Source organism: Streptomyces sp. NPDC058620 (assembly GCF_042717135.1).
Taxonomy (GTDB): domain Bacteria; phylum Actinomycetota; class Actinomycetes; order Streptomycetales; family Streptomycetaceae; genus Streptomyces.
On record NZ_JBHXQO010000009.1, the window covers coordinates 113659 to 214095 of the forward strand.

Genomic DNA, 100437 nt, shown 5'->3' on the forward strand with positions numbered 1-100437 from the left:
GGTCAGCCCTGCGAACGGGGCCTGCGCCTCGGGGTCTTCGAGGAAGGAGCCGCAGGCGGCGAGCCCGGACACCGCGACGGTGCAGAGAACGGCTGCGGCGGTGCGGGCTACGGGGTGCATGGTGCGGGCTCCGGGGGTCAGGGGTGTATCGGGGCTCGGGCCGGGGACGCGGGCACGGGTGCCCGGCGGTCGGGGAGCGGGGTCAGAGCTTCAGCTCCCACTGGCTGGCGTCCCAGTCGAGGCCGGGGCTGACCTCGACGGTCAGGTTCTTGGCGTCCGCCGGAGTGTCGAAGGCGAACTGCACCGTGACCTTCTTGCCCGGCAGGACCGTGCCGGTGAAGCCCTCGCCGACCTTGCCGTCGAAGATCTGCTCGGCACTCACCCCGTCCTCGCCGGCCCGGGCGTCGACGCTGACGAGCACCGCGTCGAACTTCTCCTTGGTCTTGTTCTCGACGACCACGGAGACCTTGTAGGCGCGGTTGCCCTTGGTGTGACCTGCGGCGTACGCGTCCGGGGTGTACGCGGCGGCGTTGCCGACGGTGATCTCCAGGCCGTCGTCGTACACGGCGGTGTCACGTTCTTCCAGGAGGTCGGCCGGGGGCTCCTCCTCGTCCGCCGGGGCGTCCGTGGCGTCGTCGGTCTTCTCCGGGGCCGGCTCGTCCTTCGTGGCGCCCGGGTCAGCGGTTGCGGAGGAGCCCGACGACGCCTTGTTGATCTCGTCCACCGCGTCGTCCACGGCCTTGAACGTGATCACCGCTCCGACCACCGAGAGGATCAGCGCGAGGAGGCCGAGTACGGCGCCGAAGGTGGTGACGCCCTTGTTGGTGGCCTCGCCGCGCTTCACCCGGCCGCGGCCGGTCAGCCCCAGGATCAGGGCGATGAGGCCGAGGATGCCCGCCAGCCAGAAGAAGAAGGGGATCAGGCCGGAGACGGTGCCGATGATGCCGAGGACGAGGGCCGCGGTGCCCAGACCGTTGCGGGCGGACCGGACGCCGGGCGTCTGGTCGGGGGCGAACGGCTGCTGGGGCTGTGTGAACTGGGACATGGGTGTGCCCTCCGGCAAATGCAGGGATGAGTGGTGAGCGGTTCTGCACACCGCTTGTTCTGCGGTGACGAGTCAATAAGACCAGAGCCTGTGAACCGAGTCAACACGGTTCACGAGCAAGAGGTTCATCCACACTGTGAAGTGGTGTCGCGCGGGTGAGTCGGTATGCTCGCCGACACAGCTCTCGGGCGGCAGGGCGGCAGGGCGGCAGGGCAGCAGGGCAGCAGGGCGGCATGGCAGCAGCGGGCAGAGCAGCGGAGCAGGGAGGCAGTCAGTGCCGGAGAACACGACAGAGGTGACCGCGGCCGGGATCGCCCGGCTCGCAGGGGTGGGGCGCGCGGCCGTCAGCAACTGGCGCCGCCGCCACGCGGACTTCCCCAAACCGGTCGGCGGCACCGAGACGAGCCCTTCCTTCGCCCTGACCGAGGTCGAGGAGTGGCTTCGTGACCAGGGCAAGCTCGCCGAGGTCCCGTTGCGCGAGCGTGTCTGGCAGCAGGTGTCCGGCCACCCGGCCGGTGCCGTGACCGCCCTGATCCACACCGGCTGCGCCCTCCTGCTCGTACGGGACAGGCCCACCGCATGGCTGGAGATCAGTGCCGTGTCGGACGAGCGGATGGCCGCCGTGCTGCCGGTGGCCCTGGAGGACGTCCTCACCGCGCGCTTCGGGCCGGATGCCGGGCAGGCTGCTGCCGCGGGGCAGCCGTTGGACGGCGCCCCCGTGCCCCCTGCTCCGGCCCCGGCCCCCGGCGGGCGGGCGGTTCACACACCTGATGCTTCCGGCCTGCTGCCCTCCGTTCCGCTGCTGCGCGCCGCCGCCGAGCTGGCCGCCGAAACGGGCGCCCGGCAGTGCTTCGAGTTCCTGTTCGGCCGCCAGCTCGACGCCAACCCCCGTCAGTACACGCTCACTCCGCCCGGACTCGCCGAACTGATGGCGGACCTCGCGGAGCCCTGGAAAGAGGCCGACAAGCAGCCGGGCAAGCCCGCCCGCACCGTCCTCGACCCCGCGGCCGGAACGGGCGCCCTGCTGCGCGCGGTGAGCCGGCCCGCGGCCCTGTACGCGCAGGAGGCGGACGCCGATCTCGCCGCGCTCACGGCGCTCCGTCTCGCCCTCCGGTCCGAGGGGTCGCGGACCGAGAGCGCGGCCATCGCGGTACGCACGGGCGACACCCTGCGGGCTGACGCCTTTCCGCGGCTCGTCGCCGACACCGTGCTCTGCCACCCGCCGTTCAACGAACGCAACTGGGGCCACGACGAGCTGGCCTACGACCCGCGCTGGGAGTACGGCTTCCCCGCGCGGACCGAGTCCGAACTCGCCTGGGTCCAGCACGCGCTGGCCCATCTCCGCGAGGGCGGCACCGCCGTTCTGCTGATGCCTCCGGCCGCCGCCTCCCGCCGCTCCGGGCGCCGCATCCGCGCCGATCTGCTGCGCCGCGGCGCGCTCCGCGCGGTCATCGCGCTCCCCGCGGGGGCCGCACCCCCGTACGGCATCCCGCTCCACCTCTGGGTGCTGCGCAAGCCCGGCAGCGGTCTGCACCCCACGCCCGAGCTCCTGCTCGTCGACACCGCAGACCCGGCCGAAGCGGCCGGCGGGGCGGGGGCCCAGGCGGGCGGCGGCCGGGACCGGCTCGACTGGCCGGCCGTGCGGAACGCCGTACTCGACGCCTGGCAGACGTTCAGCCGGCAGGACCGGCAGGACCGGCAGGACCGGGCGGACCACGCCACGGACCCCGGCGCCCCCGCCGACACCACGCCCACCACCTCCACCGGCACACCGGCCGGCACCGTCCACCCCGGCACCCGCCCCGGCCTCAGCCGCGCGGTCCCCGTCATCGAGCTCCTGGACGACGACGTGGACCTCGCCCCGGCCCGCCACCTCCCGCGCCCCGCGGCCGGCGGCGGAGCGGCCGAACTGACCGGCGTACGGGAGCGGCTGGCCGACACCCTGCGCGTCACCGCACGCCTCACCCCGCCGCCCGCCGACCTCTCGGACCCGGCGCGCTGGCCCCTCACCACCGTCGGCGAACTGGCCCGCGCGGGCGCCCTCCAGCTGCGTACCGGAGGCTCGGGCACCGGAACCGCCCCCGTCCTCACGGAACACGACGTCCTCGGCGGCACGCCCCCGAGCGGCGCGCTTCCCGCCGCCCAGCCCGAAGGCGCCACAGACGAACCACTCCACCTCAAGACCGGCGACGTCGTCGTGCCCGTGCTCGGCGGCGGCTCGGTCGCCCGGGTCGTCGACGAGGCCACCGCGGGCGCCGTCCTCGGCCGCAACCTCCAGCTGCTGCGGCCCGACCCGGCCGCCCTGGACCCCTGGTTCCTGGCCGGTTTCCTGCGCGGCACCGCCAACAACCGGCAGGCCAGCAGCTACGCCTCCACCGCTACCCGGCTCGATGCCCGGCGGATCCAGCTCCCGCGGCTGCCGCTGGCCGAACAGCAGCGGTACGGGGAGCAGTTCCGCCGGCTCGCCGCGTTCGAGGAGGCGCTGCGGACGGCCGGCCGGCTCGGCGGGCTCCTGGTGCAGGGGATGTACGACGGGCTCACGGACGGCACGGTCGCCCCGAAGTGACGTGAACCACAACGGTTGTGCACAACTCGGGGCCCGGTGTCCGTGTCGGTGTATACGCTCACTGCACACGTCCGACACGCCCTCCAGGAGCGTCACATGCACGGCTACGGCTATCCGCCGGAGCAGCCACCGAAGCGTCGCCCGTCCTCGGGAGCGCTGACGGCACTGCGCGTGCTTTTCGTGGCGCTGACCGTGCTGAGCTGCGGACTTCTGGGCTGGGCCGCGATGCTGCGGCTCGCGATCGTGACCCGCAAGGGGCGCGACTGGGCCCTGGTCGCGCTCGTGTTCGCGCTCAACACAGGACTTCTCGCGTTCATCATCGCGATGCCGGAGGACCCGGACAGGACGACCGACGCGGAGGCGTTCATCGGGGTCGCCTGGATCGGCGGCGTCATGGTCGGCGTGATCACCTACTACCTCTACGCGGAGATCAACCACTACGGCCCCGCGGGACCGTACGGCAGCCTCCGCCCGCCCCTGCTCCAGCCGCAGGGACAGCAGGGGCAGGCCCAGGGGCACGGGCAGTACGGCGGCTACACCCCGCATCCGCAGACCCCGCCGCCCCACACCCAGCAGACCCACACCCCGCCGCCCCCGGGCCGGCAGACCCCGCCCGCGCCCGTCCCGGCCCCCGGATACGGCTACCCGCCCGCCGTGCCCCCGTCGGCCCACACCCCACCGCCCGCCACACCGAAGCGAATCGACCAGGTCCGCGCCGAGCTCGACGAGCTGAGCGACTACCTCCGTAAGGAGGGCGAGGGCCGGTGACCGGGCGCGTCATCGCCGGGCGGTACGAGCTGGCGACCATCCTCGGCCAGGGCGGCATGGGCCAGGTGTGGACGGCGTACGACCAGCGGCTCGACCGCCGGGTCGCCGTGAAGCTGCTGCGTCCGGACCGGGTGGCCGGGCCGGCCGGCGACGCCGCCGGCGAGCTCCGCCGCCGCTTCGTCCGCGAGTGCCGGGTCACCGCACAGGTCGACCACCCCGGGCTGGTCACCGTCCACGACGCGGGCAACGACGGCGACGACCTCTTCCTGGTCATGCAGTACGTCGAGGGTGCCGACCTCGGCGACCATCTCGCCGAACAGGACCCGTACCCGTGGCCCTGGGCCGTCGCGGTCGCCGCGCAGCTCTGCGCCGTGCTGTCCGCCGTGCACGCGGTGCCGATCGTCCACCGCGACCTGAAGCCCCGCAACGTGATGGTCCGGCCCGACGGGACCGTCACCGTCCTCGACCTGGGTGTCGCCTCCGTCCTGGACACCGACACGACCCGGCTCACGCACACCGGCTCACCGATCGGTTCCCCGGCCTACATGGCCCCGGAGCAGGCGATGGGCGGCGCCGTCGGCCCGTACACCGACCTCTACGCCCTCGGCGTCCTCCTCCATGAACTCCTCAGCGGAGACGTCCCGTTCGCGGGTTCCACGGCGCTCGGCGTCCTGCACCGCCACCTCTACGAACCTCCGCTGCCGGTCCGCCACCTCAGATCCGAGGTCCCGGCGCAGCTCGAAGCGCTCGTCCTGCGACTGCTCGCCAAGGACCCGCAGGCCAGGCCGGCCTCCGCCCAGGAGGTGTACGAGTCGCTCGCACCGCTGCTGCCCGCCCGCGGAGCTCCTGCCGGACCGCTCGACCCGACCCGGCCCTTCCTGCGGCCTCACGCCCCGTGGCCGGACCGGGCCTCCACCCCGGCTCCGGTGTCCGTGCCGCCGCCGTCCACGGCGGGTGCCCGCACCGGCTCCCCGGCGCACGCCCGCCCGGACGTCGCCCGCGCCGTCGACGAGGTGAAACAGCTCCTCGTCGAGGGCCGGATCACCCAGGCCGTGGACATCCTCGGAGGCATCCTCCCGGCCGCCGCGGCCGAACACGGGGAGCACTCACCCGTGGTCCGCATCCTGCGCAAGCAGTACGCGGCCACCCTGATGGACGACGGGCAGTACCGGCGCGCACTGCCCGAGCTGCGCCGTCTCGCCGACGACCGCTCGGCCGAGGCGGGCCCGGCCGATGTCCAGACCCTTCAGTTCCGTTTCGACGCGGCGCAGTGCCTGGAACAGATGGGCGAGCCCGCCGCCGCACTCGCCGAGTACCGCGCCGTCCTCCCGTACTACGAGAACACGTACGTCACCGCCGACCCCGGCCGTGCCTTCGACATCCGGCACCGCATCGGCCATCTCCTGCTCGCGGTGGGCGATCACGCGGCGGGGCGCGGACAGTTGCAGACACTGCTGTACGACGCGGAACGGACCTACGGGCCGCACCACCCGCTCCCCGTGGAACTGCGCAGGCAACTGGAGCACCAGCAGGACGTCCGAGGCGGCTGACGGCGCGGACCGCGGTGGCCGGACGCGTGCCCCGAAGGGCCCGCGGGCGCGCCGCATCCCCAACTCCTCCCGAATCGTTGGTCGAATCAGTGGCCCCAACCACATCCACTGCCTAACATCGATCACCGCAAGGCTTTGTGCACTGATGCACAAACTCTCCCCGGGAGGCTCCTTTGCACCGCCGCCGTCGCACCGCGCTCTCCGTATCAGCCGCACTGCTCGTCGGGGTGCCGCTCCTCTCCGCCTGCGGGAGCGAGGCCCATCCGGGCGCTGCCGCCCTGGTCGGCGGGGACCGCATCGAGGTGTCCGCGCTCCAGGCACAGGTCGCGGACGTCCGCAGCGCGCAGGCGAGCTCGGCGCAGTCCGCGCAGCTGGTGAAGAACTCCGGACAGCTCAGCCGCGCCAAACTGCACGGGATCATCTTCGGGCGGATTCTGGACCGGGCCTCGAAGGACGCGGGAGTGACGGTCAGCCGCAAGGAGATCCAGGAGATGCGCCTGGCGGCAGCCGCCCAGTCCGGCGGTGACAAGCAGCTCCAGGCGATGATGCTCCAGCAGCGCTGGGTGGCCCCCGGCCAGATCGATAACGATCTGCGCCGCGAGGTGCAACTGCCCAAGCTGGCAGAGGCGCTCGGCGCCGACCTGTCCTCGCCCGAGGGCCAGAAGGTCGTCGGACAGGCGCTCGCCAAGGCGTCGAAGACGCTCGACATCGACGTCAATCCGCGCTTCGGCGTCTGGGACGACGAGCAGATCCAGCTCGGCGACTACAAGGCCCCGTGGATCACCCAGGCCACCGAGTTCGAGCAGCCGGCCCCCGAAGCAGGCGTCTGACCGGGGCCGGTACGGACCGAGGTAGGTTCGAGGGGTGAACGCTGAAGCCCCCGGCGACCCCGGCCGTATCGTCCTGCTCACCGCCAGCCACCGGGTGGCACCCGGACTGCTGTCCTGGCCCGCCTGGCAGACCCTGCACGCGGCGGACCGGGTGCTGTGCGGCGAGCCGCACCACCCGCAGCTGCCGTATCTGCGCGAGGCGGGCGTCACGGTCGAGCACGGTGTGCCCTCCGCCCAGGAACTCGTCGACGACTGCGTCGGCGGCCGGACCGTGGTGGTGCTGGTGGGCGGCGAGGGGAACCAGCCGCTGACCGACGGGCTCGCCCGGCTCGGCGGCTCGGGCCGGGTGCAGATGCCGGACCTGGAGCTGCTGCCCGGTTCGTACGATCTGCCGGGTGCCCGCCTCCTCGATCTGGTCCAGGTCATGGACCGGATCAGGCTCGTCTGCCCGTGGTCCTCGCAGAAGACGCACAAGGGGCTGGCCAAGTACGCCATCGAGGAGGCGTACGAGCTCGTCGAGGCCATCGAGGACGGCGACCGGGACGAACTGCGCGAGGAGCTGGGGGACGTCCTGCTCCAGGTCGTCTTCCACGCCCGGATCGCGCAGGAGGACCCCGACGAGCCGTTCGACATCGACGACGTCGCGGCCGGCCTCGTGGAGAAGCTGATCCACCGCCACCCGCATGTGTTCGGTGACGAGAGCGCCGAGACTCCCGAGGACGTCCACGCGCACTGGCAGCGCACCAAGGCGATCGAGAAGCAGCGCGACTCGGTCACCGAAGGCGTCCCGCTCGGCCAGCCCGGCCTTGCTCTGGCCGCCAAGCTGGGCAGCCGCGTTCGCGGTGCCGGGCTCGATGTCGCGCTCCCCGCGGGTGACTCCATCGGGTACGAACTCCTCGCCCTCGCCGTACGGGCCGAACAGGACGGAACCGACCCGGAGGCCGCCCTGCGCGCGGCGGCCCGCACCTACCGCGACGAGATCCTGGCGGCGGAGGGCAACCCCCGCTAGTACCTGGAGGCACGGGACGAACCGGCCGAGGAGATCGAACGGCTCACCGGATGGCGGTCGGCAAGGCGCTGGAGACCGGGCACCACGCCGCCGGGCGGGCGATCGCGGAGCTGCGGTCGGGGGACGGGGAGGCGGCGGCTAACGTCGAGGGGTGAACGACAGCCCCGCCGACATCCCCGCCGCGAGCCCTGCGGACAGCTCCGCAGACACCCCCGCCGACGCCCCCGCCGACGCCCCGGGGGACAGCTCCGCCGAGTCCGAGTCCGAGTCCGAGTCCGAGTTCGGGACCGGGACCGGGAGCGGGATCGGCACCGCCCCCGGCTCCGTGGCCCCGACCGGCCTCCCCGACGGTTCCCCCACAGGGTGTCCCGTCGGCCATGCGGCCGGAAGCCCCGCGATCCCCGCCGCCCCCGAGCTCTTCACCTGGGAGTTCGCCACCGACCCGTACCCCGCCTACGCCTGGCTGCGCGAGCACAGCCCCGTGCACAGGACGACGCTGCCCAGCGGGGTCGAGGCGTGGCTCGTGACCCGGTACGCGGACGCCAGGCAGGCGCTCGCCGACACCCGGCTGTCCAAGGACCCGGCGAACCATGCCGGATCGGCGCACGCCAAGGGCAGGACGGGCATCCCGGGGGAGCGCAAGGCGGAGCTGATGACGCATCTGCTGAACATCGACCCGCCGGACCACACCCGGCTGCGCCGCCTCGTCGCCAAGGCGTTCACCCCGCGCCGGGTTGCCGAGTTCGCGCCACGCGTGCAGGAGCTGACGGACCGGCTCATCGACAACTTCGTGGCGGAGGGGAAGGCGGACCTCATCCACGACTTCGCGTTCCCGCTGCCCATCTACGCCATCTGCGACCTGCTCGGCGTCCCGCCGGAGGACCAGGACGACTTCCGCGACTGGGCGGGCATGATGATCCGGCACGGCGGCGGCCCGCGCGGCGGGGTGGCCAGGTCGGTGAAGAAGATGCGGGGCTACCTCGCCGAACTGATCCACCGCAAACGGGAGAATCCGGGTGACGACCTGATTTCGGGTCTGATCCGGACGAGCGACCACGGCGAGCACCTGACCGAGAACGAGGCCGCCGCGATGGCGTTCATCCTTCTCTTCGCCGGCTTCGAGACAACGGTCAACCTCATCGGCAACGGCACGTACGCCCTGCTGCGCAACCCCGGCGAGCGCGAACGGCTCCAGCGCTCGCTCGCCGCGGGGGAGACGGACCTCCTGGCCACCGGCCTGGAGGAACTGCTGCGGTACGACGGCCCGGTGGAGCTCGCCACCTGGCGGTACGCCACGGAGCCCGTCACCCTCGGCGGACAGGACATCGCCGCCGGGGACCCCGTACTGGTCGTCCTCGCGGCCGCCGACCGGGACCCGGAGCGATTCCGCGATCCGGACACGCTGGACCTCGCGCGGAGTGACAATCAGCACGTGGGATACGGGCACGGCATCCACTACTGCCTGGGGGCCCCGCTCGCCCGGCTGGAAGGACAGACCGCACTGGCAACGCTGCTCAGGCGCCTTCCTGACCTGCGCCTTGCGGTGGAACCTGCCGATTTGCGGTGGCGCGGCGGGCTGATCATGCGCGGACTGCGCACCCTTCCGGTGGAGTTCGCACCCGGCCCGCGCGCCGCGCAAGGTGACACTCTGTCAATACCGTGACTTTCACGTGATCTCCGCTGCATCGACTTGTGACACACGTTCGAGTCCCGCTAGGTTCACCGTTCATCACAGCAGTCACATGTCAGTCACACGGAAGGCAATCCCATGGGCTCCGCGAACGGCAGACACCGCCGCCCTCGCCAGGCACCCGCCATCGTCGTCGCCGCAGGCGTGACGGGATCGGCCATCGCCATCCCGCTGCTCGGCGCGACCGGTGCGCACGCCGCAGACGCCTCGACCTGGGACCGGGTCGCCGAGTGCGAGAGCGGCGGCATGTGGAGTGCGGACCTGGGCAACGGCTACTACGGCGGCCTGCAGTTCTCCCAGGACACCTGGTCGGCGTACGGCGGCTCGGCGTACGCGCCCCGCGCCGACCTCGCCAGCCGCTCGCAGCAGATAGCCGTCGCGGAGAAGGTCCTGAAGGACGAGGGGCCGCAGGCGTGGCCGAGCTGCGCGGTGATCTCCGGGCTCGCGCTGGACGGGACCCTGCCGGGCGTAGACCCGGGCGGCGTGCCCTCCGCCGACCCGTCGGACTCGCTGCTGCCGTCCGGCACTCCGTCGGACGACGCGAAGGACGAAACGAACAAGCAGGACAAGGTCGATAAGTCCGGCGAGTCCGGCGAGTCCGGCGAGTCGGACGCAGCGGTCGAGTCCGACAAGAACGGCGTGACCGGTGAGGCGGCCGATTCCGAGGGCTCGGGCGCGACGGCGCCGCCCTCCACCACGCCGTCTCCCGAGGCGTCCGACGCTCCGGCCGTCGCGGACCGGAGCGGCGGCAAGCACCGCGGCACGCCGGCCCCCGAGGCGACTCCGGACGCGGACCGGGACAGCGCGCGTGACTCCGGCCGGCACGCCTCGCGCGGTGACGGCCAGGCGCGCGACACGGGTGCGGCGCTCCCTGACGAGGGCTACACCGTCCGGCCCGGCGACAACCTCTGGGCGATTGCTGACGCACAGAAGGTTCCCGGCGGCTGGACCGAGCTGTACGAGGCCAACAAGAACGAGCTCGGCTCCGACCCGGACCTCATCCTTCCCGGCCAGAACCTCGATCTGGGGCTGACGGACGCCACGGATGGCTCCAAGCGCAACTGATCCAATTCGGGAAAACGCCCTAAAATCGAGGGCAGTTCAGGGGCCTATGTCCACTTATACGTAAGTGAGACATGGGTCTCTTTGCTTCAACTGTCGCGTCGCGTCCGGGTGGTGCGTCCACGCCCCCTCCGACCTGCGAAAACGTTCATCCATCCGGGGCAAGTAAGGGACGAATGGCCGGTATGTCCCTCTTTGAATGTCGGGGTTGCCTATGTTTACGGTCGGAACCGCTCGCACCGCGGGCCCCGTCGACCGTCACGCCGAATCCTGCCGTCGGTCGAAGGGAACAGACGCGTAAAGCGCCGTAGGCAGGAGCGGGGGACCCAGGTAAGCGCCGGGCCCGATCGTCGGGAGACGACTCAGGACCGGCTTGGGGTGAAGTCGCGCGCTAGGACGTGCGACCGGGCAACTCACTTGGCCCGAACCCGACAGCTCACCTCGTAGGCGTCGGTGAGGAGAAGCTCCATGCTGTTTTCCAGCAAGGCCAAGCACCGCCGCCCGTCCAAGGCCGCCCGTGTCGTCACGCTCGCCGGTGTCGCCGGTGCCGCCGTCGCCGTCCCGCTGATGGGTGCGACCGGCGCCTCCGCCGCCTCCGTCGCCACGTGGGACGCCGTCGCCCAGTGCGAGTCCGGTGGCAACTGGTCCATCAACACCGGCAACGGCTACTACGGCGGTCTGCAGTTCTCGCAGTCCAGCTGGGCCGCCGCCGGCGGTACGCAGTACGCGTCCCGCGCCGACCTGGCCACCAAGTCGCAGCAGATCGCCACCGCCGAGAAGCTCCTCGACATGCAGGGCCCGGGTGCCTGGGCCTGTGCCGGCGCCGGCAACCTGACCAACGACGGTGTGGACCCGGGTGTCGACACCGGCTCCGCGCAGGCCGGCGGCGACGAGCAGCCGCAGCAGCAGGCCCCCGAGCGTGCGGCCGAGCAGCCCACCACGCGCAGCGAGCAGCGCACCGCCCCGAAGGCCGAGGCGCCGAAGACCGTCACCACCCCGACCGGCGAGAAGGTCGAGAAGGGTGACGGCGAGTACAAGGTGAAGACCGGCGACACCCTCGGCAAGATCGCCGCGAAGCACGACGTCAAGGGCGGCTGGGAGAAGCTGTTCAAGCTGAACGACGACATCGTCAAGGACGCCGACCTGATCTTCCCGGGCCAGCAGCTCCACCTGACGAAGTAGTACCTGGGACTCTCCTCCCCCCCCGGGAGGGTGTCCGGCGGCATCCCTCCCGCTCTGCTCCCCGACCCGGTGCGCTCTCCCCCGTGCGCGCCGGGTCGGGGTCATTCCGGCCGCGGGCGTACCGCCGAACGGGTCCGGCTCGCACGGTCCCGGGAGCGCTGATCGTTCAAGTGTTGTAGTTACTGGTCAGTAGATTTCTGGACCTTTGCCCGTTAATGCATGCCCTTGGGTCCTTTTTCGTCCCAGGGGACGGGCGCCCGGCTGGCCGATGGGGCCCGGCCGGATAGGCTCATGCCGCAAGGCCACAGTGACCACAGTGACCCTGCACAACCAGTGTCATATCCCAGAAGGAGATGCCTCGTGCCGTCCATCGACGTCGTCGTAGCCAGGGAAATCCTCGACTCCCGGGGCAACCCCACGGTCGAGGTCGAGGTTGGCCTCGACGACGGCAGCACGGGACGTGCTGCTGTTCCGTCCGGCGCCTCCACCGGTGCGTTCGAGGCCATCGAGCTTCGCGACGGAGACCCCAACCGCTACATGGGCAAGGGCGTGGAGAAGGCCGTCCTCGCCGTCATCGAGCAGATCGGCCCGGAGCTCGTCGGGTACGACGCCACCGAGCAGCGCCTCATCGACCAGGCGATGTTCGACCTGGACGCCACCGAGAACAAGGGCTCGCTCGGCGCCAACGCCATCCTCGGCGTTTCGCTCGCCGTGGCGCACGCCGCCTCCGAGGCGTCCGACCTGCCGCTCTTCCGCTACCTCGGCGGCCCGAACGCGCACCTGCTGCCCGTTCCGATGATGAACATCCTGAACGGCGGCTCGCACGCCGACTCCAACGTGGACATCCAGGAGTTCATGATCGCGCCGATCGGTGCGGAGTCCTTCTCCGAGGCCCTGCGCTGGGGTGCGGAGGTCTACCACACGCTGAAGAAGGTCCTGAAGACCAAGGGCCTGTCCACCGGTCTCGGTGACGAGGGCGGCTTCGCCCCGAACCTGGAGTCCAACCGCGCCGCCCTGGACCTCATCGTCGAAGCCATCAAGGAAGCCGGTTACGTCCCGGGCCGCGACATCGGCCTCGCGCTCGACGTCGCCGCGTCCGAGTTCTACAAGGACGGCTCGTACGAGTTCGAGGGCAAGTCCCGCTCGGCCGCCGAGATGACCGAGTACTACGAGGAGCTCGTCTCCGCGTACCCGCTCATCTCCATCGAGGACCCGCTGTACGAGGACGACTGGGCCGGCTGGAAGGTCATCACCGAGAAGCTCGGCTCCAAGGTGCAGATCGTCGGTGACGACCTCTTCGTCACCAACCCGGAGCGCCTGGCCCGCGGCATCGAGGAGGGCTCCGCGAACGCCCTGCTCGTGAAGGTCAACCAGATCGGTTCGCTGACCGAGACCCTGGACGCCGTCGAGATGGCCCAGCGCAACGGCTTCAAGTGCATGATGTCGCACCGCTCCGGTGAGACCGAGGACGTCACGATCGCCGACCTCGCCGTCGCCGTGAACTGCGGTCAGATCAAGACCGGCGCCCCGGCCCGCTCGGACCGCGTCGCCAAGTACAACCAGCTGCTGCGCATCGAGGAGATCCTCGACGACGCCGCGGTGTACGCGGGCCGTTCGGCGTTCCCGCGCTTCAAGGGCTGATCACCGGCTCCCGGGGCTGACCACCGGCCCTTCGCGGGCCGAAGTCACCAGCCTCCGTCCGTCCCCGCACTCGGTCCCGTACCGTGTGCGGGGACCGACGTGTGTAATGGGGAGGCGTGAGAGATGGCCGGGAAGGACCGCGACCGGTTCTCCACCGCGACCAGGCTGCGACTGCTCGGTGAGCAGACCGCGGCCCGCGTCTACCGGTCCCAGAACCGGCGCCAGGCCCGCCGCTCCCGGCTCACCGGCCGCGCCGCGTTCCTCGCCCTGGTCGTCTGCTCCCTCGTGGTCGCGCTCGCGTACCCGGTGCGGCAGTACGTCTCCCAGCGCGAGGAGATCGCCGACCAGGAGCGCCTGTCGCAGGACGCACGCCGGCGGACCGAGGAACTGCGCGACGAGAAGGCGCGGCTGAAGGACGACGCGTACATCCGGCGGCTGGCCCGCGAGCACCTTCACTACGTACTCCCGGGGGAGACCGGTTTCACCGTGATCGATCCCGACGCGGCCGAGGACCGCCGCGGGGAGCCGGGCACGACGGACCGCGCCTGGCACTCGAACCTCTGGGACGGCGTGGACACCGCCGACCGCGACTGACCGGCAGCACGCGACCGACCCGCACCACCCGCGCCACCCGCATCATTTGAGAAGCACCTTCGAGCAGAACCAAGGCAGGCATGGAAACCCCCCCTCCGCAGACCGAATCCACCACGCCCACCGACGCGGACATCGCCGCGTTCGAGCAGCAGCTCGGGCGCCCGCCGCGCGGGCTGCGCGCCATCGCGCACCGCTGCCCGTGCGGCAACCCGGACGTGGTCGAGACGCAGCCCCGTCTGGAGGACGGCACGCCGTTCCCGACGACCTTCTATCTGACCTGTCCGCGTGCCGCTTCCGCGATCGGCACGCTGGAGGCGAACGGGGTCATGAAGGACATGACCGAGCGTCTGCAGTCGGACCCGGAGCTCGCCGCCGCGTACCGCGCGGCGCACGAGGACTACATCGCACGCCGCGACGCCATCGAGGTGCTGGAGGGCTTCCCGAGCGCGGGCGGCATGCCGGACCGCGTGAAGTGCCTGCACGTCCTGGTCGGCCACTCGCTGGCGGCCGGGCCCGGGGTGAACCCGCTGGGCGACGAGGCGATCGCGATGCTTCCGCAGTGGTGGGCGAAGGGGCCGTGCGTCTCGCCGTGCGGCGCCGAAGGAGCCTGACCTCCCGCACCGCAGGGGCTCCGCCCCGGACCCCGGCCCGTTCGAAGGCGTCTCTTCAGCGCCTCCGGCGATCGAGGGGCTGGGGTCCGGGGCGGAGCCCGTAACCAAGACCACAGGAGCCCGTATGACCCGCGTTGCCGCCATCGACTGCGGTACCAACTCCATCCGCCTCCTCGTCGCCGACGCCGACCCCGACACGGGTGAACTCACCGAGCTGGACCGCCGGATGCAGATCGTGCGCCTCGGCCAGGGTGTCGACCGGACCGGGCGGCTGGACCCCGAGGCGCTGGAGCGTACGTTCGGGGCCTGCCGCGAGTACGCCGCGGTGATCAAGGAGCTGGGGGCCGAGCGGCTTCGCTTCGTCGCCACCTCGGCCTCGCGCGACGCGGAGAACAGCGACGAGTTCGTCCGGGGCGTCCTGGACATCCTGGGCGTCGAGCCCGAGGTCATCACCGGCGACCAGGAGGCGCAGCTCTCCTTCGACGGCGCCACCAAGGAGCTGACCGGCAGCGACCACCTGGCGAAGCCGTATCTCGTCGTGGACATCGGCGGCGGCTCCACCGAGTTCGTGGTCGGCGACGACGAGGTCCGCGCGGCCCGGTCCGTGGACATGGGCTGCGTACGGATGACCGAGCGTCACCTGGTCCAGGACGGCACCGTCGTGGACCCGCCCACCCCCGACCGGATCGCCGCGATCCGCGCGGACATCGGTGCCGCGCTGGACCTGGCCGAGGAGACCGTCCCGGTCTCCGAGGCCGCCACGCTCGTCGGCCTGGCCGGCACGGTCACCACGGTGGCCGCGATCGCCCTGGAGCTGACGGAGTACGACCCCGAGGCGATCCACCACTCCCGGATCTCCTTCGAGCAGGTCCAGGAGATCACCGGGCGGCTGACCGGCTCCACGCACGAGGAGCGCGCCGCGATCCCCGCCATGCACCCGGGAAGGGTCGATGTGATCGCCTCCGGGGCGCTGATCCTGCTCGCCGTGATGGAGCGCACCGGAGCGCGTGAGGTCGTGGTCAGCGAGCACGACATTCTGGACGGGATCGCGCTCTCGGTGGCGTAGCCGCAACCGCCCCTGACGCTCGCTCAAACGCACTCCGGCCTGCACCTCTGAGCCGTTCAGGTGGGCTCGCGGGGCCCCTTCGGGGGCCCGCCGCGACGAACTTCGTGAACTTCTTCACAAGGAATTCGGCCCGGTTGGGTGCCGTTCGGCCTATCGGGGGCCGTGACTGCCGCTCGCCAGCCCTCGCGGCGCGGTTCCGGTCGGGTTCCGCAGACGTTGCGGGCGGGTGAACCGGAGCCGTGGTTCAGCCCCTCGAAAGCCACAAGGGCCAGCTCACAAGCGGTGAACAACGTTCGCTACGGCACCGTGGTTCCCCTTGGGTGCCATGACCTGGGTCACGTGGGCGGCGGAGTGTAGCAGAGGGGCGCGGATACCTTGTGAAGGGGCTCACGAGCGGGTGCCCCGAGGGGGGTGGATACTCGATGGCATGAGCACCACGGAGCGTCCCAGGATCCTCGTTGTAGGCGGTGGGTACGTAGGCCTGTACGCAGCTCGTCGCATTCTGAAGAAGATGCGCTACGGGGAGGCGACCGTCACGGTTGTCGACCCTCGCTCGTACATGACGTACCAGCCCTTCCTCCCCGAAGCTGCTGCCGGCAGCATCTCCCCTCGGCATGTCGTCGTCCCGCTGCGACGCGTCCTGCCGAAGGCCGAGGTGCTCACCGGTCGCGTCACGACCATTGACCAGGACCGCAAGGTCGCCACGGTCGCGCCGCTCGTCGGCGAGGCCTACGAGCTGCCCTTCGACTACCTCGTCATTGCGATGGGCGCGGTCTCCCGAACCTTCCCGATCCCCGGTCTCGCCGAGCAGGGCATCGGCATGAAGGGCATCGAGGAGTCGATCGGCCTGCGCAACCACGTCCTCGAGCAGCTGGACAAGGCTGACTCGACGACCGATGAGGCCGTCCGCCGCAAGGCGCTCACGTTCGTCTTCGTGGGCGGCGGTTTCGCCGGTGCGGAGACCATCGGTGAGGTCGAGGACATGGCCCGCGACGCGGCGAAGTACTACACCAACGTGAAGCGCGAGGACATGCGCTTCATCCTCGTCGACGCCGCCGACAAGATCCTTCCCGAGGTCGGCCCGAAGCTGGGCGCGTACGGCAAGGAGCACCTCGAGGGCCGCGGTGTGGAGATCTACCTCTCCACCTCCATGGACTCGTGCGTCGACGGTCACGTCGTGCTGAAGAACGGCCTCGAGGTCGACTCCAGCACCATCGTGTGGACGGCCGGCGTGAAGCCGAACCCGGCGCTGGCCCGTTTCGGTCTGCCGCTCGGCCCGCGTGGTCACGTCGACACCTCCGAGAAGCTTCAGGTGCAGGGCACCGACTACATCTGGGCCGCGGGCGACAACGCCCAGGTTCCGGACCTGGTCGGCCGCAAGGCCGGCAACCCGAACGCCTGGTGCCCGCCGAACGCCCAGCACGCGCTGCGTCAGGCGAAGGTCCTCGGTGACAACGTCATCTCCGGCATGCGGGGCTTCCCGCAGAAGGACTACAGCCACGCCAACAAGGGTGCGGTCGCCGGTCTGGGCCTGCACAAGGGCGTCGCGATGATCGTCATGGGCAAGGTGAAGATCAAGCTCAAGGGCCGTCTCGCCTGGTACATGCACCGCGGCTACCACGGCATGGCGATGCCGACCTGGAACCGCAAGATCCGCATCTTCGCCGACTGGACGCTCGCGATGTTCCTCAAGCGCGAGGTCGTCTCGCTCGGCGCCATGGAGACGCCGCGCGAGGAGTTCTACGAGGCCGCGAAGCCGGCTCCGGCTCCGGCCGTCGCCAAGTCCGAGGGCGAGAAGGCCAAGGCTTCCTGACCCGGGCCACACCGTTCCACGCCCGAAGGGGCCGTCCGCCATCCGTGGTGCGGGCGGCCCCTTCGGCGTATCCGGACCTGCCCGGCTCCCGGTGTCCGGGTGTGCCGTGGCCGGTGCGGCGGCGGGTAGGTGTGGTGCGCAGGTATTTTGCCGTTCCATTGGGTGGTAGCGGGATGGCTCGCGGCCCGCGCACTGTTGACCGAGGTGTACCTCGTCACGTTCCCGAGGTGTCGTGACGTGGTTTCAGGCATGTTTGTGGAAATTTGAGCATGTTGGGAAACACCACCACGGAGGTGTGCGCCATGGCAGACGCCGCATCGCGGCTGACCGCTCTCGCCGAAGAGTTGCTGAGAGAACCCCTACCGGTCCGCATCCGGGCCTGGGACGGCAGTGAGGCCGGGCCGCCCGGCGCCCCCGTCCTCGTGATCCGCCACCGCCGTGCCCTGCGCCGGCTGCTCTGGAAGCCGGGCGAACTGGGCCTCGCCCGCGCCTGGGTGTCCGGTGACATCGACATCGACGGAGACCTCTACGAGGTCCTGGACCGGCTGGCCGCCATGCTATGGGAGCGCGGCGCCGACGCGAAGGACTCCGTCCACCCCGTCCGGGACGCCAGGGTCCGCGCATTCGCCCGCGGCCTCCTCCAGGTGGCCGGCCCCTGGCCGCCGCCCGCCCCGCCCGTCGAGGAAGTGCGCCGCCGCACGGGCCCGCTCCACACCAGGCGCCGTGACAAGGAGGCCATCAGCCACCACTACGACGTGGGCAATGACTTCTACGAACTGGTCCTCGGCCCGTCCATGGTCTACTCCTGCGCCTACTGGGAGAAGGACGGCACTCTGGAGGACGCCCAGCGCGACAAGCTCGACCTCGTCAGCCGCAAGCTCGGGCTGAAGGAGGGCGACCGCCTCCTGGACGTCGGCTGCGGCTGGGGCTCGATGGCCATCCACGCCGCCCGTGAGTACGGCGCCCAGGTGACCGGAGTGACCCTCTCCGCCGAACAGGCCGCCTACGCCCGCAAGCGCATCGCCGAGGAGGGCCTCACCGACCGGATCGAGATCCGGGTCCAGGACTACCGGGACGTCAGGGACGGCCCGTACGACGCGATCTCGTCGATCGGGATGGCCGAACACGTCGGCACGGTCCGCTTCCGTGAGTACGCCGACGACCTGTACGCGCTCCTCAAGCCCGGCGGCCGGCTGCTGAACCACCAGATCGCCCGCCGTCCCGAGAAGGACGAGTCCGCCTATCGCAGCGACGCGTTCATCGACGCCTACGTCTTCCCCGACGGAGAACTGGCCCCGGTCGGCCGGACCGTGGCCACCCTGGAGGAGGCCGGGTTCGAGGCCCGGGACGTCGAGGCGATCCGGGAGCACTACGCGCTGACCCTGCGCCGCTGGGTCACCAACCTGGAACAGCACTGGGACGCCGCCGTACGGGCCACCTCGCCCGGCCGGGCGCGGGTCTGGCGGCTCTACATGGCCGCTTCCGCGCTGTCCTTCGAGCGCAACAGGATCGGTGTCAACCAGATCCTCGCGGTGCGCCCGGAGCAGGGCGGGGCCTCCCGCGTACCGCTGCGCACCCGGGACTGGAGGGCCACCACGGGCTGAGCCCGCACGGAAGAGGGGCCGGTGTCCGCAGGTGCGGATACCGGCCCCTCGTGCGCCCCCGACGAGCGCTATTCGGTCTTGATCGCCGTCAGCATGTTCAGCTTCGCGGCGCTGCGGGCCGGCCAGAGCGAGGCCAGCACGCCCACCAGTCCTGCCAGCGCCAGGAAGAGCGCGAGCCGGTCCCACGGGATGACGAGTGCGTACCCCGGGATGGACGGGGCCAGTGTCTTGCCGATCGCCCAGCCGAGGAACGTACCGAGTCCCACGCCGACCAGCGCGCCGAAGACCGAGATGACCACGGCCTCCAGCCGGATCATGCGCTTCACCCGGCGCTTGTCCAGGCCGATCGCCCGCACCATGCCGATCTCCTGCTGCCGCTCGAACACCGACATGGCCAGGGTGTTGACGACCCCGAGCACCGCGATGATCAGAGCCATCGCCAGCAGGCCGTACATGATGTTCAGAGCCGTGTTGACGAAGCCGCCGAACATGTCCCGGATGTCCTGCCGGTCCATGATGCTCATCGCGGGGTTGTCGCCCAGCGCGTCGACCACGGCCTGCTCGTTGGCCTCGCTCGCGCCGCCGTCCATCTTCAGATAGATCTCGCGGATCTCCGGGTGGGGGGTGTGCGCGTCGGCCACCGCCTTCGGCATGAGGATGGGCGAGAGGAACTCGTTGTCCTCGTAGAGGGCGCCGACCTTCAGCTTCCCCTTCTTCTCGTCCTCGTACGTCACGGTGATCGTGTCGCCGGTCTTCCAGCCGTTCGACTTCGCCGTCTTCTCGGAGACCGCGATCCCGCCGTCGGCGAGCGTGTCCAGCGAACCGGACAGGGTCTTGACCGCCAGGACCTTCTGCACGTCACCGGGGGTGACCCCGGAGGCCGAGTAGCCGGAGCTGCCCGTTTCCAGCCAGACGGCCTGCTGGGGGGAGACCGCCGAGACGCCGTCGGCCTTCTCCAGCGCCTTGAGTGCCGACTCGTCGAGCGAGTCGCCGTTCGCCATCGAGACCATGTAGTCGGCCTTGATGTTGTCCGTCGTCATCCGGTCGACGGCCTGCCCGAGCGTGACGCCCAGCACCGAGATGCCGGTGACGAGGGTCAGCCCGATCGCCAGGGCCGAGGCGGTCGCTCCGGTACGGCGGGGGTTACGGACCGCGTTCTGCGCGGCCAGCTTCCCGGAGACGCCGAACAGCTTCATCAGCAGCGGACGCACCAGGGCGATCACCGGTCGTGAGAGCAGCGGGATGAGGATGATGACGCCGATCAGCGCCAGGAAGGCGCCGCCCGCGATGAACATCTTGCCGTCCTTGCCGGCCGCCGCACCCGCGACGATCCCCGCCGCGCCGAGCAGGGCGAACACCCCGCCGATCGAGTTCCGCACGATCAGCGACTTGGTGGTGGCCACGGCGTGCACGCTGCTCATCGCCGCCACCGGCGGGATCTTCGCGGCCCGGCGGGCGGGCAGCCAGGCGGCCAGCACGGTCACCAGGATGCCGACGCCGAGCGCCGCCGCGATCGCGGTGGGGGAGATCACCAGCGGACCGGCGGGGATCTTGGCGCCGGTCAGGCTCATCGCGGAGCGCAGCCCGACGGCGAGGCCGAGGCCGAGCAGGAAGCCGGTCACGGACGCGATCGCGCCGACCACGCCCGCCTCCAGCAGGACGGAGCGCTTCACCTGGCGACGGGAGGCACCGACGGCCCGCATCAGGGCCAGCTCCCGTGTGCGCTGGGCGACCAGCATGGTGAAGGTGTTGGCGATCAGGAAGATGCCGACGAACAGGGCGATGCCCGCGAAGGCGAGCAGCATCGTGTTGAGGTTGTTGAGTTCCTTCTTGATCTGCGCGGCCTGCTCGTCGGCGAGGGCCTTGCCGGTCTCGGCGTCGGCGAACTTCGGCAGCAGCGGCTTGACCGAGTCCAGCAGCTGCTGGGCGGTGGCACCGGGCGCCGCGGAGATCATGACCTTCTGGAAGACGCCGGGCTTGAGGTAGAGCTGCTGGGCGACCGCGGTGTCGAACAGCACCAGGCTGCCGCCGGCGTTGACGGCGCCGTCCTCGGTGGTGAACACACCGGAGAGGGTGAACTCCTTCACCGGTCCGTTGGTGGCGACCCGCACCGGCTCACCGACGCGGTAGTCGCCCTTGTCCGCGGAGTCCTTGTCCAGCGCGACCTGGCCGGCCTGTGCGGGGCCCGAGCCGTCGATGAACGTGTACTGGTCGTCCTTGCCGTTCTTGCCGGGGGAGAAGTTGGCCCCGGTGTTGGACCAGCCGTTGCCGATGAGCTTGCCGTCGGCGTCGGCCACGCCCGCGAAGCCGGAGACCCGGCCGGTCGCTTCCTCGACGCCCTCCAGGCCCTGGATCTTCTTCAGGGTGGCGGTGTCGACGCCCTTGAACTCCTCCTCCTGCTGGGAGGCGTAGGTGGTCACGGCGACGGCGACGTTGTCGTAGCTCTTCGCCGACTGCTTGCGGAAGGCGTTGCCGAGGGTGTCGGTGAAGACGAGGGTGCCGGAGACGAAGGCCACGCCGAGCATCACGGCGAGCACGGTCATCAGCAGTCTGGCTTTGTGCGCGAGGACGTTGCGCACTGCTGTACGGAACATGTCTGTAGTCCTGGGATGGGTTCCGGAAGGGGGACGGGGCAGCCGGCGTTACGTCAGCTGGTGCGGCCCTTCGCGTCGAACGCCTTCATCCGGTCGAGGACCCCGTCGGCCGTGGGGTGCATCATCTGGTCGACGATCGCGCCGTCGGCGAGGAAGATCACGCGGTCCGCGTAGGAGGCCGCCACCGGGTCGTGGGTCACCATCACCACGGTCTGGCCGAGCTCGCGCACCGAGTTGCGCAGGAAGCCGAGGACTTCGGCGCCGGAGCGGGAGTCGAGGTTTCCGGTCGGCTCGTCACCGAAGATGATCTCCGGCTGCGAGGCGAGGGCGCGGGCCACCGCGACGCGCTGCTGCTGGCCGCCGGAGAGCTCGGTCGGCCGGTGCTTCAGCCGGTCGGAGAGACCCACCATGTCGATGACCTTCTGGAGCCACGCGGCATCGGGCTTGCGGCCCGCGATGTCCATCGGCAGCGTGATGTTCTCCAGCGCCGTCAGGGTCGGCAACAGGTTGAACGCCTGGAAGATGAAGCCGATCTTGTCCCGGCGGAGCTGGGTGAGCTGCTTGTCCTTGAGGGACCCCAGCTCCGTGTCGCCGATCCGTACGGAACCGCTGCTGAAGCTGTCGAGCCCGGCCACGCAGTGCATCAGCGTGGACTTGCCGGAGCCCGAAGGTCCCATGATCGCGGTGAACTCGCCCTGCGGGAAGTCCACGGTGACCCGGTCCAGGGCGACCACCTGGGTCTCACCCTGGCCGTAGACCTTCGACAGCTCCGTGGCGCGGGCGGCCACCGCGGTGGCGCGGTGAACGGTGGGGGTGGTGGTCACAGGGACTCTCCTGGTTCGGGACTTCGTTCGGGGACTCCTCCATCGTCACCGTCGAATCCCGCCCGGTCGTCAGCCCCCGTGCCCGTTCCTGGGGCCCTCTTGAGTCGCACCGGCAGGGTCCCGGCGTACTCCTGCGGTATGACACCGACCCTGAGAGCGTCCGTCCTCAGCGGGGCGGGGCGGTCGAGCCGCGCGGTACGAGGCGGGCCGTGGCGTCCTGGAATCCGGGCGCCGAACCCTCCGCGACCATCGTCAGCAGGGTGCGGGCCGCATGGGTCCCGTACGCCGGGATGTCCCGGCTCAGCGCGGTCAGCGGGGGGCGGACGACCCGGGACAGCTGGGAGTCGTCCCACGCCACGAGGGAGAGGTCGCCGGGCACGTCGAGCCCCATCTCCTGGGCGACGGAGAGCCCGGCGACGGCCATGATGTCGTTGTCGTAGACGACGGCGGTCGGCCGGGACGGCGAACTGACCAGCCGCCGGGTCGCGTGCGCGCCCTCCTCGCCGGAGTAGTCGGTGTGCACCACCACCGGTGTGTCCAGCCCCAGTTCGGCGGAGATCTCGTGCTGGGCCCGGTCGCGCAGCCGGGTGTGCGTCAGCTCGGGCAGCCCGGCGACGCGGGCGATGGAGCGGTGGCCGAGCGCGCTCAGGTACGTGAGGGTGTCCCGGAGCGCCGCGGAGTCGTCCGACCAGACGGGGGTGAGGGGGCCGGCCGCCGAGGGGTGACCGATCACGACGGCGGGCATGCCGAGCTCGGCGACGCCCTCGATGCGCGGGTCGGGGGAGCGCACATCGGCGAGGAAAACCCCGTCCACCCGGCCCTCGCCCCACCAGCGACGGTAGATCTCCAGCTCCTGGGCGGGGTCGGTGACGACCTGGAGGAGCAGGGCGCAGCCGCGGGCGGACAGCTCGGTCTCGATGCCGCTGATCAGCTCCATGAAGAACGGCTCCACCCCGAGCAGCCTGGCGGGCCGGGACAGCGCGAGGCCGACGGTGTCCGCCCGCGCGTGGGTCAGCGCCCGGGCCGCGCTGTTGGGGCGCCAGCCGATCTCCTGGGCGATGGCCTTGATGGTGGCGCGGGTCGTCGGGGAGACACCGGGCCGGTCGTTCAGCGCATACGACACCGCGACCTTGGAGACCCCGGCGCGGCGCGCGATGTCGGCGATCGTGGGGCGGTGCTTGGGCATACGACCTCGCTTAACCGGTTCGTTTTCGGGGGCCATTCTATCCGCAGGCCCCGGTCCTGTGTCTTCCTCCAGGTGGTCAAGACCTTTGGGTGCCTGCCGGAAAAACTGTCATGGGAGCGCTCCCGCACTCTTGACACCACTCTGGGCCCCCCATACCTTCACGGCACTTACCCGGTTCAGTGACTCCGCTCGGCAGGGACGGCGGGGGAAGAGGAGGGGTTATGGGTATGCGTACCCGGGTGCGGTTGACCGCCGTACTCGCCGTGTTCGGACTCGCCGCGACCGCGTGTACGGGGGGCGGCTCGTCGGGGGGCTCCGCCGGGCCCGGCGGCAAGGGCGGCTCGCTGCCGCGCAACGAGACGCTCTACACGACCGGCACCCAGTGGGGGCCGCCGGCCAACTACAACCCGCTGCGCAACTGGGACCACGCCACGGGCACCAAGGGCCTGGTCTACGAGACGCTGTTCCACTTCGACCCGGCCGCGGGCGAGCTGACGCCCTGGCTCGCGGAGTCGGGCGGCTGGACCGACGACAAGACCTACGAAGTGAAGCTGCGTGCGGGGATCACCTGGGCCGACGGCAAGCCGCTGACCGCCAAGGACGTGGCGTACTCCTACGGGCTCGGCAAGATCGAGGCGTCCGCCTTCCACACCCTGTGGAGCTGGCTGTCCGACGCGAAGGCGGTGGACGCGACGACCGTGCGCTTCACCTTCAAGGAGGCCCGCTACCAGGAGTGGGACTACACCCTCTTCGGCCAGCCGATCGTTCCGGAGCACATCTGGGGCGCGCGCACCGACGAGGACATACTCAACGGCGTCAACGACAAGCCCGTCGGCACCGGCGCGTACAAGCTCCGGAGCAAGGCGCAGGACCGGGTCGTGTGGGAGCGCCGCGAGGACTGGTGGGGTGTCAAGGCGCTCGGCAAGAAGCCGGCCCCCCGTTACATCGTCGACGTCTCCAACCCGAGCAACGAAGTGGTCATCGGCCAGCTGGGCCAGGGCCGGCTGGACCTCAGCAACAACTTCCTGCCCGGCGCCTCCTCGCTGATCAAGAGCAAGAAGGTCGTCTCGTACTACGACGAGGCGCCCTACATGCTCTCCGCCAACACCGCCTGGCTGGTGCCCAACACCACCAAGAAGCCGATGGACGACGCGGCCTTCCGCAGGGCGCTCGCCGCGTCCGTCGACACCGGGAAGATCGTCAAGGGGGTGTACGGCGAGCTGGTCAAGCCCGCGTCCCCGACCGGCCTGCTGCCGCAGTGGGAGCAGTTCGAGGACAAGGCGCTGATCGCGGAGAAGGGCTTCGAGCACGACGCGGCGAAGGCGGAGAAGGAACTCGCCGACGCCGGTTACAAGGACACCAACGGGGACGGCTTCGTCGAGAACAGGGACGGCTCCACGCTCAGCCTCAAGCTGGCCGTGCCCTCCGGCTGGACCGACTGGATGGAAGCGGCCAAGGTCATCGCCGCGGGCGCCAAGGAAGCGGGCATCCGGATCAGTACGGAGTTCCCCGACCAGAACGCGCTCAACGAGCGGCGCGGCAAGGGCGACTTCGACCTCGTCATCAACAACGAGCGCCAGCTGTCCAACACCCCGTGGACGTACTACGAGTACATGTTCCAGATGCCCGTACAGAAGCAGCAGAACACGGTGAACTTCGGGCGGTACGAGAACCCGGAAGCCTGGAAGCTGGTGCAGGAGCTGGGCGGGGTGAAGACCGACGACACGGCAGGCATGAAGGCGGCCGTCTCCAGGATCCAGGACATCCAGCTGACCGAGATGCCCATCATCCCGCTCTGGTACAACGGCCTCTGGTCGCAGTCCACCACCGGGACCTGGAAGAACTGGCCGTCGGACGCGAGCGGAGCCCCCAAGGCGGCTCCCGCCCTCTGGCGCAACTGGCTGGAGATGGGCGGCTTCGAAACGCTCACCCAGCTGAAGCCCGCCGCGTGACACGGCAGTTCTGACTCCATGACTGCCCCGCCGTGCGCGCGCCGACCTGAACCGGCCCGCCCACGGCGGGGCTCTCCACCAGGGGAGCACCCTTGCGCCGCTACTTCGCCCGCAAACTTCTTGTCTACGCACTGACTTTCGTGATCGCCGTGACCGTCAACTGGATGATCCCGCGCTTCATGCCCGGTGATCCGGTCGCCGCCATGGTCGCCCGCGCCCGCGTCTCGCAGCCCGAGGCCGCCGAGGCGATGCGTACCTATTACAACGACCTCTTCGGCTTCGACGAGCCCCTGTGGCAGCAGTACCTGCACTTCTGGGGGGCCCTGCTCCAGGGCGACTTCGGGATCTCGATCTGGGTCTTCCCCACGCCCGTCGGCGACGTCCTGCTCGAAGCGCTCCCGTACACCCTCGGCCTGATGGTCCCCGCCGTGCTGCTCAGCTGGTTCGCCGGCAACTGGATCGGCGCGCTGTCCGCCCGCCGCAAGGTCCTCGACAACACCGTGCTGCCGGTCGGCTATCTCCTGACCGCCATGCCGTACATGTGGATCGCCGTCATCCTCGCCTGGGCGCTCGGCGCGCAGGCGGGCTGGTTCCCCGTATCCGGCGGGTACAGCCTGGACATCCAGCCCGGCTGGAACACCGACTTCGCGCTGGACGCGCTGCACCACTGGGTGCTGCCGTTCCTCTCGCTCTTCCTCGTCGCGCTCGGCGGCTGGGCCATCGGCATGCGCAACATGATCATTTACGAGCTGGAGTCGGACTACTCCGCCTATCTGTCGGCCCTCGGGGCGCCCCAGCGGCTGATCCGCCGTTACGCGTTCCGCAACGCCGTCCTGCCCCAGGTCACCGGCCTGGCCCTCCAGCTGGGCGTCCTGGTGGCGGGCGCGCTCGTCACCGAGATCGTCTTCGCCTACCCGGGCCTCGGCTCACTGATCCTGGCCGCGATCCAGAACCAGGACTTCTTCCTCCTCCAGGGCGCGTTCCTGTTCATCGTCATCGGCGTACTGATCGCCAACTTCCTCATCGACATCGTGTACGTGGTGGTCGACCCCCGCACCCGTACGGGCATGGCAGGAGGCACCTCATGACCACACCGCCCGACCCGGCGCCCGTGACGGCCGGGCCGCCCGCCGCGAAACCCGGCAGCGAATCGCTGCACTACGCCGTCCGCAACCCCAAGCTGATCATCGGCCTCACGCTCGTCGTGCTCCTGCTCACCGCCGGTCTCGTCGGCCCCCTGCTGCTGGACAGCGGCAACCCCAACGAATACGTGGGACCGCAGGCCGCGGCGCCCGACGGCACGTACTGGATGGGCACCACCACCTTCGGCCAGGACGTGTACGCGCAGTTCGTGCACGGACTGCGCGCCACCTTCCTGGTGGGCGTTGTCGGCGGTGCGATCGCCGCGGTCATCGCCATGGTCGTCGGCTTCCTCGCCGGCTACCGGGGCGGCATCGTCGACGAGATCCTGAACATGCTCACCAACGTGGTCCTGGTGATCCCGGCCCTCGCCGTCCTCCTGATCATCAACGCCTACCTGGGAGTACGCAGCGTCGCCGTGCAGGGCCTGTTCATCGGGCTCACCTCCTGGCCCTGGGCGGCCCGGGCGATCCGCGCGCAGACGTTCTCGCTGCGAACCCGGGAGTTCGTGGACCTGGCCCGGCTCAGCGGCAGCGGCACGTGGCGGATCGTCTTCCGCGAGATCGCGCCCAACATGAGCTCGTACCTCTTCATGATGTTCATCCTGCTCTTCGGCGGCTCCATCCTGATCGCCTCCTCGCTCGACTTCATCGGGCTCGGCCCGACCGAGGGCGTCTCGCTCGGTCTGATGCTGCAGAGCGCCCAGCAGTGGAGCGCGCTCCAACTCGGCCTGTGGTGGTGGTTCATCCCGCCGGGTGCCGGGATCACCGTGATCGTCGGCGCGCTCTACGTGGCCAACGTCGGCCTCGACGAGGTCTTCAACCCGAAGCTGAGGGAGTCGTGAGCACATGACCCTGACCGTCAACGATCTGCGGGTCCACTACCGCACGCTGCGTGGCGAGGTCCGGGCCCTGGACGGCGTCGGCTTCGACCTGGCCGACGGCGAGATCCTGGGCCTGGCGGGCGAGTCCGGCTGCGGCAAGACCACCCTCGGCAAGGCCCTGATCCGGCTCGACGGCCGGATGCGGCACGCGGGCGGCACCGTCACCCTGGACGGCGACGAACTGCCGCTCTCCGACGACCGCGCCATGAACGCCTACCGCTTCCACAAGATCTCGCTCGTCCCCCAGTACTCGATGAGCGCCCTCAACCCGACCCGCCGCATCGGCCGCATGATCCGCGAGCTGCTCGCCTCACGCGGCGTCGGTGTGGACACGGACGAACTGCACCGCCGTCTCGCCCTGGTGGGGCTGGAGCCCGACGTCCTGGACCGCTATCCGATCGAGCTCTCCGGCGGCATGAAGCAGCGGACCGTCATGGTGATCTCCACCCTGCTGGACCCCTCGGTCCTCATCGCCGACGAGGTCACATCGGCGCTGGACGTCTCCAGCCAGCAGGCCGTCGTCGGCGCGCTCACCGGGCTCCGCGACAAGGGCCTGGTCACCAGCATGATCTTCGTGACCCACGACCTCGGCCTCACCTCGCACATCGCCGACTCGATCATGGTGATGTACGCGGGCAAGCTCGCCGAGAAGGCCCCGACGAAGGTCCTCACGACCGCGCCCCGCCACCCGTACACCAAGATGCTGATCGGCTCGCTGCCCCAGGTCGGCGCCCGGTACGCGGACAAGCCGCTCAGCGGCATCGCGGGCTCGCCGCCCTCCCTGCTGAACCCACCGGCCGGCTGCCGCTTCCGCGACCGCTGCCCCCTCGCGGGCCGTGAGTGCGCCGAGGAGCCGCCGGTCGTCGAGATAGCCCCCCGCCACACCGTCGCATGCTGGAAGGCGGCCTGATGCTGACCCTCGACCGTGTCACCAAGACCTTCCGGTCCGGCGCCTTCGGCGGCGGCTCCGTCACCGCCGTCGACCGGGTGTCCTTCGAAGCGGCACCCGGCGAGCTCGTCTCCCTCATCGGCGAGAGCGGCAGCGGCAAGTCCACCATCGGCCGCATGGTCCTCGGCCTCACCGAGGTCAGCGCGGGCAGCCTCACCCTGGACGGCGAGCGGGTCAAGCCCGGCAAGGACTTCTACCGCCGGGTCCAGGGCGTCTTCCAGGACCCGTTCAGCTGCTACAACCCCGTCTTCAAGGCCGACCGCGTCTTCGCCCTCGTCCGCCGCGCCTACCACCCGGGCGTCGGCGACAAGGAGTGGGCCGACCGCGTCGAGAATGCGGTACGGGACGTGCGCCTGGACCCCGGGCAGGTGCTCGGGCGCTACCCGCACCAGCTCAGCGGCGGCCAGTTGCAGCGCCTGCTCATCGCCCGCGCCCTCCTGCTCGATCTGCGCTTCCTGGTCGCCGACGAGATCACCAGCATGCTCGACGCCTCCACCCGCATCGACGTGCTCAACCTCCTGGCCGGCCTCAAGGAACGGGGACTCGGCGTCCTCTACATCACCCACGACCTCTCGCTGGGCACCTACCTCGCCGAGAAGACCGTGGTGCTCAGACACGGACGGATCGTCGAACGCGGCGTCACCCAGAAGGTCTTCGGCAATCCCCTGCACCCCTACACCCGTACGCTCCTGGCCGCCGTGCCCCGCCTGAACCAGCCCTGGACCGCGGCCGTCCCCCTCGACGCCTGCGCCTGCCACGGGGGCGGCGCCGCGGCCGGTGACGACCTGTACGAGACCGAGCCCGGCCACTTCGTCGCCTGCGCCGGACTCCCCGGCTGCGGAAGGACCCCCGCGTGACTCCGCGCCGCCTGCCCCGGCACGAAGGCTGGACGCTCCGGGCCGAGGGCCCCGTCCCCCTCGGGCTCCCCGCCGGAGGCGCCCGAGGTGACGGTCACGGACGGTGACGGACCGGGGGCGGGATACCGGGTGGAGGTCACTGCGAAAACGTTCCTGCATGGCCTCCCCCTCTTCCCCGACCGGCTGGACCCGGCGGCCGGGGTGGACGACATGCTCGTCGGTCTGCTGCCGGGTGAGAGCGCGGTGTTCCACGTCACGGGCGCGGTCCTGGAGAACCCCTCGGCGCTGGGGACCCGGCCGGTTCTCCGCCGCGTCAACGAAAGCGTCGACGGGTGAGGTGGCGGGACCATGGCGAATGGTGGCGCGGCCCTGGCGCATTGGGCCGTCCGGGTGCGGCGAGTTTCCGTCATTCCCTTGCGAGGGGCATCGGGGGCACGGTCCGGACCGGCCATGTGATGAGGGCCCGGGACAGTGCTGACGACCCCTCAAACAGTCAATAAAATAAGACAACATCGCGCCAGTGTTCGGCTGATCGAGGGATGCCGCCGGATAGGGTCATGTGCCAACGCGGAGCCGCGCGCCATGCCCGGATGGTGGAATGCAGACACGGCGAGCTTAAACCTCGCTGCCCCTCGGGGGCGTGCCGGTTCGAGTCCGGTTCCGGGCACCACTCACTGTTCGGTGCGCGACCTGGAACACCCGCGCGCACGGCCCGTCCCGGGGCCGGGAACACCCCGGGAACACCGGCCCTCACTCTGTGTGCACGAGATCGCCGTGAGCGCGGTGAGGGGCCGGGCTCGGGCCGGGCGCCGGGGAGCGGACCCGTACCGGCCGTGCCGCCCGCTCCTCCTCCCGCCCCCCGGGTTCCCCGTCCGGCTCCACGAGGTCACTCGCACGGCCTACCGGCGGGCGTCCGCCGCAGCCGCCTGCGCGGCCCGTGATCCGCCGAAGATCCTCCCCGAGCACTAGGGTGATTGTTTTGCCTACCCATTACTCTTGTGGCAAGGCCACGCAGTGTGGCCATGGAGGAGTGAAATGAGGAGCAGCAACCCGGTCTTCTCGCGACGGGGGTTCAGCCGCGACAACGGCACCGCGGGCTTCAACGCGGCACCGCAGGCCGGGGCCCCCGCGACGGGTACCAACCCGTACGCCGAGGGCACCGCCGCCAACCCGTACGCCACGAACCCCTACGCCCAGCAGGACACCCAGTACGGCGCGCCGCAGGCGCCCGTACGCTCCGGCGCGATGACGATCGACGACGTCGTCACGCGCACGGCGATGACGCTGGGCACCGTAGTGCTCGGTGCCGTGCTCGCCTGGGTCCTGTTGCCGGTCGACGAGGCCAACATCGGCAAGTCGTACGGCATCGCGATCGGCGCCGCCCTCGTGGCGTTCGTCCTGTCGCTCATCCAGTCCTTCAAGCGCAAGCCGGTCCCGGCGCTGATCATCTCGTACGCGGCCTTCGAGGGCGTGTTCCTCGGGGTCATCTCCAGCGCGGTCAGCACCTACATCAGTCCCGGTGTGGTCGCACAGGCGGTGCTGGGCACCATGTGTGTCTTCGCCGGTGTGCTCTTCGCGTACAAGATGCGCTGGATTCGCGTCACGCGCCGTTTCTACGGCTTCGTGATGGCCGCCGCCATGGGCTTCATGCTCCTGATGGTGGTCAACCTGCTGTTCGCCCTCATCGGCGGCGGCGACGGCCTGGGCTTCCGCAGTGGCGGCCTCGGCATCCTGTTCGGTGTCATCGGCATCGTTCTCGGCGCGTGCTTCCTGGCCCTGGACTTCAAGCAGGTCGAGGACGGCATCGCCTTCGGCGCTCCGCGCGAGGAGTCCTGGCTGGCCGCCTTCGGCCTCACCATGACCCTGGTGTGGATCTACCTGGAGATGCTGCGTGTGCTCTCCATCCTGAGCGGCGACGACTAGTCCGCGGGGATCACGTACGACGGGACGGCCCGCAGGCTCATCGCCTGCGGGCCGTCCCGTTTCGCGTGCGCCTACCCGAGCTTCCGGGCGGCCCGCCGCAGGTCGTACTCGTGGATGATCGCCTTGGCGTGGCCGTAGGCCAGATCGTGTTCGCTCCGCAGCCAGCTGACCTTCTCCTCGAAGCGGAAGAGGGACGGGCCTTCGTCGACTGTGCGGAGCCAGTCGGAGATCTCGCGGCCGGTGCATTGAGGGATGCGGGAGAGCAGGTTGCGATGGGTTTCCTCGGAGAAGACTTGAGACATCGGCGCCTCCGACGCAGTGCGCGTTGCTGAATCCTTCCCGACACCGTGCCTGAGCGTCCGCCCGTTGGCAACCATCGCGGCGGGGCGCGTAAGGTCGCGGAGTGCTTGATACGACTCCGCTGATCACCGCCGTGGACCGGTTCGCCGACCGTCTGCGTTCCGCCCCGCAGAGCCGGCTCCAGCGCGGCGCTGCCGCCGAGGCGCTGGCCACGGCCAGGGAACTGGCCGTCCGGGCCCAGCGGATCGAGCGGCCCGGCCAGGAGCCGTATGTCATGCAGGACGCCGGGGTGTTCTCCGTCGGTGATCAACTCGCCGTAGCGGGACGCGACTTGGCGGTGGCACTGGTAATGGCCCCGTCCGTGGAGCTGGACGAGGCCGTGCGGTACGTCGACGAGGCCGCGGCGCGGGCGTTCGCGTAGGGCCCGCGCCAGGGCGTACTAGAACGAGGCGATGACCCGGTCGGCGAGGATGTAGACGTTGTCCTGGCCGCAGGAGAAGGTCAGCGCGTAGGCGCCGGAGACTCCCGAACCGCCCAGCAGGACCGGTGTCTCACCGGCGCGCAGGGAATCGGCGAGGCGCTCGGCCGTCTCCCGGTGGCCCGGGGTCATGCAGAGAGTGGTGCCGTCCGCGAAGACGTAGACGTCGAGCGTGCCGAGCGGGCCGGGACGGACGTCCGTCAGCTCGATGGCCGTGTCGGCGAGTTCTTCGAGACGGCTCACGGTGCGCTCGTGGTCGGTGACCACGGGTGCCTGCACGGGGACGAAGTCGGGGTGCGAGGGGTGGCGGCGGCGGGCCGCGGCCAGCTCGGGGGAGTCCTCGGGGTACTCGGAGATCTCCGGAAGCTCGGTGATCTCGACGAGTTCGCGCTCGGCCAGGGCCCGCTCGCTGAGCTCCGTCAGCTCCTCCAGGGCCTCGGTCGCTTCGAGGTCCATCGCTTCGAGGCCGGCGAAGTCGGCCTGGCGCGGGAGGAAGAACGGCACGTCGTCGCCGAGACCGGCCAGCCCGCCCAGCAGGGACGGGGCGTCGGTGGCGTCGCGGGCCTCCTGGGCCGCCCAGAAGGCACGCGCCTCGGCGAGCTCGCGCTCCCGTTCCTCGGCGAGTGCCTCGGTGACGGCCGCGCGTATCTCCGCGGCGGGGGTGGCGCTGCTGCGGCTCTGCGGTGGCACGGTGGCCGCGTCGAACCGGCTCGCGGCCAGCTCGGTACGCAGTGCCGCGACCTGCTTGCGCAGCCCGTGAGCGGCGTGCAGAGCAGCGGCGCCGACAGCCGTGGCAGCGGCGGTGGTCAGCAACAGGGCAAATGACATGGCGCTCACTGACATACTCCCGGTTTCAATCGATCCCCCCGACTTCCTACATCAGCTTGTCCTGGACGTGTGCCTGCTGTCAGTGCATTACGTCACGAATTGGACAGGTCTTTGGGCCTGGTGTTTAACCCTGTGACTAGCGTGACCTGGGAAAACGACTCTCCCCCGGGACATAGATCACATCCTGGGGGAGATTCGGTCACGGTCGGGGCTCGGTCCGGTTCGAAGCGGCCGTTCCGAGGGAGTGGCGGGGGCCGCCTGTCCGCGGCCCGCCGGGTCCTGGACTAGCTGAGCCGCTCGATGACCATGGCCATGCCCTGGCCGCCGCCCACGCACATGGTCTCAAGACCGAACTGCTTGTCGTGGAACTGCAGGCTGTTGATCAGCGTGCCGGTGATCCGGGCGCCGGTCATACCGAACGGGTGGCCGACGGCGATGGCGCCGCCGTTGACGTTGACCTTGTCCAGCGGCAGGCCGAGGTCGCGGTAGGAGGGGATGACCTGGGCGGCGAACGCCTCGTTGATCTCGGCCAGGTCGATGTCGCCGACGGTCAGCCCGGCGCGCTTCAGCGCCTGCTTGCTGGCTTCGACCGGCCCGTAGCCCATGATCTCGGGGGACAGGCCGGAGACGCCGGTCGAAACGATCCGGGCCAGCGGGGTCAGGCCCAGCTCGCGCGCCTTGGTGTCCGACATGATCACCAGGGCGGCGGCGCCGTCGTTGAGCGGGCAGCAGTTGGCGGCGGTGACCAGGCCGTCCGGGCGGAAGACCGGCTTCAGGCCCTGCACGCCCTCCAGCGTGACGCCCGCGCGCGGGCCGTCGTCCTGCGAGACGACGGTGCCGTCCGGCGTCGTCACCGGGGTGATCTCGCGCTCCCAGAAGCCGTTCTTGATGGCTGCTTCGGCGAGGTTCTGCGACCGTACGCCGAACTCGTCCATGTCCTGGCGGGTGACGCCCTTGAGCCGGGCCAGGTTCTCCGCGGTCTGCCCCATCGAGATGTACGCGTCCGGGACGACGCCGTCCTCGCGCGGGTCGTGCCAGGTCGCGCCCTCCTGCTCGGCGCGCGCTGCGGTGCGGGCCTCGGCCTCGGCGAAGAGCGGGTTGTGCGTGTCCGGCAGGCTGTCGGAGTTGCCCTTCACGAAGCGGGACACCATCTCGACACCGGCCGAGATGAACACGTCGCCCTCGCCGGCCTTGATGGCGTGCAGTGCCATGCGGCTGGTCTGCAGCGAGGACGAGCAGTAGCGGGTGACCGTACAGCCGGGAAGGTGGTCCATCCCCATCTGTACGGCGATGATGCGGCCCAGGTTGTTGCCCTGCTCGCCCCCGGGGAGACCGCAGCCGAGCATCAGGTCATCGATGTCCCTGGGGTCCAGCTCGGGGACCTTGGCCAGCGCGGTCTGGATGATGGTGGCGGTCAGGTCGTCCGCGCGCAGGTCCTTGAGGGACCCCTTGAAGGCCCGGCCGATCGGCGAACGGGCGGCAGAGACGATCACGGCTTCGGGCATCACGCGGCTCCATGAGGGCTGGAAGGCAGGCTGGAAGGCTTGGCTGACTTGGAAGTTACCCGGACGTATCGCTGAGGTCACCCAGCAGGCCGTGTGATGCGGGCCTCTTTTCTAAGCAACCGCTCAGTCTCTCTGTCGTGCCTCCCGGTACGACGAGCCCGTGCCCGGGTCGCGGCCGGTGACCCCGCCGGTGCCGGGGTGCCGGTCCGTGTGGGGGTCCCTGCCGGGGCCCGGGTGCCCGTCCAGGCGGGTCTCCGGGGCCGTGGCGGCCTGTGTGTCCGGGTGCGAGGCCGGTTCCGTGGCCGCGGGCAGACGCCGCCGCCTGCGGTGCTTGAGCAGGGCCCAGGGAGCCCGCGCCCCCGTGACCTCCGTACCGGCCTCCCGTGCCGCCTTGGAGGCCGCCTTGGCCACCGGCAGCATGCCCTCGCTCCGGGCGCCGTCCAGCCGGTCCGACTCCGGCCACAGGCCGAGCGCCGCGCACACGGTCGGCAGCATCGCCATCGCCGCCGTCGCGTACCCCTCCGCCGACGGGTGGTAGTTGTCCGGGCCGAACAGCTCGCGCGGGTTCGCCTCGAACTCCGGCCCCAGCAGATCGCCCAGCGACACGGTGCGCCCGCCCTGCTCCACGGCGCCGATGGTCTGCGCCGCCGCCAGTTGCCGGCTCACCCGCCGGGCCAGCCAGCGCAGCGGCTGGTAGACCGGCTCGATCGTCCCCAGGTCCGGACACGTACCGACGATGACCTCGGCGCCCGCGGTCCGCAGCCTGCGGACGGCCGTGGTCAGACACCGAACCGACTGGGTGGCGGGCATCCGGTGCGTCACATCGTTCGCCCCGATCATGATCACGCAGGCGTCGGGAACCCGCGCGGGGTCCGCCAGCAGCAGCGAGACCTGGCGCTCCAGATCATCGGACCTGGCCCCCGGCAACGCGACGTTCCGCAGATCCACCGGCCGTTCCGACACTGCCGCGAGCCCCGAGGCGAGCAACGCCGCCGGCGTCTGCCCGGGCCTGCGCACCCCCTGGCCCGCCGCCGTCGAATCGCCGAGCATGACGAGCCGCAGCGGTTCCGCGGGGCCGGTGAACGCCACCCCGTACCGCCCGTCCGCACTCGGTGGCACGGGTGCTGTACCCCCGCCCACCTGCCGTTTCGCCAGCTGGACCTCCGCCAGCACCACACCCACCGTCGCGGCTCCGATCAGCCCGATGCTGCCGCCTCCGTAAGCAGCGCCCGCCGCGATCCGCCGTGCCACCCTCGCCCTCGACACAGTCGGGTCCACCTCCTCTTCGCCGTACGACGTACTGACATCTACCTGCCCCGCGGGTGGCAGCGCCCAATCGCTTCGCCCAATCTCGTGCCCGTACGCATACTCTGGCCGGACCATCTCGGAGATCCCGGAGTACACGGTGCAATTCCACGATTCGATGATCAGTCTTGTTGGCAACACCCCGCTGGTGAGGCTGCGCAATGTGTCGGCCGGCATTCAGGCGACGGTCCTGGCCAAGGTCGAGTACTTCAACCCAGGCGGGTCGGTGAAGGACCGCATCGCGCTGCGCATGATCGAGGCGGCCGAGCAGAGCGGCGAGCTCAAGCCCGGCGGCACGATCGTCGAGCCGACCAGCGGCAACACAGGCGTCGGCCTCGCCATCGTCGCGCAGCAGAAGGGCTACAAGTGCATCTTCGTCTGCCCTGACAAGGTGTCCATGGACAAGATCAATGTGATGCGCGCCTACGGCGCCGAGGTCGTCGTCTGCCCGACGGCGGTCGACCCCGAGCACCCGGACTCGTACTACAACGTCTCCGACCGGCTGGTCCGTGAGACGCCGGGGGCCTGGAAGCCCGACCAGTACTCCAACCCGAACAACCCGCGCTCCCACTACGAGACGACCGGGCCGGAGCTCTGGGAGCAGACGGACGGCCGCATCACCCACTTCGTGGCGGGCGTCGGCACGGGCGGCACCATCTCGGGCACCGGGCGCTATCTCAAGGAGATCAGCGACGGCTCGGTGAAGGTCATCGGCGCGGACCCGGAGGGTTCGGTCTACTCGGGCGGCTCCGGGCGCCCGTATCTGGTCGAGGGTGTCGGTGAGGACTTCTGGCCCACCGCCTACGACCGCACCGTCACGGACGAGATCGTCGCGGTGTCCGACAAGGACTCCTTCCAGATGACCCGTCGCCTCGCCAAGGAGGAGGGCCTGCTCGTCGGCGGTTCCTGCGGCATGGCGGTCGTGGCGGCCCTGGAGGTCGCCTCGCGTCTGGGACCGGACGACGTGGTCGTCGTGCTGCTCCCCGACAGCGGACGCGGCTATCTGAGCAAGATCTTCAACGACGAGTGGATGGCGGACTACGGGTTCCTGGAGAACACCGGCCCGTCCGCCCGCGTCGGCGCCGTCCTGGACTACAAGGAAGGCCCGCTGCCGCACCTCGTCCACATGCACCCGGAGGAGACGGTCGGCGAGGCGATCGAGGTGCTCCGCGAGTACGGCGTCTCCCAGATGCCGATCGTGAAGCCGGGCGCGGGCCACCCGGACGTGATGGCCGCCGAGGTCATCGGCTCCGTCGTGGAGCGTCAGCTCCTGGACGCCCTGTTCACCCAGCGCGCCCAGCTCTCGGACTCGCTGGAGAAGCACATGTCGGCCCCGCTGCCGCAGGTCGGCTCCGGCGAGCCGGTCGAGGACCTGATGGCCGCGCTCAGCGGCGCGGACGGCGCGGACGCGGCGATCGTGCTGGTGGAGGGCAAGCCCAAGGGCGTCGTGAGCAGGCAGGACCTGCTGGCGTTCCTCGCCAAGGACGCGGGTACGAAGGCGTAACGCGGTGTGTCCGGGCTTCGTGAAAACGGTACGAGCGCGTCACGTACACGCAGCACCCGCTTAACACGGCTCGGGCAGATTGGTGGGTGTCGGCAGGGAAACCCGCCGGCACCCAAGATCGGCGACACGGACTACGGAGCGGCTCCCGGACCTCCACCGTCGCCAGGACGCGGCACCCGGCCCTGACCCGGACCGTGTCCCTCGCGGGGACCGTCGTCGTCCCGCCCCCCGGGCAACCGGGGGTGCGGCGGTCCCCGCGACATATCCCGCCGGACAGCGCGTCGAGGACGCCGGTTCCCGGCAAACTCACTCCTCCCGGTCGCAGGCCGCCCGCCGCCCGTCCCGCGCGGACCGGGCCCAGACCCGGCCGTGGGCCGCGTTCACCGCGTTGACGCCCACGATCCCGAGCCAGGCCACGACCAGTCCGTCGATCCCGGCGTTCGCGACACCGATCGCGGAGAGCGGGATCGCCAGGACCAGCGAAACGATGCCGAATCCGAAGCGCTCGCCGAACCTCCCCATGGCCTGCGGTGAGCGCGCCTCGCGGGCGACGGCCATCTGCTGCTCGGTGAGATGCCGGCGCACCCGCCGGTCGAGCGTCCCTTCGAGACGGTGCTCGACCTTCTCCAGGAACGAGTCGATGAGCACGGACTCGTACTCGGGGCCCAGTTCGGCGCGGGCCTGCACGGTGGCGTCGAGCTCTTTCCTGAGCTCAGGATCGCGGGCTTCCATGCTTCGTACCGTACGAAGTCCGGGGCGTCCCGGTCAGTGGGGCTATCCCCCCTGTTTGCCACCGGGAGGCCCGCGACCAGGGCTCCCGGAGCGGCGCGAGCCCGCCTGTATATGGACATGCAGGCCGCTTGCTGGCTGAATGGAATTGCCGGCGCCGGACCGGCGCGGTGATCTCTGGAGGGTCAGCATGAGCGGGAGCAGCCCGGCTGCGCGGTTGCAGCGGCTCTTCGAGGGGCATCGGCTCACGCCCACCCAGCGCCGGATCGCCCACTCCATGGTGCGCAGGGCCGGTGACGCGCCGTTCCTGTCCAGTGTGGAGCTCGCCGAGCTGGCGGGGGTCAGCCAGCCGTCCGTCACCCGGTTCGCCGTGGCGCTCGGCTTCGACGGCTATCCCGCCCTGCGCAGGCATCTGCGGGAAGTGGCCCCCGCCGGGACGGCTGCGGGTGCCGAGGACACGTACAACGAGTACCAGCAGGCCGTCAGGGCCGAGATCGAGAACCTTCGGCATCTGACCGAGCTGCTCGCCGACCCCGGGCCGGTGGAGCGGGCGGGACAGCTGCTCGCCGGGTCGCGGCCGCTGCCCGTGCTGGGGCTGCGGGCCGCGTCCTCGCAGGCGCGTGGCTTCGGCTACTTCGCGGCCAAGGTGCACCCCGATGTCCGGGTGCTCGACGAGGGCGGGAGCGCGTTGCTCGACCGGATCGACGCCGTCCGGCGGGCGGGCGCCACAGCATTGATGTGCTTCGCGCTGCCGCGTCATCCCAGGGAGGTCCTGGACGGACTCGCGTACGCCCAGGAGCAGGGGCTGACGGTGGTGACCGTCGCCGACTCGGCATTCGCTCCGGTGGCCAAGCACAGCGATCTGCTCATTCCGGCCGCTGTCGGGACCGGGCTCGCCTTCGACACCGCGTGCGCGCCGATGCTGCTGGGGCGGGTGCTGCTGGAGGCCATGTGCGACGCCCTGCCGGACGCGCAGGCCCGGCTGGAGGAGTTCGACGCGCGGGCCGCGGCCCGCGGTCTGTTCGTCGAGTAGATCCGGTGCCCCGCGGCCGGGACGCCGCGCCAGGTGCGGCGCGGCGCGGCGTTCCCGGTGAGCGGGTCAGATCTCCAGCTCGGCCTCGATCCGCTTCAGCTGGTGGCGGGCCATCGCCAGGTTGGCGCGGCCGGAGTCCAGCACCAGGTAGAGGAACAGGCCGTTGTTGCCACGGGTCTTGAGCAGCCGGATCAGGTGGTACTGGGTGCCCAGCGTGATGAGGATGTCCTCGATCTCGTCCTGGATGCCGAGGTGTTCCATGGTGCGGAGCTTGGCGCGTACGACATCGGTGTTGCCCGCGGCCGCGACCTCCAGGTTGAAGTCCTTGCCACCGCCGAGCGTGCCCAGAGCCATGCCGCTCGTGTAGTCGACGAGGGCGACACCAGTGGTGCCCTCGATGGACGACATCGCTTCCTTCAGTGCCGCTTCGGTGTTCGCCATGGGTGCTCGTTTCCTTTCCCTGGCCGGTCGGAGTGACCGGAGCCGTTTCTGTGTGGGTCGTCCGTCCCGGTGGGGCCGGTGGGGCAGCTAGGTGGTGGGGCGGTGCGGCAGGGGGCTGTTCGGCGGGGCGGGCGGCTGCGGGCCGCCCACGGCGCGCGCGGGCCGGCCGGGGCGGGCCAGTGCCGCGTCGATGAGTTCGCCGATACGGGTGCCCGCGCGGCGGCCCTCCAGATGGAGTCGGCCGACGTTGATGCGGTCCTCGGCCAGCAGCGTGAGGACGGCGGAGGTGCCTGCCGCGTAGGTGGCGATGTAGCCGGTGTTGCCGCGTACCAGGAGTTCGCGGAAGCCACCCCGGCCGGTGGCGTCGGTCATCCGGATCGCCACGCCGAGTGCGGCGGCGGTCAGCGCGGCCACTCCCTCGGCTTCCACGCCCGGCGTGTCATGGGCCACGACCAGGCCGTCGGTGCTGGCAGCCAGTGCGCCGGAGAGAAGGGGGACGCGGGCCCGTAACCGCTGGAGTTCGTCGAGGACATCCTGCACTTCGGCCTCGGGCACCATCAGTTGTCTCCTCCCGGCACGCTGTCTGAGCGCGCGTATCACAGGGCCTCCAATGCGTCTCGGAGCCGGCGCAACAGGGCTACATCGGGGTCGGCCGTCACCTCGGGCAGGGTGGCCCGGCGGGACGTCGCGGCGGATGATGCCGCGTCACGTCCGACCGCTTCGACCAGCCCGGCAGCCGCGAGCCGCCGCAGGCCGACCAGGGTGTGGAACGCCGAACGGCCCAGCTCCCGGGCGATGTCCGAGGCCGTCCGCACGCCGTCGGCCAGTTCCAGGACGCGGAGCTGGCGGGGCGGGACGGGCGCGTCCACGGGATGTGCGGTGCGGGTCACCGGCGCGGTGTCGGTCAGCGCCTCGGGCCAGATCCGGTCCAGCAGTTCACGGCGCCTGAGCGTTTCGCGCTGTACGGCCTCGACGGCGACGGGACGGACGGGGCCGATCCAGTGCGAGACGCCGTAGCGGAATCTGGCCGGGGTCCGGGTCGGGGCGAGGGCGAAGAACGCCGCGTCGTACAAGGCACCGAGATGGCATAACTCCAGTGCCCCGCCGGGCACATGGCCGCTGTCCACCAGGTAGCGGCCCACCCGCTGTCCGGCCCCCGCCTGGGCCACCGCGTCCCACCAGCCCTCGTGGCGCAGGGCGCCGCCCGTGGTCAGCAGGATGTCGATGCCGGGGGTGGCGGGGCTCTCGGCGTGCACCACCTGGCCGTCCGCGAGGTAGAGGGTGCCGCTGTCCCGCATCAGGGCGCCGGTGGCGCGCTCGGCCGCCAGGCGCTGGAGCATGGGGGAGGGCGGGGCGCGTCGCGCGTCCCCCTCGGGACCGGCGCTGGTGGGAGTCATGCCAGGACCAGCCGCTCCGCCATCTCGCCGAGCCGCAGGCGGGCGAGGGCGAGATTGCCTTCCGCCCGGTCCAGCCACAGATGCAGGAAGACGCTGCTGTCGAAGGCCGTCTCGACGAAGCGGAGTATGTGGTAGCCGGCGTGCGTCGTGATGATGACGTCCTCGACCGGCGGGCCCGGTCTCTCTCCGGTCGCCTCTCCGGGCGGCGGGAGCGCGAACGCGGGCTGCTCGGCCGCCATCCGCGCCACCTCCGCCGTCTCCGCCGCGGTGGCCTCGTGGTCGCCGTTGGGCGATTCACCGGCGGTACCGAGGGCGAGGCCGCTGGTCCAGTCGACCACTGCGGCGCCCCGGGCCCCGGGCAGTTTCATGACTTCGAGCAGGCACTCGTCGATTCCGGGCACGCGGACTCCCCTCCCGACGTCGCGTACGGCTGTGACCCAGAGGTTACGCAACGTGGCTGCGCCAGGGGGGAGTTCTGGCATTTTCCATTGGTACATGCGGACGGCCGTGTAAGGAGGCTGTCCGCATGGGGCCGCCCGCGTCAGTCCTTCTCGCGCGCGGTCATCACCACCTTGTTGACCACCCACAGGCCGATGCCGATCAGCAGCAGGATCCCCGCCCTGATGTAGACGTCCGCGTCCCGGTCGGCGAGCGGGCTGGCCAGGATCAGGGCCGTGATCGCTCCGAGCACGGGCAGCGCCGTCGGCGTACGGAAGTGGGGGTGGTCCACCGGGTCCCTGCGCAGGACGAGTACGGCGATGTTGACCACGGCGAAGACGCACAGCAGGAGGAAGGCCGTCGTGTCGCCGAGACCCTCGATCTCGCCGGTGGAGACGAGGCCGATGGCGAGTACGGAGACGAAGACGATACCGACCCAGGGGGTGCGGCGCCCGGCGAGGACCCGGCCCATGGCGCGCGGCAGGATGCGTTCGTTGGCCATGCCGTAGCAGAGGCGCGAGGCCATCATGATGTTGATCAGGGCGGAGTTGGTGACCGCGAACAGGGCGATCAGGGCGAAGAGTTTCGGCGGGAAATCGATGCCGCCCGCCTTCACCACTTCGAGGAGCGGGCCACTGGACCCCTCCAGGGTGCGGTAGTCGACCAGCAGGGAGGAGATCAGGGCCACCAGCACGTAGATCGTGCCCGTCACGGCGACGCCGATGAAGATGGCGCGCGGGAAGGTGCGGGCCGGGTCCTGGGTCTCCTCGGCCATGTTCACCGAGTCCTCGAAGCCGACGAAGGCGAAGAAGCCGAGCGCGGTCGCGCCGAGCACCCCGGTGATCAGCGCGAACCCGGTGCCGCTCGCCTCGAACTCGGTCAGCCGGGACGGCTCCCCCTCACCCGACAGGACGGCGTACGCGCCGATGGACAGGATCACCGCCAGACCGGTGACCTCCACGATCGTCAGGACGACGTTGGCCTTCACCGATTCGGCGACGCCGCGCAGATTGATCGCCGCGAGGGCCAGGATGAAGAGGATGGCGACCAGCGTGGGCGGCACGGCGGAGGTGAACTCGCCGAGGTAGTCGCCGCTGAAGGCGAGGGCGGCGGCGCTCGCGGAGGACAGGCCCGAGCACATCACCATGAAGGCGATCACGAAGGTCAGGAACGGGATCTTGAACGCCTTCTGGGCGTAGAGCGCGGCCCCGGCCGCCTTGGGGTACTTGCCGACGAGTTCCACGTACGAGGCGGCCGTCAGGATCGCGACGACGAAGCCGATCAGGAACGGCAGCCAGAGCGCCCCGCCGACCTTGCCCGCGACCTTGCCCGTGGTGGCGTAGATGCCGGTGCCCAGGATGTCGCCGATCACGAAGAGGATCAGCAGTTTGGGGCCGATGGCCCGCTTGAGCGCGGGTGTCTCCGCTGGAGCGGGCGGCTCGGACGTGTGCGATGCGGTCACAGGATGTCTCCCCCCGGGGGTGTGGTGACAGGCATCTGCCCTGGCGTGGCGCCGGCTCACCTGTTGACTACAAGTATTCAGACCTTCAGGATGTGAATAGAAGATTCACAGTCGCGAGGAGGCATTGCCATGTCAGGACCCCGCCCCGTACGGGCACCGCGCGGTACCGAACTGAGCGCCCTGGGATGGCAGCAGGAAGCCGCCCTCCGCATGCTGCAGAACAATCTCGACCCCGAGGTCGCCGAGCACCCCGACAAGCTCGTCGTCTACGGCGGTACGGGCAAGGCGGCCCGCGACTGGCGTTCGTTCGACGCCATGGTCCGTACGCTGCGGACGCTCAAGCAGGACGAGACGATGCTCGTGCAGTCCGGGCGGCCGGTCGGCGTCATGCAGACCCACGAGTGGGCGCCGCGCGTCCTGATCGCCAACTCCAACCTGGTCGGCGACTGGGCGAACTGGGAGGAATTCCGCCGTCTGGAGTCCCTCGGCCTCACGATGTACGGGCAGATGACCGCCGGGTCGTGGATCTACATCGGCACGCAGGGCATCCTCCAGGGCACGTACGAGACGTTCGCCGCCGTCGCCGCCAAGAAGTTCGACGGGACGCTCGCGGGGACGATCACCCTGACCGCCGGTCTCGGCGGCATGGGCGGCGCCCAGCCGCTGGCCGTGACCATGAACGACGGCGTCGCGATCTGTATCGACTGCGACCCGCGCGCCATCGAGCGCCGGATCGAGCACCGCTTCCTCGATGTGAAGGCCGACAACCTGGAGCACGCGCTCCAGCTGGCCGTGGAGGCCCGCGACGCCCGTCGCCCGCTCTCCATCGGCCTGCTCGGCAACGCGGCGGAGCTGCTGCCCCGCATGCTCGCCGAAGGCGCCCCGGTCGACATCGTCACCGACCAGACCAGCGCGCACGACCCGCTCGCCTACCTGCCGCTCGGCGTCGACTTCGACGACATGGCCTCCTACGCCGCCGAGAAGCCCGCCGACTTCACCCAGCGGGCGCGGGAGTCGATGGCCGCGCACGTCGAGGCGATGGTCGGCTTCATGGACGCGGGAGCCGAGGTCTTCGACTACGGCAACTCGATCCGTGGCGAGGCGCAACTCGCCGGGTACACACGGGCGTTCGACTTCCCGGGCTTCGTTCCCGCGTACATCCGGCCGCTCTTCTGCGAGGGCAGGGGGCCCTTCCGCTGGGCCGCGCTGTCGGGCGAGGCGTCCGACATCCACAAGACGGACAAGGCGATGCTCGAACTCTTCCCGGAGAACGAGTCACTGCACCGCTGGATCAAGATGGCCGGTGAGCGCGTCCACTTCCAGGGGCTGCCCGCCCGCATCTGCTGGCTCGGCTACGGCGAGCGCGACAAGGCCGGCGAGCGCTTCAACGACATGGTGGCGAGCGGCGAGCTCGCCGCCCCGCTGGCCATCGGGCGCGACCACCTGGACTGCGGCTCGGTCGCCTCGCCGTACCGCGAGACCGAGGCCATGCTCGACGGCTCCGACGCGATCGCCGACTGGCCGCTGCTGAACGCCATGGTCAACGTGGCGTCCGGGGCGTCCTGGGTGTCGATCCACCACGGTGGTGGCGTCGGCATGGGGCGCTCCATCCACGCGGGCCAGGTCACCGTTGCCGACGGCACGAAGCTGGCGGGCGAGAAGATCCGCCGGGTGCTGACGAACGACCCGGGCATGGGCGTCATCCGGCACGTCGACGCCGGGTACGACATCGCGGAGTCGGTCGCCGAGGACAAGGGCGTGCGCGTCCCGATGACGGAGGGCGAGTGACCGCCGCCGCGGGCAGCCGTTCCCCCGGCGCGGAGGCCACCTCCGCGCCGCGTCCCACCCCGCCGCGCCCGGCCACGGCCGGGCCGGCCGGCGGCTCCTCCTTCCACGAGATGTGGCGCGACCTCGCGCCCGTCGGACGCGACGCCGGCTCCGGCGGATACCGGCGGTACGCCTGGACCGGGGCCGACACGGACTGCCGGGCCTGGTTCCGTGCGCAGGCCGAATCCCGAGGTCTCAGCTGTGAGGTGGACCGCAACGGCAACCAGTGGGCCTGGCTCGGTGACCCCCTCGCGGGCGACGCCGTCGTCACCGGCTCGCACCTCGACTCGGTGCCGGACGGCGGTGCCTTCGACGGCCCGCTCGGCGTGGTCTCCTCCTTCGCCGCGCTCGACGAACTCCGCCGCAGGGGAGCGGAGTTCGTCAAGCCTCTGGCCATCACCAACTTCGGTGACGAGGAGGGGGCCCGCTTCGGGCTCGCGTGCGTCGGCTCCCGGCTCGCCGCCGGGCAGCTGACCCGCGAGAACGCCCACCTGCTCCGCGACGGGGACGGGGTGTCCCTGCCGCAGGCCATGGCAGCCGCCGGATACGACCCCGAGGCGATCGGCCCGGACCCCGAACGGCTCGCCCGCATCGGCGCGTTCGTCGAACTGCACGTGGAGCAGGGGCGGGCCCTCGACCTCACCGGCGACCCGGTCGGCATCGCATCCGCCATCTGGCCGCACGGGCGCTGGCGCTTCGACTTCCGGGGCGAGGCCAACCACGCGGGCACCACCCGGCTCGCCGACCGGCGCGACCCGATGCTCACGTACGCCGAGACCGTGCTCGCCGCCCGCCGGGAGGCGGAGCTCGCCGGCGGGCTGGCCACCTTCGGCAAGATCGCTGTCGAGCCGAACGGGGTCAACGCCATCCCCTCCCTCGTGCGCGGCTGGCTCGACTCCCGCGCCGCCGACCAGGCCACCCTGGACGCCGTGGTCACGGGAATCGAGCGCGCCGCCCGCGAACACGCGGAGCGGGCCGGGATCGATCTCGACGTCGTCCGGGAGTCCTTCACCCCGGTGGTGGAGTTCGAGCACGCCCTGCGGGACGAGATCGCCGGGCTCCTCGCCGGGCGGCCCTCCCGCGACACGGGCCGCGCCGTACCCGTCCTCGGCACGGGAGCGGGCCACGATGCGGGTATTTTGTCCGCTTCGGTGCCTACCGCCATGCTGTTCGTCCGCAACCCCACCGGCATTTCGCACTCGCCGGCCGAATACGCCGCCGAGGACGACTGCGTGGCCGGTGTGATCGCACTCGCCGACGTACTGGAGGGCCTCGCGTGCCGCTGACAACCGAGCCGACCCCGACGCCCGGCGCCCCCGGCTCCGTCACCTACTGGCTCTCCCACGCCTGGCTCGGCCGTCACGTCGAGCCGGGCGTCACCCTGGACGTGACCGGGGGACGGATCACCGGCGTGCGCACCGGCGTCGACGCACCCCCGCCCGGCGCCACGGTGCTGCGCGGACTGACGCTCCCCGGGCTGGCCAACACCCACTCGCACGCCTTCCACCGGGCCCTGCGCGGCAGCGTCCAGGTGGGCTCCGGCACCTTCTGGACCTGGCGCGAGCTGATGTACGGGACGGCCTCCCGGCTGACCCCCGACACGTATTACGACCTGGCCCTCGCCACGTACGCCGAAATGGCCCTGGCCGGCATCACCTCCGTCGGCGAGTTCCACTATCTGCACCACGCGCCGGGCGGCACCCCCTACGAGAACCCGAACGCGATGGGTGAAGCGCTCATCGCCGCCGCCGCCGAGGCCGGTATCCGCATCACCCTGCTGGACACCGCCTACCTCGCCGCCGGATTCGGCCAGAAGCCCGCACGCCAGCAGCTGCGCTTCTCCGACACCACCGCCGACGCCTGGGCCGAGCGCGCCTCCCTCCTCAAGGGCGACGACCACGCGCTGATCGGCGCCGCCATCCACTCCGTACGCGCCGTGCCGGCCGGGCAGCTCGCCACCGTCGCGCAGTGGTCCGAGGAGAGGGACGCCCCGCTCCATGTCCACCTCTCCGAGCAGATCGCGGAGAACGAGGCATGCCTCGCGGCCCACGGCCGCACGCCCACCCGGCTGCTCGCCGACCACGGCGTGCTCGGCCGCCGCACGACCGGCATCCACAACACGCACCTCACGGCCGAGGACATCGATCTGCTGGGCTCCTCGGTCACCGGCACCTGCATGTGCCCCACCACCGAACGCGACCTCGCCGACGGCATCGGCCCCGCCGTCGCCCTTCAGCGCGCGGGCTCCCCGCTGTCGCTGGGCAGTGACAGTCACGCCGTGATCGACCTGTTCGAAGAGGCGCGCGCGATGGAGCTCAACGAGCGCCTGCGCACCCACGTCCGGGGCCACTGGACGGCCTCGGCCCTGCTCCGGGCGGCCTCGGCCACCGGGCACGCCGCACTCGGCCGCCCGGACGCGGGAATCATCGAACCCGGCGCGCCCGCCGACTTCACCACCGTCGCCCTGGACTCCGTCAGAACAGCGGGACCGCTGCCCCGGCTGGCAGCCGAAGCAGTCGTATTCGCCGCCTCCGCCGCCGATGTGCGGCACACGGTCGTGGCAGGCCGGCACATCGTCCGGGACGGTCACCACACCCGGGTCCAGGACGTGCCCGCGGCACTCGCCTCGTCCATCGCCGCCCTGTACGGCTGATCCAGGACCCCCCGGACCCTCGCGCAAGGAGAAACAGCCTCCCCATGACGACGACCGCCGTCATCAACATCGCCAGCCTGGTCACCAACGACCCCTCCCTCGGAGACGGGACCCCCCTGGGCCTGATCCGGGACGCGGCCGTCGTCATCGAAGGCGACCGCGTCATCTGGACCGGTGAATCAAGCAAAGCACCCGCCACTGACAACGCAGTCGACGCGGGCGGCCGGGCCGTGATCCCGGGCTTCGTGGACTCCCACTCCCACCTGCTCTTCGCGGGCGACCGCACCCAGGAGTTCAACGCCCGGATGTCCGGCCTGCCGTACACCGCGGGCGGCATCAGAACGACCGTCGCCGCCACCCGCGCCGCCTCCGACGACGAACTGGCCGACAACGTCTCCCGCTATCTCGCCGAGGCGGCACGCCAGGGCACCACCACCTTCGAGACCAAGTCCGGCTACGGCCTCACCGTCGAGGACGAGGCCCGCGCCCTGCGCATCGCCGCCCGTCACACCGAAGAGGTCACCTACCTCGGTGCCCACGTCGTACCGCCCGACTACGCCGACGACCCGGCCGGCTACGTCGACCTGGTCACCGGGCCGATGCTGGACGCCTGCGCCCCGTACGCCCGCTGGATCGACGTCTTCTGCGAGAAGGGTGCCTTCGACGGCGACCAGGCCCGCGCCATCCTCACGGCGGGCCGAGCCAAGGGGCTGCACCCGCGCATCCACGCCAACCAGCTCGGTCACGGCCCCGGTGTCCAGCTCGCGGTGGAGCTCGACGCCGCGTCCGCAGACCACTGCACCCACCTGACCGACGCGGACGTCGACGCGCTGGCCCAGGGCGACACGGTCGCCACGCTCCTGCCGGGCGCCGAGTTCTCCACCCGCGCGACCTGGCCCGACGCCCGCCGCATCCTCGACGCGGGCGCCACCGTCGCACTCTCCACGGACTGCAACCCGGGCTCGTCCTTCACGTCCTCCATGCCCTTCTGCATCGCCCTGGCCGTGCGGGACATGGGCATGACGCCGGACGAAGCCCTCTGGTCCGCCACCGCGGGCGGTGCCGCCGCACTGCGCCGTACGGACGTCGGCAGCATCACCCGGGGCGCCCGCGCCGACCTCGTCCTCCTCGACGCCCCCAGCCACGTGCACCTCGCCTACCGGCCGGGAGTCCCGCTGGTCAGCGCGGTCTGGCAGCGCGGAGAGCGCACTCTCTGACCAGTCCGTGAGGCTCCCTCCCGCCTGACGTGACCTCACACATGCGGAAGGACCCGCCCGTTGACGGGCGGGTCCTTCCGCATGGCTTCACCGGTGCCGGGCCGACAGCACCCGGAGCCAGGTCATTCCTCCACGGTCAGGCCCTTCCTGAGCTTGACCAGGGTCCGCGACAGCAGCCGCGAGACGTGCATCTGCGAGATACCGAGCTCCTCGCCGATCTCCGACTGCGTCATGTTGGCGACGAAGCGGAGGGAGAGGATCGTCCGGTCACGCGTCGGGAGCGAGGCGATGAGCGGCTTCAGGGACTCGACGTACTCGATGCCTTCGAGCCCGTGGTCCTCGTAGCCGATCCGGTCCGCCAGCGCGCTCTCGTGGTCGTCCTCCTCGGGCTTGGCGTCCAGCGAGCTCGCGGTGTACGCGTTGCTCGCGGCCATGCCCTCGACGACCTCGTCGTCGGTGATGCCCAGGCGCTCGCCGAGCTCGGCCACGGTGGGCGCCCGGTCCAGCTGCTGGGAGAGTTCGTCGCCCGCCTTGGCCAGGTCGAGCCGCAGTTCCTGCAGGCGGCGCGGGACGCGCACGGACCAGCTGGTGTCGCGGAAGAAACGCTTGATCTCGCCCATGATCGTCGGCATCGCGAACGTCGGGAACTCGACGCCCCGGCTGAGCTCGAAGCGGTCGATCGACTTGATCAGCCCGATCGTGCCGACCTGGATGATGTCCTCCATCGGCTCGCTGCGGGAGCGGAACCGGGAGGCGGCGAATCGGACGAGAGTCAGATTCAGTTCGACGAGCGTGTTGCGTACGTACGCGTACTCGTGGGTGCCCTCTTCGAGGGACTCGAGCCGCGCGAAGAGTGTCTTCGACAGCGCCCTGGCGTCCACGGGCCCCAGCTCGGCGTAGGGCGGGATGTCGGGCAGGTCCTCCAGACCTTCGAGCACATCGAGCCCCTCGCCGTACTGGACGGCGGAGACGTCGGTGCTGTCGGGGCTTCCGAGGGTGCCGGTGGTGCTGATGGTGCGGGTGGTGCCGGTACTGCTGGTGCGCGGGCCGGGTACGGCGATCGCGGCAGGGGAGTTGGAATCGGTCGGTCCCTGAGGACATGTCGACGGCGCGTTGTGGGTACGCGGTACGTCGAGCCGGGGTGACATGTTTCTCCTCCATCGTTCTCGGCATATGGCTGCCGATGCCCATACGTGTTCCTGCGGTGAAGCGGCGCCTCCAAAGCCACGAAATTCGGTATCCCCCTACCCTTACCCGGTTCCTGCTGCGACTTACAAGCTCCAAATCATGTATTATGTCCGCTTTGTTCAGGTCTCCGGCTACCGCGTGGCGTACGGAACGCGTACTGTTTTACGAACGTCGGCGATAGCTAGGCAGACAGCCGCGCAGAAATCCGCGCGGGCGGGACGGACGACGAAGAGGAACGGGCATGGACCGCGGGACGGTCGGCAGTGCGAATCGGGGTCGGCTTCAGGTCGACGTCCGGACCGAGGGGCACACCGAGGTTGTGACACCGGTGGGTGAGCTCGATCACCACACCGCCGATCTGCTGCGTGAGCCGCTCGAGAGTGCGGTCGAGCAAGGGCGCGTGCGCCTGGTGGTCGACTGCTCGCGACTCGAGTTCTGCGATTCCACCGGGCTGAACGTGCTGCTCGGTGCCCGGCTCAAGTCGGAGGCGGCCGGTGGCGGTGTCCACCTGGCCGGTATGCGTCCCGTCGTGGCTAGGGTCTTCGAGATCACCGGGGCCGATGCGGTTTTCACCGTCCACGCCTCACTCGAAGACGCTCTCAGACCCTGACCACGGCACACGCTTCACGACCTCGGGCGCCACTCTTGTTGCTCCCGTCACGTGATCGCGTGGACCAAGTGGGTGTTGTCACGATTCGGCCGGGCAGAAGACATCCTGGTGGCGAACTGACAGCTCGCACACTCTGTATCTGATCAGTATCCGTTCAATGGCGACTCGGTGAATCGGTGAGGTGAAGCGCTGATGAGCACCACCCGGCAGCATCCGCCGGGCGACCTCGGCCGCGAGCCGGACGGCGCGGGCGAAGCCTCCGCCGCTCCGGCGGACCGGCAGTGGCGCACGATCTCACTGCGGGGGGCCAGCGGCATCGTGCCGATGGCCCGCGATTTCGCCCGGCAGGCACTGTACGACTGGGGCTGGCTCCCGGCCGCGGGTGCCGACCGGCGTGCCGCCGCCGAGGACGTGCTGCTGGTCGTCTCCGAGCTGGTCACCAACGCGTGTCTGCACGCGGGCGGCCCCGAGGAGCTGCGCATCGCGTGCACGCCGAAGGTGCTGCGGGTCGAGGTCGTCGACCAGGGCGCGGGCGAGCCCGCGCCGCGCACCCCGCACCGGGCGGGACGGCCCGGCGGTCACGGAATGTTCATCGTGCAGCGGCTCTGTCTGGACTGGGGCGTCACGCGCGCGCCCGACGCGCCGGGCAAGACCGTCTGGGCGGAGCTGGCCGCGCCCGCGTGATGTCCACCGGGCCGTGCCCGGATTCGTACACCCAAGGAGCACACCGGATCGGTGTGCTCCTTTGTCTTCCCTCCAAAAGGCCCCAGGCGTACCTTGGGCGCCAAATCTGATGCGTCGTCAGTAAACCGCGGCCGTACGGAACGTCACGGCCCGCTCGGCGACTCCCGGCATGAGGGGAACTCGAGGTGTCGAACCAGAAGAGGACAGCTCTCGCTGCGGTGTCAGTGGCGGCCGGCGCGGTGGTGCTGATGACCGCACCCGTGGCCCACGCCGAGGTCGTGGACGTCAACTACCAGTGCCGGACGCCGATCGGGCCCAAGGGGGCGGTGTCGCCCATCGACATCAAGGGCGTCAGGAGCGGTGGTGGCTACACGCTCACCATGTCCTTCCAGAAGGGCGTCTCGTCCAGCCCGGTGGAGCTGGGCAAGGGCGCCATGAAGCCGAGCGCGGTGATCGAACTGGGCGGCGCCGAGAGCGGAGAGGTCCAGGTCACCGGGGCGGCGAACACCGCGGCCGTCCCCGCCAACACCCCCATCAGGATCAGCGACTTGTCGGGGACGTACACCCCGAAGAAGTCGGGCAAGGTCACGTTCACCGCGGGGGTGCTCACCATCAAGGCGCTCGGTACGACCACGATCTGCACGCCGAAGAACGACCCCAAGCACTCCCTGGAACTCGACGTGACGGGCGCGACGGCCTCGCAGGACGCCCCGGCGGGCGGCGGCGAACTGCCGAGGACCGGCCCCCTCGACTCTGCCGCCGCGCTCGGCACGCTCGGCGGCACCGTCCTGCTGACCGGCGCGGCAGGCGTGCTGTGGCTGACCCGGCGCGGACAGCGCGCCACGGGCTGACCCGCACCCCTGCCGGACGCACCGCCCCGGACGCCACACCGCCGCACGCACCCGCACCAGGGAGCCGCCCATGTCGCTGTCGACCGGCCACGCCGCCCGAGCGGCGCTCGCCGTACTCCTGTGCGCCCTCGCCGTCACCCCGGCGGCCGGAGCCGACCGCCCGGACGCCGCCCCGCAGGGCTGGTCCGCGGGGCCGGCCGGCGGCGGCGGGCGCCCGGGCGACGAGGGCCGGCCTTACTTCTACCTGGAGGGCGCCCCCGGTGCCGTACTGGAGGACCGGCTCGCGGTGACCAACCCCGGGCGCGCCCCCGTCACCGTGCGGCTGCGGGGCGCCGACGCGTACGACACCGGCGGCGGGGGCTTCGCCGCGCGTGGGACGAAGCGCTCGACCGGCACGGGCGCCTGGCTGCGGCTCGCCTCGCGCGAGGTGACCGTCCCGGCCAGGACCCGCGCCGAGGTCCCCTTCGCCGTCACCGTCCCGTCCGGCGCGACACCCGGTGACCATCCCGGCGCCGTCCTCGCCGTGAGCGGGGGGCGCGAGGTGGGCGTGCGCGTGCACCTGCGGGTGAGCGGGCCGACTCTGGCGGCGCTCACCGTCGAGGACGTCGCCGTGTCCGGGCGGAGCATCCGGTACGCCCTCGTCAACCGGGGCAACGTGGCCCTCGTGCCCCGCCTGGCCGTCAGCGCCGAAGGGCTGACCGGTGCGTTCCCGCGTTGGCGGGCCCGCACACTCCCGGTGGAACTCCTGCCCGGCCAACGGGTCGAACTGACGGAGCCCTGGCCCGACGCCCCCGCCTTCGACCGGGTCACCGTCCGGCTGAGCGTCACAGCCGCGGGCGGGGCGCGCGGCGAGGCGTCGGCAACGGCGGTGTACGTCCCCCGGGTCCCGCTGACCGGTGGCGCGCTGCTGGTGCTCGTGGCGATCGGCGCGGGCGCGTACGCCCTGCGGCGACGCGGACCCCGCGAGGCACCGGGCGACGACCCGCCCGGCCCGCACCCGGTCCACCGAACAGGCACCTCCGACCGGTACTTGGCGAAGGCAGGAGCGCACTCGTGACCAGAACGTCCGGACCGGCACTCCGCCGGCGCGACAGCGGCCGGGCCGCCGTGCGGCTCCTCGCCCTGCTGCCCGCTTTGCTGCCCGCCCTGCTGCCCGCCCTGCTGCCCGCCCTGCTGTCCGTCCTCCTGCTCCTGCCCGCTCCCGGCGCCTCGGCCGCGGAAGGCGAGCCCGCCGTCACGCTCTCCGCGCAACAGGCGGGCAAGGGCGGCGAGATCACCGTCAGGGGCCGTGGCTGGCGCCCCGGGACGCTGCTGATGATGCTGATCTGCGGACAGGCCACGCCCGCCGAGGGCGTCATCGGCGGCACCAACTCCTGCGCCAACGCGGACGGACGAGCCGTCACCACCGACAAGGCTGGCGCCTTCGCGAAGGAGATGCCGGTCGCCGAGCCTCCCGTGCCCTGCCCGTGCGTGGTGCACGTCGCCACGGTCACCGGCGAACAGGCCACCGCCGACGCGGTGTTCGAGGTCGCGGGGCACCCGGCCGCCCCGCTGCCCCGGCAGACCGGGGGCGGAAGGCTCGCCGTGCTGGCGACCACGCGCCTGGCGGGTGACAGCGGGCTGCTGACCTGGTTCGGTGCCCCGGCCTCCCGGAAGCTGGTCTTCACGGTCGGCAACCTCGGCTCCGCACCGGTGAAGGACCCCGTCTTCGAGATCGGCACCGCGCACGGCGTCTACGCCCCGCAGTGGGAGGAACGGCAGTGGCGCGGCACCGTCGCACCCGGCCGCAAGGCGCAGATCGAGCTGCCCGTCGAACTGGCAGCGGGCGCGCACGGCGACTACCAGGTCTCCCTGCGCTACGGGACGAAGGTGCTGGCCGAGCAGCCGTGGCGGGTGGGCCGCCCTTGGGGCGTCACGCTCTTCTGGGTTCTTCTGTGCGTCGTCGTGCCGGCCGCCGTCTTCCGTATCGGCATGGCGGTCGTCGACAAGGTCCGGCCCCGCCCCGGCCCGGGCCTTCCGCGCGTCGCGCGGCACCGCCCCCGGCGACGCACCGGGGCCGCCGCGCCCGTGAGCACCACGACCACGGCCTCGCTGCCGTGGTTCACCCCGGATTCCGCACCGTCAGAGAACAGACCCACGACGAAGGGACATTCGTGAGCACGCAACGGAGGATGAGCGCGGCGGGAGTCGCGCTGATGCTCGGCGGGGCGGGGATCGTACTGGCCGCGAGTCCAGCCCTGGCCGCCGACGTCTCGTACGCGACGGAGTGCGTTCCGCCCCCGATTTCCGGGCTGCCACCCGTCCAGGGCACCACCAAGGTGCAGCTGACCGCCCCGGCGGAGGCGAAGGTCGGGGACGAGATCGAGGTCGTCTGGAAGACGGTCGGGGCCGCCTCCAGGAACCCCGACGTCCTGGACCTGGACAAGGACACCGTGAAGCCGACCGGCACGGTCGGGCTGGGCGGGACGGCGAGCGGTGAACTGAAGCTCGAAGGGCCCCGGCAGAACCCGCCGATCCCCAAGAACAGTCCCATGGTGCTGCCCGATATGAAGGGCACGCTGAAACTGGAGAAGGCGGGCGAGCTCACGCTGACGCCGGGCGCCTACAACATCAACGTGTCCAAGCCCATCTCCACGGACACCAAGTGCGCCCCGAAGGAGGCGGTCCAGCCGGGCGTCACCATCAAGGTGACGGAGGGTGGCGGCGGTACGACAGCGGGCGGCACGACGTCCGGCGGCACGACGTCCGGCGGCACCACGTCCGGCGGCACCACGTCCGGCGGTACGACGGCCGGCGGCACGACAGCGGGCGGCACCACCGCGGGAGGCACCACCGCGGGAGGCACGACGGCGGGCGGCACGACGTCCGGCGGCACCACCGCCGGTGGCGGCGATGCCGGTGGTACGGACTCCGGCGGCACCGGCGGCGCTACCGACTTCGAGGGCAAGGAGGTCGCCGTCGCGTACACCTGCAAGACCCCTATCGGGGACAAGAACGCCACCTCCCCGGTGAAGATCAACGCGAAGAGGAGCGGCGGCGGCTACGCCCTCACGGTGAAGTTCAGCAAGTCCGTGATGGACAGCCCCATCGACATACCCGCCGACTCGGTGAAGCCCTCCATGGAGGTCAGGCTGGGCGGCGCGGACAAGGGCACCGTCCACGTGGATGGCCCCACGAACAAGGCGCCCATCAAGGGCGGCGCACCGATCGAGATCCCCGACCTCACGGGCACGTACAAGCCGGGCGCGAGCGGGAAGTCCACGCTCAGCCCGGGTGTCCTCACGGTCGCGGCGCTCGGTACGACCACCACGTGCACCCCGCCGGCCGGGGTGGCGGTCTCGCTGGAGCTCGACACCGCGGCCCAGCCGGGCGGTGCGTCCGGCGGCGGATCGGCGGGCGCGGGCGCGTCCGGCGGCGGTATGGACTCCGGCGGCGGCCTCGCGGCCACCGGGGCCGAGGAGGACGGCGCACTGCGCGCGCTCGGGCTGGTCGCCGGCACGGCGATCCTGCTCGGCGGGGCGGTGTTCACCTTCACCCCGTGGCGCAGGCTGCGCGGAATCCGCTGACCGAGGACACGACGACGGAGGGCCGCCGCACCGGGATCGGTGCGACGGCCCTCCGTGGGCGCTACGGGGAGGTACGCGAATCAGCGCACGTTGCCCATGAGCTCCTTGACCTTGCCGCGGTACATGAAGATCGCGATACCCGCGAGCACCGCGAGCGCGGCCTGGAGGGCGACCACCCCGGTGCCGTTGAGCTCGACCCCGGCGATGGACAGCAGACCCGTGGTGCAGTCACCGGCCGTCACGGCCAGGAACCAGACACCCATCATCTGGCTGGCGTACTTGGCCGGAGCCATCTTCGTGGTGACGGAGAGGCCGACCGGGGAGAGCGTCAGCTCGGCGACGGTCTGGATGAAGTAGATCGCGACCAGCCACATCGCGGCGGCCTTGTGGCCGTCACCCGCGATCGTCAGGGGCAGCAGGAAGACGAAGAACGACGCACCGACCAGCACCAGACCGGAGCTGAACTTCACGATGGTGCTCGGCTCCTTGCCCCGCCGGTTCAGCGCCAGCCAGAAGGCGGCGAAGACCGGGGCCAGGGCCATGATCAGGACCGGGTTGACCGACTGGTACCAGGAGACCGGGAAGTCCCAGCCGAGGACCGAGTTCTCGGCCGAGGACTCGGCGAAGATCGCCAGCGTCGAACCGCCCTGGTCGTAGATCATCCAGAAGATGGCGGCGGCGACGAAGAACCAGATGTAGCCGGACATCTTCGACTGCTCGGCGGTGCTGAGGTCCTTGTCGCGCTTGATGCGCGCCAGGACGACCACCGGAATGACCAGACCGGCGACGGTGATCGGGACCAGGAGCCAGTTGAGCGTGTAGACGCCGGTGACGACCGTGCCGATGTAGAAGACGGCGGCGACGCCCATCCAGATCATGGCCTTGCGCAGGGTCGACGCGCGCTCGGCCGCGTCCAGCGGCTTCGGGACGACGAGGCTGCGCTCGTTGAGGTGACGCGTACCGAGCAGGAACTGAGCGACGCCCAGGCCCATGCCGAGTGCGGCGATCGCGAAGCCCAGGTGCCAGTTGACGTTCTCACCGATGGTGCCGATGACCAGGGGCGCCGCGAAGGCACCCATGTTGATGCCCATGTAGAAGATCGTGAAGCCACCGTCGCGGCGCGGGTCGTCCGGGCCGTCGTAGAGGTGGCCGACCATCGTCGAGATGTTGGACTTCAGCAGACCGGAGCCGATCGCCACCAGTCCGAGACCGGCGAAGAAGGTGCCCTCGGACGGCAGTGCCAGCGTCAGGTGGCCGATCATGATGATCCCGCCGGCGATGGCGACGGTCTTGCGCGGACCCCAGACACGGTCACCGAACCAGCCGCCGGGCATGGCGAGCAGGTACACCAGGGACAGGTAGACCGAGTAGATCGCGGTGGCCGTACCCGCGTTCATGTCGAGCCCGTTGGGGGCGATCAGGTAGAGCGGGAGGAGTGCGCGCATTCCGTAGTAGCTGAAGCGCTCCCACATCTCCGTCATGAAGAGAGTGGCCAGGCCGCGGGGGTGGCCGAAGAAGGTCTTACCGCCGGTCGTACTGACGGAATCCTTCGTCAGGCTGGAAGCCATGGTCGATCCTTGCTGGTCGGGACGCGTCGCCTCGTGAGCGGTACGCGCCCGGTGGGGGGTGGCCGGCACCGGCGTGGCCGTGCCCCACCCCTCCACTCGAAGGGGACTCGCTCAGGCCACCGCTCTCCGTAGGGAGTCGATGCCGGAGTCAAAAGGAGCCGACCGCATCGGGATCCACACCCGGCACGCGAGAGCGCACCGGGCCCGGCCCACAGGTCATCCACCCTCAAGGCCGGCGGGTGCCGGCCCGCACAGAAAAGTGACCCCTGGCGCTCAAACTTGCCCAAAGGTCCTTCAGTAGTGCATCAGGCGTCGGAACACCTTACGACACGACAGTGCGGCATATGAAAGGACTTGAGACATGGATCACAGGTGATATTGGAACCAGGCTCGCATATTCGAAGGTCCACAGAGAGTTCGCTGCCCAGGTACAGAGGGCTTCACGCGCACCTCACCCCCCGCCCTCCGTGCGGACTACCATCACTCCATGACCCGTGTACTGCTCGCCGAGGACGACGCGTCCATCTCGGAGCCACTGGCCCGCGCACTGCGTCGGGAGGGTTACGAGGTCGAAGTCCGGCAGGACGGTCCGACCGCGCTGGATGCCGGACTCCAGGGCGGCATCGATCTCGTCGTTCTCGACCTGGGGCTGCCCGGCATGGACGGCCTCGAAGTCGCCCGCCGGCTGCGCGGCGACGGACTCGCCGTACCGATCCTGGTGCTGACCGCCCGCGCCGACGAGGTCGACACCGTGGTCGGTCTCGACGCGGGAGCCGACGACTACGTCACCAAGCCCTTCCGCCTCGCCGAACTGCTCGCCCGGGTCCGGGCCCTGCTGCGGCGCGGTGCCACCGAGCCCGCCGTGCAGCCCGCCACCCACGGCGTCCGGATCGACGTCGAGTCGCACCGGGCCTGGATGGGCGAGGAGGAACTTCAGCTCACCGCCAAGGAATTCGATCTCCTGCGCGTCCTCGTCCGGGACGCCGGCCGGGTCGTCACCCGCGACCAGCTGATGCGTGAGGTCTGGGACACGACCTGGTGGTCCTCGACCAAGACGCTCGACATGCACATCTCCTGGCTCCGCAAGAAGCTCGGCGACGACGCCGCCAATCCCCGCTACATCGCGACGGTGCGGGGCGTCGGCTTCCGGTTCGAGAAGAGCTGACGTACAGAGACAGTCATGCGCCGTCGACTGATCAATTCCACGCTCGCCGTGGTGCTCGTGGTGATCGCCGTCTTCGGCGTCTCCCTCGTCCTGGTGGAGAGCCGCACCATCAGCAGCAGTGCCCAGGAGAGCGTCGACTCCGAGGCGCTGCGGCTGATCAGCGTCGTCGACAGCCGGCTGCTGGGCGAGGAGCGGATCACCGCGGGCGTCCTGGCCGAGCAGGTGGACTCCAACCGCTACGCACGGGTCGAGATCCCGGGCCGGGCTCCCATCGAGGTCGGTGAGCGCCCCAGCGGCAGCGTCATCCGCAGTTCGGCGACGGGGGAGCAGGGCGAGAAGGTCACCGTCGAGGAATCCGGGTCGGCCGTCACCCGTGAGCTCGGCCGCACCCTCCTGATCATCGGCGCGGTGGCGCTCCTCGCGATCGTCTCCGCGGTGCTCCTCGCCGTACGCCAGGCCAACCGGCTGGCCTCACCGCTGACCGACCTCGCCGAGACGGCGGAACGTCTCGGCTCCGGCGACCCGCGCCCCCGCCACAAGCGGTACGGGGTCCCTGAGCTGGACCGCGTCGCCGACGTCCTGGACTCCTCTGCCGAGCGGATCGCACGGATGCTGACGGCGGAACGGCGCCTCGCCGCCGACGCCTCGCACCAGCTCCGCACCCCGCTGACCGCGCTCTCCATGCGGATCGAGGAGATCTCCGTCACCGAGGACCTGGAGACGGTGAAGGAGGAGGCCCACATCGCCCTGACACAGGTCGAGCGGCTGACCGACGTGGTGGAGCGGCTGCTGACGAACTCCCGCGACCCGCGCACCGGCTCCGCCGTCGTCTTCGACCTCGACGAGGTCGTCAAGCAGCAGATCGAGGAGTGGCGCCCCGCCTACCGCAGCGCGGGCCGCGCGGTCGTCTGCTCGGGCAAGCACGGACTGCGGGCCGTCGGCACCCCCGGCGCGGTGGCACAGGTGCTCGCCGCGCTGATCGAGAACTCGCTGATGCACGGCGGCGGCACCGTCGCCCTGCGCACCCGTGTCACGGGCAACCAGGTGGTCATCGAGGTGACGGACGAGGGCCCCGGAGTGCCCGCCGACCTCGGTGCGCGGATCTTCGAGCGCACCATCAGCGGACGCAACTCCACCGGGATCGGCCTCGCCGTCGCCCGGGACCTCGCGGAGGCGGACGGCGGCCGGCTGGAACTGCTTCAGCAGCAGCCCCCGGTCTTCGCCCTCTTCCTCAGCAGGGTCGCCAGGAAACGCAAGGACCAGGACCGCCCGGTGCGCTGACCGGTCTCAGTTGCGAACGGGGCCGGACTCCACCCGCGAGACCTGCTCGACCAGCGGAACGGGCGGCGTCTGTGAAGTCGACGGCGTCTGCGAAACCGGCGGCGTCTGCGGTGAGGCCGCCTCCTGCGGCACGTCCGTCCCCTGCGGCTCCCGCACCTTCCGCGGCTCCTCGGCCACCTCCGGCGCCTGCGGCGCGGCTTCCACCGGCGCCGGAGCGCTCCCCGGGGTCAGCGCCGTCTCTTTGGCGGGCAGCGCCCGGAACACCCAGGTCCGGTACGACCAGAAGCGGAACAGGGTCGCGATCCCGATTCCGACGATCTTGAAGATGTTGTTCTGGAGCGGGGTGTCCCAGCCGCCCCAGTACGTCGCCGCGTACAGCACCCCGACCTCGATCACCGCACCCACGGCGCTGAACGCCAGGAAGAGCATCAGCTCCCGGGTCCGGCGTCTCTTGTCACGGTCCCGGTACGTCCAGTAACGGAAGCCCACGTAGTTGAAGAGGATGGCCACGCAGGTCGCCATGAGACCGGCCCGGACCACCGGAATGTCCGTGGTGCGCCAGATCAGGTTGGAGACCGCGATGTTGACCAGCACGCCGACCGCGCCGACCGCGCCGAACTTGGCGACCTCCCGGCCCAGCAGATCGATGCGGGCCCGCAATGCGCCACGTTCGTCCATGGTGATCGCTCAGCCCCGTCCGCTCGGTTTCGTCAACCCGGCCATGCTAACCAGCCCTCTCGTGTGATGCCTGTGCGTCCTGTGGAGGGTGGCGATGCTGTGACGTGCGCCCGCTGTCGGGCCGCCGCCGGTCCGCCGTCCGGGGAGCCCCGGCGCGGCGGATACTCTGGAGGGGTGACGTTCCCGGTAGTCGGCATGGTCGGCGGCGGTCAGCTCGCCCGTATGACCCACGAGGCGGGTATCCCCCTCGGCCTGAAATTCAAGCTCCTCAGTGACACCCCCCAGGACTCGGCTGCCCAGGTGGTGAGCGAAGTCGTCATCGGCGACTATCGCGACCTGGACACGCTGCGAGCCTTCGCGCGCGGCTGCGACGTGATCACCTTCGATCACGAGCACGTCCCCACGGAGCATCTGCGGGCCCTGGAGGCGGACGGCATCCCCGTCCGTCCCGGCCCCGACGCCCTGGTGCACGCCCAGGACAAGGGGGTGATGCGGGCCAAGCTCACCGAGATCGGTGCGCCCTGCCCCCGCCACCGCCTCGTGGAGGACCCGGCCGACGCCGCGGCCTTCGCGGCCGAGGTGGGCGGTTTCCCCGTGATCCTCAAGACGGTCCGCGGCGGCTACGACGGCAAGGGCGTGTGGGTCGTCCGCTCCGAGAAGGACGCGGCCGAGCCGTTCCGGGCCGGCGTTCCCGTCCTCGCGGAGGAGAAGGTCGACTTCGTGCGGGAGCTGGCGGCCAACATCGTCCGCTCGCCGCACGGCCAGGCCGTCGCCTACCCGGTCGTCGAGTCGATCCAGGTCGACGGCGTCTGCGACACGGTCATCGCCCCGGCCCCCGAGCTGGACGAGCGCCTGGCGGGCGAGGCCCAGCAGCTCGCCCTGCGCATCGCCGCCGAGCTCGGAGTCGTCGGCCACCTCGCCGTCGAGCTGTTCGAGACCCGCGACGGTCGCATCCTCGTCAACGAACTGGCGATGCGCCCGCACAACTCCGGGCACTGGACCCAGGACGGTGCGATCACCTCGCAGTTCGCCAACCACGTGCGGGCCGTCCTGGACCTCCCGCTCGGCGACCCGCGCCCGCGCGCCACGTGGACGGTCATGTGCAACGTCCTCGGCGGGGACTACCCGGACATGTACCAGGCGTACCTGCACTGCATGGCCCGCGACCCGCAGCTCAAGATCCACATGTACGGCAAGGACGTGAAGCCCGGCCGCAAGGTCGGACACGTCAACACCTACGGCGACGACCTGGCGGACGTGCGGGAGCGCGCCCGGCACGCGGCCGACTACCTGCGAGGAACAATCACCGAATGACCTCCCCCGGTACCGCCCCCGTCATTGGCATCGTCATGGGCTCGGACTCCGACTGGCCCGTCATGGAAGCAGCCGCGAAGGCCCTCGACGAGTTCGAGATCCCCTACGAGGTCGATGTCGTCTCCGCCCACCGCATGCCGCGCGAGATGATCGCGTACGGCGAGGAGGCGGCCGACCGCGGTCTGAAGGCGATCATCGCGGGCGCCGGCGGCGCGGCCCACCTGCCCGGCATGCTCGCCTCCGTGACCCCGCTGCCCGTCATCGGTGTCCCGGTCCCGCTGAAGTACCTCGACGGCATGGACAGCCTGCTCTCCATCGTGCAGATGCCCGCCGGAATCCCGGTCGCCACCGTCTCGGTCGGCGGAGCGCGCAACGCGGGCCTGCTCGCCGCCCGCATCCTCGCCGCCCAGGACAGCGAGCTGCTGGCCCGGATGAAGGACTTCCTGAGCGAACTGAACGACCAGGCCACCGAGAAGGGGAAACGGCTCCGGGCCAAGGTCGAGGGCTCCGACTCCTTCGGCTTCGGGAAGTAGGGGACCGTGGACCACCTGGACCGGGCCCGGGAACTCCTCGCCGCCCACCCCGTCGTCGACGGCCACAACGATCTGCCCTGGGCCCTGCGCGAACAGGTCGGCTACGACCTGGACGCCCGGGACATCGCCACCGACCAGACCGGCACCCTGCACACCGACATCCCCCGGCTGCGCGCCGGCGGCGTCGGAGCGCAGTTCTGGTCGGTCTACGTCCGCAGCGACCTCGCCGGTGACGCCGCCGTCAGCGCCACCCTCGAACAGATCGACGTCGTCGCCGAGCTGCTGGCCCGCTACCCCGCGGACCTGCGGCGCGCGCTGACCGCCGACGACATGGAGATCGCCCGCGCCGAGGGCCGGATCGCCTCCCTGATGGGCGCCGAGGGCGGCCACTCCATCAACAACTCGCTGGGCACCCTGCGCGCCCTGCACGCGCTCGGCGTGCGCTACATGACGCTGACGCACAACGACAACATCGACTGGGCGGACTCGGCGACCGACGTCCCGCGCATCGGTGGCCTGTCGGCGTTCGGCCGCGAGGTCGTACGGGAGATGAACCGCATCGGCATGCTGGTCGACCTCTCCCACGTGGCGGCCACGACGATGCGTCAGGCGCTCGCCACCTCCACCGCGCCGGTGATCTTCTCGCACTCCTCGGCCCGCGCGATCTGCGACCACCCGCGCAACATCCCCGACGACGTGCTGGCCCAGCTCCCCGCCAACGGGGGCGTGGCCATGGCGACCTTCGTACCGAAGTTCGTCCTCCCGGCCGCCGTCGCCTGGACGCTGGCCGCCGACCGCAACATGCGCGAGCACGGCCTGCACCACCTGGACACCACCTCGGCGGCCATGCGCGTCCACGCCGACTTCGAGGCGGCCTACCCGCGCCCCGAGGCCACCGTCGCCACGATCGCCGACCACCTCGACCACATGCGCGAGGTCGCCGGCATCAACCACATCGGCATCGGCGGCGACTTCGACGGCACGGCCTTCCTCCCGGAGGGCCTGCGGGACGTCGCCGGCTACCCGAACCTGATCGCGGAGCTGCTCAGCCGCGGCTGGTCCGACGCCGACCTCGCCAAGCTGACCTGGCGCAACGCGGTCCGGGTACTGCGCGACGCGGAAGCGGTCGCCCGCGACCTCAGCGCCCGCTACGGCCCTTCCCACGCCACGATCGGCGAAGTGGACGGGCACACGGTCTGAGACGTCCGGGGTACGGACCGGGCACTGCCGGGCCCGTACCCCCCGTCCCGCCCCTACGCCTTCGGCCGGCCCATCGCCCGGTACGTCCACCCCGCCTCACGCCACACCACAGGATCAAGCGCGTTGCGCCCGTCCAGAATGATCCGCCGCGCCGCCGCCTCGCCCAGCTCCGCCGGGTCCAGCTCACGGAAGGCGCGCCACTCCGTCAGGTGCAGCACCACATCCGCGCCGCGCACCGCGTCGAGTGCCGAGTCCGCGTACGCGAGCGTGGGGAAAAGCCGCCGGGCGTTGTCCATGCCCTTGGGGTCGTACACCGTGACCTGGCCGCCCTGAAGGTGGATCTGACCGGCCACGTTGAGCGCGGGCGAGTCCCGTACGTCGTCGGAGTCCGGCTTGAACGTCGCGCCGAGCACGGCCACCCGCTTGCCCAGGAACGAATCGCCGCCCACGGCCTCCTGGGCCAGCTCGACCATGTGACCGCGGCGCCGCATGTTGATCGAGTCGACCTCGCGCAGGAAGGTCAGCGCCTGGTCCGCGCCGATCTCACCCGCGCGGGCCATGAACGCCCGGATGTCCTTGGGAAGGCAGCCGCCACCGAACCCGATGCCCGCCCGCAGGAACTTCTTCCCGATGCGGTCGTCGTGCCCGATCGCCTCGGCGAGCTTCACCACGTCACCGTCGGCCGCCTCGCAGACCTCGGCCATGGCGTTGATGAACGAGATCTTGGTCGCGAGGAACGAGTTCGCGGACGTCTTGACCAGCTCGGCGGTCGGGTAGTCCGTCACCACGAACGGCGACCCTTCCCCGACCGGCCCCGCGTACACCTCGCGCAGCAGCTTCTCGGCCCGCTCGCTCTGCACCCCGACGACGATCCGGTCCGGGTGCAGGGTGTCCTGGACGGCGAAACCTTCCCGGAGGAACTCCGGGTTCCACGCCAGCTCGGCATCGGCGCCCACCGGCGCCAGCTCCGCGAGCCGCTTCGCGAGCCGTGCGGCGGAGCCCACCGGCACGGTGGACTTCCCGACGACGAGGGCGGACCGGGTCAGCTGCGGTGCGAGCGACTCGAAGGCGCTGTCCACGTAGCTCATGTCGCAGGCGTACTCGCCGTGCTTCTGCGGAGTGTTCACGCAGACGAAGTGGACGTCACCGAAGGCCCCCACTTCCTCCCAGGAGGTGGTGAACCGCAGTCGCCCGGTCGAGCCCTCGATCCCCGCGACGTGCTTCTGGAGGATCTCTTCGAGCCCCGGCTCGTACATCGGCACCTTGCCGGCTGAGAGCATCTCGATCTTCTCCGGCACGACGTCGAGCCCCAGGACGTCGAAGCCCAGCTCCGCCATGGCCGCGGCGTGGGTGGCGCCGAGGTAGCCGGTGCCGATCACAGTGATCTTGAGGGCCATCGAGTGCTCCTGGGAGATACGGACGGGCGTGCGGAGCCGAGCATAGTCGGGCTCCTGAACCCGGTTTTTCCCCCACCCGTCCGCCACCCGCCGCAGGCCCTTCGGCTACATGCCCCGTTTGCCCCACCCCTGTCACCAAGCTCACGCACCGGTTGCGTATGCCATTGCCGGGGCGGCCCACTAAAATTGGGTTACTTAACGGTAGTTAGCACATTTGGGGAGTGAGAGTCTTGGCGGGTTCGACCGATTTCGACCTGTACCGTCCGGCGGAGGAGCACGACATGCTCCGCGAGACGGTCCGCTCGCTCGCCGAAGCGAAGATCGCCCCGCACGCGGCAGCGGTCGACGAAGAGGCCCGCTTCCCGCAGGAGGCCCTCGACGCTCTCGTCGCCTCCGACCTGCACGCCGTCCACGTGCCGGAGGAGTACGGCGGCGCCGGTGCCGACGCGCTCGCCACGGTCATCGTCATCGAGGAAGTGGCCCGCGCCTGCTGCTCCTCCTCCCTCATCCCGGCCGTGAACAAGCTGGGCTCGCTCCCGGTGATCCTCTCCGGCTCCGAGGACCTGAAGAAGAAGTACCTGGGCCCGCTCGCCAAGGGCGACGCGCTGTTCTCGTACGCCCTCTCCGAGCCGGACGCCGGTTCGGACGCGGCGGGCATGAAGACCAAGGCCGTCCGCGACGGCGACTTCTGGGTCCTCAACGGTGTGAAGCGCTGGATCACCAACGCGGGCGTCTCCGACTACTACACGGTCATGGCCGTCACCGACCCGACGAAGCGCTCCAAGGGCATCTCGGCGTTCGTCGTCGAGAAGTCCGACGAGGGCGTCTCCTTCGGCGCCCCGGAGCGCAAGCTCGGCATCAAGGGCTCCCCGACCCGCGAGGTCTATCTCGACAACGTCCGCATCCCCGCCGACCGCATGATCGGCGAGGAGGGTACGGGCTTCGCCACCGCGATGAAGACCCTGGACCACACCCGCATCACGATCGCGGCCCAGGCGCTCGGCGTCGCGCAGGGAGCCCTCGACTACGCCAAGGGATACGTCCAGGAGCGCAAGCAGTTCGGCAAGCCGATCGCCGAGTTCCAGGGCGTGCAGTTCATGCTCGCGGACATGGCCATGAAGATCGAGGCCGCCCGCCAGCTGACGTACGCGGCCGCCGCCAAGTCGGAGCGCGGCGACAGCGACCTCACGTTCGCCGGCGCCGCGGCCAAGTGCTTCGCCTCGGACGTCGCGATGGAGGTCACCACGGACGCGGTCCAGCTGCTCGGCGGCTACGGCTACACGCGGGACTACCCGGTGGAGCGCATGATGCGCGACGCGAAGATCACGCAGATTTATGAAGGCACGAATCAGGTCCAGCGGATCGTGATGGCGAGGAACCTGCCGTAGCAGGGTTTTCGCAGGTCAGACGCCTTTCCGGTGATCCCGGAGCAGTGATCGGTTTCCGGTCCGTTCGGGTCCGTTCCGGGCCCTTCCTGGGCGTCATGCTGGGGGAATCCTGGGCGGGCACTGGCCCCGGAACGGGCGCTGACCTGCATAAACGACAAGGCCCCCGGCGTGATGCCGGGGGCCTTTCGTATGGGGCAGGGTCAGGCGACTTCGTCTCGCTCCGTGGGGTCGTCCGCGTCGGGTGTCAGCATGGTGGCGATGGCTGCGCGGCCTCGCTGCTCGGCACCCTCGAAGAGGTAGTGATAGTGCTCGCGGAGCACGTCCGTGCTGCTGTGACCCATCCAGTCGGCCACATCGTTCTCAGGGACGCCCGCATAGAGCAGCCGGGACCCGTAGTAGTGCCGCATGGAGTGCGGCTTGCAGTAGGTCACCTCTCCCTTCGTCAGGGCGACCAGCCAGATTTGCCGGTAGAAGTACGAGGCGTACAGGTACCCGGTTCGAGTGAGGTTGGGGAACAACAGGCGCTCCGATCCCCATACGCCGTGGTTCTTGATGTGCCTGCGCAGCTCGAAGGCCACGTTCGGCGGAAGGGGCACCACTCGCCCCGGCTCCTCTTCGTCGCGGGCCTTGATGTGCCGCCGCTGTAGTGCGCTGTTCTTCCCCGACTCAGATTCGCCGTCCTCCGCTATCTGGAAATCGACGCGTAGGACCTCGGCCTGGAAGTCGATCTGATCGCGTGAGACCGCCATGGCCTCGCCGATCCGGAGACCGCATCCCGCCATGAGCCAGAGCATCGCCCGATATCGGGGCGGGGCCCCGTTCAGCATGGCCAGAACTTCCCGAGTCGTCAGCCGCCGGGCGTTGCTCTTGTGCTCGCGTATTTCCTTGGCACGGCTGCCTGCGTGCCTGATCTTCTTGCACGGATTGCGACCGATGATCTCGTTGGCTACGGCCCAATCCATCATCCCGGAGAAGAACGAGAACCGCTGGCGCCGAGTCCGCGCAGAGAGGTTCCTGTCCTGCTCCATCCACAGCAGCCATTGTTCAATGTCCGCGACCTTCAAGGACACGATGGAGCGGGCCTTGAAGAACGGTTCCAGGGTCGTGTTCTGGATCGATCGGTACTGCTTCTTGGTGCTGTTCTCCAGCTTCCTTTGCTGGGTCCACTGCTCCCAGACCGCCGTGACGGGCTGCTTCCCCAACTTGTCGTCCAGATAGGTCCCCGCGTCTAGCTCCTGCTCCTTCCGCTTCCGGTGGTCGTCGGCGCGCTTCTTGGTCTCGAACGACTTCTGACGCTGCTTCCCGTCCGGGTCGTACCAGAACGCCGTCCACTTCTTCGCGTCGTCCTTGGATCGCGCCACCCATGCCCTTGCCACGCTTGCCCCGGCCTTCCCGTCGTGGGCCCCACCTGTCGTGGCTGGCCGCGGCCACAGTTTGCACACGACCCACCCTGGGTTGTCAACACAGGGTGGGCCACACTCGGTGGTGTATGGTCGGGGTATGCGAGAAGACGAGAGCGGATTCGAGATCACTCAGCAGCAGGGGGGCTGGGTGATCCGGATGTGGTGGCCGGAAGGGCCGATTACGGGAGGCCCGCAGCGCATGACCGTGGAGCCAGCCGAGGAGGCCGAGCCTCGCGACGTTGTGCGCGGCATCTCCACGACTGTGCTCCGCAGGCTCGACATCGCGGCTGCGGTGAACGTGGCCAAGATGGCACCGAAGGCCCAACAGACCCTTGAGGACGTCACGCGGGAACTGGACGCCTCGGGGGAGGCCGCTGGCCGCCTCCTGGCGGCTGATGGCGTCTCGGACCGGTACCTGGCATTGCTGGCGGCGACGTACGCCGACATGGCCGAGAGTGGCGCCCCGGCGCCGGTCCCGTGGCTTGCGCGACTGATCGAGCGTCGCCCGGAAACAGTTAAGGACCACTTGAAGAAGGCGCGACGGGACGGCTACCTGGGCACCGTGGCGGGCAAAGCCGGGGGGGAAGTGACTGAGAAGGCCAGGGCAGTGTTGAAATCCATTGCGAGTACCGAGAGTTAGCCCGGTCCGTAGTTCCCGAAATTCATATCCCGATGGCCCCGAGGTGACTCGGGGCTTTCTCATATCCGGAGGTCATGTTGGTTAAGTTGTGGACGGTCGCCGAAGTGGCCGAGTTCCTGAGCAAGCCCCGAAGCTGGGTGTACGACAACTGGCGCGATGAACAGATTCCGTTCCGGAGGGTGGGTCAATCCCTCCGGTGCCGACCGAGCGACCTGGATCGCTGGCTGGATGCCCAGGGGGCCGAGTGAGGCTCTCTTGGGGAAAGCTCATGAAGCGTGGGGCGGAAAATGCCGCGTCGTCCGCTTCTCTTGGTGCAGATTTTCGGCTCTTTCTTCTCGTTACTTCCCGAGCTGGCGCAGGCGGTCACGCCTCTTTCGCCGCAGGCGAGATAGTCGAGGCGCTGCCGAAGTACAACAGAACTTCTGGGGAAATCGGAATCTTTGGGGAGAAGTACCTGCGAAACCTAATCATGGCTGGTGTGGACGCGGGCCTGTATGCGCCAGGCTCTTCCACTCAATGCATTGTTCTACCGATGGGCGTGTACGACATCGGGGCGAAGTACAAGGCTAGGCCGTGCCAGATACACGGGCACAACATGAGCTATCTCGGAGGATGGATAGACACCGAGGAGATGGAGCGGACGCTAGGTGAGCGAGTTCGCAGAGAATCCATAGTGTCTGTCCGAGAGAATAAATAGTTCCCCGATCGGTCCTTCCCGGAACTATTGGTTCCTCGCGTAAGCGCGTGACCTGCGCTTTCCCCAGGTGTCTTCTTATACAGACACTCATGTCCCCTGGCCGAAGGAAGGTAGGCCAGGCAGACAGCACAACCAAGGGCGCCCCGTCGAGGGTGCCCCCTTTTTTTTTCTAGCAAGAGGCGCCCCCTCGAAGGGGCGCTCATCTATTGGAGTAGCTACGCCTATGTCTATGTGCAGCCGCTGCAATCGGCTCTATCCAGTCGGCTCACGATGGGAGCCGTGCACCAAGGCCGGAGCGAAGTGGCGGGAGCAGATGAGAAAGCACACGCGCCCTTCGCCCTGGGCCCGCGGATACAACACTCAATAACTGAAAGCTCGGGCCGCGATCCTCGCAGCTAACCCTGTCTGCTCTATCTGGTATTCCCGGCCGGCTACGGCCGACCACATTGCTCCCCTGCGCCGAGGCAGGGAGCCTAGGTGGGATCGGCTTCCGGTTCAGGTACCGCAGTATCACCAGAGCGCGCTTCACTGCTCGCTCGCTCAATCGCCGCCTGCCGGTGTCGCTCTCGCGTCAGCTCACTTCGCACCTCCTTCAAAGTTTTCGACATCTCACGCAAAGCCTGTACTCCATCAGTAAGACCATATTCGCTCACGGATAGGAGCTTCCGGCGAACCGAAAGGTCGAGAATATAGGTCAGAGGCTCCTGCCGCCTTCCGTGAGCATCATCAAAATGAACAGTAGCGATGTATCGCGAAGGCAGATCCGTAGCTTGGCGCTCTGGAGCGGAGTCGAAGAGTGCGGTAAATCGCTTCCTTGGTGGAAGCGATGGAATACCCTGCGCTATCAGAGGAGCATCCTTCAGTGGAAACCCCGTATCATCCAAAGTCGAAGAAAACGGAGGGTCAACAACTATCCTGACGTTCGTCGCGAGAGTCTGCCCCATGTTCTCGACCACGAAGTCGATGCCCTGTCGCATTGCAGGATTGTCTTGGAAGTCAACGACAACGAACGGCTGAGCCTGTTCCTCTCGCAACTGTCGAGCCAAGGTGACTTGCTGGCGCGCGTAGAGCGCAGCCAGCAGGGCGATCACCACTGCCAGGAGAGTCAGTACGGTCGACGCGACGGACGCAGCGGCAGACCAGTCGTCCGGCTTCCAGGAGCCGAAGTCGGCTGCTAGCACGGTAAGGGCGCTTGTCATGGCGCCAGGCTAGGGCACCATCTCGCGAAGGTTCAGGCGAACCGGTGGCCCTTGCTTGCTCCCCCCTAGGCCAGGCTCCAAAGGATCTTGGCTCCATTCTCCGCACCCGCCGCCTTCCCTCGGCGTGAGCGCGCGGGGGTTAGCCCGAAGCCGTGGGTCCGAAACCCGGCCAAGGCTCAATTGGGCAGTGACCGCCGTCACTCTCGTTTCGGTGCGGTTTCCGCGCCGATAACAGGTCTACGAATGATGTAGCAACGGGAAACTTCGACTCCCGCCGGATCGGGATCGGGGAAACGTGGCACGGGCGGTGTTGCGGAAAACGGCCCGGCACTAATGGTTTGACTCCAAAGGCCATGGGTGCCGGGCCGTTTGCGCTAACGCTCGCACGCGTGAACCGCTGTGAGGGGACAGGGAATATGAATAAGGCAGTAACGCTTAAGTGCTGGACTTGCGCTAGACCATTTGAAATTAAGGCCGGCCCGGGACGACCACGTCGGTACTGCAATGAAAAATGCAAGTACCTTGCCCGCGTAGCGGTCCGCCGAGTTCGCTACGTCGCCAGGCTCGAAGAGCAACGGATAGCGCATCTTGATAGCCAGGGGATTTGCATATAACCCGCTGACAACCGAAGCGGGAAGCTTCGGCAAGTGACAACTTTCCCGCCCTGGCGGAAGAACTGCATCACCGCCCCATCTTCAGCCGCCCCACCCATTTCCGGTGCCGGGCGGTTTTTTTATGCCGTAATCCGGCTACAAACCATGAAGGAACCTGAATGAAGACTGAGCTTCGCAAGATCTTTGACTCTGCCGAATCCGAGGACCGGGGCCTTTCGGCCCGCGAGATTGCTGCCGTCATCAACTCCATTCCGGCCGAGGAACGCATGGCACGAACCGAGATCCTGGCAGCGGTCAACGGAGCAGAGGGGACGGAATCCCCGGAAACCCGTAGGGCTATTGCGGAAACTCTGAAGCACATGGATATGCGTGCTACGGACGCCCGGGAAGACCGGTCGCGTATCAATCATGAGAATGAGGTTCGCAGCCTTCTGGCCGCGAACTCCGGAGTCCTAACTCCGGTCAGCCGTGAAGCCCTCGACTCTAACCCGTGGCGCTCTCTCGTTCCGTCCCTGAGTGAGTACCGCGCCATTTCCGGCGGTGTTGCTTCCGAAGGCGGATATACAGTTCCGTCCGAGGTGTCCGGTAAGTACATCGACGCACTCAAGGCTAAGTCGACGTTCCTGCGCGGCCTGCCCGAAGGCAGCGTGATTCCCTTCGCCTCTGCCACCTTCTCGGTTCCTCAGCTTGTCTCTTCGGCCGGTGCTGACTATGTCGCCGAGGGGCAGGTTATCCCCGAGGGGCAGATGGTTTGGGGTGAAGTCAAGTTCACCGCGAAGAAGATTGGCGAAGTGCAGTGGGCCTCGGTAGAGGTGCTTGAAGACTCGGCTGTTGATCAGCGGCGAGTCATCGCCGACAACCTGCTTCGTGATGCTTCGCTTAAGTTCGACAGTGACGCCTTTGTCGGTTCGGGTACCAACCCGATTAAGGGAATCCTGTCGCAGGGTATTACAACGACCCTCGGAGCTGGCAAGGTAACCGTCACCTATGACGACCTGGCCGACGCCGTGGCACGGATCGAGTCGACCAACGGAACCCCGTCTGTGGTGTGGGCCTCGGTTGATATGGCTGCGGCTCTCCGCAAGGAGAAGGCTTCCGGCTCCGGTGTTTATCAGGGCGGGTCTCCGACCGACGCCCCGGCTTCCACCGCATGGGGATTCTCCATCCTGTCGAGCGCATTTTTGCCCGCGAAGACTGTGATCGTCTCGGATGCGTCCCGCGTCGTGGTTGGCCTGCGACGTAACGCTACGATCCGAATCAGCGAGGACGCGCGCTTCGATAAGGACCAGGTTGGCTTCAAGCTGACCATGCGCATGGCTGGTGTTTCTGTCGCCGAGGCTACTTCGGTGCAGGTCATCAAGGCCGCTACCAGCTAGGCTTCCACGTACATTGCCCCCAATCCTTAACTGGATTGGGGGCTTCTTCGTATTTCCCGATGAGCGTAGATTGGGCCCCGCCCAATGCCCGGCCGGCTGGCGCCTAGGCGGAAATTCGATCCAGGGCATCCAGGCAAATGGCAATGCCGACTCTTGCCGCTTACCAGCGAAAGCCGTCTAGGTCACCGCCTGCACACTCAGGGCAAAGCACCTTCGTCCACCCCTTGCACGTCGAGCAACCGCCGAAGCCCCCGCACCCTGGACACCACACAGACCGGGAACCGAAGCACTCCCCACAGATGGTGGCGTTCGCGCTCATCCACTCGACGACGTTTGGCTTCCCGCCGCCTTCGGGGCCGTAGCCCGTGCGGTCCGCCCCGCCTGCCCTTCCCGCGCGGCCTGGGGGCCGTCTCTGGCTTGTCTGGTGCAGTCGTCAACCTCGGCCCCGGTGCGGGTGGTTGCGGACCACACGGGCCGCCTCGAATCGCTGCCTAGCCTGACCAGCCTCCGTAGCCGCATCGAGCTTCTTCATGGCGGAGGCACACGCCCCACAGCCCGGTGCGGGCTTTGCTTCGTACAGCCAGTCGTCGAGCGTTCCGAGGACTACGGGCTGTTCGTGGTATCGCCGGGGCTCGGTCACACGGCCACCCCCCATACATGCACGGCGGGAAGCTTCCTGCCGTCCCCCACCGAAGCCGCGTGCGGGTGGTCCCCAATCGAGCCATTGCAGGACGCCACGGCACTCGGAACACCCGCTTCACGCGCGATCTCCCGCGACACGGCCAGGGCCGCACATGTGTGGCAACCCTCGACACCGACCGGTTCCAATCCGCTTTGGGCTACCGGCCAGGTTCCTGATTCAGCGTGCGGCTTGTGCTCAAGCATCAATCGCCCTCCAGCTCCGTGACGGTTAGGTCAGGGTGCCGAAGGGCCCTGGTCAAACGCGAGAATTATTGGCGTGGTCGGGTAAACGATGCCGACCACTCAGTCAGAATCTCCCGGCAGTCGTCGCCGAAGACCGCATATTCCTCGTAGCGGTTGAAGTCTTCCCGATACGCGGTGACGTCGCGACGGTCCCGCAAGATCAATGCCCCTGTGCCGGTTTCCACAGTGGCTAGCCGTCGGTCGTAGACCGTGAATGTGTTCAGCGGCCTCTCTGGGATATGCCCACCAAGGGGGAGTACTCCAAGGCGCACACTTGGAATGCGGGAGACAGATGCAAGCCGGTCAATCTGCATAGCCATCGCCAGAGGAGGCAGCAGAGGCCATTTAGCGGCCTGCTCGGTGAGAATGAATGTGAAAGACTTCGAAGAGTCGTAAAGAATCTGTTGCCGCTCTAGCTTCCTGGCGATGGTCTTCGACTGATCGCCGGGAACATCGGAAATGCTTGCGCGCACGTATTCGGGCGTTGCCAGCAGCCCGGTAATCATCGATAGCAGGAAGAAGCGAAACTCTGTCGAGACCTCTTCGAGCCTCGCTAGCTCATTCTGCTTCTTATCCAGGCCCCTACGGCGCGAGGACCAGTGGTCCTGCCACTCCGTGTTGGCTGTTCTCGCCAATGCTGCAATTTCGGCGGCAATAGCGTTGTCCGTGCCGAGTGCTTGCAGGATCAATTCAACGTCGACAAATGAGGGTGTGAGCTTCCCGCTCTCAAGGTTACTGATTTTGGTTTGTGACATGTTGCAGCGGTGAGCGAGCCAGGTTTGTGTCTTCCCGGCTCGCTTCCGCACGCTGCGAAGTGCTTCCGCTAGGTCTGAGCGCGACTGACCTAGCCTTTCGGGCTCAAACGTCAAGGCCCTTCACGTACTCCTCGAAGGGGACCGATGCGGCTACCGCGATCTGCTGGTATTCGATGAATGGCGAAACGGCGCCCTCGAATACCTCGCGGCTGATCTGCCTGCCATCGGGGTGATAGTTCATGAGTACCACTTCGGTGTGGTCGAACATCCAAAAATCTTGGATGCCCTCCATTGGGTTGATTCGGTCGGTTACATCGAGAATTCGAATCTGTTCCCCCGCCAGGACATGAGCCGCGTAGTACTGGTGGAACTCGAAGCGCAGGTATTCGGAGAGCGGTCGCGTGACAACGTGTACGCGTCCTTGCGTGCGCCCTTCGGTGGTCTGTCGACGGAGTCGATCGGTGTACTCGTTCGAAACCGTGCGAGGGTTGAGGCGGGCGCCGTTGCGCCACGCCTGGATCTCCTCGGCTTCTTGCGGCATGAGGTACTGCGGCAGAGTTTCGAGACGCCACGCTTCCCGCTGGAAGCCCTCGAATCGTGCCGCCCATGACTCACCAGCCAAGAGCACGAATGGCCTCCCTCATGATGTGTTCGGGAATCTCAACGAGCCCTTCGCCGTCCGGCGGCATGAAGGCATCGGAGACGTCGCCCTGGACGACGAACGAACCGGACGCGGTCCGGTAGACGTTGGGGCAATCGTCCTTTCCGCAGTTGCCGTTTCCGTTGCCTGTGAGCCGGGTCAGTTCCTCGCGCGCCATGCTGAAACCCCCTTGTGTGTGGCCCCTGTTGGGGCCCTCGGGGATGACGGTACGGACGTGCCCGCCACGGGTCTACGCGGCAACGCAAATATTCGCGTAGTCGGGTAGACCGGCCGCCTCGGGCTCTGTCCGCTGCCTTCCGGCGGACCCTGTGACGCTCTGCGGGCGCGGGAGGGGGCAGGCACGGCAAGGGCCCCGGTCGGGTTGTCAGGTGGCTCCTGGGGTGGCGGGTGCTGGGCTAGGCAGTCCGGCACCCGCACCGGGATACTGGTGAGCGAGAGCAGGCAGCCCCGACCAGGGACGATGCGTTGACGATCATGGGGGAATCCTGGGGTGCCCCCCTCCATCGGGGGTGTCTGTGCAGGTCAGGCTCAGCCATGCCGTAGAGCACGCAGATCTACGAAGGCACGAACCAGGTCCAGCGCATCGTCATGGCGCGCAACCTGCCGTAGTGGGGCTTGGCGGATCAGCGAGGCGGCCCCCGGCTTTCGAGCCCGGGGCCGTCGTGCGTGTGTGCTCGGGCGTACCGCCAGACGCAACGGAGAGTCCGCAGCCCGATAGCGCGGTGCATCGGGGAGGCGTCTCGTACCCGAACACCGGTCTCTTCAATTGCCCGACAGGACCCGCCCGGGTGCCGACTCCTATGGCGCTACGCGTCGTAGCGGGGAAGGCTCTCCGTAGAGATGGTCCACTTGTCGATCGTGACGTCCTCGCCGTACAGGAAGTCCCTGCGGGTGGCGTAGCGAGGGCCGTTCGGCGTGGGGTGGATGTCGCTGAGGACGGCCCCGCTGCCGGTACGCGGATCGAAGATCGCGTAGACCGGAATGCCCAGGAGCGGATAGTCCCGCATCTTGCCCACCCAGTCGTTCTCCGGATTCGACTGGGAAACGACCTCGATCGCGGCGATGAGCGTACGGGGGTCGAATGAACCCTGACCCTCCATGTCAGCCAGGGCGATCACCATCACGTCGGGGTGCCGCATGATGCCTTCGGGCACGCTCTCCACGTCGGGCCTCCCGGTGTGGGCCACCAGTTCCTCCGACATCTCCTTCTCCAGGCGCTTCCGGATGCGCGATGCCGTCAACTCGTGGGAGCCGACCGGGGCCAACATGTCGTGGACGATCCCTTCCTTCGTGATCTCGAACTTTCCGGGAAGCGTGTCGTCCATGGACGACAGGAACTTCCTCATGACGCGATACCGAGGGGCGTTGCCCTGGTGGGGCTTCGACCCGTGCACTAGGCAGCCCCGGCGAGCTCGGATCGGCAGTCGCGGCAGTGTCCGGGTTCGGTGGCGCGGAAGGCGCGGTCGCAGCCTTCGCAGTTCTGGAGGGGGACGCTGCGGCGTACGGGGGTGAAGGCCGGCATGCCGGGGAGCGGAGGCGGCAGGAGGGCCGAGAGCCGGTGCTTCAGGAACTTCGCCGGGTGCTTCAGTGGGTGCGGCAGATCAGCCGTGAGGGCGCGGCGGACCGTGTCCGGGTGGACATCGCGCTCCAGCCACGTGGCTACGGCGGGGGCCAGCAGCTCGATGGCGCTTGCGGAAAGCACCAGTTGGGGCGCCTCGCGGCGGAGGCCGGCAAGGAGTGTGGCGGCGGTGCTGTGCAGCTCCGGGGTGAGCGCACTCGGCCGGGGGAGCGGCGGTGGCGGGGGTTTGGGCGCCGTGGGAGCCGGTACGAGGACGCGGGCCGGTTCGGGTACGGATGCGGGTGCCGGCCTGGGCGGCGGCGGGGGAGCAGGAGCGGCCGGCGGAGGCGCTGCTCCAGGCGCCGAGGCGGTCACAGCAGCCCGTACCGCCGGGGCCGCCCGTACCGCCGGTGCCTGCTGAGGGCTGACGCCCGGCTGGTTGAAGGACACCGTACGAGTGACGATCCGGCCGCTCGCCAGGCGGCTACGGGTGCGCTGCAGATAGCCGTACGTCTCCAGCTCCCGCAGGGCGGACGCGATCCGGGTCTCGCTCTCCGGGAAGCGGGCGGCGAGGATCTTGATGCCGATCCTGGCCCCGCTGGGCAGCGACTGGATGTGCACGGACAGCCCGATCGCGACGAGCGAGAGGTCGCCGTGCTGGGCGAGGTGGTTGCCGACGATCGTGAACAGCCGGGTGTGCGGGATCACGACATGGATCACGCCGGACGGGTGGGGAGGTCCGGGAACCTCCGCCATGGCGCGCGAGAGCGCGCTAATCTGCTGGGTATCCACCGGGAAGCTACTTCTTCCTCGTTGGTCAGGCCCTCGATCGGGATTGCGAGTCCCGGCCGGGGGCCGACGCATGTTTGCGGTTGTGAGCGTGAGCATATGCCCGCCAACCCGTCCGAAATCCAGCCGAGTTGGCAAACCTCACCCGTGTGGGTGACGGCGCCTCCGGGGGAGGCGGGTGGGGTTGGGTTGGGTCATTTCCCAGGTTCTTTAAGTCTTTGATGTCGCGGGCGACCGGGTCGCGGTTCACCGGGTCGTGGATATCCGCGACCCGGTGGAGACGGTCACGGCGCGAGGGAGATTTCCGCCCAAACCGTCTTGCGGGGTACGGGTCCCGGGGTGACGCCCCAGTGATCGGCGAGGGCGTCGACGATGAGCAGACCGCGCCCGGTCTCCATGTCATCGGCGGGCGGCTTGGTGGCGCCAGGACCGGGCGGCAGGCACTCACCCCGGGTGTCGGAGACCTCGATCCGCAGCAACGAGCCATGGCGGACGGTGAGGTTCAGCCGGAAGTCCCGCCCCGGTACCCGCCCGTGCACCGTGGCGTTGGTGGCCAGCTCGGCGACGATGTGCGCGGCGGACTCCGAGGGCAGCCCCCAGAGGTCGAGATGGGCCACGGTGAGCAGCCGGGCGAGGCGGGCGCCCCGGCGGGTGGGGGAGAGCAGCACGGTGAACGCCCGCGTGACGACGGGGCGTTGGGGAAGGGCGATTTCTGGATTCACGTCACTCAGCGTGGCCGTGCCTGCGTACCGTGAACAGTGACCGGGCCCTTGCGTACGGTAACTGTCCCGGGCTTGTCCAGTGCTGTCCCGGCTGTCCGGCGTGACGTGCGGGGAACAGAGGCGGTTGAGGACGAACGGCACGCAGGGCGGAAGTGGGGCACGAATGAGCGTGGACGGCGACGGCACGGAGCGCGGGAACGGCGGGGCGGACGAACCCGGTTGGGACGTCGACCCCGACGACGAGTCGGGGGTGGCGGTGGTCGCGGCGGTGGGCCGCCAGATCAAGGCGTGGCGCGAGGCGGCGGGCCTGCGGGCCGGCGAGTTCGGGGCGGCGATCGGCTACGGCGAGGACCTGGTCTACAAGGTGGAGGGCGGCCGGCGCATCCCTCGGCCGGAGTTCCTGGACAGGGCGGACGAAGTCCTGGGCGCGGGCGGGAAGCTGGCCGCGATGAAGAAGGACGTGGCGGAGGTCCGGTACCCGAAGAAGGTGCGGGATCTTGCGAACATGGAGGCGCGGGCGGTAGAGGCTGGGTTGTACAGCAACCACAACATCCACGGCCTGTTGCAAACGCCCGAGTACGCGCGGGCGCTGTTTGAGATGAGGCGGCCCGCGTACTCGGAGGATGAGGTGGAGAGGGTGCTGGCCGCGCGGATGGCCAGACGGCGCATCTTTGAGAGGGCGCCAGCTCCTGCCCTCAGTTTCGTCCAGGAACAGGTGACCCTGTGTCGTCCCATCGGAGGCACAATGGTGTTGCGGCGCCAGCTTGAACACCTGCTGGTAGTAGGCAAGTTGCGGAACGTCGAGATCCAGGTGATGCCGACCAGCCGTGAGGATCACGCCGGAATGGGCGGTGGGATCGAGGTGTTGAAGTTCGGGGATGGCACGGCGGTGGGTCGGTCGGAGGGGGCATTTGCAGGACGTCCGGTATCCGACCCGAAGCAGCTCAGAATCCTTGAGCTGCGCTATGGGATGATCCGGGCCCAGGCTCTGGCTCCGCGAGAGTCGCTGGCCTTCATTGAGCAAATGCTGGGAGAGACATGAGCAGCAAGACCTCTGCCGGAGACGCTTCCGCGCTGGAGTGGTTCAAGAGCAGCTACAGCAGCAGTAGCGAAGGCGACTCTTGCGTCGAGGTCGCGGCCAGCCCCGGCACGGTCCACGTCCGTGACTCCAAGGACGTACAGGGCCCCCGCCTCGCCTTCGCCCCAGGAGCATGGGCGGGTTTCGTCTCGTACGCCTCCGGTAACTGACCCCGGGCGCTCGCTCGCCCCCTCGCCGAGGTCCGGACGGTTCGTCGTCCGGACCTTGCGTTCGGGTCAGCGGCGCCGGCCGGTCGCGAAGGCCAGTACCCAGGCCGTCGCCGCCGCGATCACGAGGCCGAGCAGGGAGACCCATTCGGTGTCCCCATGGCTGCCCCACCATGCCTTGGCAGGGATGAACGGGTCGGCCTCCATCATGTCGCCGATGGCCGCCATCCCGCTGACGTCGGCGATGATCATCGGCACCGCGTTGGTGTGGCCGAAGAAGACACCGAGCGGCGCGATGATCGCGCCGCAGATCCAGGCACCACCGCTGCGGCGCCCCACCAGCCCGATCAGGGCTCCCACGACCGCTCCGTTGAGGAGGGCGTGGGCTATGTACAGGATCTGGGCGACGTCCTTCGTCTGGTCCTCGTACGTGGCCAGGACGAGGACGCTGTAGACCAGCGAGACGACGACCGAGGCGAAGTAGCCGAGGAAGAACGCACCGACCGGGTGGCCGGGCTTCTCCGGCTGTCCGAAGGGCATCGGCTGCTGCGGGTACGGCTGACCCGGGTGCGTCTGCGGCTGCTGCCAGGACTGCATGGGCGGTTGCCCGGGATACGCCTGCTGCGGGGCGCCGAACCCCGGCGGAGACTGCGGCATGGGGGGCGGCTGGCTGTACGGGTTGTACTGGGGCGGCTGGCTCATGGTTCCCCCGAGGCGCGAAGACAGGCAGAAGCAGCCCAAGTTACCAACGCCGCCGACACGTTCGGTCCGGCCGGACGGCACGTGTGTGGCGTACCTTCCCTGTCCATGACCGACATCGACAAGCTCACCGCCCTGTTCGAGGCGCTGGGTGCCGACGACGCACAGGGGTGGGCCGAATCCGAGACCGAGGAGAACATTCCTCAGCTGGCCCGCTACCGGTTCCTGCGCATGGCCTGGCAGGACATCGACGCGTGGAGTTCGGCAGCGCCCCACTGGGTCGAGGCGTACCGGAAGGACGGCCCGGTGAGCGCGGTCGTCGAGCGGGCGCTGGGTCTCGGGCTGACAGCTGGTGAGTTGGGCGAGCTGGCACGCGAGGTCGCCAGGGAGACCGCGTTCGGCGTGCTCTACGGGCTGGCCGATCCGGCGGACGGCGACCTCCCGCCCGAGGTCGAGGTTCAGCTGCCCAGGTGGCGCCTTGTCGAGCTGTCGCCACAGGGCGAGCCCACGGGGCGCGTACTGGGCGCGCTCTACGAGGACCTGGGCGAGGTGGAGCCGGCGGGACCGGCCGGTGGCGTCGTGTGAGCGTGGTGTGCCGCCCCGGACGAGAACGCCACTCCTGAGACGTCGACGCAGCGGGCCCGACACCGCTCGGTGTCGGGCCCGCTGGGCTCAGCGCGTGGGCCGGGGTGCCTGGCCGGCACCCCGCCTCATGTCTCAGGCGTGGGAGCCGGCCTTGCGACGGCGTACGACGAACACCGCGCCCGCGCCGATCGCCACGGCCGCGCCGCTCGCGAGGGCGAGCTGCGACGTTGCGTCGGACGAGCCCGTGGCGGCGAGGGTGCCGCTCACGGGACTGGCCGACGCGCCGCTCTGCGGCTTGAGGTCCGAGGTGGTCGGCTCGGTCGTGCTGGGCGTGGCGTCGTCGACCTTGCCGGGCTTGCTGCCCGCGGCGGCGATCATGAACTCGTACCCCTCGAGGTCCGGGTTGCCGCCACAGGTGCCGTTGTCGTTGAAGTAGTCACCGGCGACGAAGGTGACGCCGTTGCCCGCAGGGGCCGAGGCGTCGATCGTGAGACGCATCTTGACGTCGGCGCGGGCGCCGGCCTTGAGCGGGCTGATGGCGTCCATGTAGTTCTTGTTGTCGATGGTCTTCCACGTCGAGGACGAGTCGGACGACCACTGCAGGTGCACCAGATCGTCGAGGTCCTTGAGCCCGCTCTCGTCGGTCGCGTGGACGTAGGCGAACGGAAGCACCTCGTCCATCGTCTTGTCGGTGCCGTTGGTCACCCGGAGGTTGAACGTGACCTTCGTACCGGCGACGACCGTGGACGGCAGACCCGTGACGACCGTGGTGAGCTTGGGCTCGGGGACGCAGTCCTCGTCGCCCTCGCCCTCCTCGGCCGCCTCCTCCTTCGCCTTGGCCAGCGCCTCGTCGGCGGCGGTCTTGTCGGCGAGCGCCGTCTTGGTGGCCGTCTTCGCCTGGCTCACCTTCCGGGCTGCGACGAGCCGCTCGTCGTCGCGTGCGTCCAGGGCTTCCACGACGGCGGCATCGGCGGCGGCCCTGGCCTCACCGGCGGTCGTGGCGGCGGCTTCCGCCGTGGCGAGGGTCGTCTCCGCGGCGGTCCTCTCCTCCGCGGTGGACGCCTCCGTGAGGGCGTCGACCGCCGCCTGGGCATCGATGACCGCCTGGTCGGCATCGGCCTTCGCGGTGGCGGCGACGGCTGCCGCGGCCTCGGCGGTCCTGACCGCCACGGCCAGGGGAGCGGTGTCGGAGCCGAGCGCTTCCAGGGCCGCGAGGGCGGCACTCTCGGCCGCTACGGCGTCGTCGTACGCCTCCTGCGCTGCGGCGGCGGCCAGTTCCAGCTCCGCGATGGACGGCTTCTCCTGCGTCTGCGCTGCCGGCTTCTCGTCGGCGAACGCGGGGGTGACCGACAGCAGGAGGGCAGGTGTGGTCACCGCGGCTGCGACGGCAGTGGCAAGAATCCGGCGAATCTTCACAAGAGCCCTTCGGGGTCCGAATAAGAGAAGAAGGGGTCGCAGCGGAATGGGACACGCAGAAGCGACTTGAGGTGATCGTATGACCCGGGCATCGGTCGGCCACCGCGAGTTTTTCGTGTGTTCCGGCCCACACCACAACACCGGGACAGACAGAAATGACGAAAGGGTGCAGTTGCTTTCACGACCTGCGCTTTCGCTGTGACGAATGCCACAGAACAAGGGGCCCGGACGAAAAACCGACGCTGTTGGTCGGAAAACCGTCCGGGCCCCTTGCCGTGCTGCGCCGTCAGTCACCCCTGACGGTGACCTTCTCGTCGTTGTTGAGTTGCTGCACCAGCTGCTTGACCTTGGCCTTGTCCCAGACCAGGTTGTTGTTGACGCTGCCCGAGATCGGGATGTTCATCGACGTACCGTCGCCGCCCGTGACGCCCTTCATCGCGAAGAACATCTGGCTCAGGGACCAGAGCGACATGTCCTTGTCGACGATCAGCGTGTCCAGGCCGGCGCCCATCGTCGGGTACAGCTTGAACGGGTTGAGGATCGTCGACGGGGTCGCCGTCTGGCTCGCCAGCGCCGCGAGGAACTTCTGCTGGTTCTTCGTGCGGTCCAGGTCACTGCTGAACGCGTGCCGGGTACGGACGAACGCGAGGGACTGCTCGCCGTCCAGGGTCTGCTTCCCGGCCTGGAAGTCGGCGCCGGACTTCTTGTCCTTGAACGCCTTGGGAATGTCGAGCTCCACCCCGCCGATCGCGTCCACGATCTGGGCGAAGCCGCCGAATCCGATCTCGACGTAGTGGTCGATGCGCAGACCGGTGTTGAACTCGACCGTACGGACCAGCAGTTCGGGGCCGTCCTCCGCGTACGCGGCGTTCAGCTTCACCGTACGCCCGGTCCCCTTGTACGACTTGCCGGACTCCGAGCCGACGAAGGACGGTATTTCGACGTTCGAGTCACGCGGCAGGGAGACCAGCGTCGGGCCGTTGGAGCCGTCGTGCAGGATCATCATCGAGTCGGTCCGCTTGCCCTCGGCGGAACCGGTGTGGAGCCTCTTCTTGTCCTCGGCCGTCATGCCCTCACGGCTGTCGGAACCGACGATCAGGTAGTTCGTCCCGTCGCCCTCGGACGGCCGCTCGATGACCTTGGAGAGGTCGACCTCGCGCTTGAGCTTCGAGTCGGCCCAGAAGTACGTCGAGATCGAGACAGCGAGCACCACGACCACCAGGGTCAGCGCGCCCACCTTGATCCGACGGCGCCAGTCGGGAGCGGGGCGGCCGCCCTGCACGTAACCGCTGTCGCCGTAGCCGTGGCCGTCGCCCCCGCCGCGTCCGCCGCCGCCCTGGCCGCCGCCATTACCGCCGCCGTAGACCTGGCCCGTGTTGTACCCGCTGTCGTAGCCGGGGCTCGCGTACCGGTCGTCGTGGCCCTGGCCCTGCGGCGGGACCTGGGGCGCCTGCGGCGGCGCGGGGCGCCGCCGGACGTGAGGCATGGCGCGGGCGCCCTCCGGCTGGGGGCTGGAGCTTCCCCGGCCGTAGCGGTCGCCGGTCCGTCCTTCGGGCCATTCATTCATGCGGACCAGTGTGCAGGCCGGGCCCACGGCTCTTACAGGGGGTGAGCGAAATCGGTCCAGGGCTGTTGCGAAGCTGATGCATTCTGCGGTACGCAACCCCGCGCATAAGGTGGAGGGCATGACAGATCAGGCCCCGCGTCCGGAGGGCGAGATTCCGGGCAAGCCGACCGCGGCCGCACGGACGACTCTCAGCCACATCATGACCGGCAACGACACGAATCTCCTCGGCACCGTGCACGGCGGCGTGATCATGAAACTGGTCGACGACGCTGCGGGCGCCGTGGCCGGCCGGCACTCCGGCGGGCCCGCCGTGACCGCGTCGATGGACGAGATGGTCTTCCTGGAGCCGGTCCGCGTCGGTGACCTTGTTCACGTCCGCGCCCAGGTGAACTGGACCGGCCGCTCCTCGATGGAGGTCGGCGTCCGTGTCATGGCCGAGCGCTGGAACGAGTCGACCCCCGCCCAGCAGGTCGGCAGCGCGTACCTCGTGTTCGCGGCCGTCGACGCCGACGGCAAGCCGCGCACCGTACCGCCCGTGATCCCGGAGACGGAGCAGGACAAGCGGCGCTACCAGGAGGCCCAGATCCGCCGTACGCACCGGCTGGCCAGGCGGCGGGCGATCAAGGAGCTGCGCGAGAAGCGCCTGGCCGACGGCATCGCTGACTGACCTCCGTCGGCGGCGTCACGGGCAGACCACCTCGTCGCCCGTCACCGCCGAGAACGCGCCCTGCTGAGGGTTCTCCGCCTTCACGCGCTGCACCGCGCGGTAGTCGGACCCGGCGGTCACCTTCATCGTCGCGCCCTGGCCCTTCACGGCCTGCAGCTCGCTCCCCGGCAGCGCGGCGGTCAGCGACTTCGCCGAGCGGTCCCAGCGGGGGTCGTACGTCACCAGGGTCCGCTTCAGGTCGCGCAGCTCACCGTTGAGCGGGGCGCGCGTGGTGTCGAAGCCCGTACCGCGCAGTGCCGCGTCGACGTCCTTGCCGAGCCCGTCCTTCGGGGTGCCGTTGTAGACCTGCACCCGGATCTCCTGCGGCGCCACGTCGACGAGCGTCGCCCTGGGCTGCTTCGGCCGCGCGGGCGCGAGCGGCTTGTCCTCGCGCAGGGCCCGGAACAGCTCCTTCGACTTCTTCGCGTCCCACTTCACCGTCGAGCCGATGCCCTTGACCGGGAACGAGGGGTTCTCGACCGGCACGGAGGTGAACTCGGACGAGGCGGGGGTGAAGCCGCGCATCGCCTTGCCGAGCGCCAGCATCTGCTTCGTACCGAAGCCCCTGTCGGCCCGGACCGAGCTCAGCATCGACGAGACGACCTGCTGGAACTTCACGGGGTTCATCAGCACGCCGCTGCTGGTGGTCTGCTTGATGAACGCGGCCATGAACTTCTGCTGGCGCTGCATCCGCCCCAGGTCGGCCGCGCCGTCGATGTGCCGGGAACGGACGTACTGGAGCGCCTCGCCCCCGTCCAGCTCATGCGTACCGGCCGGGAGGTCGAGACCCGTGTACGAGTCCTTCATCGGCCGGGCCGTGCAGATCTTCACCCCGCCCACGGTGTCGACCGTCTTCATGAAGCTGGTGAAGTCGGCCTCCAGATAGTGGTCGATCTTCACACCGGTCATGTGCTCGACGGTCCGGACGGTGAGGTTCGGGCCGCCCTCGGCATAGGCGGCGTTCAGCTTCACCGGGTGGCCCTCGTGGCGCTTCCCGGTCGTCGCGTCCGTGTGCGCGGGCATCTCGGCGTAACTGTCGCGCGGCAGGCTCACGACGCTCGCCCGCCCCCTGTCGGCCGACAGGTGCACCAGCATGATCGTGTCGGTGCAGTGGCAGGGGGCCCCGCCGAGCCGGTACTTCTTCTTCTCCGCGGCGGTGATCTTGTCCCGGCCGTCCGTGCCGACGAGCAGGAGGTTGAGGCCGTGGCCTCCCCGGGGGCGGTTCTTCATGTCCTTGAAGGCGTCCACGCGGTCGATCCCGGTCTCCAGGCTGCTCACCACGGCGTGACCGACGCCACCGGCGCCGAGCACCAGCACGGAGACGCCCGTGGCGACGCGCATGCCCCACCGGGGCCGCTCGTCCTGCTTGCGGGAGCGTGGTGCCGCCAGCTGCTTTCTGGGCCTGCGCTGCGGGGGAGCGCTGCGGGGGTGCGGTGGACGGGGCGGGCGGTGAGGCGTGGGCACGGGGGACACCTCCGCGGTGCGAGGGGGACCATTCGCACAGTAGGCCCATACGATCTGCATTCCGGTTCGCGACCCGGCGGCGCGCGACCGTGTCCCTCGTTCGCGGTAACGTGGCGGCGAATCGCGCCGCCCTCCGGGGTGATGCCCCGAGGACTTACTGAGGACCACATGTCTGCCGCGCAGTACCCCGCCGTCTCCGTGATCATGCCGGTGCTCAATGAGGAGCGTCACCTCCGGAACTCGGTCCGGCACATCCTGGAGCAGGAGTACGCCGGCGAGATGGAGGTGGTGATCGCGCTCGGCCCCTCGACGGACCGCACCGACGAGATCGCCGCCGAGCTCGTACGGGAGGACTCCCGGGTCCACACCGTTCCCAATCCCACCGGCCGCACCCCCGCCGCGCTCAACGCGGCGATCAAGGCGTCCCGGCACCCCATCGTGGTGCGGGTCGACGGCCACGGCATGCTCTCGCCGAACTACATCGCGACCGCCGTCCGCCTCCTTGAGGAGACGGGTGCGCAGAACGTCGGCGGCATCATGCACGCCGAGGGCGAGAACGCCTGGGAGGACGCCGTCGCCGCCGCGATGACGTCGAAGATCGGCGTCGGCAACGCGGCCTTCCACACGGGTGGCCAGGCCGGACCTGCCGAGACCGTCTACCTGGGGGTGTTCCGCCGTGAGGCCCTGGAGAAGGCGGACGGCTACAACGTGGAGTTCATCCGCGCCCAGGACTGGGAGCTGAACTTCCGTATCCGCGAGGCGGGCGGCCTGATCTGGTTCTCGCCCGAGCTGAAGGTCCAGTACCGCCCCCGCCCATCGGTGCGGGCGCTGGCGAAGCAGTACAAGGACTACGGCCGCTGGCGCCACGTCGTCGCCCGCTACCACGCCGGCTCGATCAACCTGCGCTACCTGGCGCCGCCGACCGCGGTCTGCGCGATAGCGGCGGGCCTCGTGGCCGGTGTGGCCGTGACCCCGTGGGCGTTCGTGGTGCCCGCCGGTTACCTCGCCGCGATCGTCGCCGGATCGCTGCCCGCCGGGAAGGGCCTGCCGCTCAAGGCGCGGGCGCAGATTCCGGTGGCCCTGGCCACCATGCACATGTCGTGGGGCTACGGCTTCCTGACGAGCCCGCGGTCGCTGGCAAGGAAGGTCATCGCCTCCCGCCGCCCGGCGGTCGGCCAGCCGGTCTGACCGCAGCGGTACGAAGAAGCCGTACGAAGAGGAGGCCACCCGGATCACCGGGTGGCCTCCTCTCGTCATGACGTCACAGAGTCACGGTCACGGTGTCCGGTAGGGCCAGTAGACATCCATGCACGCGCTCTCGTCCGACGCGTTCTCCGCCTCGGTCCCCTCCAGCGGGTCCGTGTCGTCGTCCAGGGCCTTCGGGTAGGCGTCACCCGTCCGCCAGTCCGAACCGACGGTCAGCGTCACGGAGTCGGCCTCGGAGGACACCTTCACCGCGGAATCCGGCAGCCCCAGCGCCTTGGTGAGGGAGCGCGCGTCCACCTTGCCCTGGGCGCCCGCCGACTTCGGGTACGTCACCTGGGTGGTCAGCACTGCTCCGGGCTCCGACGCCGCCTCCGCCTGGGTGAAGCCCTTCGTCCGGAGCAGCTCCGCGATCGTTGCCGCCCGGCGCTCGGCCGCGGGGGCGCCGTCCGCGCCGGTGCCGTTGACGACGGTCACGTCGAGGGCGTCGGCGGCCGCCGGATCGGGAGCGTCCGCCGCCTCCTGCCTGGCCTGCTCCTTCTTGCGCTTCTCGGCCTCCGCGTCGCGGCCCTTCTTGTCGAGCGGCCGGTCGTCGCGCAGCAGCGACCAGAGCTTCTCCGCCGCACCAGGCTTCGGCAGCACCCGGTTGTCGGGGTCCAACGGGTCGGGAACGCGCGGCATGGTGAGCATGTTGAGGCGGTCCAGCGGCACGTTCTTGAGCTGCATGGCGAGGTCGAAGAGCTTCTTGACCGTGCCGATCTCCTCGGACACCTGGAGCGACTCGGTGGCCGTCTCCGCGAGGTTCATCAGCCGGCCGGTGTCGGTGAAGGCGTTCTGGCTCTTGAGCTCGCGGATCACCGCGTTCATGTACATGTGCTGGGCCTTGGCCCGCCCGAAGTCGCTCTCGAAGGCGTGGCGGGTGCGGAGCCACTGGAGGGCCTGCTTGCCCTGGATCTTGGTCCTTCCCTCCTTCAGCCGCAGACCGGAACCACCCGGCACCCTGGGCTTGGGAACGTCGTAGACGTCGTCCTTCACACAGACCCAGGCGCCGCCGATCGCGTCGGCCATGGAGACCACACCGGCGAAGTCGACCATCATCCAGTGGTCGATGTAGATGCCGGTCTCCTTCTCCCAGGTGTCGAGCGTGCAGCCGGGGCCGCCCCGGCCCAGCGTCTCGTTGATGGGAGCGTTGGTGGCGGGTGCCTCCTCACCGCTCTCCGGGTCCACACACGCGGGGATGTCGACCCGGGTGTCGCGCGGGATGCTGACCACCGAGGCGTTCTTGCGGTCCGCGGACACGTGCAGGAGCATCTGGACATCGGCGAGCGGCTTGGCGCCGACGGACTTCTTCGAGCCGCCCAGCTTGAGGTTGGCCGCCGAGTTCCGGCTGTCCGAGCCGATCAGCAGGATGTTCAGCGGCGTCTGTCCCGCCGCGTTCGGCTCGGTCTTCTTGGCCGCACTGTTGCCCGCGCTCCGCTTCCCCTTGCGGAGCTGGCTGTTGAGGTGCTCGTAGTAGAAGTAACCGGCGGCGCCGGTGGCGAGTATGAGGCAGGCGAGAACGGACGCGGCCCAGCGGAGTATGCGGTGTTTCCCGCGTGTGGCCGACCGCCTGGAGCGGCGGTTGGGTCCGCCGCGCCGATGTCCGCTCTCCGGAGCGGCTGGCCTCCTGCCGCTGTCGCCCCTGCCCCGGCGCCCCCCGCCCCGGTTCGCGCCGCGCCCCTCGCCGTCCTCGTTCCGGTGGGAACCGTCGTCCCTCCCGGGTTGACGGTCGTGCCGGACGCGAGACCGCGTCCCCTCCCCAGGCGTACTGCTCCGTCCCACCAGGCCCCCCTGCTCAGACTTTCCGTATGGCGCGCTGACGCAAGGTCACTTGGCGCACTCCGCCTTGTCGGCGCTTGCCCTCTGAATGTCGTCCGGCGCCTTTGCCGGCCCGGTGACGGGCACGCCCGCACCCTTGAAGTCGGCCCCCAGGGTGAGCACCATCGCCTGAAGCCCCTCGGCGTCGGTGGTGCCCTGCTTCATCGCAGTGGCGGGCAGCCCCATCAGCTCGGCGAGCTTGCGGGCCTGGTCCGCCTGGTTCGGCGCGTACTCCAGCGTCGTCTTGGTGATCTTCGCCGGGGCGTTCGCCTTGTTCGTGGACTTCAGCACGCCCTGCTCGTTCTGGAGCCAGGTGACGGTGGTGCCCGCCGCGCCCGCGATGTCGCCGCCGTTGAGGACGTCGACGCGCACATCGGCCGCTTCGGCCTGCGGGCCCTTGAGCAGGGCCGCCTGCTTGCTCTTGGCGGCCTGCGCCTTCTGCTTCTCCTGCTTCTTCACCTCGGTCAGCGAGGTGTCGTTGCGCAACATGGCGAACAGCTGCTCGCCCTTCGTCGGGGCCACGACCACGGTCACCGGCTTCGGCTCGGCCGGGTTGTCGATGACGGGCATGGTGACGAAGGTGATGTTCTTGGTGTCGACCTTGCCGAGCACCTTGGCGAGGTCCGTCAGCTTCTTGACCGACCCGATGCGGGAGTCGACCGTGAGGGCCTTGGTCGCCGTGTCCGCGAGCTTGTAGAGCTTCGAGGCGCTGGTGAGGGTGTCGTCCGACTTCATCTGCCGGATCATCGAGCCGATGAACTGCTGCTGGATCTTGATGCGGTCCAGGTCGCCGTGGTTGCCGAAGCTGTGCCGGGTGCGTACGAAGGCGAGAGCCTGCTCGCCCTGGACCCTGGAGACGCCTGCCGGCAGATCGAGGTGGGAGTCGGGGTCCTTGACCGGCTTGGCCAGACAGACCTCGACGCCGCCGACCGCGGTGGAGAGCTCCTTGACGGCGTTGAAGTCCACCATCATGAAGTGGTTCACCGAGATACCGGTGATCTCCTTGACCGTACGCATGGTGCAGCCGGGGTCGCGGCCCTCCTGGCCGAGGCTGATGTTGAAGCGGGCGTTCTGCGTGCCCGGAATGACTTTGGTCGACCCGTCCGGCTGTTTCGTCTCGCAGTCCGGGATGTCCGTTATGAGGTCACGCGGGATGCTCATCGCTGTCGCGTTGGTGCGGTCCTCGGAGACGTGGAAGAGGATGTTGGTGTCGGCGTGGCCGGTACTGCCCTTGTCGCCGTATCCCTCGTTGCCCTTACCGGTCCGCTTGTCCGTCCCGATGATCAGGATGTTGAGCGGACCGTCGGCGGTGACGCTCTTGCTGCCCGCGTCGCCCACGTCGATGGTGTCGAGGTTCCCGTTGAACTTCTGATAGAGCGCGTACGCACCGGTGGAGCCCGCGACGATCACGAAGGCCATCACCCCGCCCGTCCACAGCAGCGCCTTCTTCTTGCGGGTCTTCGGTGGCTTGCGCTTGCGGCGGCCGACGGGCGCGCCGGCGGTTTCGGGGGCGCGGCCGTTCTCCGCCGAGCGGCGCCCGCGCTGACGGGGCACCCGCGGGGTGCCGGGGAGCCTGTCGGAGCCGTCGCGCGGGTCACCGGCGGAGGAGCCTGAAGAGCCTGGGGAACCGTCTCCGCGGCCGGCGTCGGGGCCACCCGCCGGACGCGGACCGGAGTGGTCCAGTCGCAGTTCGTAATCGCCGGTGTGCGGGTTGAGTACCCACTGGTCTGCGGGGTCGGTTCCATCCGTCCGCCCACGGCTTTGCGCATCCACGGTTGCTTGGGTCCTCCGTCGGTGCCACGCGAGGCGCCTCCCCCGAAAAGGCGCTCGGTCTTTCGCTGAAGCAGTGCGCGACCTGACGGTCGGGAGCACCGGATCGCGTCACACTATCCGGCCACTTAGCCGTCGAGCGACGGTCGTGACACATTGCACGCCCCTTACAACCGGGCATACTTCCCATTCCTCGCCGATTGTCATCGGTGGCTTGAGAATTGCTTTACTGCTTACACAGGTCAGCCGCAGCATTCGAGCCCGAAAAGGTCGGCGCGGGGCTCGGATTCGCGGAGCCCGAATCGTCCGGCTTTCCGTCGGATAGGTCGTTCTCGGAGGCGTCGGGATCCGGCGCTTCGGACGATTTGATTTCGTCGGCCGGCAGCACCGCGACGGGTGCGTCCTCGCGCAGCTGCTTGAACAGGCGACCCGCGTCCGGCTCGACGAGCTCGTCCCGGTTGGGGTTCGCCCGGTACGGCTGCCGGGGCACGGTCAGGAACTGCACCTTGTCGGTCGGTACGTTCCGCATTCCGCGCACCAGGTCGTACAGATCCCGGAGCGAGTCGAGACCCGGGTCGGTGGTCAGCGACTTCGTCGCCGCGTCGAGGACAGGATAGAGGCGCGTGGGGTTGAGCAGGACACCATTGCTCTGCATCTTGTTGACCAGAGCCCCCAGGAACTTCTGCTGGCGGTCCATTCGTTCGGTATCGCTGCCGTTCCCGATGGATTTACGGGCGCGTACGTATCCGAGGGCCGCCTCGCCGTCGAGTTTCTGCCGCCCCGCCGGGAGTTCCAGGTGGGCGTCCGCGTCCTTGACGGGCTCCTTGAGGCAGACCTCGACACCGTCCACGGCGTCGACCATGTCCTTGAAGCCGTTGAAGTCGACGACCATGTGGTGGTCGACCCGGATGCCGGTCATCCGCTCCACGGTGCGGATCGTGCAGGCCGTGCCGCCGACCTCGAAGGCCCAGTTGAACTGGGCGAGTCGCTCACCGGTGGTCTTCTTTTCGGCCGTGTGGCACGTGGGGATGTCCACCATCAGGTCGCGCGGGATGGACACGGCGGTGGCGCTCCGCCGGTCCGCGGCGAGGTGCAGCAGGATCGTGGTGTCCGAACGCTGGCTGCCGCCGTCGTCGCGGCCGTACTTGCGGTTGTCGCCGGACCGGCTGTCGGAGCCGATGAGCAGGATGTTCTGGGCGTCCACCGCGATCGGTGTGGGCCGCTCCTTCTCGTACGCCTTGAGTTCGGCGGCGGCGCTCGTATCGGTCTTGATGTTCCCGTCGAGCTTCTTGTACAGCCACCAGCCGGCGCCTGCGGCGACCAGGACGACGAACGAGGCGGCGAGGGCCGTCCACCTCAGCCAGTGGCGCTTGTAGGCCGGGGTGAGCCCGTCCTTGGGCCGCTGCGACCAGGTCTGCACGCCGCCGCTCGCCGTGGTGGGCCCGGTCTCCGGATGCGCTGCGGGAGCGGCTTCGCCACCGTCCCCGGGCCTGGCTTCGCCACCGGCCGCCGGCTCGGACTTTCCACCGGCCTCCGTCTTGGACTCTCCACCGGCCTCAGGCTCGGAACCGCTCCCCGCTCCCGCTTCCGCTCCCGCTTCCGCTCCCGCTTCCGCTTCCGCTCCCGCCTTCGGTTCTGTCTCCGGTTCCGGCTCGGAACCGCTCCCGGACCCGGGCGCACGCGGTCCGTCCTGCGGGGTGGTGGCCCCGGACCCGTCGTGCGCCCCCGCCTGCGGCTCGTCCTCGGCCTGGTGGCCCGGCTGATCCGGGTCGGCCGGCGTGCCAGCACTGTCCGTCACGTCTGCGTCCATCCTTCATGGTCGGCGGCGCGATGGGCCGCCGGTCGCAGGAGTAGACGGCTGAACCTCACGCTTGGTTGTGCATCTCGGGAGACTGGTCTGTACCGCCGATCATGTACCGCAGTTGACGTTCAGCCCCGGGGGCTCGGCCCGCCATGGGCCGTACAGGTGACTCTCAGGGCGCTTGTCATACTGCGGTGTTGGTGACTCGCTCGCTCTCGACGCGCTTGGCGAGGCCCTCCTCGTCCAGCTGGCCGAGGTGACGGCACAGCACCACGGACGCCTCCGCGGCCAGCGGCGCGAAGAGCCCGGCGACGAGCCCGTCCCAGGTGTCGTACGTACGTCCCGACAGCAACCGCGATCCGGCAGCCAGCCCCAGACCCGCCGCGTCCTCGCGGGCCCGGCCGACCAGTTGTGCTCCCGTCAGCTCCATGTCGCCCACGACCAGGGCGAGCGCGTCCGGGTCCACGGGCGCGTACGGGGCGAAGCGGTCGCCCTGGCTCGGTACTTCCACCGCGTAGTCCGCGAACCCCTCGGGCGCCTGCGGGAAACGGCCGCCCATCGGGCGCAGGGCCAGCGCGACCCGCTCGCCGCGGCAGGCACGCGCACGGTCGAGGGTGTCCGGACCGGTGACGACGCGGTCGGCCGACGCGGGGTCGCCCTGGACGTCGGCCACGACGCCGACGGACGAACAGGCGAGCAACCAGACGGCGGACTGCCAGTGCGCGGGGAGCAACAGGGCGACCCGGTCGCCCGGTTCCGCGGCCAGGTCGCCCTGGAGCAGATTGGCGGTCTTCGCCACCCAATTGGCGAAGGTGGCCACCGACAGTTCGACGCGCTCTCCGGTGGCGTCGTCGTAGAAAGTGATCAGGGGGCGGGCCGGGTCTGCGGCGAGCGCGGATCGCAGCAGGTCGGCGGGGGTGCGGTCGCTGGAGTTCATCCGCGCAAGGGTACGCGGCCGAGGTGGCCGCGGAGGGGGAGCGGGACGCCCGCGTACACCGGTTCGGCAGACGAGGTGTCAGGAGCCCGCGCACATCCCGGTGGCCGGAGTTGTCCCTGTCTGCCAAGGATCATGTGTATGCGTGCTCTTCTTGCAACCTCCATCGGCGTCACCTGCGCGGCGGCTCTCACCCTTCCGCTCGCCGTGCCTTCAGCCGCCGCCCCCGTCATCCGTACGTCCGCGACCCAGGCCGCACCGGACCCCGACCCCGCCGCCGACCGCGCCGAGGGCTCCCGAGCGGCCGAATCGGCAGAAGCGACCGAGTCCGCCTCAGCCATCGAGTCGGCCGAGTCCGCCGAGTCCGCCTCAGCCATCGAGTCCGCCGAGTCCGCCGAAGCCGGCGAGTCCGCCGAACTGCCGGGCTCGACCCAGTCCCTGCCCCTGTCGCCGCTCACTCCCACGGCCACCCGGGCCACCGGCACACCGACCGGTCCGACCGGTCCGACCGCCTCGGCCGCACAAGGGCTGCGGCAGAGGGACGTCCGTCCGTTCTCGCTCGTCGGTGTGGTCTGGGACGACGCGGACGCCGAACTCCACGGCACGGTCCAGATCCGTGCCCGTGCCACCGGCTCCACCCGCTGGTCCGACTGGCAGGACGTGGAGACGCGCAACGCCGAACACGGTGCCGACCCCGGCACCGCCGAGCGCGAAGCCGGCGCGGTACGAGGTTCGACGGCCCCGCTCTGGGTCGGCGCCTCCGACGGCGTCGAGGTCCGCGTACTGCCCGGAGCCCCCGATCCGCACCACCGGCCGGCCGCCCCGCAGACGCTCCCCGATGGGCTGCGCCTGGAACTCGTCGACCCGGGCAAGGACGCGCCGCAGCCGCCCGCAGGAGGCGCCCCGGGCGGCACCCGCGTCACCGAGCCCGCAGCAGGCGCACCGCTCACCGCGGAGTCCGCCGCCGCCGCGGCCGTCAACGCCGACCTCGCCCCCCTGGGCGCCACCGTGATCCCCGCCCTGAGCAAGGCCGAGTCGCAGGAGCAGGCAGGCGTCGCGGCAGGTGCCAGGCCCTACGTGGGGCCCCGCCCGCGCATCGTCACGCGCAAGGGCTGGGGCGCGGACGAGGGGCTCCGCGAGCGCCAGTTCGCCTACACCAGCCGGGTCAAGGCCGCCTTCGTGCACCACTCCGCCACCGGCAACAACTACCGCTGCTCGCAGGCACCCTCCGTCCTCCGCAGCATCTACCGCTACCACGTCAAGAGCAGCGGCTGGCGCGACTTCGGCTACAACTTCGCCATCGACAAGTGCGGAAACATCTACGAGGGTCGTGCGGGAGGGGTGGCCAAGGCCGTCCTGGGGGCGCACACGCTCGGCTTCAACACCAACAGCATGGGCATCGCGGTCCTCGGCACGTTCACCTCCACCAAGCCGTCCGCGGCCTCGGTGAAGGCCGTCTCCCAGCTCACCGCCTGGAAGCTCGGCCTGTTCGGCGCCAACCCCAAGGGAAAGACCACTCTCGTGTCGGGCGGGGGCAACCGGTTCAGGAAGGGAACGAAGGTCCGCCTCAACGTCATCTCAGGACATCGGGACGGTTTCGCAACCGAATGCCCCGGAGGGCGTCTCTACAAGAAGCTCGGCACGGCCCGCGCCGGCTCCGCCCGCCTGCAGGGCCGCTGACCGGGGCCGATCCCCGGGTCTGCATACACTGGCCAGCCGAAACGAGGCCCGGCCCCAGCAGGAAGCAGAGACAGTGCTGTGACAGAGGCAAAAGAAGCGATCCTCCTGGTCGGCGGCAAGGGCACCCGGCTGCGTCCGCTCACGGTGCACACCCCGAAGCCGATGGTGCCCGCGGCGGGCGTCCCGTTCCTCACCCATCAGCTGGCACGCGCCAGGGCGGCGGGTGTGGAGCACATCGTGCTCGCGACGTCGTACCTGGCGGAGGTCTTCGAGCCGTACTTCGGCGACGGTTCCTCGCTCGGCCTCTCCATCGAGTACGTCACCGAGCGCGAACCGCTCGGTACCGGGGGCGCCATCCGCAACGTGGCCTCCCGGCTGACTTCGGGGCCGGACGAGCCGGTGCTCATCTTCAACGGCGACATCCTCACCGGCCTCGACATCCGTGCGCTCGTCACCTCGCACGCCACGTCCGGGGCGGACGTCTCCCTGCACCTCACCCGGGTCGAGGACCCCCGCGCCTTCGGCCTCGTGCCGACGGACGGCACGGGCAGGGTCACCGCCTTCCTGGAGAAACCGCAGACGCCGGAGGAGATAGTCACCGACCAGATCAACGCGGGGGCGTACATCTTCCGCAGGTCGGTCATCGACACCATCCCGGCCGACCGCCCCGTCTCCGTGGAACGCGAGACCTTCCCCGGGCTCCTCGCCTCGGGCGCCCACCTCCAGGGCATGGTCGACTCCACGTACTGGCTGGACCTCGGAACCCCGCAGGCGTTCGTACGCGGCTCGGCCGACCTTGTCCTCGGCCGCGCCCCGTCCCCGGCGGTCCCGGGCCGCTGCGGCGACCGCCTGGTCCTGCCCACCGCGTCCGTCGCCTCCGACGCCAAACTCACCGGAGGTACGGTCATCGGCGACCGCGCGGTGATCGGCGAAGGTGCCAGGATCAACGGGTCCACGGTGCTGGCCGACGCGGTCGTGGAACCCCACGCGGTGATCACCGACTCCCTGGTCGGCGAGGGTGCCCGTATCGGCAGCCGTACGGTGCTGGCGGGCGCGGTCATCGGCGACGGGGCCCGCGTCGGCGCCGACAACGAACTGCGTGAGGGAGTCCGCGTCTGGTGCGGCGCGACCCTCCCGGACGCCTCGGTCCGCTTCTCCTCCGACGAGTGAGCGGCCACGAGCCGGCGTACGGCCACGACGCACGTCCCGGCCGGCCTTACCCTCGATAGGCACCCACCGACTTTCGAGGACCTCACCCCGTGGCAGGACGTTTCGCACCCCGCACCCACCGAGCGGCGCTTCCGCACCGGGCGACCCCGTCGCCCGCGGACGCCCCGGTGGTGTCGGAGGCCGTCACCCGGGACTGGACCCCGCCGGGGCCGCTGGACCTGCGGCTCGTGCTGGGGCCGCTGCGCCGTGGCCCGGCGGACCCCACGTTCCGGGCGCTCCCCGACGGGTCGTTCTGGCGGGCCACCCGGACCCCCGCCGGCCCCGGCACCCTCCGCCTCGGCGCCCGCGACGGCCGCGTCGAGGCAGCGGCCTGGGGCCCCGGCGCGCAGTGGCTCCTGGACCAGCTCCCGGTGCTGCTGGGGGAGACGGACGACCCCGGCGCCTTCCGCCCGCGCCACCGCCTGCTCGCCCTGTCCCGGCACCGCCGCCCGGGCCTGCGTCTGCTGCGTACGGGTCTGGTCCTCGAATCCCTGATCCCGTCGATCCTGGAACAGAAGGTCACCACCGACGAGGCGTACCGCACCTGGCGCCTCCTGGTCCGCACCTACGGCACCCCGGCCCCCGGACCCGGCGGCCCCCGCTTCGCCGCGCTCCAGCTGTACGTGATGCCGGAAGCCAGGACCTGGGCCCTGATCCCGTCCTGGGAGTGGCACCGCGCGGGAGTCGACGCCAAACGCTCCGAGACCGTCCTGCGCGCGGTCCGGGTGGCGCGCCGGCTGGAGGAGGCGGCGGCCATGGCCCTGCCCGAGGCGGCCGCCCGCCTGGAACTGATCCCCGGCATCGGCCCCTGGACCTCGGCCGAGACCCTCCAGCGCTCGAACGGAGCCCCCGACGCGGTCTCCGTCGGCGACTACCACCTCCCGGGCATCGTCGGCTACGCCCTGGCGGGCAACAGGAACGCCGACGACGAGGAGATGCTGGACCTGCTCACCCCGTACGCGGGCCAACGCCATCGGGCGACCCGGCTGATCCTGCTCTCGGGCCACACCCCGTCCCGCAGGGCCCCGCGCATGACACCGGGCGACATCGCCCACCTCTGACGCACCGGCCTCGCCTCACCTCACCGCGACGAACGCCTCCACCGGCCGCACCCCGCGCTCGGCGGGCGCGGCCGCCGCGTGTCCCACGGCCACCGCGCCGAGCGGGTCCCACGAGGCCGGCAGATCCAGCACCTCGCGCACCACGTCACGGCAGAACATCGTCGAGGACACCCACGCCGAGCCGAGCCGCTCGCCCGCCAGCGCCACGAGGAAGTTCTGCACCCCCGCACCCGCCGCGACCACGAACATCTCGCGCTCCGCCGTGTCCCGCCGTGCGTCCCCGTAGGTGTGCGAGCCGTCCATCACCAGGCACGGCACCGCCAGATACGGCGCCCGGCGCAGCACATCGCCCCGCCGCACCCGCCGCTCGATCGACTCCTCGCTCTTGCCGTCGCGCCGGAGATCGGCGACCCAGGCGTCCCGCATCGCGTCCAGCAGCCGGGTCCGCGACTCGGCCGACTCCAGCAGGACGAAGCGCCACGGCGTCGTGTGATGCGGCGCCGGAGCCGTCACCGCCGCGGCCACCGCCCGCCGGACCGCCGCCGGGTCCACTGGCTCGTCCGTGAACTCCCGCACCGTGCGCCGCAGGGTCACCGCTTCCCGTACCGCCTCGGACGTGCCCAGCCGGAACATGTCATCGGCCGCGCCCCGCACGAGCGCCCGAGCACCGAGGTCGTCCCCCGCACGCTCAGCGGCACCGGCGGAACGAACAGCGCCCGCGGAATCCGCGGCGCCCTCCCCGCCGGCCACCGCGTGCGACAGCCCCCGCACCACCGCGACCGGCAGCCCGGCCGCCTTGCCCTTCACCAGGTCACCGGCCGAGGCCAGCTCGTCCGCGGTGGCGACGACCGTCGCGCTCAACGGATTGCCGAACGCGTCGGTACCGCCGCGCAGATCGTCCAGCACCCGGACCCCGGCCGCCCCGATCGCGACATCCGTCAGACCGTTGCGCCAGGGACGCCCGAAGGTGTCCGTGACGATCACCCCGACCGAGACACCGAGCGTGTCCCGCAGCCCGTCCCGGATCACCCGGGCCGAGGCGTCGGGGTCCTCGGGCAGCAGCAGAACCGTCCCGGCAGGAGTGTTCGAAGCGTCGACCCCGGCCGCGGCCATGATCAGCCCCTGCCGGTTCTCCACGATCCGCAGGGTCCCGCGCCGCGCGACCACCCGCACCGTCTCGGCGTCGATCGCCGCCTCCCGGTCGGCGGCCCGCACGAGGCGGCCCTCCGCCTTGGAGACGATCTTGGAGGTGACGAGCAGGACGTCCCCGTCCACCAGCCCCGGCTCGGTGCCCGCGATCAGCTTCGCGAGGTCGTCCCCGGCCCGTACCTCCGGAATCCCCGGCAGGGCCCACACCCGGTACGAGGGCGCCGCGGCAGGAGCGTCGCTCACGCCCGTACCTCCTCGGCCAGCGCCAGCGCCTGCCGCGCCATCTCGGCCGTCGCGTCCACGTCCGTCATCATCAGCGGCACGGCACGGCACCGGATGCCCGCCGTCTCCACCTCGGCGACCGCACCGGCGTCCACCGTGTCGACGAGCCAGCCGTCGAGCAGCCCGGAGCCGTAGTGCTGGGCCACCGCGGCGGCCGTCGTCTCGACGCCCACCGCGGCCAGCACCTTGTCGGCCATACCGCGCACCGGCGCGTCGCCGACGATGGGGGAGAGGCCGACGACCGGCACCCCGGCCTCGGCGATCGCCTCCCGGATTCCGGGCACGGCCAGAATCGTCCCCACCGAGACCACCGGGTTCGACGGCGGGAAGACGATGACATCGGCCTCCGCGATCGCTTCGAGGACGCCGGGCGCGGGCTTGGCCTGCTCCGCGCCGACCGGCACGATCGCCTGCGCCTCGACCGAAGCGCGCAGCTTCACCCAGTACTCCTGGAAGTGAATGGCTCTGCTCTCGCCTTCGACGTCGACCGCCACATGCGTCTCGACCCGGTCGTCGGTCATCGGCAGCAGCCGGACCCCGGGCTTCCAGCGCGCACAGAGCGCCTCGGTGACCGCGCTCAGCGGATAACCCGCGCCGAGCATCTGCGTACGGACGATGTGGGTCGCGAAGTCACGGTCGCCGAGACCGAACCACTCCGGTCCCACGCCGTACGCCGCGAGTTCCTCCTTGACGTGGAAGCTCTCGTCGGTACGCCCCCAGCCCTGTTCCTCGTTGATGCCACCGCCGAGGGTGTACATCACGGTGTCCAGGTCGGGGCAGACCTTCAGCCCGAACAGATGGATGTCGTCGCCGGTGTTGCCGATCACCGTGATGTCCGCGTCGGGCGCGGCCTGCTTGAGGCCACGCAGAAAACGAGCACCACCGATACCGCCGGCCAGAACCACAATGCGCATGCACAGCAGTTTGTCAGGCAGGTACGACATCCACGGCGGCCGGGGCGCACCGCGCCGCGTGCATCGGCATATCGGTCAGGCCGGGGAAGTAGATGTGCAGGCTGACGGCCGGTTCCAGCGAGTCGTTGACGACCTCGTGGACGTAACCGGGTGCGAAGACGCGCTGCGCACCGGCGTCCAGGGCGCGCGCCCCGTGGCGCGTGTGCTCGGTCAACTGTCCGTCCAGGACGGTCAGTACGCCGGACGACAGGCCGTGGTCGTGGCGCCCGCTGCCCTGGCCGGGTACCCAGCTGAGCAGCCAGACCTCGTAGCCGGGTCCTGTGCGGAGGCGGTGGTACCAGCGGCTCGTGGTGTCGTACTGGACGAGGGACGCCCACTGGGCGCGGTCGGCCGCGATGGAACGGGCCAGGCCGGCGAACTCGGCCACGGTGGAGGGGTGCTCGCGGGCGGGCTGCAGGAGGTGCTGGACCTCAAGGATGTCGCCGGCGATCTGGAGGTCGCTGTCGCTGTTCATGGGTGCGGTGGTTCCTCGGCGTGGGGTGGCACGTGCGGGGGCGTCGCGTGAAGCGGAGTCGCGGGGCTGACGAGTCGCGGGAGCAAAGAGTCGCGCGGAAATCGAAGAGCTGGATCAGAGCTGGAGCGCTAGGGCATCAACAGCTGTGACAGCTGGAACAGCAACAGCGGGCCTGGACAGCGCTGCGGAACCCACGGACGTGGGTTGCGTTCATCGCTGCGGTCGCTGGCATGCAGTCAAGGAGACCGGCTCCCCGCACCTCTGTCAACCCGATGCCCGGTTTGGCGGCAATGTTTCACCTCATCCGGTTACGTGTTTGGGAGAAAGGTTTGTGCAGCCCTCTTAGCGGTCATGTGGCGCATCAACCGTGCCGTTAAACGCCGTTGAGGCCCCGTGACCCGACTGTGATCTTGATCGCTTCAGTGATCGAATCGCGACAATGCCGGGTACCCGGTCGTCTCACGTGGTGAGAGCGCGGGGCGTGTCAGACGCATGGCATATGTCAGGTTTTTGACGATTTGAACACTTTCCGCATACGCTTGGTGCCGCAGAGTGAATCCCGGGGCCAATACCAGATCTTCGCTTGACTGGCCCGGAGATACACACTTGTAATTTCACTCGTGTCGTTCGGCCGCAACCAGAACCGGCCGCAACACGGGGACGCAAGAGACAGACGAGGGGCGCACATGACCGAGCTGTTCCAGCAACTGCTGGTCGAGGACGCGGACGAGGAACTCGGCTGGCAGGAGCGCGCACTGTGCGCCCAGACCGATCCCGAGTCCTTCTTTCCCGAGAAGGGCGGGTCCACCCGCGAGGCCAAGAAGGTCTGTCTCGCTTGTGAGGTCCGTTCCGAATGCCTCGAGTACGCGCTTGCCAACGACGAGCGGTTCGGTATCTGGGGCGGGCTTTCCGAGCGTGAGCGGCGGCGCCTCAAGAAGGCCGCCATCTGAACGCCGTACACCCCAGGCCCGTACACCGCAGGCCCGTACAGCCGCAGGGCCGCACAGCCTCAGCGACGTACGGCCGAACCGGAGCGACGTACCGCTGTGGCACCGCGAGACCGACGACGGTCCGTCCGGGAGCTGACCACTCATCGGCCGCGACCGCCGGAGCGTGACCGGATCGATGGCCCGTTGTCCGGACCCTGCCCCGCAGGGTCCGGAC

The 100437-nt window shown here is 69.8% G+C and carries 90 protein-coding genes, 1 tRNA gene, 1 pseudogene and 1 riboswitch (1 of these 93 only partly in view); of the genes and pseudogenes, 54 read left to right on the plus strand and 38 right to left on the minus strand.

Annotation, left to right across the window (positions count from 1 at the left end; genetic code table 11):
• Together ACFWSK_RS12335 and ACFWSK_RS12340 are read right to left on the minus strand one after the other, a co-directional pair.
• A protein-coding gene (locus ACFWSK_RS12335; RefSeq protein WP_383783863.1) for a hypothetical protein crosses the window boundary here: on the minus strand, positions 1 to 120 show its start. Its footprint begins 624 nt before the window's first position; the window shows 120 of its 744 coding nt (coding positions 1–120); the start codon lies at positions 118 to 120; its stop codon lies beyond the left edge, outside the window.
• Positions 121 to 202: 82 nt separating this feature from the next.
• The gene (locus tag ACFWSK_RS12340; RefSeq protein WP_383783865.1) at positions 203 to 1045 is read right to left on the minus strand and encodes a DUF4352 domain-containing protein; all 843 of its coding nucleotides are present in this window, start codon (positions 1043 to 1045) and stop codon (positions 203 to 205) included.
• A 274-nt stretch (positions 1046 to 1319) separates the two neighbouring features.
• Between ACFWSK_RS12340 and ACFWSK_RS12345 the strand changes: the two genes are divergently transcribed.
• The 14 genes from ACFWSK_RS12345 (at position 1320) to ACFWSK_RS12410 (ending at position 19031) form a co-directional block, all read left to right on the plus strand.
• Positions 1320 to 3611 (plus strand): N-6 DNA methylase, encoded by a 2292-nt coding sequence (locus ACFWSK_RS12345; protein ID WP_383783867.1) that lies wholly within the window; start codon positions 1320 to 1322, stop codon positions 3609 to 3611.
• Between the two features lie 96 nt (positions 3612 to 3707).
• Complete coding sequence (locus ACFWSK_RS12350) at positions 3708 to 4379, plus strand: hypothetical protein (RefSeq protein WP_383783869.1); 672 nt, start codon at positions 3708 to 3710, stop codon at positions 4377 to 4379.
• On the plus strand, positions 4376 to 5929 hold the full coding sequence (locus ACFWSK_RS12355; RefSeq protein ID WP_383783871.1) for a protein kinase: 1554 nt from the start codon (positions 4376 to 4378) through the stop codon (positions 5927 to 5929). Before ACFWSK_RS12350 ends, ACFWSK_RS12355 begins: the two co-directional genes overlap by 4 nt.
• Positions 5930 to 6102: 173 nt before the next feature.
• Entirely contained in the window at positions 6103 to 6759 is a 657-nt protein-coding gene (locus ACFWSK_RS12360) for a SurA N-terminal domain-containing protein (protein WP_383783873.1), read from the plus strand.
• Positions 6760 to 6793: 34 nt separating this feature from the next.
• Positions 6794 to 7768, plus strand: coding sequence for a nucleoside triphosphate pyrophosphohydrolase (locus ACFWSK_RS12365; RefSeq protein ID WP_383783875.1), 975 nt, complete (start codon positions 6794 to 6796; stop codon positions 7766 to 7768).
• Positions 7769 to 8165: 397 nt separating this feature from the next.
• Entirely contained in the window at positions 8166 to 9431 is a 1266-nt protein-coding gene (locus tag ACFWSK_RS12370) for a cytochrome P450 (protein ID WP_383784042.1), read from the plus strand.
• A gap of 105 nt (positions 9432 to 9536) precedes the next feature.
• On the plus strand, positions 9537 to 10523 hold the full coding sequence (locus tag ACFWSK_RS12375; protein WP_383783877.1) for a transglycosylase family protein: 987 nt from the start codon (positions 9537 to 9539) through the stop codon (positions 10521 to 10523).
• Between the two features lie 290 nt (positions 10524 to 10813).
• A riboswitch (cyclic di-AMP (ydaO/yuaA leader) is annotated at positions 10814 to 10985 on the plus strand.
• A 3-nt stretch (positions 10986 to 10988) separates the two neighbouring features.
• Complete coding sequence (locus ACFWSK_RS12380; protein WP_383783879.1) at positions 10989 to 11702, plus strand: transglycosylase family protein; 714 nt, start codon at positions 10989 to 10991, stop codon at positions 11700 to 11702.
• Between the two features lie 360 nt (positions 11703 to 12062).
• On the plus strand, positions 12063 to 13343 hold the full coding sequence (gene eno, locus ACFWSK_RS12385; protein ID WP_383783881.1) for a phosphopyruvate hydratase: 1281 nt from the start codon (positions 12063 to 12065) through the stop codon (positions 13341 to 13343).
• 123 nt (positions 13344 to 13466) lie between these two features.
• Positions 13467 to 13937 (plus strand): septum formation initiator family protein, encoded by a 471-nt coding sequence (locus ACFWSK_RS12390; RefSeq protein WP_383783883.1) that lies wholly within the window; start codon positions 13467 to 13469, stop codon positions 13935 to 13937.
• A gap of 80 nt (positions 13938 to 14017) precedes the next feature.
• Positions 14018 to 14548 (plus strand): DUF501 domain-containing protein, encoded by a 531-nt coding sequence (locus ACFWSK_RS12395; protein ID WP_383783885.1) that lies wholly within the window; start codon positions 14018 to 14020, stop codon positions 14546 to 14548.
• Positions 14549 to 14672: 124 nt separating this feature from the next.
• A complete protein-coding gene (locus tag ACFWSK_RS12400; protein WP_383783887.1) occupies positions 14673 to 15614 on the plus strand; it encodes an exopolyphosphatase in 942 nt (313 codons plus the stop codon).
• Between the two features lie 427 nt (positions 15615 to 16041).
• Complete coding sequence (locus ACFWSK_RS12405) at positions 16042 to 17427, plus strand: NAD(P)/FAD-dependent oxidoreductase (RefSeq protein WP_383783889.1); 1386 nt, start codon at positions 16042 to 16044, stop codon at positions 17425 to 17427.
• A 302-nt stretch (positions 17428 to 17729) separates the two neighbouring features.
• Positions 17730 to 19031: a class I SAM-dependent methyltransferase gene (locus tag ACFWSK_RS12410; protein ID WP_383783891.1), complete on the plus strand. Its 1302-nt coding sequence runs from the start codon at positions 17730 to 17732 to the stop codon at positions 19029 to 19031.
• Between the two features lie 68 nt (positions 19032 to 19099).
• Here the strand turns inward: ACFWSK_RS12410 and ACFWSK_RS12415 are convergent, their stop codons facing one another.
• From ACFWSK_RS12415 to ACFWSK_RS12425, 3 genes are all read right to left on the minus strand, one after another.
• Positions 19100 to 21625: an ABC transporter permease gene (locus ACFWSK_RS12415; protein ID WP_383783893.1), complete on the minus strand. Its 2526-nt coding sequence runs from the start codon at positions 21623 to 21625 to the stop codon at positions 19100 to 19102.
• Positions 21626 to 21678: 53 nt separating this feature from the next.
• Positions 21679 to 22449: an ABC transporter ATP-binding protein gene (locus ACFWSK_RS12420; protein WP_382735484.1), complete on the minus strand. Its 771-nt coding sequence runs from the start codon at positions 22447 to 22449 to the stop codon at positions 21679 to 21681.
• Between the two features lie 166 nt (positions 22450 to 22615).
• On the minus strand, positions 22616 to 23635 hold the full coding sequence (locus tag ACFWSK_RS12425) for a LacI family DNA-binding transcriptional regulator (RefSeq protein WP_383783895.1): 1020 nt from the start codon (positions 23633 to 23635) through the stop codon (positions 22616 to 22618).
• Positions 23636 to 23856: 221 nt separating this feature from the next.
• Between ACFWSK_RS12425 and ACFWSK_RS12430 the strand changes: the two genes are divergently transcribed.
• The 8 genes from ACFWSK_RS12430 (at position 23857) to ACFWSK_RS12465 (ending at position 31339) form a co-directional block, all read left to right on the plus strand.
• Positions 23857 to 25587, plus strand: coding sequence for an ABC transporter substrate-binding protein (locus ACFWSK_RS12430; RefSeq protein WP_383783897.1), 1731 nt, complete (start codon positions 23857 to 23859; stop codon positions 25585 to 25587).
• A 92-nt stretch (positions 25588 to 25679) separates the two neighbouring features.
• Positions 25680 to 26675: an ABC transporter permease gene (locus ACFWSK_RS12435; protein WP_383783899.1), complete on the plus strand. Its 996-nt coding sequence runs from the start codon at positions 25680 to 25682 to the stop codon at positions 26673 to 26675.
• Positions 26672 to 27571, plus strand: coding sequence for an ABC transporter permease (locus tag ACFWSK_RS12440; RefSeq protein WP_383783901.1), 900 nt, complete (start codon positions 26672 to 26674; stop codon positions 27569 to 27571). The genes ACFWSK_RS12435 and ACFWSK_RS12440 overlap by 4 nt, the downstream gene beginning before the upstream one ends.
• Positions 27572 to 27575: 4 nt before the next feature.
• Positions 27576 to 28520, plus strand: a complete 945-nt coding sequence (locus tag ACFWSK_RS12445) for an ABC transporter ATP-binding protein (protein ID WP_383783903.1) — start codon at positions 27576 to 27578, stop codon at positions 28518 to 28520.
• Entirely contained in the window at positions 28520 to 29416 is an 897-nt protein-coding gene (locus ACFWSK_RS12450; RefSeq protein ID WP_383783905.1) for an ABC transporter ATP-binding protein, read from the plus strand. Before ACFWSK_RS12445 ends, ACFWSK_RS12450 begins: the two co-directional genes overlap by 1 nt.
• Before the next feature lie 87 nt (positions 29417 to 29503).
• Positions 29504 to 29752, plus strand: a complete 249-nt coding sequence (locus tag ACFWSK_RS12455) for a hypothetical protein (protein WP_383783907.1) — start codon at positions 29504 to 29506, stop codon at positions 29750 to 29752.
• 248 nt (positions 29753 to 30000) lie between these two features.
• Positions 30001 to 30086 (plus strand) — tRNA-Leu (locus ACFWSK_RS12460).
• A gap of 365 nt (positions 30087 to 30451) precedes the next feature.
• Positions 30452 to 31339 carry a Bax inhibitor-1/YccA family protein gene (locus tag ACFWSK_RS12465; protein WP_383783909.1) on the plus strand — a complete coding sequence of 296 codons (888 nt, stop codon included), beginning with the start codon at positions 30452 to 30454 and terminating at the stop codon, positions 31337 to 31339.
• A gap of 71 nt (positions 31340 to 31410) precedes the next feature.
• On the opposite strand, the gene ACFWSK_RS12470 is transcribed toward ACFWSK_RS12465, so the two are convergent.
• Positions 31411 to 31641, minus strand: a complete 231-nt coding sequence (locus ACFWSK_RS12470) for a DUF4287 domain-containing protein (RefSeq protein WP_328910564.1) — start codon at positions 31639 to 31641, stop codon at positions 31411 to 31413.
• Between the two features lie 101 nt (positions 31642 to 31742).
• Here ACFWSK_RS12470 and ACFWSK_RS12475 point away from each other — a divergent pair, with 101 nt between their 5' ends.
• Complete coding sequence (locus ACFWSK_RS12475) at positions 31743 to 32060, plus strand: hypothetical protein (protein WP_383783911.1); 318 nt, start codon at positions 31743 to 31745, stop codon at positions 32058 to 32060.
• Positions 32061 to 32078: 18 nt separating this feature from the next.
• Here the strand turns inward: ACFWSK_RS12475 and ACFWSK_RS12480 are convergent, their stop codons facing one another.
• The 3 genes from ACFWSK_RS12480 to ACFWSK_RS12490 form a co-directional block, all read right to left on the minus strand.
• A complete protein-coding gene (locus ACFWSK_RS12480) occupies positions 32079 to 32960 on the minus strand; it encodes a hypothetical protein (protein ID WP_383783913.1) in 882 nt (293 codons plus the stop codon).
• A 269-nt stretch (positions 32961 to 33229) separates the two neighbouring features.
• A complete protein-coding gene (locus ACFWSK_RS12485; protein WP_383783915.1) occupies positions 33230 to 34450 on the minus strand; it encodes an acetyl-CoA C-acetyltransferase in 1221 nt (406 codons plus the stop codon).
• A 123-nt stretch (positions 34451 to 34573) separates the two neighbouring features.
• Positions 34574 to 35701, minus strand: a complete 1128-nt coding sequence (locus ACFWSK_RS12490) for an SGNH/GDSL hydrolase family protein (RefSeq protein ID WP_383784045.1) — start codon at positions 35699 to 35701, stop codon at positions 34574 to 34576.
• 154 nt (positions 35702 to 35855) lie between these two features.
• Here ACFWSK_RS12490 and ACFWSK_RS12495 point away from each other — a divergent pair, with 154 nt between their 5' ends.
• Positions 35856 to 37259 (plus strand): cystathionine beta-synthase, encoded by a 1404-nt coding sequence (locus ACFWSK_RS12495; protein WP_383783917.1) that lies wholly within the window; start codon positions 35856 to 35858, stop codon positions 37257 to 37259.
• 306 nt (positions 37260 to 37565) lie between these two features.
• On the opposite strand, the gene ACFWSK_RS12500 is transcribed toward ACFWSK_RS12495, so the two are convergent.
• Positions 37566 to 37991: a hypothetical protein gene (locus ACFWSK_RS12500; RefSeq protein WP_383783919.1), complete on the minus strand. Its 426-nt coding sequence runs from the start codon at positions 37989 to 37991 to the stop codon at positions 37566 to 37568.
• A 214-nt stretch (positions 37992 to 38205) separates the two neighbouring features.
• Here ACFWSK_RS12500 and ACFWSK_RS12505 point away from each other — a divergent pair, with 214 nt between their 5' ends.
• Positions 38206 to 39021 (plus strand): MurR/RpiR family transcriptional regulator, encoded by an 816-nt coding sequence (locus ACFWSK_RS12505; RefSeq protein WP_383784048.1) that lies wholly within the window; start codon positions 38206 to 38208, stop codon positions 39019 to 39021.
• Between the two features lie 66 nt (positions 39022 to 39087).
• On the opposite strand, the gene ACFWSK_RS12510 is transcribed toward ACFWSK_RS12505, so the two are convergent.
• From ACFWSK_RS12510 to ACFWSK_RS12530, 5 genes are all read right to left on the minus strand, one after another.
• On the minus strand, positions 39088 to 39462 hold the full coding sequence (locus ACFWSK_RS12510; RefSeq protein WP_383783921.1) for a hypothetical protein: 375 nt from the start codon (positions 39460 to 39462) through the stop codon (positions 39088 to 39090).
• 87 nt (positions 39463 to 39549) lie between these two features.
• Complete coding sequence (locus ACFWSK_RS12515; protein WP_383783923.1) at positions 39550 to 40020, minus strand: roadblock/LC7 domain-containing protein; 471 nt, start codon at positions 40018 to 40020, stop codon at positions 39550 to 39552.
• A gap of 38 nt (positions 40021 to 40058) precedes the next feature.
• On the minus strand, positions 40059 to 40859 hold the full coding sequence (locus ACFWSK_RS12520) for a transcriptional regulator (RefSeq protein WP_383783925.1): 801 nt from the start codon (positions 40857 to 40859) through the stop codon (positions 40059 to 40061).
• Positions 40856 to 41260 (minus strand): hypothetical protein, encoded by a 405-nt coding sequence (locus ACFWSK_RS12525; protein WP_383783927.1) that lies wholly within the window; start codon positions 41258 to 41260, stop codon positions 40856 to 40858. The genes ACFWSK_RS12520 and ACFWSK_RS12525 overlap by 4 nt, the downstream gene beginning before the upstream one ends.
• A 140-nt stretch (positions 41261 to 41400) precedes the next feature.
• Entirely contained in the window at positions 41401 to 42759 is a 1359-nt protein-coding gene (locus ACFWSK_RS12530; protein ID WP_383783928.1) for an APC family permease, read from the minus strand.
• Positions 42760 to 42888: 129 nt separating this feature from the next.
• On the opposite strand from ACFWSK_RS12530, the gene hutU reads away from it, so the two are divergent.
• The 4 genes from hutU (at position 42889) to hutI (ending at position 48456) form a co-directional block, all read left to right on the plus strand.
• On the plus strand, positions 42889 to 44547 hold the full coding sequence (gene hutU / locus ACFWSK_RS12535) for a urocanate hydratase (RefSeq protein WP_383783930.1): 1659 nt from the start codon (positions 42889 to 42891) through the stop codon (positions 44545 to 44547).
• A gap of 110 nt (positions 44548 to 44657) precedes the next feature.
• Positions 44658 to 45872, plus strand: coding sequence for an allantoate amidohydrolase (locus ACFWSK_RS12540; protein WP_383784051.1), 1215 nt, complete (start codon positions 44658 to 44660; stop codon positions 45870 to 45872).
• The gene (locus ACFWSK_RS12545; protein WP_383783932.1) at positions 45863 to 47239 is read left to right on the plus strand and encodes a formimidoylglutamate deiminase; all 1377 of its coding nucleotides are present in this window, start codon (positions 45863 to 45865) and stop codon (positions 47237 to 47239) included. The genes ACFWSK_RS12540 and ACFWSK_RS12545 overlap by 10 nt, the downstream gene beginning before the upstream one ends.
• Before the next feature lie 44 nt (positions 47240 to 47283).
• Positions 47284 to 48456, plus strand: coding sequence for an imidazolonepropionase (hutI, locus tag ACFWSK_RS12550; RefSeq protein WP_383783933.1), 1173 nt, complete (start codon positions 47284 to 47286; stop codon positions 48454 to 48456).
• Between the two features lie 122 nt (positions 48457 to 48578).
• Here hutI and ACFWSK_RS12555 read toward each other — a convergent pair whose 3' ends face one another.
• On the minus strand, positions 48579 to 49604 hold the full coding sequence (locus ACFWSK_RS12555; RefSeq protein WP_383783935.1) for an RNA polymerase sigma factor SigF: 1026 nt from the start codon (positions 49602 to 49604) through the stop codon (positions 48579 to 48581).
• A gap of 281 nt (positions 49605 to 49885) precedes the next feature.
• Here ACFWSK_RS12555 and ACFWSK_RS12560 point away from each other — a divergent pair, with 281 nt between their 5' ends.
• The 6 genes from ACFWSK_RS12560 to ACFWSK_RS12585 all read left to right on the plus strand — a co-directional run bounded on the left by ACFWSK_RS12560 (position 49886) and on the right by ACFWSK_RS12585 (position 55355).
• Positions 49886 to 50254 carry an STAS domain-containing protein gene (locus ACFWSK_RS12560; protein ID WP_383783937.1) on the plus strand — a complete coding sequence of 123 codons (369 nt, stop codon included), beginning with the start codon at positions 49886 to 49888 and terminating at the stop codon, positions 50252 to 50254.
• 192 nt (positions 50255 to 50446) lie between these two features.
• Positions 50447 to 50938, plus strand: coding sequence for an ATP-binding protein (locus ACFWSK_RS12565; protein WP_383783939.1), 492 nt, complete (start codon positions 50447 to 50449; stop codon positions 50936 to 50938).
• Between the two features lie 185 nt (positions 50939 to 51123).
• The gene (locus ACFWSK_RS12570) at positions 51124 to 51789 is read left to right on the plus strand and encodes a peptidase (protein ID WP_383783941.1); all 666 of its coding nucleotides are present in this window, start codon (positions 51124 to 51126) and stop codon (positions 51787 to 51789) included.
• 70 nt (positions 51790 to 51859) lie between these two features.
• Positions 51860 to 52846: a hypothetical protein gene (locus ACFWSK_RS12575; protein ID WP_383783943.1), complete on the plus strand. Its 987-nt coding sequence runs from the start codon at positions 51860 to 51862 to the stop codon at positions 52844 to 52846.
• Positions 52843 to 53946, plus strand: a complete 1104-nt coding sequence (locus tag ACFWSK_RS12580; protein ID WP_383783945.1) for a hypothetical protein — start codon at positions 52843 to 52845, stop codon at positions 53944 to 53946. The genes ACFWSK_RS12575 and ACFWSK_RS12580 overlap by 4 nt, the downstream gene beginning before the upstream one ends.
• 14 nt (positions 53947 to 53960) lie before the next feature.
• On the plus strand, positions 53961 to 55355 hold the full coding sequence (locus tag ACFWSK_RS12585) for a hypothetical protein (protein ID WP_383784054.1): 1395 nt from the start codon (positions 53961 to 53963) through the stop codon (positions 55353 to 55355).
• An 80-nt stretch (positions 55356 to 55435) separates the two neighbouring features.
• Here ACFWSK_RS12585 and ACFWSK_RS12590 read toward each other — a convergent pair whose 3' ends face one another.
• Positions 55436 to 56923: an oligopeptide:H+ symporter gene (locus ACFWSK_RS12590; RefSeq protein ID WP_383783947.1), complete on the minus strand. Its 1488-nt coding sequence runs from the start codon at positions 56921 to 56923 to the stop codon at positions 55436 to 55438.
• Positions 56924 to 57410: 487 nt separating this feature from the next.
• On the opposite strand from ACFWSK_RS12590, the gene ACFWSK_RS12595 reads away from it, so the two are divergent.
• Entirely contained in the window at positions 57411 to 58088 is a 678-nt protein-coding gene (locus ACFWSK_RS12595) for a response regulator transcription factor (protein WP_362844067.1), read from the plus strand.
• Positions 58089 to 58103: 15 nt separating this feature from the next.
• Entirely contained in the window at positions 58104 to 59369 is a 1266-nt protein-coding gene (locus ACFWSK_RS12600) for an ATP-binding protein (protein WP_383783949.1), read from the plus strand.
• A gap of 239 nt (positions 59370 to 59608) precedes the next feature.
• On the opposite strand, the pseudogene ACFWSK_RS12605 reads toward ACFWSK_RS12600, so the two are convergent.
• Positions 59609 to 60047: pseudogene (locus ACFWSK_RS12605) on the minus strand (GtrA family protein); the annotation flags it as partial.
• Between the two features lie 174 nt (positions 60048 to 60221).
• On the opposite strand from ACFWSK_RS12605, the gene ACFWSK_RS12610 reads away from it, so the two are divergent.
• Genes ACFWSK_RS12610 through ACFWSK_RS12620 form a run of 3 tightly spaced genes read left to right on the plus strand, consistent with a single transcriptional unit; the run spans position 60222 to position 63094 of the window.
• Positions 60222 to 61361 carry a 5-(carboxyamino)imidazole ribonucleotide synthase gene (locus tag ACFWSK_RS12610; protein ID WP_383783951.1) on the plus strand — a complete coding sequence of 380 codons (1140 nt, stop codon included), beginning with the start codon at positions 60222 to 60224 and terminating at the stop codon, positions 61359 to 61361.
• A complete protein-coding gene (gene purE, locus ACFWSK_RS12615) occupies positions 61358 to 61894 on the plus strand; it encodes a 5-(carboxyamino)imidazole ribonucleotide mutase (protein ID WP_383783953.1) in 537 nt (178 codons plus the stop codon). The genes ACFWSK_RS12610 and purE overlap by 4 nt, the downstream gene beginning before the upstream one ends.
• A gap of 6 nt (positions 61895 to 61900) precedes the next feature.
• Positions 61901 to 63094, plus strand: a complete 1194-nt coding sequence (locus ACFWSK_RS12620; protein WP_383783955.1) for a dipeptidase — start codon at positions 61901 to 61903, stop codon at positions 63092 to 63094.
• Between the two features lie 53 nt (positions 63095 to 63147).
• On the opposite strand, the gene ACFWSK_RS12625 is transcribed toward ACFWSK_RS12620, so the two are convergent.
• Positions 63148 to 64491: a UDP-glucose dehydrogenase family protein gene (locus ACFWSK_RS12625; RefSeq protein ID WP_383783957.1), complete on the minus strand. Its 1344-nt coding sequence runs from the start codon at positions 64489 to 64491 to the stop codon at positions 63148 to 63150.
• A gap of 230 nt (positions 64492 to 64721) precedes the next feature.
• Between ACFWSK_RS12625 and ACFWSK_RS12630 the strand changes: the two genes are divergently transcribed.
• Positions 64722 to 65879, plus strand: coding sequence for an acyl-CoA dehydrogenase (locus ACFWSK_RS12630; RefSeq protein WP_383783959.1), 1158 nt, complete (start codon positions 64722 to 64724; stop codon positions 65877 to 65879).
• 200 nt (positions 65880 to 66079) lie between these two features.
• On the opposite strand, the gene ACFWSK_RS12635 is transcribed toward ACFWSK_RS12630, so the two are convergent.
• Positions 66080 to 67255, minus strand: coding sequence for a tyrosine-type recombinase/integrase (locus ACFWSK_RS12635; RefSeq protein WP_383783961.1), 1176 nt, complete (start codon positions 67253 to 67255; stop codon positions 66080 to 66082).
• 124 nt (positions 67256 to 67379) lie between these two features.
• On the opposite strand from ACFWSK_RS12635, the gene ACFWSK_RS12640 reads away from it, so the two are divergent.
• From ACFWSK_RS12640 to ACFWSK_RS12650, 3 genes are all read left to right on the plus strand, one after another.
• Positions 67380 to 67922: a hypothetical protein gene (locus tag ACFWSK_RS12640; protein WP_383783963.1), complete on the plus strand. Its 543-nt coding sequence runs from the start codon at positions 67380 to 67382 to the stop codon at positions 67920 to 67922.
• A 74-nt stretch (positions 67923 to 67996) separates the two neighbouring features.
• On the plus strand, positions 67997 to 68170 hold the full coding sequence (locus tag ACFWSK_RS12645) for a helix-turn-helix domain-containing protein (RefSeq protein ID WP_383783965.1): 174 nt from the start codon (positions 67997 to 67999) through the stop codon (positions 68168 to 68170).
• A 20-nt stretch (positions 68171 to 68190) separates the two neighbouring features.
• On the plus strand, positions 68191 to 68619 hold the full coding sequence (locus tag ACFWSK_RS12650; protein WP_383783967.1) for a hypothetical protein: 429 nt from the start codon (positions 68191 to 68193) through the stop codon (positions 68617 to 68619).
• 473 nt (positions 68620 to 69092) lie between these two features.
• Here ACFWSK_RS12650 and ACFWSK_RS12655 read toward each other — a convergent pair whose 3' ends face one another.
• Positions 69093 to 69818 (minus strand): hypothetical protein, encoded by a 726-nt coding sequence (locus ACFWSK_RS12655; RefSeq protein WP_383783969.1) that lies wholly within the window; start codon positions 69816 to 69818, stop codon positions 69093 to 69095.
• 772 nt (positions 69819 to 70590) lie between these two features.
• On the opposite strand from ACFWSK_RS12655, the gene ACFWSK_RS12660 reads away from it, so the two are divergent.
• Positions 70591 to 71808: a phage major capsid protein gene (locus ACFWSK_RS12660; RefSeq protein WP_383783971.1), complete on the plus strand. Its 1218-nt coding sequence runs from the start codon at positions 70591 to 70593 to the stop codon at positions 71806 to 71808.
• Positions 71809 to 72758: 950 nt separating this feature from the next.
• Here ACFWSK_RS12660 and ACFWSK_RS12665 read toward each other — a convergent pair.
• From ACFWSK_RS12665 to ACFWSK_RS12690, 6 genes are all read right to left on the minus strand, one after another.
• A complete protein-coding gene (locus ACFWSK_RS12665) occupies positions 72759 to 73601 on the minus strand; it encodes a helix-turn-helix domain-containing protein (protein ID WP_383783973.1) in 843 nt (280 codons plus the stop codon).
• Positions 73591 to 74115: a DUF6879 family protein gene (locus tag ACFWSK_RS12670; protein WP_383783975.1), complete on the minus strand. Its 525-nt coding sequence runs from the start codon at positions 74113 to 74115 to the stop codon at positions 73591 to 73593. Before ACFWSK_RS12670 ends, ACFWSK_RS12665 begins: the two co-directional genes overlap by 11 nt.
• Entirely contained in the window at positions 74099 to 74305 is a 207-nt protein-coding gene (locus ACFWSK_RS12675) for a hypothetical protein (protein WP_383783977.1), read from the minus strand. The genes ACFWSK_RS12670 and ACFWSK_RS12675 overlap by 17 nt, the downstream gene beginning before the upstream one ends.
• Positions 74306 to 74954: 649 nt before the next feature.
• Entirely contained in the window at positions 74955 to 75494 is a 540-nt protein-coding gene (locus ACFWSK_RS12680; RefSeq protein ID WP_383783978.1) for a Uma2 family endonuclease, read from the minus strand.
• A gap of 47 nt (positions 75495 to 75541) precedes the next feature.
• Complete coding sequence (locus tag ACFWSK_RS12685) at positions 75542 to 76498, minus strand: hypothetical protein (RefSeq protein WP_383783980.1); 957 nt, start codon at positions 76496 to 76498, stop codon at positions 75542 to 75544.
• A 281-nt stretch (positions 76499 to 76779) separates the two neighbouring features.
• Positions 76780 to 77217, minus strand: a complete 438-nt coding sequence (locus ACFWSK_RS12690) for an ATP-binding protein (RefSeq protein ID WP_383783982.1) — start codon at positions 77215 to 77217, stop codon at positions 76780 to 76782.
• A gap of 163 nt (positions 77218 to 77380) precedes the next feature.
• Between ACFWSK_RS12690 and ACFWSK_RS12695 the strand changes: the two genes are divergently transcribed.
• Together ACFWSK_RS12695 and ACFWSK_RS12700 are read left to right on the plus strand one after the other, a co-directional pair.
• Positions 77381 to 78259, plus strand: coding sequence for a helix-turn-helix domain-containing protein (locus tag ACFWSK_RS12695; RefSeq protein WP_383783984.1), 879 nt, complete (start codon positions 77381 to 77383; stop codon positions 78257 to 78259).
• On the plus strand, positions 78256 to 78465 hold the full coding sequence (locus tag ACFWSK_RS12700; RefSeq protein WP_383783986.1) for a DUF397 domain-containing protein: 210 nt from the start codon (positions 78256 to 78258) through the stop codon (positions 78463 to 78465). Before ACFWSK_RS12695 ends, ACFWSK_RS12700 begins: the two co-directional genes overlap by 4 nt.
• A 66-nt stretch (positions 78466 to 78531) precedes the next feature.
• Here ACFWSK_RS12700 and ACFWSK_RS12705 read toward each other — a convergent pair whose 3' ends face one another.
• On the minus strand, positions 78532 to 79164 hold the full coding sequence (locus ACFWSK_RS12705) for a hypothetical protein (RefSeq protein WP_383783988.1): 633 nt from the start codon (positions 79162 to 79164) through the stop codon (positions 78532 to 78534).
• A gap of 105 nt (positions 79165 to 79269) precedes the next feature.
• Here ACFWSK_RS12705 and ACFWSK_RS12710 point away from each other — a divergent pair, with 105 nt between their 5' ends.
• A complete protein-coding gene (locus ACFWSK_RS12710; RefSeq protein WP_383783990.1) occupies positions 79270 to 79746 on the plus strand; it encodes a hypothetical protein in 477 nt (158 codons plus the stop codon).
• A gap of 132 nt (positions 79747 to 79878) precedes the next feature.
• On the opposite strand, the gene ACFWSK_RS12715 is transcribed toward ACFWSK_RS12710, so the two are convergent.
• The gene (locus tag ACFWSK_RS12715) at positions 79879 to 81162 is read right to left on the minus strand and encodes an LAETG motif-containing sortase-dependent surface protein (protein ID WP_383783992.1); all 1284 of its coding nucleotides are present in this window, start codon (positions 81160 to 81162) and stop codon (positions 79879 to 79881) included.
• A gap of 286 nt (positions 81163 to 81448) precedes the next feature.
• Positions 81449 to 82729, minus strand: coding sequence for an LCP family protein (locus ACFWSK_RS12720; RefSeq protein ID WP_383783994.1), 1281 nt, complete (start codon positions 82727 to 82729; stop codon positions 81449 to 81451).
• Positions 82730 to 82847: 118 nt separating this feature from the next.
• Here ACFWSK_RS12720 and ACFWSK_RS12725 point away from each other — a divergent pair, with 118 nt between their 5' ends.
• The gene (locus tag ACFWSK_RS12725) at positions 82848 to 83396 is read left to right on the plus strand and encodes an acyl-CoA thioesterase (RefSeq protein WP_383783996.1); all 549 of its coding nucleotides are present in this window, start codon (positions 82848 to 82850) and stop codon (positions 83394 to 83396) included.
• Between the two features lie 15 nt (positions 83397 to 83411).
• On the opposite strand, the gene ACFWSK_RS12730 is transcribed toward ACFWSK_RS12725, so the two are convergent.
• Complete coding sequence (locus ACFWSK_RS12730) at positions 83412 to 84776, minus strand: LCP family protein (RefSeq protein ID WP_383784056.1); 1365 nt, start codon at positions 84774 to 84776, stop codon at positions 83412 to 83414.
• A 291-nt stretch (positions 84777 to 85067) separates the two neighbouring features.
• Here ACFWSK_RS12730 and ACFWSK_RS12735 point away from each other — a divergent pair, with 291 nt between their 5' ends.
• On the plus strand, positions 85068 to 86087 hold the full coding sequence (locus tag ACFWSK_RS12735; RefSeq protein ID WP_383783997.1) for a glycosyltransferase family 2 protein: 1020 nt from the start codon (positions 85068 to 85070) through the stop codon (positions 86085 to 86087).
• An 87-nt stretch (positions 86088 to 86174) separates the two neighbouring features.
• Here ACFWSK_RS12735 and ACFWSK_RS12740 read toward each other — a convergent pair whose 3' ends face one another.
• The 4 genes from ACFWSK_RS12740 to ACFWSK_RS12755 all read right to left on the minus strand — a co-directional run bounded on the left by ACFWSK_RS12740 (position 86175) and on the right by ACFWSK_RS12755 (position 92467).
• On the minus strand, positions 86175 to 87923 hold the full coding sequence (locus ACFWSK_RS12740; protein ID WP_383783999.1) for an LCP family protein: 1749 nt from the start codon (positions 87921 to 87923) through the stop codon (positions 86175 to 86177).
• Between the two features lie 45 nt (positions 87924 to 87968).
• The gene (locus tag ACFWSK_RS12745) at positions 87969 to 89732 is read right to left on the minus strand and encodes an LCP family protein (protein WP_383784001.1); all 1764 of its coding nucleotides are present in this window, start codon (positions 89730 to 89732) and stop codon (positions 87969 to 87971) included.
• Between the two features lie 223 nt (positions 89733 to 89955).
• The gene (locus tag ACFWSK_RS12750) at positions 89956 to 91539 is read right to left on the minus strand and encodes an LCP family protein (RefSeq protein WP_383784003.1); all 1584 of its coding nucleotides are present in this window, start codon (positions 91537 to 91539) and stop codon (positions 89956 to 89958) included.
• A 175-nt stretch (positions 91540 to 91714) separates the two neighbouring features.
• The gene (locus ACFWSK_RS12755; RefSeq protein ID WP_383784005.1) at positions 91715 to 92467 is read right to left on the minus strand and encodes a TIGR03089 family protein; all 753 of its coding nucleotides are present in this window, start codon (positions 92465 to 92467) and stop codon (positions 91715 to 91717) included.
• 138 nt (positions 92468 to 92605) lie between these two features.
• Here ACFWSK_RS12755 and ACFWSK_RS12760 point away from each other — a divergent pair, with 138 nt between their 5' ends.
• The 3 genes from ACFWSK_RS12760 (at position 92606) to ACFWSK_RS12770 (ending at position 96414) form a co-directional block, all read left to right on the plus strand.
• Positions 92606 to 94144, plus strand: coding sequence for a peptidoglycan recognition protein (locus tag ACFWSK_RS12760; protein ID WP_383784008.1), 1539 nt, complete (start codon positions 92606 to 92608; stop codon positions 94142 to 94144).
• Positions 94145 to 94222: 78 nt separating this feature from the next.
• The gene (locus tag ACFWSK_RS12765; RefSeq protein ID WP_383784010.1) at positions 94223 to 95314 is read left to right on the plus strand and encodes a sugar phosphate nucleotidyltransferase; all 1092 of its coding nucleotides are present in this window, start codon (positions 94223 to 94225) and stop codon (positions 95312 to 95314) included.
• A gap of 89 nt (positions 95315 to 95403) precedes the next feature.
• Positions 95404 to 96414 carry a DNA-3-methyladenine glycosylase family protein gene (locus ACFWSK_RS12770; RefSeq protein WP_383784013.1) on the plus strand — a complete coding sequence of 337 codons (1011 nt, stop codon included), beginning with the start codon at positions 95404 to 95406 and terminating at the stop codon, positions 96412 to 96414.
• Between the two features lie 15 nt (positions 96415 to 96429).
• On the opposite strand, the gene ACFWSK_RS12775 is transcribed toward ACFWSK_RS12770, so the two are convergent.
• The 3 genes from ACFWSK_RS12775 to ACFWSK_RS12785 are packed head-to-tail and all read right to left on the minus strand — an operon-like array spanning position 96430 to position 99273.
• Entirely contained in the window at positions 96430 to 97806 is a 1377-nt protein-coding gene (locus ACFWSK_RS12775; RefSeq protein WP_383784016.1) for a coenzyme F420-0:L-glutamate ligase, read from the minus strand.
• Positions 97803 to 98759 carry a 2-phospho-L-lactate transferase gene (cofD, locus tag ACFWSK_RS12780; protein ID WP_383784019.1) on the minus strand — a complete coding sequence of 319 codons (957 nt, stop codon included), beginning with the start codon at positions 98757 to 98759 and terminating at the stop codon, positions 97803 to 97805. Before cofD ends, ACFWSK_RS12775 begins: the two co-directional genes overlap by 4 nt.
• A gap of 13 nt (positions 98760 to 98772) precedes the next feature.
• Entirely contained in the window at positions 98773 to 99273 is a 501-nt protein-coding gene (locus ACFWSK_RS12785; RefSeq protein WP_383784022.1) for a cysteine dioxygenase, read from the minus strand.
• A gap of 686 nt (positions 99274 to 99959) precedes the next feature.
• On the opposite strand from ACFWSK_RS12785, the gene ACFWSK_RS12790 reads away from it, so the two are divergent.
• A complete protein-coding gene (locus ACFWSK_RS12790; protein ID WP_014046372.1) occupies positions 99960 to 100223 on the plus strand; it encodes a WhiB family transcriptional regulator in 264 nt (87 codons plus the stop codon).
• Positions 100224 to 100437 lie beyond the last annotated feature (214 nt).

What these genes read in the sequence shown, in the direction of transcription:
- ACFWSK_RS12340 (WP_383783865.1), bottom strand. Translation starts at nt 1,045, where the DNA reads ATGTCCCAGTTCACACAGCCCCAGCAGCCGTTCGCCCCCGACCAGACG.
- ACFWSK_RS12350 (WP_383783869.1), top strand. Translation starts at nt 3,708, where the DNA reads ATGCACGGCTACGGCTATCCGCCGGAGCAGCCACCGAAGCGTCGCCCG.
- ACFWSK_RS12375 (WP_383783877.1), top strand. Translation starts at nt 9,537, where the DNA reads ATGGGCTCCGCGAACGGCAGACACCGCCGCCCTCGCCAGGCACCCGCC.
- ACFWSK_RS12380 (WP_383783879.1), top strand. Translation starts at nt 10,989, where the DNA reads ATGCTGTTTTCCAGCAAGGCCAAGCACCGCCGCCCGTCCAAGGCCGCC.
- ACFWSK_RS12390 (WP_383783883.1), top strand. Translation starts at nt 13,467, where the DNA reads ATGGCCGGGAAGGACCGCGACCGGTTCTCCACCGCGACCAGGCTGCGA.
- ACFWSK_RS12395 (WP_383783885.1), top strand. Translation starts at nt 14,018, where the DNA reads ATGGAAACCCCCCCTCCGCAGACCGAATCCACCACGCCCACCGACGCG.
- ACFWSK_RS12400 (WP_383783887.1), top strand. Translation starts at nt 14,673, where the DNA reads ATGACCCGCGTTGCCGCCATCGACTGCGGTACCAACTCCATCCGCCTC.
- ACFWSK_RS12405 (WP_383783889.1), top strand. Translation starts at nt 16,042, where the DNA reads ATGAGCACCACGGAGCGTCCCAGGATCCTCGTTGTAGGCGGTGGGTAC.
- ACFWSK_RS12410 (WP_383783891.1), top strand. Translation starts at nt 17,730, where the DNA reads ATGGCAGACGCCGCATCGCGGCTGACCGCTCTCGCCGAAGAGTTGCTG.
- ACFWSK_RS12415 (WP_383783893.1), bottom strand. Translation starts at nt 21,625, where the DNA reads ATGTTCCGTACAGCAGTGCGCAACGTCCTCGCGCACAAAGCCAGACTG.
- ACFWSK_RS12425 (WP_383783895.1), bottom strand. Translation starts at nt 23,635, where the DNA reads ATGCCCAAGCACCGCCCCACGATCGCCGACATCGCGCGCCGCGCCGGG.
- ACFWSK_RS12430 (WP_383783897.1), top strand. Translation starts at nt 23,857, where the DNA reads ATGGGTATGCGTACCCGGGTGCGGTTGACCGCCGTACTCGCCGTGTTC.
- ACFWSK_RS12440 (WP_383783901.1), top strand. Translation starts at nt 26,672, where the DNA reads ATGACCACACCGCCCGACCCGGCGCCCGTGACGGCCGGGCCGCCCGCC.
- ACFWSK_RS12445 (WP_383783903.1), top strand. Translation starts at nt 27,576, where the DNA reads ATGACCCTGACCGTCAACGATCTGCGGGTCCACTACCGCACGCTGCGT.
- ACFWSK_RS12450 (WP_383783905.1), top strand. Translation starts at nt 28,520, where the DNA reads ATGCTGACCCTCGACCGTGTCACCAAGACCTTCCGGTCCGGCGCCTTC.
- ACFWSK_RS12465 (WP_383783909.1), top strand. Translation starts at nt 30,452, where the DNA reads ATGAGGAGCAGCAACCCGGTCTTCTCGCGACGGGGGTTCAGCCGCGAC.
- ACFWSK_RS12470 (WP_328910564.1), bottom strand. Translation starts at nt 31,641, where the DNA reads ATGTCTCAAGTCTTCTCCGAGGAAACCCATCGCAACCTGCTCTCCCGC.
- ACFWSK_RS12480 (WP_383783913.1), bottom strand. Translation starts at nt 32,960, where the DNA reads ATGTCAGTGAGCGCCATGTCATTTGCCCTGTTGCTGACCACCGCCGCT.
- ACFWSK_RS12485 (WP_383783915.1), bottom strand. Translation starts at nt 34,450, where the DNA reads ATGCCCGAAGCCGTGATCGTCTCTGCCGCCCGTTCGCCGATCGGCCGG.
- ACFWSK_RS12500 (WP_383783919.1), bottom strand. Translation starts at nt 37,991, where the DNA reads ATGGAAGCCCGCGATCCTGAGCTCAGGAAAGAGCTCGACGCCACCGTG.
- ACFWSK_RS12510 (WP_383783921.1), bottom strand. Translation starts at nt 39,462, where the DNA reads ATGGCGAACACCGAAGCGGCACTGAAGGAAGCGATGTCGTCCATCGAG.
- ACFWSK_RS12515 (WP_383783923.1), bottom strand. Translation starts at nt 40,020, where the DNA reads ATGGTGCCCGAGGCCGAAGTGCAGGATGTCCTCGACGAACTCCAGCGG.
- ACFWSK_RS12520 (WP_383783925.1), bottom strand. Translation starts at nt 40,859, where the DNA reads ATGACTCCCACCAGCGCCGGTCCCGAGGGGGACGCGCGACGCGCCCCG.
- hutU (WP_383783930.1), top strand. Translation starts at nt 42,889, where the DNA reads ATGTCAGGACCCCGCCCCGTACGGGCACCGCGCGGTACCGAACTGAGC.
- ACFWSK_RS12540 (WP_383784051.1), top strand. Translation starts at nt 44,658, where the DNA reads ATGTGGCGCGACCTCGCGCCCGTCGGACGCGACGCCGGCTCCGGCGGA.
- hutI (WP_383783933.1), top strand. Translation starts at nt 47,284, where the DNA reads ATGACGACGACCGCCGTCATCAACATCGCCAGCCTGGTCACCAACGAC.
- ACFWSK_RS12555 (WP_383783935.1), bottom strand. Translation starts at nt 49,604, where the DNA reads ATGTCACCCCGGCTCGACGTACCGCGTACCCACAACGCGCCGTCGACA.
- ACFWSK_RS12560 (WP_383783937.1), top strand. Translation starts at nt 49,886, where the DNA reads ATGGACCGCGGGACGGTCGGCAGTGCGAATCGGGGTCGGCTTCAGGTC.
- ACFWSK_RS12565 (WP_383783939.1), top strand. Translation starts at nt 50,447, where the DNA reads ATGAGCACCACCCGGCAGCATCCGCCGGGCGACCTCGGCCGCGAGCCG.
- ACFWSK_RS12575 (WP_383783943.1), top strand. Translation starts at nt 51,860, where the DNA reads ATGTCGCTGTCGACCGGCCACGCCGCCCGAGCGGCGCTCGCCGTACTC.
- ACFWSK_RS12585 (WP_383784054.1), top strand. Translation starts at nt 53,961, where the DNA reads ATGAGCGCGGCGGGAGTCGCGCTGATGCTCGGCGGGGCGGGGATCGTA.
- ACFWSK_RS12590 (WP_383783947.1), bottom strand. Translation starts at nt 56,923, where the DNA reads ATGGCTTCCAGCCTGACGAAGGATTCCGTCAGTACGACCGGCGGTAAG.
- ACFWSK_RS12595 (WP_362844067.1), top strand. Translation starts at nt 57,411, where the DNA reads ATGACCCGTGTACTGCTCGCCGAGGACGACGCGTCCATCTCGGAGCCA.
- ACFWSK_RS12600 (WP_383783949.1), top strand. Translation starts at nt 58,104, where the DNA reads ATGCGCCGTCGACTGATCAATTCCACGCTCGCCGTGGTGCTCGTGGTG.
- purE (WP_383783953.1), top strand. Translation starts at nt 61,358, where the DNA reads ATGACCTCCCCCGGTACCGCCCCCGTCATTGGCATCGTCATGGGCTCG.
- ACFWSK_RS12625 (WP_383783957.1), bottom strand. Translation starts at nt 64,491, where the DNA reads ATGGCCCTCAAGATCACTGTGATCGGCACCGGCTACCTCGGCGCCACC.
- ACFWSK_RS12640 (WP_383783963.1), top strand. Translation starts at nt 67,380, where the DNA reads ATGCGAGAAGACGAGAGCGGATTCGAGATCACTCAGCAGCAGGGGGGC.
- ACFWSK_RS12645 (WP_383783965.1), top strand. Translation starts at nt 67,997, where the DNA reads ATGTTGGTTAAGTTGTGGACGGTCGCCGAAGTGGCCGAGTTCCTGAGC.
- ACFWSK_RS12650 (WP_383783967.1), top strand. Translation starts at nt 68,191, where the DNA reads ATGAAGCGTGGGGCGGAAAATGCCGCGTCGTCCGCTTCTCTTGGTGCA.
- ACFWSK_RS12655 (WP_383783969.1), bottom strand. Translation starts at nt 69,818, where the DNA reads ATGACAAGCGCCCTTACCGTGCTAGCAGCCGACTTCGGCTCCTGGAAG.
- ACFWSK_RS12660 (WP_383783971.1), top strand. Translation starts at nt 70,591, where the DNA reads ATGAAGACTGAGCTTCGCAAGATCTTTGACTCTGCCGAATCCGAGGAC.
- ACFWSK_RS12675 (WP_383783977.1), bottom strand. Translation starts at nt 74,305, where the DNA reads ATGGCGCGCGAGGAACTGACCCGGCTCACAGGCAACGGAAACGGCAAC.
- ACFWSK_RS12680 (WP_383783978.1), bottom strand. Translation starts at nt 75,494, where the DNA reads ATGAGGAAGTTCCTGTCGTCCATGGACGACACGCTTCCCGGAAAGTTC.
- ACFWSK_RS12695 (WP_383783984.1), top strand. Translation starts at nt 77,381, where the DNA reads ATGAGCGTGGACGGCGACGGCACGGAGCGCGGGAACGGCGGGGCGGAC.
- ACFWSK_RS12700 (WP_383783986.1), top strand. Translation starts at nt 78,256, where the DNA reads ATGAGCAGCAAGACCTCTGCCGGAGACGCTTCCGCGCTGGAGTGGTTC.
- ACFWSK_RS12705 (WP_383783988.1), bottom strand. Translation starts at nt 79,164, where the DNA reads ATGAGCCAGCCGCCCCAGTACAACCCGTACAGCCAGCCGCCCCCCATG.
- ACFWSK_RS12710 (WP_383783990.1), top strand. Translation starts at nt 79,270, where the DNA reads ATGACCGACATCGACAAGCTCACCGCCCTGTTCGAGGCGCTGGGTGCC.
- ACFWSK_RS12720 (WP_383783994.1), bottom strand. Translation starts at nt 82,729, where the DNA reads ATGAATGAATGGCCCGAAGGACGGACCGGCGACCGCTACGGCCGGGGA.
- ACFWSK_RS12725 (WP_383783996.1), top strand. Translation starts at nt 82,848, where the DNA reads ATGACAGATCAGGCCCCGCGTCCGGAGGGCGAGATTCCGGGCAAGCCG.
- ACFWSK_RS12730 (WP_383784056.1), bottom strand. Translation starts at nt 84,776, where the DNA reads ATGCGCGTCGCCACGGGCGTCTCCGTGCTGGTGCTCGGCGCCGGTGGC.
- ACFWSK_RS12735 (WP_383783997.1), top strand. Translation starts at nt 85,068, where the DNA reads ATGTCTGCCGCGCAGTACCCCGCCGTCTCCGTGATCATGCCGGTGCTC.
- ACFWSK_RS12750 (WP_383784003.1), bottom strand. Translation starts at nt 91,539, where the DNA reads ATGGACGCAGACGTGACGGACAGTGCTGGCACGCCGGCCGACCCGGAT.
- ACFWSK_RS12755 (WP_383784005.1), bottom strand. Translation starts at nt 92,467, where the DNA reads ATGAACTCCAGCGACCGCACCCCCGCCGACCTGCTGCGATCCGCGCTC.
- ACFWSK_RS12760 (WP_383784008.1), top strand. Translation starts at nt 92,606, where the DNA reads ATGCGTGCTCTTCTTGCAACCTCCATCGGCGTCACCTGCGCGGCGGCT.
- cofD (WP_383784019.1), bottom strand. Translation starts at nt 98,759, where the DNA reads ATGCGCATTGTGGTTCTGGCCGGCGGTATCGGTGGTGCTCGTTTTCTG.
- ACFWSK_RS12785 (WP_383784022.1), bottom strand. Translation starts at nt 99,273, where the DNA reads ATGAACAGCGACAGCGACCTCCAGATCGCCGGCGACATCCTTGAGGTC.
- ACFWSK_RS12790 (WP_014046372.1), top strand. Translation starts at nt 99,960, where the DNA reads ATGACCGAGCTGTTCCAGCAACTGCTGGTCGAGGACGCGGACGAGGAA.